This window comes from Hoylesella marshii DSM 16973 = JCM 13450, from assembly GCF_000146675.1.
Lineage (GTDB): Bacteria > Bacteroidota > Bacteroidia > Bacteroidales > Bacteroidaceae > Prevotella > Prevotella marshii.
On record NZ_GL397214.1, the window covers coordinates 1,368,427 to 1,450,494 of the forward strand.

Below are 82,068 nucleotides of genomic sequence, written 5' to 3' on the forward strand. Positions count from 1 at the left end.
CTTGTTCTTATGTCCTGTCTGTTGATCAATAGAGAAATCCCAGCAACCACAACGGTATCTTATTTTCTTTCCCCACCTCTGTGTTGTAGCGGACATATGTAATATCCGGATTATACCTTATCCTCGTCGTACTCTCCGCGTCGCATATTCTGAAGCGTCGTTCCCCGTCTACCGTATAGCAATTATTTTTAGTACCTTGGTTTACATGGTGGTCTTTCCATAGCGCATTCACGAAAAACGTCTCCATCACATCCTGTTCATCTACCTTAATAGGATAAATGGCATACATCAGATTCGAGTTGTGCATCATCACCTTCGACGGCTTTTTGGGAAATTCCTGCCCCACCGGATAGATAATGTTGATAAGTCTTGCATCCGCCAGATACTTGATATAGTTCATTACGGTAGCACGACTCGTCTGTATCTCATCCGCCAAATTGCTGATGTTCGGTGCTTTCGGACCGTCTACGGCCAAAAGGTAGAACAGTTTTTTTATCTTCGTCAGGTATTTCAATTCTATCTGTTTGATAAGCAGGATGTCTACTTCCGTCATCATGTTCATCGTCTTCAACAGATTCTCCGAGAAGTTGCGATGCTCCAGAAAGATAGGATAAAACCCGTGGTGTATATAGTCTCTGAAGTGCATGACGGGACTTACTCGCGACAATATCTCTTTACTGATGTGCTCGTGATGGGTCAATATCTCGTCCAACGTATAGGAGTGGAAGCTGTGTCCTGTTCGTAGGTTCAGGTATTCTCTAAACGACAGTCCTCTCAAGTTATAACTCTTCACGATACCATTCAGTTCGGGATTCTCGTCTTTAAGTCTCATTACGCTCGACCCTGTAAATACTATCTTCAGTTCGGGGTAAAGGTCATAACACTGTCTTAGCTCTTTGCTCCAGTTCGGTTGTTTGAAAACTTGGTCTATCAGCAACACTTTTCCGCCGTGTTTGCAAAACTCGCCTGCAAAGTCAGCTATACCGCGCCCTTGGAAATAGAAGTTATTCATATTCACATAGAGGCACTGCCGGTCTTCAATGCCAAAGTATGCTTTGGCGTATTGCAACAAGAACGTGGTCTTTCCTACGCCTCTCGTTCCTTTGATACCTATCATACGGTCACTCCAATCTATCTCATCCATGAGCGTGCGATGCACCGGTGCTGTCGTATGCTCTACCAAATATTTATGAGTACGAAAGAAAGCCTCCATTACGTTCTATCTTGTTTGCCTTGCAAAGATAGTGTTTATTTCTATTATTTGCAAACTCTACATAGCAAAATATGAAATATTCTCGATTTTTCTCTATTGTCTTACATTCATGCCGCCTACAAAAGAAGGAGCTACGGGTATAGGATTACACTACTTCCACCACCGTCAGTCTGCCATTCGATATACGGAAACGAATGTCTCGACCATCGAAAGGCATGCCATAGATGCGCTCCGGCTCTTCTTGATAGGGTGGCCGAGGGTCGAGGCGTAGCGTTTCCATGAGTGTTTCCACCTGCTCCGCAGTCAGTCCCTGTCGTAATCTCACAGGGAAATCTACTTCCAACGGTTGCCAATCCACGGTATCGGCAAAGCCACTTCGCGCTTCCGGATAGGCATCGGCGTCACGCAGATAAGGTTTGATGTCGTAGATAGGTGTACCGTCCATCAGGTCGGCACCCAAGACATGAATCACCGGCCCGTGAGCGGTCTGCAAGTCGATGCGATCTATTTTTACTGCGGAAAGTCCGAGATTGTTAGGACGAAAGGGTGACCTTGTGGCAAAAACGCCCATCTGTACATTGCCGCCAAGGCGCGGAGGGCGCACAGTCAACGACTTTTTAGCCCTTCGATTGCCGGAAAACTCCCACAGCAACCACAAATAATCGAAACCTTCCAGCCCGTGAAGAGCCGACGGGTCGCGGTATTTTTTCTCAAAAATGATATGCCCTGTCAGGTTTGTAGACAAGCCGCTTTGGCGCGGCAGGCCGAATTTCGAGGGAAAGGGCGAGTGAAAATACGCCACGGGAGTTATCTCCATATCGCTCGGTTTAAGTGTCTGTTTATTTCGTTATAAGGGTTTGTCGCTTTGCCGACAAGGTTCGTACTGTTACGCACCATTCTTCTTTCTCTCTTGCCACAACTCGATACTGTTAATCAGGTTCTGCCAAAGAATATAACACCCGGGTCCAACAGACGATAGGGGTGTAAGATACGTGTAGGCAATCCAGATGGCAAAGGCCGTATTTTTCTGTCCCAATGCCTGACCACTCTCTATCGTACGGTCAAAGAAATGGCCGATATATCGTCCCACGGCAAATTGCACGATACAGAGCAACAGCCCTAACAGTGCGATGAGCAAGAGAAACCCCGCCGTGGTATCGGCATGTACGATGTTCTTTACCGTCGTTCCTGTGACGATGGTCAACGAACAACCCCACAAATAATAAGACAGGTCTTTCACACCGACAATCCATCGGTTCAACGAACGCAAATAATGCTTCACGAAATAGCTCAACACCATGGGCAGAACGAGTACCAAACACACCTTATATAATATAAGGAGAAAGGCAGAAAGGAAATCCATATCCACAGCCTTGTCGATGAGCGGGAAGCAGATGGGTATGAGAAGAGCGGTTACAAAATTGGAGAAAAAGGTGTAAGTGGTCATCTCTTCGAGGTTACCTCCTAACTTCTGCGTCACGACTGCTGCTGCCGTAGCACACGGACAGATGATACACGTAAGGAGGGCTTCGAGCAATACGAGGTTGCTCCCTGTAATGTGGAACACGAGTATCACGCCTACGATGATCAGCACGAAGAGTATTTGAAAAATACCCGTCCACAGATGCCATCCCACAGGCAACAGTTTCCGGAAGTCAACCTTGCAGAATGTGACGAACAGAATCAAGAACATAAACAGCGGAAGAATGGCATCAAACACGGGAGCGCAGGCTTCCGCCACGCCGGAAAGTTGCGGGGTAAGTCCGAAAACGAGGTAGACCACGGCACCAAAACTGATAGAAACCGGTAGCGTCCAATCTCGCAGAAAGGTTAGAAACTTCATTTTTCTTTCTCTTTTTGCTTTAGCCGAAACGGGAAACGACTGATGCAAAGGTATATAAAAATCAGTAAACCATGAAGCATTTGCCATGCGATTCAATAAAATCCATGGGTCTGTTCAATGACGTCTGCACTACACACAAACCCTATCTGCGCCATGTACAAACGGCATCTGTACAGGGTACAAATAGGGAGTTATCATTCGTGACTTTACGACCTTAAGAACTTACGATTTCAAACTTTTGAGCATCAAATACCGAGAGACTCTCACAAAAACGGAATAAAAAGTTACGATTTATAACCCACCCATTCGTGACAGATTGAGAGAATAGCGGAAAGGCCGGTAGAAAATAATTTCTCTTTTATTCGTCTGTTCATATTTATTTCGTTACCTTTGCGCAATTATATAATATGATGTAAGTGAAACAATAAGTCTTTTTAATTATTTTAGATGAACGTAATAACGAAAACAGTCTCGCTGCCTGATGGGAGATCCATCAGTGTCGAGACAGGCAGATTAGCTAAACAAACCGATGGTTCGGTAGTAGTTCGTATGGGTAACACCGTTTTGCTGGCTACTGTTTGCGCTGCTAAAGATGCTGTTCCCGGAACAGATTTCATGCCTTTACAGGTAGATTACAGAGAGCAATATGCCGCGGCGGGTCGTTTCCCCGGTGGCTTTACCAAACGAGAAGGAAAGCCGAGCGACAATGAGATATTGACTTCGCGTCTTGTAGACCGTGTTCTTCGTCCGCTATTCCCCTCAAACTATCATGCAGAAGTATTTGTAAACGTGATGCTTCTCTCCGCCGATGGCATAGACCAGCCCGATGCATTAGCAGGATTTGCGGCTTCAGCTGCCATGGCTTGCTCGGACATTCCCTTTGATTTTCATATCAGTGAAGTGCGCGTTGCCCGTGTAAATGGAAAATATGTGGTGAACCCTACCTCCGAACAGATGAAAGAGGCCGACATGGATATCATGGTGGGTGCCACCAAAGATAATATCATGATGGTGGAAGGTGAGATGAAAGAGGTGAGCGAACAAGACCTCATTGAGGCACTCAAGGTTGCTCATCAGGCTATCATCCCCATGTGCGACGTGCAGGAAGAGCTTTCCAAAGAGCTCGGAACCGACGTAAAGCGCGAATATGACCATGAAACGAACGATGAGGAACTGCGTGCCCAGCTACACAAAGATACCTACGACAAGTGTTATGCCATCGCTTTGGCGGGCGATCATGATAAAAAGACCCGCGGAGAAGCCTTTGATAAGATAAAGGCAGACTTCCTCGAAACCTACGACGCAGCCCATACAGAGCTGTCCGAAGACGAATTGGAAGAGAAACATGCTATGGTAGATCGCTATTACGACGACGTGATGCGCGATTCTATGCGCCGTTGCATACTCGATGAAGGTAAGCGCTTGGACGGTCGCCGTACGGATGAGATACGCCCGATATGGTGCGAGGTATCTCCGCTTCCTATGCCCCATGGCAGTGCCATCTTTACTCGTGGCGAGACACAGTCGCTCACCACATGTACGTTGGGTACGAAACTCGATGAGAAGATGATAGACGACGTGCTCGACAAGAGCTACCAACGCTTCATTCTCCACTACAACTTCCCACCGTTCTGTACAGGTGAAGCACGTCCGCAGCGTAGCGTCGGCCGTCGTGAAATCGGTCACGGACATCTTGCATGGCGCGGTCTGAAAGGTCAAATCCCCGCAGATTATCCCTATACAGTGCGCCTCGTCAGCCAGATTCTTGAGAGTAACGGCTCGTCATCAATGGCCACCGTATGTGCCGGGACATTGGCACTGATGGATGCCGGCGTGCCGATGAAAAAGCCGGTGAGTGGTATTGCGATGGGACTCATTAAGAATCCGGGCGAAGATAAATATGCCGTCTTGAGCGACATTCTTGGCGATGAAGACCACCTCGGCGACATGGACTTCAAAACGACAGGTACGAAAGACGGATTAACAGCCACACAGATGGACATTAAATGCGACGGACTGTCGTTTGAAATCCTTGAGGAAGCACTCATGCAGGCTAAGGCCGGACGCGAGCATATTCTCGGAAAGATAACCGAAACCATCGCAGAGCCACGTGCCGAATTGAAGCCTCAGGTACCCCGCATTGTAGCTTTCGACATACCGAAAGAGTTTATCGGAGCCGTGATAGGTCCGGGTGGAAAGATTATCCAACAGATGCAGGAAGACACCGGCACCACCATTACCATTGACGAGATAGACGGCAAAGGCAAGGTGCAAGTAAGTGCGCCCGACAAAGAGAGTATCGATGCTGCCTTAGAGAAGATAAAAGCTATTGTTGCCATTCCCGAAATAGGCGAAATATACGAGGGGACAGTACGCTCCATCATGCCCTACGGATGCTTCGTGGAAATCATGCCGGGCAAAGACGGATTGCTCCATATCTCCGAAATAGATTGGCGCCGGCTCGAAACCGTTGAGGATGCAGGCATCAAAGAGGGTGACAAAATTCGCGTGAAACTCATGGATATCGACCCAAAGACCGGCAAATACAAGCTCTCTCGACGCGTATTGATGGACAAACCGGAGGGATATGTAGAGCGGGAGCGTCGTCCTCGTCAAGACAGAGGAGAGCGCAGGCCGCGCCCCGACCGTGGCGAACGACGCGACTTCGGTGGTCATGAATCTCACGAACCGCGTCGCTTTGAGCATAAAGACTTGTCGTCTCGCGAATACCACGACCCGTTGGCAGAGCATGAGCCGCGCGACTTCAACGACAGTTTAGACCACGAATAAAATTTGCTCCACCACTAATGGCGAGCATACGATGCAAGTGCCGATTGCCTGTTTATCAGCAATCGGCACTTTTTTATCGGGAAGAATCAGTGACTCTCCTTCATCTTCCGGAATGGCAAGTGGGGAAAGTCTATTATTCATATTCCCGATTCGCACAGAAAGGCAGTTATCATTCGCAACTTTTCGCCCTCTTCTGTAATCGTTTCTCGGTATTTGATGCTCAAGAGTTTGAGATTGCAAGGTCTTAAGGTTGTAAAGTTACGAATGATAAGTCCCTATTTGTACCCTGTACAAATGGCGTTTGTACGTGGTACAGATACGGTTTGTACAGGGAAAGATTGCCGACCTTTCTCGCGTCAAACGGTATCTTTGGAAAAGTTCTTTCGCACTTGCAACACTCCATTGGGGGAGAACGCCCTATACGCAGCGCATAGCGTCGAGGCATTGAGCCGCCTCACGAACGATTTGGGTTAAATAAATAAAAAAACAAAGGGGGTATCCTACGTATTAAAAAGAAATGGTTATCTTTGCCCACAACTAAACAAAAGACGAAAGAAGATGAAGAAGATGTTAGTAATGATGCTGTTGCTTATGGGCACCTTTGGGGTCGTAAGGGCACAGCAAGCAGAGATAAAGTTCGATAAGTTGTTGCATAACTTCGGCACATTCTCGGAAAAGAACCCCATACAAGAGTGCGTGTTCACATTTACGAACGTGGGAAATGCCCCCTTGGTCATCAATCAGGCTGTAGCTAGCTGCGGTTGCGCTGTACCTTCATACACGAAGTCGCCTATCGCTCCCGGGCAACAAGGTCAGCTGAAAGTGACGTATAACGGGCAGGGAAAATTCCCCGGACACTTCAAGAAAACGATTACCGTGCGTGCCAATGCTGCAACGGAAATGACGCGTCTTTATATTGAAGGCGTGATGGAAGAGGCGAAATAATGGACACGACGGCCTACTGCCGTACATCCTTTCTCGTTTTTCGGGCGACGACCTTGGTAAGGAGAGTTGGTCGCATGAGATAGAAGAAAATAAGAATAAGACCTCCGACGGTATCTAAATATACCATCGGAGGTCTCTTCTTATGGACTTTCCTGCCATCCTTTCGGGAGAGGGCTATACCTCTAAATTCCGTGTGGGCTTCCCTCATTTATTGATTCTTCCACAATACCTGCCTCAATCCACTGCGTGATGAGTTGCTCCGCATCAGCCATTGCGGTAGAACGGTCGATGCTGTAATGCTCGGTCAGCAGGTCTGCCAACACATCGGCAGTGAAGTCGCGTCCTGCTATCGCCTCCCACAGAAAGGCAGACGTGTCGTTCATACTGATGATATTACTGAAGTCTATATTCTCCTTACCCTCGGCAACTATGATTTGCTCGCCGCAAATTGTGCGGAGGTTGAATCCTTTCTTTGCTCTCATTTCTTATATCGGTTTAAATGTTTTTAGCCAAATACGGCGATAAAAGGCCAGCAAGAACCGGCGGAGCGGGAAGAGGCGTGTCCACAAAAACGAGTAAACAAGCCATTTCATACCGTTGGTCTTGTCGATTTTCGTACGCCCTTTCCTATAAAAGCCCATGGCAAAAGCCTTGACATCGGTCAGTCGGCATTCCTCGGAAGAAAGGTTGCCATCGCCACGCAGCGTCACGCGGTCGCCTTCTATCCTGATGATACGGTGCAACACGTAGACCCCGGGGCGTACTTCGGCTAACACGGCATCGCCCTTGCGGGGACTGATAGCACGTGTGAGCAAGGCCTTATCTCGCCCATCTTCGAGAAAGGGACGCATACTGAAACCTTTGAGTTTCAGTGTCACGGTGTGCCCCTCATTGAGTAACTTCACCACTTCGGGCAGGAACTGTGCGTTGGCAAACAGTCTTTCTTCTACTTTGAGATGGTGTTGTGACATAGAGTGGCAGAGGCTTTATCGGGTAAACAGTGTAGTACGTAGGTAGGGATAATCTCAATGATATGTCCGATGGTTGTGCAAATAGAGTTGAAGATATCGGCATCCCATTTCATCGAAGAACATGAGGGGAGCAATGAGGCAAAGGCTTCGGTGGGAGATAGGTGGTCGATGCTGTTCTGTGGTGCACGGTCTATTCGTGTGATGGCTCCCAAAGGGGCTTTCACGTTTCGGTAACATGGAGTCTTTCCACTCCACGGACTGCCATAGATATAGGCCTGTCCGTTAATGATGCGTACCACGGGGTTATCGTCGTTCATCAGGTCGCAGTTGGGAATATATCGCAACCAGTTGCTCACTTGCGTGCTCTTTCCCGTGCCGCTCTTGGCAATGAAAGCATAGCCACGTCCTGCACATCTGACCAACGATGCATGGAGAAGCAACGTTTCATGGTGGCTGGCAGCGAAAGCAAAAACGAGCATGAGGGCATTGTTGAGGCCGAAACTACGCATGTCGTAGCTGCCGAAAAGGGCGCAGCGACAGTCTTTGAAATGTTTGTCGGTGCGGAGCAGGCAGCAGTCAGAGCCGTTGGTATCTTTCACCAAATACTGATAACCGCCGTTGCACAGACGGTCTACTACGGTATCGCCGTTGCCTGTGTCGAAGACACGTATCCGTTCGCAGTCGTCTGCAGTTACGGGAGTCGTATTTGCGTCTACCGAAAGATGAAACATCACATCGGGAGCGGCATCTGTGCGAAAGGGTTCCAATGATGGAATGAGTCCCATATTCTCCGTGTGGGGCTGGTGGAAGGTGATGGCGAGATTTAACTCGGCAATGCGGAAATAATGGGTTTCTGTGGTCATTCCACGGGGTGTTCGGGTTGTACGACGGTGAAGCGGAATGCCTCTGCCGGCAGTTCTTTTACGATGTATTTCAACTTCTCGGCGTAACGTTTCCGCAGCTTGGCATATTTTTTTTCTACTTGCTCGCGTTTTCGGGCATATGAAATGATGCAAGTGCTATGCTCCACACCTTGTCCGGTCAGATAGTCACGTAGCTGATATGCATAGCTGTCGCGCCCGAAGAGGAATCCCCAACCGGAGCTGATCCATGCCCCGTCAAGTTCCTGTATGGGTGTGATGTACACCGTGGAATCGTTAAAAGACGATGCAAAGCCGAAAGCATAGAGCCGCGGCACCTGTTTTTCGCGTGCCTGTATGCCGCCCGCAGCGAGCACCGTCAGCAACAGAACGGCTATAGAAACGTTGATGATTCTCATAAAATGTTGTATAAGTTGTATATATAATATATAATACTTGTTTGTATGTGTTATTGCCCGAGGTAAGCCTTCAGCAGACGGCTCTTCGTGTTCTGGCGAAGCCGACGGATGGCCTTTTCCTTTATCTGTCTCACGCGTTCACGGGTAAGACCAAATTTGTTGCCAATCTCCTCAAGAGTCTTCTCTCCTTGGTTGATACCGAAGAACGCTTCTACGATGTTGCGTTCTCGCTCGTTGAGTACTTGTAGTGTGCGGTTGATTTCTTCCCGTAGCGACTCCCTCACCAATTCGCGGTCGGCCATGGGCGAATCATTGTTGCACAGCACGTCAAGCAGGCTGGTTTCGTCACCTTCGGTAAAGGGTGCGTCCACAGAGACCTGCCGGCTATTCACTTTCAACACGTCTGCCACCTTCTCTTGTGACAAGTTCACCTTATCGGCAATTTCCTCCATACTCGGACGTCGCTCGTTTTCCTGCTCAAATCGATTCAACATCTTATTGATTCGATTGACTGACCCTATCTGATTGAGTGGAAGCCTAACGATACGGCTTTGTTCAGCAATAGCCTGCAAAATACTCTGGCGAATCCACCACACAGCGTATGAAATGAACTTAAATCCGCGTGTCTCGTCAAATTTCTCTGCCGCTTTTATCAAACCTAAGTTCCCCTCGTTGATAAGGTCGGGCAGACTCAGTCCTTGGTTCTGATACTGCTTAGCCACTGAAACCACGAATCTTAGGTTGGCCTTTGTCAGTTTTTCCAGCGCCTGCCGGTCGCCGCGTCTGATACGCTGTGCTAATTCCACTTCCTCTTCTACGGTCAGCAACTCCTCATGTCCTATCTCTTGCAGGTATTTCTCTAATGAAGCAGTCTCGCGATTTGTAATGGATTTCGTGATTTTCAGTTGTCTCATATGGCATTATTTTTTAGGTAGATGCAAATTTAGTGTTTTTTCCTCTTTACCCCAAATTATTCGTTCCTTTTTGTGGTATCTTTTTACCCAAGGTGCGCTGTAGATGCGAAAGTTGCAAGCGTTTCATGTACCGAGCATCCGCAACGCGAAAGACCTTTTATCTTCCGTCATTCCTCCGAAGTTATGATGGGTGATACATTCATATAGGGGTTGCGTTCTTACGGACTTCATCGCCTGCCTGTGAATCTGTCACCCCTTTGGGGCTATTGGGTAAGATTCCCCTATCCCGAACTCGCGTAGTATTTGCATAGAATCAGAAAGCGAAAGAAAATGACCTCAGCCATGCGTTTTATCGTAAGGGTTCTACACCAATTTACCAATCCATTCAGAGCGGTCGCCCGGCAGAAGGTCGATAACGGGAATTTCGACCATCGTATAGCAAGCAGGAGAGAGCCGCGTAGAAGCACGTGCCACGTTTACAAGCGTCTGGGCAGTAAGGGCAGGATTGTTGATGCTCATACTGAATTCCAAACGCTGGTTCTGTGTCTTGCCACTGACACCTTTCCGCACGAGATGCACGCCATGTCCCATATCGCGCACATCGTCTATAGAGTCTACGGCAAACACGTGTGTCTCGTCGTGGGCGAAATAGGGGTCTTCTTTGATCGCTTGGGTAACGGCGGCAAGGTCGGCACCCGCTTCCAACTCCACATAGACCATGCGGCGGTGCAATCCTTCACCCTTGGGAATGGTAACGGAGAGAGCATTGCGAACACCGGCTTTAGAGCGCACACACACTGAATGCCCCATGCTCATGCCCGGACCAAAGTTCGTATAGGTCAACCCCTTTGGCGTAAGTCCCTGCATGAGAGTACGTACCACGGAATCAGAGCCTGGGTCCCAGCCTGCAGCAATTACGGAAACAGCATCATGTTGCTGACATAGCGGCATCAGTGTGGCACGATACTCAGCGATGCCCGTGTGGATATCGTAACTATCTACTGTGTTGATACCTAATGCAATGTAGGTCTTAGCATAATCGGGACACAACCTTGTGGGAGCGCAAAGTATGGCCACATCCACAGCACCGAGGTCTCGAATGTCTTTCACCACATGGTAAGGTGCGAGAGCAGCTGGCTTGTCAGCCGCTCCGTTACGGCGTACTACCCCTGCAATCTCGAAGTCTTCGGCCGCTTCCAATGCTTCTATGGTATATTGTCCGATGTTTCCGTAACCTACGACGGCAGCTTTAATTTTCTTCATATTTGATATTCCTTTCATTTTTTTTGTTGTGATGAATGATTTCCATCGCTACAAAGTTATGTTATTCCCACCAAATAGCACAAGTCGCACTTTATTTTTTAGTATAATTAAACTACAATCGTTCATGAGCAGTCTCATGGTCGCTTGGAGTTAAAGCAAAGTACGTAGGTTTCCCTTGATAGTGAAGAGCTGCCACATCGTGAAAATAATTAAGAATCAAAAGTATGAAAGCCATTTTTTTTTGCTACCTTTGCACGGTCTGGACGAGGGGTTTCATCTGCCTCGCCGTGATACGGATACAAGATGGATAAGCAAACGAAATGGAGCAATAACGTCATCATTGCCGATGCCGATTATATAGATAAGGTGGCATTTGACCTCATCGTGAACTTTGAACGCATGATTGGACGGCGCATCCCTAAGGCCGATATGGCACGGTGGATAGAGTGTGTGGCACTCGACGGCGGACTGAAAGAGGGCGAGAACGATACACAAGTGGTACTCATCCACGACAAGCGACGACACAAAATGGAGAACTTTGTGCCCGCAAACTACGACAAGGAACTCAATGCACAGGCTTTCAAAAGCACACTGGGCGAGTTTACCATCAGTTCGTATCCCGTAGAAGACATGGTGGCTGCCGATGATTTCTTCGTCCATGTGCTGCAAACCGTGGTGTCGCAACCCGACGTACACCGTGTGGTTGTTATACCGAATGCTGAAAATGCAACCTTATATGACAACATACGGCAGACACTCCACTTCCTCGATGATGATAAAAAACGTATCACTGTGCTTGCAATGCAGCCTATGCAAGGGGGAAATTTCCGTCAGGAAATACTGGGCTATTCGCTCATGAGTGCCTTGGGTATCAGAGCTGACGAGATAAAATAAAAAATAAAGACAGAATAGATAAAATGGGAAAAGTACTGATGATTGGTGCCGGTGGTGTGGCCACCGTAGCTGCATTCAAAATCAATAAGAATGCCGACGTATTTACCGACTTTATGATTGCATCGCGGCGCAAGGAAAAATGCGATGAGATTGTCAAAGCGATAGGCAATCCGAACATCAAGACGGCACAAGTAGATGCCGATGATGTGGAACAACTCAAAGCCCTCATGCGTGACTACAAACCCGAAATGGTGATAAACTTAGCCCTACCCTACCAAGACCTCACTATCATGGAGGCATGCTTGGCATGCGGCTGTCACTATTTAGACACGGCCAACTATGAGCCGAGAGACGAAGCACACTTTGAGTACTCGTGGCAGTGGGCGTACAAGCAACGCTTCGAAGAGGCTGGACTGACTGCCATTTTGGGATGTGGTTTCGACCCGGGAGTGAGTGGCATCTTTACCGCATACGCTGCTAAACATCATTTCGATGAGATTCATGAATTGGATATCGTAGATTGCAATGCCGGAGACCATCACAAGGCTTTTGCTACAAACTTCAATCCTGAAATCAATATACGGGAGATTACGCAGAAAGGTCTCTACTACAAAGACGGACAGTGGATAGAAACAGAGCCTCTGGAAATACATCGAACGCTTACTTATCCCAACATCGGGCCGCGCGAGAGTTACCTCCTGCACCATGAAGAACTCGAGAGTTTAGTAAAGAACTATCCTACTATCAGGCAGGCACGCTTTTGGATGACCTTTGGCGAAGAGTATCTCACCCATCTCCGCGTGATACAAAATATCGGTATGGCACGTATCGCCCCCATCGACTACAATGGTCAGAAGATTGTTCCGTTGCAGTTTCTCAAGGCTGTGTTACCCAATCCACAAGAACTCGGAGAGAACTACGAAGGCGAAACAAGCATTGGCTGTCGCATTCGCGGTGTGAAAAACGGCAAGGAACAAACCTATTACGTGTACAACAACTGCAAACATCAGGAAGCATATAAAGAAACGGGTATGCAGGGAGTAAGCTATACAACGGGTGTTCCGGCCATGATTGGTGCTATGATGTTCTTTAAAGGACTATGGCGTAAGCCCGGTGTGTGGAATGTGGAAGATTTCGACCCAGATCCCTTTATGAAAGAATTGAATAAACAAGGTCTGCCTTGGCACGAGGTCTTCGGCGGAGACTTGGAATTATAATAATGATTATCTAACCCCTCTAACGATACAGCCATGACAAAAGAGAAAGAAGAAACAAACAATGTACAAGAAGGCAAGTTGAAAGCCCTTCAGGCAGCGATGTCGAAGATAGAGAAAGATTTCGGCAAAGGTGCTATCATGAAACTCGGCGACAAGCAGATAGAAAATGTTGAGACCATTCCTACAGGTAGCATTGCGCTTGATTATGCTTTGGGCGTAGGCGGTTATCCCCGCGGTCGCATCATTGAAATATATGGTCCCGAATCTTCAGGAAAGACAACACTTGCTCTCCATGCCATTGCCGAAACGCAAAAGGCAGGAGGCATTGCTGCTTTTATAGACGCGGAGCATGCTTTCGACAGATTCTATGCCCAGAAATTAGGCGTAGACGTGGATAACCTATGGATTTCACAGCCCGACAACGGAGAACAAGCTCTCGACATTGCCGAACAGCTGATACGTTCGGCTGCTATTGATATCATCGTTATCGACTCCGTGGCTGCCCTCACTCCCAAGAAAGAAATAGAAGGAGATATGGGTGAAAGCAATGTGGGATTACACGCACGCCTCATGAGCCAAGCGTTGCGCAAGCTCACCAGCAACATCAGCAAGACGAAAACCACCTGTATCTTCATCAACCAAATGCGAGAGAAAATAGGTATTTCGTTTGGCAATCCCGAAACAACTACAGGCGGATTAGCATTGAAATTCTATGCCAGCGTGCGAATGGATATACGCAAAGTGACGAGTATCAAAGACGGAGACACCGTCACCGGCAATTTAGTACGCGTAAAAGTGGTAAAAAACAAGGTTGCCCCACCTTTCCGAAAAGCAGAATTTGAAATAACCTTTGGCGAAGGAATCAGCAAGATAGGTGAACTGATAGACCTTGGCGTAGCACAAGATATCATACAGAAAAGTGGCTCATGGTACTCCTATGGTAGTTCCAAACTTGGGCAGGGACGTGATGCCACCAAAACCTTACTCAGCGATAATCCCGAACTATGCGAAGAAATAGAGGCACGCATCAAGGAAGACATTGCCGTCAACGGTCTCAAAGTAGCAGTAAAGAAAACGAAATAACTTTGTTGTACATCCCCTTTGCATATCCAATATATATATTAATAACGTAAGAAAATAACGAAATGATTAACTCTCAAGAAATCAAAATCGGGACATGTATCCGTCTCGACAACCAGATTTACACCTGCATCGATTTCCAACACGTGAAGCCCGGAAAAGGCAACACGGTGATGCGTACCAAACTAAAGAACGTAACCACGGGAAGAGTGCTCGACCGTACTTTTCAGATAGGCTTCAAACTCGAAGACGTTCGCATTGAGCGCAGACCTTACCAGTATCTGTATCAAGACGGCGAAGACTATATCTTCATGAATCAAGAGACCTTTGAACAAGCACCTATCGCAAAGGAAGCCATCACCGGCGTGGCATTCATGAAGGAAAGCGACATCGTGGAAGTTGTAACAGACACGACTGATGGTACTGTTCTCTTTGCCGAGATGCCTGTAAAGACAGTGCTTCGCATTACCCATTCCGAACCGGGCATCAAAGGCGATACGGCCACCAATGCCACTAAACCTGCTACATTGGAAACAGGTGTTGAAGTGCGCGTACCTCTCTTCATCAATGAGGGCGAGCTCATACAGGTCGATACCCGCGACGGTTCTTATCTACAACGCATCAAAGAATAAAACCATACGCACCTTCGGTAGAGAACAAATGGCGACTGCATCATGGCCATTGTTCCTTTTTTTAGCCGAAGGTGCGTTCCGTTTTTATCATTCTCTCACCTACAGATTCTCTCATGACTTACAGCATCATCGTTCCCGTCTATAATCGCCCCAATGAAGTGGACGAACTTCTCGAAAGTCTCTGCACACAAACCCTACAAGACTTCGAAGTTATCATCGTTGAGGATGGTTCAACGATCACCTCTCAAGACATCTGCACACGATATGAAGACCGGATGAAGATACGTTATTTCGTGAAGTCTAATACCGGTCCGGGCGATACGCGCAACTACGGCGCTCAACGTGCCGACGGCATTTATCTCATCATACTCGATTCCGACGTCGTATTGCCGCCTCACTATTTAAAAGCCGTAAACGATGCTCTTGCCGCTGACCCAGTCGACGCTTTCGGCGGTCCCGACTGCGCCCATACGTCGTTTACTCCCACACAGAAAGCCATCTCCTATAGCATGACGAGTTTTTTCACCACCGGAGGCATCCGAGGCGGCAAGAAAAAACTCGACAAATTCTATCCAAGGTCATTCAACATGGGTATCCGCCGTGATGTCTACACCCACCTCGGAGGTTTCTCCCGTATGCGTTTCGGTGAAGATATTGACTTCAGCATCCGCATTTTCCGTGCCGGTTACCACTGTCGGCTCTTTCTCGAAGCATGGGTATGGCACAAGCGACGCACAGATTTCCGCAAGTTCTATCGTCAGGTTTATAACAGCGGCATCGCACGCATCAACCTCTATCGCAAATATCCCGATTCGTTGAAACCCGTACACATGTTGCCTGCTTTCTTTACCGTGGGATTGATGCTCCTTATCTTTACTTCCGCCGTAGGCAGAGCGATGATGCACTACGGCAGTTCGCCTCTCTGGTTATGGGTATTTCTCGTGCCGTGGATGCTCATCTCGGCCTATGCCCTGCTGATAGCCCTCTCTGCCACTATTGTGAATCGGAGCTTGCGGATAGGTCTGCTCGCCATTGCCGCCGCCTTTACCCAGCTCACCGGCTACGGGCTTGGATTCCTCGAAGCATGGTGGAAACGCATCATTTTGGGCAAAGACGAGTTCCAAGCGTTTCAAAACACCTTCTACCAATAACCTCACTTACTTTCTCATACAATGAAAACCACACCCACCAAACTCTCCATCACACAATGGGCGGAAGAAGATAGGCCGCGCGAAAAGCTCAGAGACCAAGGGGCAGAGAGCCTTTCCAATGCTGAACTCCTTGCCATCATCATCGGCTCGGGTACACCACACGAAAGTGCCGTTGAACTCATGAAGCGCATCCTTTCCGACAACAATAACAGCCTTTCCCATCTTGGCAAGCTACGCATCAGCGACCTCTGCCGCTACAACGGCATCGGCGAAGCTAAGGCCATCAGCCTGCTCGCCGCCTATGAACTCGGTAAACGACGCCAGCGAGAGAAAGTGGGCGAGCGACCAGACCTCGGTAGTGCCACTGCCATCTACAACTATATGCACCCCATCATGCAAGACCTCGACGTAGAGGAAGCGTGGGTCTTGCTGATGAATCAAAACTACCGCCTCATCCGTCCGTTCCGTATTTCCCACGGTGGGTTGAGCGATACGTTCATCGACGTGCGCATCGTTATACGCGAAGCACTGCTTTGCAACGCCACCACCCTTGCACTCGTCCACAACCACCCCAGCAACCACCCTCAGCCCAGTCATCAAGACGACAGCATCACCCGCCAAATCAAAGCCGCCTGCGACACCATGCACCTCCACTTCCTTGACCACATCATCATTGTCGACGGCCGATACTACAGCTACTGCGAGGAAGGCCGCTTGTAGTCCTCTCCCCTCTTCTCCTCCCTTCCACTTATCTCGAACAACCGCGTTTTACCGTTCGCCAGCAACCCCAATCCTTCTCCGCATCCGTTTTTTATCAAAAAAAATACTTCCACCATTTGTTTTTCAGAGAATTATAATTACCTTTGCCGGCGATAACCAAACAAAACGAACAAATGAAAAAGGTATTATTGATTTGTATGCTGGCGTTTTCTACTGCCATTTCGTTCGGTCAGAACAAAGCTTTCGACGTTGAAAATCTGAAAACCCAGAAAAAGGTATTAGCTTTGAATACTAAGCTCAACAACTTGAAATTAGAGTATCAGAAAGAGAAAGAGAATTTTGGAGAGCTGAATGAAAAAGCTGCAACTGTCAATGCAACAGCCAATGTGGCAACAACCGACTTTACGTCGTCAGATGCGTCCACTACGGTAAAAGATGCAAAAGAAACCGTTAAAACGCTGAAGGAAGCACAGAAAATCAACAAGAAATTGCTCAAAAGCCAGAAGAAACTGAACCATTTGGAAAAGAAAATGAATAAAATACAAGCTCGTCTCAACGAGTTTAACAAAAAGGTGAAATTCGTAGACAAGTAAGACACCGTTCGGTATCATTCGCATACCCACTTATAAAAGGATAGCTTTCACAGCGTAATCACTTAGGTTTTAACGCGTGAAAGCTATCCTTTTATACTCACGGAGCTCACATTTTTCAACCTTTAAACTTATATTTCCTTATGGTGGAACTTATGCAGGACATTTTTACGCAAAAAGAATCGCATAAATTTGCGTATATCAGTAGAAGTGTGTATCTTTGCACTCACTTTCAAACACTATATAAGTGAATGAAAGTTATATAAGGTAAAGGGCATTAGTTTCTTTCCTTAAAGGGAAAAAGAACAGCGTGCAGTTTACCAAACAATGTAAAAGATCGGGATTTGGCGCAGTTGGTAGCGCACACGTCTGGGGGGCGCGAGGTCGCTGGTTCGAGTCCAGTAATCCCGACTAAGACGATGTAAAGGGGTTGATTATCAATCCCTTACGCTTTGTCGGAGGTAAGAAGGTCGGCGAAAAGTCGGCGAAGAAATAACAAGATTATCAATCGGGCATTTCACTCAAAAATTTAGAAATGCCTAAAAAAAATTTTTATTCTCAGAACAAGCAGACGGCAATTGACAAGATTGTCGGCTGGAAGCCGCCGAGATTTCACCAGGCTTCAGAATGCTATGTATCACTTTCCGCTTTCGATCCGACAATAGGGAAGTTTCATACCAAGAAATTTATGCTCGGACATATAAAGGGAAAACGTAACCAGCGCCAATACGGCGAGGCTCTCATCAAGAGGCTCACGGAAAAACTGATGCAAGGCTGGAACCCATGGGTGGAGGTGACGCAACCCTTGGAATACACCTCTTTCGATGAAGCTTGCGATCGCTATCGGGAGTATCTGCTAAAGCTATTGAAAGAGCACAACATGCGCGAGGAAACGGCGGTGTCTTATATAAGCCGTCTCAGAGTGCTACGCAGATGGAGGGAGAAGGAGTCTGTCAACCTTTTCTACACGTATCAATTCGACCGTATCCTTACCGGTCAGTTCTTAGACTATGTCTTTGTGGACCGCAACAACACGCTTCAGACTCGCAACAATTACTTGAGCTGGCTGAAGACTTTCTGCAAATATCTGCTGGAGCGTGGTTACATCCCTTCTGACCCGACGGCGGGTTATTCACTTGTACAGAAGCGAGGGGTGCTGAAGAATCGCGATGTGATTCCGGATCCTGTGCTACAGGAACTCAAGAATTGGCTGGAGGCGAACAACAAACACTATCTGCTTGCCTGCTACATTCTCCATTATCTTTTCATACGGCCGCGAGAGATGAGCTATCTGAAGGTGGGAGATTTCAATATCAAACGAAAGACGATGTTGCTACATGGTGACCACACGAAGAATCATCGCGATGCTCTGCTGACGGTTCCTGACCATGTGATGAAGTTGATGATAGCATTGGATGTTTTTAAATGCCCGAGCGATTATTATCTTTTCAGCGAGGATTTTGCTCCCGGTGCGGAACGTCGGAGCGAAAAGTCTTTCCGTGATTACTGGCACCATCATGTACGTAAGCACCTGAAACTGACTACACGGTATAAATTTTACTCTCTGAAGGATACGGGTATCACAAATATGCTGCGTGCGAACACGGATATTCTAACGGTTCGTGACCAGGCACGGCATTCTTCGATTTTGATTACCGATATCTATACTCCGAAGGATATTCAAAGTGCGAATGCGTTGTTGCTGAATTATAAGGGTGTGTTATAAAAAAGGAGATAGGAAGTTTTTTGCTTCCTATCGTCCTATCTTCCTACAAAAAGATGGTGAAAATACCTATTTCTTTCTGTTTTTACCATTTTCATTCTTATATTTCATTTTTTGGGGGGGATGTTGCTTCCGTCTCGGGCTCTTTTTCCTCGGGTTCTTTTTCGGGCAGAGAGGTGTTTGATGTGTTGTCTTCTTCGATAATGGCCGTTTTTGCCTTTGTTATGAGGTTTACGAGTTCCAGCAGTACTGACATAGCGTCTTTTTGTGCTCCGCTGAAGCTGATGGAGACATCGTTTTGGTCTGTTTCTTTGTAGTAGACCGATGCGAGGTGTCCTCCCTGTTTCGGGTTTACGCTTCCACGAAATTCGGGATGATCGTCAGCATCGAGGATGAGTTCTCCGTTGAATGCGTAGTGTCCCTGTTCCTCTGTGAGGACAAAGGTTCTGTTTTTTGATGTAATGTTCATTTTATTTTGTTTAGTTGTTGTCATTATATATTTTCGGATGTTTGGAACATGTTGTTGAATGCCATGTTGTAGATGATGAATTGGAACGCTCCGTCGTGGACGCGGTCGTCGTCTGAGAGCCAGATGTCGATGGCGATTCTCTGTCCTATCATTCCTATGCTTTTGATGGTGGCTTTGATAGGCATGGATTGTGTACTATCGTCGTAGCTGTGTCCGAATCCTGTGAGTGATACGCCGATGGTTTTGCGCAGTTGGGGTCCGTATTTGAGGAGAGCTTGTGCCCATGGGACGGGCAAAAGGATTCTACAATGTCCTTGACCGATGCGTTCTATGGCGAGTGCATATCCGTTGTAGGTTTGTGCATTGATGGTTGTTTCTGTGGGGTTGCAGGTAGCGAATCCCCATGCCAGCACTCGGAAGGGGACGCCCGCCATGTAATTTCCTATGAGGTTTCTTTGTTCGACGAGCCACCCGTAGAAGGTGTCTTCGCTTCCTATTCCGTGAAGTACGACCGACGTACCGGTGTAGATGGCGATTTTAGAGAACCTGCGTCCTTCGTCGAAGAAGTATTTTCCCTGTGGTGCGATAATGACTCCATAGCCCGTATATGCTCCTCTCAGTGGGTAATTGGTGATATGGAGCGTTCTTCCCCGTTGTGATACGTCCCATTGGAGGTTGAAGTGGTTCCATTGGGTGTTTTCTCCATCGAGCCATGCGTTGTCGTGAAGCGAGATATTGTAGTGTTCTTCTACGGTGGCATAGGGAGATGAGAAGGAGCCTTTGATGATGACGTTGGAGAACGTGCCTCCAACGGCTTCCATGTTTATTGCCGTGATGTTTCCCTGTTCGTCGACTTGGAAAGTGCCGTTGGGTGTGGAGAATGTCCTGGCGGAGATGTCTCCGTAGAAGTATGCTTTTCCGTTTTTGAACTGTGCGATAGGGTTTCCTTGATTGTCGATCCATTCAAAGTGGTCTGCGATCTGTCTTATTTGTCCGTTGGTGATGTCGATACCCGTATCGAGGAGTGCTTTTTCGATGGGGAAAACATTCCATTCCGGGCATTCATCACCTTGTACAACTCCGACAGCATAGACCTCAAGTGAGCCATGCAGTCCGTTGATGCCGAAGATTTCTCCTGTGCCTTTGAGCTGTTCCTTGCCATAGAATGTCGTGTAGTATTTTTTCCATCCGTTTCCGAGTTCTATATACTGGCTTTTCTCAGTTAGGTAGCTGAAGGAGCCTTTATCTCCGGGCATCCACGTACCGAGTCTCCATAGTGAGTTTCCGGTGAGGTCTTTTGCTACGATGAAGAGGGTGAACTGTTGGTTTGTATTGTCTGTGGGTTCTTCGAGGTTCCATTGTAGTTGGTACCAGTAGCTATTGTTTGTAATTTTTCTGATTTTTCCGTATTTTTCGTTTTCTGTGGTTGTATCTTCTTCAAGATTGACTTTCTGCGCGGAGATGGCGAGTGGTTTTTGGACGAGATTTTTTTGCGGGTCATGGTGATAAGGCAGCCAATCGGTTGGTGCAGCGGACTCGACGAGGCAGATGCCGTAGATGCTTGCTGTGGCAACGCTATTCAACCGCAGGGGTATCACTTCTGTTGTGCTGGGGCAATTGTCTTTAGTTTTGAATGTTGCCCAGCAGCGCGTCCATCGGTCGGTGAGCGTGAATCTGTTGTGTCCATCGGATGCACTGTTTCGGAAGTCCTGTGCGTTGATGACTTCTGCGCAGGTGTCAGGCGAGAGCGCGCAAGCACACGTTCCGCTCCCCTTCGCGTAGAAAGAGAGGGAGTAATAAGTATTGGGCTTGATTGGGATGTTGTTCCACTTGAGGATGTCTCGTTGTTGTTCCTCTGAATTGAGTGCCGTTGCTACGGAGAAGTCGTTGATGGCTCGTTCCTGTAGTGTTATGCCCTGCCGGATGATGTTGTCTCCTCGAAGTGTTTTTGTGTTTCGGAGCAGGTTGTATTGTTTTTCTTTTGTTTCGGACAGTTTGGCAGAGATTCTGTCGGCCTGTGTTTCGAGCTTTGCCATTTTTCTGCTGGTCTCGGCGTTGTCGGCCTGATAGACGGTTTGTTCTACTTTTTGTGCGATGGCCTGTGCATTTTGCTGGATCTGCGTATTCCATGTCTTCCTGTTGGCGTTGTAGTCGTTTTTGAGTGTGGAGAATTCGCTTCGGAACTGTCGGCTGTTCTGCACCCATTTTGCGACTTGCCGGTGTAGATTAGTACCGACGAAGACTCTTAGCGGGAACGTTCTTCCTTCTACTTTTACGGGGATGTCTACCCATCCTGAAGCGTAGGCATATCCTGTTTCGGGGTCATTATCTACGGCCACGATTTTGACTCTTTCTCCTTGTGCGGTGGCGCTGATTCCTTGTGATGTGGTGAGCGATTCTGCAGGGATGGTTATCGGCAGTGGCGTTGTTCCTCTGAAAGCTCTGACGTCGGTATAGGCCTGTGCGAGTTGTGCCGGCGTGACGGTTCCATTGTCTGCGGTATCGATGATGATGTATTCGGTGGACAGTTGTATATTGACGGCATCTGTTCCATCGTGTCCGTCTGTTCCGTAGACGCTGATGATGGCATGTGTTGTTTCGGTGGTTGTTCCATCGGTATATGTGATGATGTCGTATGCCCAGAGGTATTTATTGTTATTGGTGAGTTTCGGCGTTGTTTCGGTGTACTCGGTGGGCGGTGTGTTGGGTGTTGCTGAGACTCCGAACATTCGTTTGACGGAGTTGATGCCTCGTGGTTCGACCTCTGTCCACGTGTAATCTTCAAGGAAGGGTGAGGGGTATGGTTTGTTCCATACGAGGGTGCCGAGGAATTTTCCTGTAGTCGTTCCTCTTTCTTGGTCTTCGGGTGCCGGTGTCCATGTCGTAGTACTGTTTCCGAGTTCTATTTTGATATTGGTGATATAGGCTTCGTTGATTCTTTGCTGTGCTTTGTCGAAGAGTTGGTTGAAGACGCCTGCGGCGTTGTTTTTCCCGTAGAGTATTTGCAGTGTTTTGGATGTTCGTCCGTCTCCTTTTTTGTTTACCCAGTGTCCGTAGTAGTAGTCTTTTCCGTGTAGTTGGAAATAGAATTCGATACCGATTCTTCCTTGCTCGAAGTTGCCCGGGATGTGGTAGTCGAAGCTGACTGTGAGGTCGATTTTCTGTCCTTGTTTGCAGGTTTGCAGGTAGGGGATTGTGAAGATTTCCTCGGGTCGGTTAAATTTTTTATAGCTTTCGGGCATGAGGTTTCTTCCGTCGGCATAGTTCCCTGTTTCCTTCCATTCCTTGGGTTGTGTGAACGTTTTTTTATCGTTGGAGTACCGTATATAGGTATAGGATGCCTCGCCCTTCATGCCATATGTTTGTTTGATCCATTCCGTGTTGTTGTCTTTTGGTTCTGTGGTGGTGGTTGTTCCTTTTGGTACGTTACAGAGCCATATAGCGTTGTTGTGTGATACTCGGTCGTATCTGCCGTATTTTTCTCCGTTTCTCCATTCTCCGCGTTCGCAGACGAGCGGTGTGTTTTGCGCTGTTCCTGCTGCGGAAGCGATTTCCACTCGGTCGCTTCTGAGGATTGTTTTTTCTCTGGAATGCTCTTCGACGATGTGTGTATCGAGGTTGAAGTCATTGATACCGGCATAGTCGACGCGTCTTCCTTCTGAGACGTATATGATGTATGCATATTGTCTGTCGGGGTTGATTTGATTTCCGAGTTGTACGATGTTGTCGAGCGGTTCTGGTTCGTCGTTATCGACGGTGGTGTCGCATCCGATACAGGTATGTTCCATGAGTGTGACCGTTCCTTTGACGGATGAGAGGTCGACGAAGTGGTAGGAGCGTCCGTCTTCGAGCGTTTCCTGTCCGATGTTGACAACGAGTCTCCAGTAGTATCTTCTGTCTGACCGTTGTTTTTGATGGTTGAGGAAGGTATCCGTTCTGGCCATGGCCTGATCGCCGAGTTGGAAGTCGTTGATAGATTCGATGTCTCCGTCTTGTGCGGGGAAATAGCATCTGAAGTCACCGCTGGACAATTTTTTGACTTTGGTGATTTTTGCTCCAGCAAATGTATATCCTGTGTCTCCTGATGCGAAAGAGAATTTTTTGATTTCTACTTCGGCCGATATGGATTTGACGCGTGCCTCGATGATGTCGGTCACGGCGTGTGTTCTTCCATTGTTGTCTTGGTATATTGCGAATCCTTTTCCGTCGAGGGTGTCTGCTCCTTGTGTAAAATCTTTGCTTTTGATGGCATCGACGGTGAGTGCTTTGAGCAGTGCTTCTCCTTGCTCATTGATATGGAATCCCGCCCCGATGGTTATGCCTTTGAGGAAGGATATGATTTCTTTCGCCGTTGAAGCCTTGTCGGATTGCAGTATTTTGTCCCAGTCTTTGGATTTTTGGTCGAGCGTATCGGCGACTGTAGCCGTATCGGCGTGTCCGGCGTAGATTTTCTCGGCATCGATGGTGAGATACTTTCCGAGGCGTTCGAGTGCATTGAGGACAGAGATGTTATCGTGTGTATGTCCGAGGGAGCCATCCCCTTGGTAGGAATTGGTGATGGTTTTCTTGAGGAAGTCTATGATGGCCTCGAGTGTTGTGACGTTCCATTGCGAGGCATACGGATTTTGAACTGGGAAGAGTGCCCCTTTTGTGAGTGTGAGTCTTGGCAGTTCAACCAAGCGCGGGGCGAGCGTAAAAGACGTGGCATCGGGTATTTTGATGTGCAGCATCTCCGTCGGCAGTTCCGTTCTTGGCAGGTTCAGGAATGGTTTTGCATCGGCGAACCTATAGGTAAAGTTGTATGTTGACGGCAGTTCTTTTGTTTTCCACGAGACATCGCTGTCGGTGACGACGATTTTGCGTATTGCGTCGCCGGTATAGATATATTTTCCGAGTGACGGGAAGAAGTCGAGTACCCATTTTCGTTCGTTTTTTGTGAGGAATCCCGTATTTTTTTTGAATTCTCGGAGCGTGTCGACTCTATATTCCTGTGTATTGTTTTCTATTTCGACGATGTTGTGTGTATGTTTTGCGTTGTTTTCGGTCTCCCCGTAGGCTCTGAAGGTGTCGATTCCTCCGAGTGAGTTTTCAAAGAGGATCCACTGTTCTTCTTCGCTTTTGATGTCGGTGGCATAATATCGTTGTATGTATGTGAGTCTGTTTCCCTGCTGGTCTTCGATAAAGATGTCGTAGTATGCCGGCATTTTCTTGATTTTTCCGGCGATGATGGCGTATGATACAGGAATTGTCCAGACGTTTCCGGCAGATAGTAGGGCGAGCTGGAAGGGCAGTTGTGTATAGTTGTCTGTTTCTTCTTGGGGGATGTATGCGACTCCCTGTACTGCGACGTCATGAGCGGCGTAGTATGTGAGGAACTCCGGCGTGTGGTATGTCACGGGTTTGATGTTTGGCTGCCACGTGAGGAAGTTCGTTTTGAGGAAGTTTTCCGCCGAATCTGCGAATTGGTCGATTCCTGCTCTTATTACTTCGAAGCTGAATGTTTTGTTTTCGTTGGTGTTATGTTCGGTGATCGAGGCATTGAACTGTTTTAGGATGTTGGGTTGTTTATAGGGTTGTGTTTTGTCGAGTAGTTGGAAGCTGAGCAGGGGTGTGATGATGTTTTCGAGTTCGATTTCTATGTGTCCGTTTTTATTGGGCGTGTAGGTGTGTTGTACGATGACTTTGCTGTCTCTTTCGTCCTTGAGGGAGAACGTTGTTTCCTCGTTGGTGTGGATAACGAATCGTTTTAATGCTCCAGAGAGTGAGAGCTGGTCGGGGGTTAAGAGAATATCCATGTTTGTATTGATTTAGGGCAAATGTAGTTATAATCTGTATGTTTTTAAAGGACAATGCAGGGTGGTGGACGCTTTATTTGGGCACGCATTCGAGCCAGACCTCTGTCTTTGTGTATTTCCATTTGGAGTGTCTGAAGAGTGTGGCGTGTCGGGTTTTCTGTGATGTGATGGATGTTTGTTTGGCGTAGGGAATTCCGACGTATTCGGGAGCGGGCGTTGGCGGATATATGACGTTGAAGGTGCGTTCTTTGTCGGGTCCGGCGTTTTCATATTCTTCACGTGAGACTTCTGTTTGTTTTTCGTGGCCGACCCATTTGTACTGCGTGTTCATAAATGACAGTAATTGGTTGATGGTCGGTGCATTGATGACTGGCTCCATCAGTGCGATAGAGCGGAGTGATGATTCGACAGGTTCGTTTTTTCCGCCGAGTGTGAATTTGAGTTTATCGAAGAGGAAAGCTACGCCTCTGATGATGACTTTGGCCGTCGCCGGCAGGTTTTGTTTTTGTGTTTGCGAGAGCAGGAGTTTGACTTTTGTTTCGTGTAGAGCGTTTCTCAGCAGTTGGTCGTATTGTCTGTAGAATTTCTCGAAGATCCCTTCTTCTCCGTGGTAGTATAGTGCGTAGTCGAAGATTCGTCCTCTGATCGGGAATCTGAGGTCGTAGGGCGAGATGGTTCCCTCTGGTTGGTTATTGAATGAGATGTATGAGAAAGCGAGCATTGTTTTTTGTTTGGCGGCGTTGTCGGTGGTATTTTCTTTGTCTTCTCCTGCGATCATCATTTTGGAGTTGTGTGTGATATAGTTTCCGATGTAGAGATACTGTCCGAAGTCGTGTGAGACTTCTGCTCCATCGACATTAGCTTTGTGTTTGAGTATTCGGAATTCGGGAATGAGTTCGGGAATTTTGATTTCTTTAGGTTCGAGTTCTTCTCCAGTGTTGTAGTCTTGTGACGCCTCTCCGATTTTTGTATAAACAGTATAATTTCCGGAGAATCCGTCTTTGTAGAAAGCTCCGTCGACGGGATTGAAATATGCTGCGGGTGCCGCTTTTTTCATGTTAGCAAGGTCGTCGAATGCGTCGTTGATTTCAGTATCGAGTTTGTCTTCGGGTGCAAGTGTGATTCGTTTGTAGTCTTTCTCGGCTTTGTATGCGACGGTTGGTTCTTCGACGATATTTTTTGTGAGGTCTTCTTCGGGCTGTGTTTTGAGTGTGTCTTTGAGGAAGATGACATTGGCGGTTCTGAGTGCTTCGTCGGCCGTGAACTCACAGCAGAATTTTTTCCGGAAGACAGCGATGAAGTCGGCGCATGTGATATCCGGCACAAGGTCGGCTATTTTGATTTTCCCGTTAGCAAGCGTATCGATGACGTTGTTGAGTACGACCATTTTGTCGAACGGTTCGGTTTGTGTGAAGAAGTTTTCTTGGAGTTGGTATCCAAAGAACGTGAAGACGCGCTGCAGGAGGTAGTTGGCTCTGATGAAGGGCGAGATGTAATATCCTGGTGCGAGCGTGATGGGTGTTTGGTTGACGTATTCCGTTCGTTGGGTAGCGTTGTAGAAGTCGGACTCAGGGTCTTCATAGTCAGGATAGAAGGCTGTGAGCGCAGGTACTTCGATTTGTTCGTATCCGTCTTTCCCCCATTTCCAGACTTTTTTTGTTTCGAGTGTGAGTTGTTTTCCGTAGGCATTGAGCACTTTGAAGTTGAGTCCGGTTTCAGTACCGGAGTCATCTGTGAGCAAGACAGGGAAGATGGCGTAGTGCGGATTGTTGTTGGTACGCAATGTGCGACAGAAGTCGATGCAGTCTTGTACGGGTGTGTTTCCGCTTTTGTGGGAGACGTGGATGCATTCATCTGCGAAGACATCTTTGAGTTTGACGTTCCGGATGCGTGAATAGAACGAGCCATCGTTGATATAGAACGATGTAGCGATCGCCCCTTTGTATTGTGCTGAATGTACGATTTGCCGACATTGTGCAAAATACTCCCCGTCTGAGATAGCGACGTCTATGGGTGTCATTTTTGTTCGTCGTGCGAGTGCGTCGGGAAAGTTGAGCAGTCTGCGATTGTGTTCTGATGCCGGCAGTTCGAGGGGTGTTGTTTGTTCTCCGTAGTCGTTGAAGAAGGGGTTTGTTCTTTCGACCTCGATTTTGGTATCTGTTTTGAGTTCGTATGCCTCGTTGCTGTTGAGATTTATGATGCGCATGATTTGATGTTATTTTGCTGCGAATCGGCGTGCTTTGTCTCGCAGTTGTTGTTTTTGTTCGATTTCGTTGAGTGCGACGGATGCCGGTATACCTTCGCTTGAGATTTTGTCGAGCACTTGGAGGAGTCTTTGCATGAATGGATTTCCGGTTTCGTTATTTTGTATGGGTATGGAGTTAGGCGTATTGGAAATGCTTCCTCCAGTGGCTCTTCCTGCGGTCTGCTGTAGCAGCAGTTTGTTCATATCGAGTGTGCGGATGTTTCCCGCCCGTTGTGCTCTGTCAATGATGTCAATGATGGGTGCGACGGTAGGGTTTTCGATGGCGGCATTGGAAGCGACCCATTCTCTGCTCTGTCCGTAGGGTCCTTCTCCGACGATGACGGTGGGTCTGTTGATGAATCCCCGTTTGCCGGGTTCGTATGCCGCATGGAATCGCCGTCCGTCCTGCTCTCGTTCGACATCTATGCTTCCCCCCGTTTCCAGTCCTGTGGCCACTCGTGTGCCTCCTGTGCCTGTGTTGGCAGCGCCGTTGAGTGTGAGTTTTTTGATTTTCTGTCGTTCGGCGTTTGCCGTTGCGAGTTGTGCTGCCCCTGTGACGGTCATGAGTGCCGCCGCGATGGGTCCTGCGAGCGGTCCGAGGGAGCTGAGTGCCTTCATGACCGCCACGGCGGTGTCTGCAATGATTTGTGATGCCTTGATGGCGAAGTCGACATCAGCGTATTTTTTTTGTATTTTGAGTTTTTCGTTTGCCTTTTTCTTTTCGAGTTCAGTGGTATCTTTCCCCGCGTTTTTGGCCGCTTCGATTTCGGCATCGTATTTGGCGTCGAGGTTGGCCATTTCTGCGTCTTGGAGTGCACTGGATGCTTTGGCTGTGAGGTTGGTGTAGTAGTCGAACGTCTCTTTGTAATGAGCAATTTTGAGTTGTCGGACGGCATCTTCGTATTCTGTTTCGGATATTTTTTTTGCGTCGAGGTGTTGTTTGAGTTGTTCGAGTTCAGCATTATAGATCTCCTGCTGCGCTACGATGCCGTATTGCTGTCGGATTTGGAGTCGTTGTTGTTCGGCCTCTTGTTGGAGGTTGCTGAGTGCCTGTTGGTATTCTTGTTCGGAGAGGCGCCCGTCGGCGTAATCTTTTTCTATTTCTTTTTTTCTGTTATCGATTTGCTGCTGGAAGTTGATCAGGTTGTATTTTTGGAGTATGGAGGCTTTTTGTTGTTGTGTTTTTTGCTCGGTGTCCGTTTCTATTTGTTCTTTTGCTTGGGCGTACGCTCTGGTGATAGCCGTTTCGTCTTCTCCTCTTTTTCTGGCATAGTCGATGGCGGCCTCGTAGTTGGCTTTGAGTGTTGCGAGTTGGATGTCGTGTTCGAGTTGTTGTCTCTGTTCGTTGTTCAGTCCTTTTTCTTTGAGCGTGTCGAGTATTTGATAGAATTTTTGCTGTGCTTCGAGTTCTTTTTCGCGGAGAGCCTGTCGTGCTTGCAGTTCGTTGTTTTGCTGTGCGATGACGAAAGCTGTTTTTTCGTTTTTGTCTTTGATCCGTATGTTTTTTGCCAGCTGCGTATATTTCTCCTCTATAGCGAGTATCTTTGCTGCGTGTGCGATTTGCAGTGTGAGGGCTTTGTTATCGTATTGTTCCTGTGTGATTTGGCGTGTGATGAATTGTTGTTTGAGCAGGTTGAGTTCTTGGTTGTAGGTTTGTTGCAGGTTGTCGATTTTTTGTTTTCGACTGTTGCCAAATGCCGTTTTGTTTTGTTTTCCGGCCTTTTCGGTTGTTTTTTTGTCTTCGAAGGTGTTTTCGAGGAATTGTTTTCTTTTTTCGAGTGCTGCGATTTGTCGGTCTATTTTTTTGAGTGCGGAGATGTCTCCGACTTTGATGGTGAGTCTTTTGGCCTTGAGTGCCTCTATTTTTTGTGTGATGTTTTCGATTGCCTCTGCGATGGTACCTTTTTTATTGTCGTCGGTTCCCGCGTTGCCGCGGAGTTTTTTTGCGAGATCTTCGTCAATGTTGTTGATGGTCGTTTCGACGTTTTTAATTTTTTTGTTGACGTCGTCGAGTTGACCGGCGAGCACTTTGAGGTTTGCCGCATTTCCCATGGCCGCATACATGTTTGTGGGTGCGACGGGTCCGGAGGAAGTTTGCCTTCGTCCGTTGTTTTTTTTGTAGAACTCGGCCTGTTCTTCTTTCATTTTTTTGAGTTGGTCTTCGAGTTTCGTCTGTTCGAGGATGAGGTCTATTCTTTGTTTTTGGAGGTCTTTGACGGCCTCTTGTGTGGCTTCTGCGAGTGCTTTTTCTTTGAGTTTGTCGAGGTATCTGGTGAGTGCGAGTGTATTTTCGTCGTAGACTTTTCCCTCTTTTGACAGTTTCGCGGTGTAGTCGGGTACGATTTTTTGGAGTTCGGCGATGGCCGCTTTCCGTTCATCGAGTGAGCGTGTGTTGTCGTGTATTTTTTTTGTGAGCGCTTCTATTTTGATTCGTTCTTCTTCTACTTTTCTTTGTGCTTGGTATCGAATGTTGTTGAGTTTTTGTTGTGTCATAGCCGCAGCATTGAGTTTTTTGTTGTAGAGTAGAAGTGCTCCGACAACGAGTGTGATGGCTCCGAGTATGAGTCCCCATGGACTGAGTTTGAGCACGATATTGAACGCTTTTTGCAGTGCGATGGAGGTGGTGATGGTTTTATTGAGTACGGCGTGCCGTAGTACGGAGAGTTCGAGCATCATGTTTTTGACGGCGATGGCTGCTGCCTGTAGTTTTTCGACGGCGAGTTGCCTCATGCTCCATGCCCATGCGATTTTTTGTCCGGCGACGTATGCTGCATAGGTTGTGACGAGCAGGAGTATGGCTTTTCCGAGTTCGAGGATTGTGTCTCGGTGTTGTATAAGGTATTTTGTTGTGTTGACGATAGTGAGTTGTATTTGTCCGTAGGCATCGGCGAACTCTTCTTTGATGGGTAGGAGTTCGTCTCCGAGTTGTTTTTGTGCGTTTTGGAGTCTGACGGTTCTTTGTGCTGCTCGGTCGGCCGCTGAGATGTAGGTCTCGCCGGCTGCGGCCAACTGCCCTTCGACAATGTTGGCCACACCTTTCATAAAGTCGCCCGTCTCTTTGGTCTTCTCTCCTATCTCGGCGGCAGAGAGACCGAGGTTGTCGAGTATCTGTGGGGATTTACGGCCAAGACCGGTGACTATGGAGTCTACCATATAGTCGAGCGACTGCCCGGTCTGCTGTGCTTTGAGCTGGGCGAAGGAAAGGTACTTTCCGAGGTCTTCCAGTGGTATGCGGAAGTCTTTGGCCTTTACGGCAGCCTTCATGAGCTCGATGTCGGACACCGTGCCCTTGGTGGCTTTTCGAAGCTCGTCAAGAAGTTCCGGGCGGTCAAGTCGCTTGAAAGCATGTGTGATGCCGTCGGCTGACTCGGCCAACTCTACGCTCTTGGAGATGGTATCGGACAACGTTCCGGTAAGCGACTTAAACCATCCGACAGCTGTCTCTATACCCTTTACGGCAAGCTGTCCGAAGAAGAAGTTGTTGTATTCGTCCGAGCTGGCAAGTTCCTTGAAGTTCTTGGCATTCTGCTTCAATTCTGCCATCCGTGCATTGACTGTCTGAAGGCGACTTTCAAGGTCGGCATATTGCTTGGGATTGAGTGCTTGTGACACATTGTCAAGTTCCTTTTGTAAGGACTTTGACTGTTTCCTAAGTTGCGACATGGTCATCGCATTGGTGTCAAGGGACTTTGTCTGCTCCTGGATTTGGGAAGTAAGTTCCTTTATCTGCTTGCCCGTAACCTTGTAACTGGCTGCAAGTTTTTTATATTGCTCTGTTTCTTTTTTGCCTGAAGCCTCCAGTTTTATCATCTGCTGAAGACGCTGCTTGTTCTCATTTCGGAGAGAAGCCGACTGTGTCTCCAGCTTGTGGATTGCCTGTTGTGCTTTTGCCGTCTTGACATCGACAACATACTCTATTTCGTCTTGTGAGAGATGTTTGCTTGACATAACTATTATGGATTAACTGCTTTTTCAAGTTGGTTATGGATGGCTTGTCTGACTTCATCGGTAAACCCGTAACGGAGTTGGGGGAATGTCTCATGATAGAGGACACCCCAGACAACACGGTTGTAGAGTGCGAGGTTACGGCGTTTGAATTTGGCGACCCTGTCATTCCGCTGTCGGTAAGCCATATCCAAAAAGCGGAGATACGGGAGTATCTTGACAAAGATGGTTTGCGATTCGCCGGTAATCTGGCTGTTGAAAGAATGCTTGGATAGGGAGGTCTGCAACCGTCCAGTCCGTAGTTGGTAATTGCTACGGACTACGGATTCCTGCATGGCATAGATTTTTGAGATGCCTTTTTGAAGGGCATCATGGACGAACTTCTTACGAATGAGACTGTCTGTTACCATACTTGCTTTTTATGCTGCAAATATAGTAACAGACAGTTATAGGAGAAAGGACAGAGAATATCCTATTTAACGAGATGCCTGTATAATGGAATGCCTATTATAGGTGTGAGAAAGCCACATAACCCAATATAGAACAACTTTACAGACCACGGCTCGCCATGTGTGAAAAACGGCATCAAGGCAAGCGTTGTCAAAAGAAAAATTGCTTCTAAAAGTACCATAATCCTAATATTAATTCCAATGCAAATATAATGCTTATAGTTGAAAATTGCAAGTCATTCCTCGAGTATTTCAGTTTCTATGGCCCGGAACAGTTCAAATACGACTTGTGGAACCATAGAATTGCCGAGAGCTTTTATGGATTCCTGTCGCCATCGGGTGAAAGGAATGGCAAGACGAGATACATCAAAGGGTAGCCCATCATTTCCTCCACAAATAGGGGTGACAGTTGGGAAGTTCCGCCACCAACCTTGTGGGCAATCTGCTCCGCCAAGTTGCTCTGTTCCGCTTTCGGCTTCTTGTGTGCTTTCAGATTGCTCATCGTCATCATAGACCTCTTGCCGTCGCTCGCCACCGGAGTAAGCAGCCAGTCCGCTTTGCTGAACATTTCCGGCAAGTCTTTCTGCTTGGACTTCTCGCCTCGCTCCTTGAGGTTCTGAGCACTGGGAGTCGTCAACATCCCATTGAGTGCCATTGCCGTCAGCCCTGACCCCATCTGGCTGCTCGGGTTGTAACTTGTCGACCAGTGCGTTGCCTCGGCTGCATTCGGGGTCGGCAGGATTCCGTGGAAACAGAGGTAGTCCAGCAGGCCGTTCGGGCGTTGTTCTCCGTTCTTCCGGCTTCCCATCGTCCGTCCCCCCTTCGCGCGGAGCTCCTGCACTCTCTTGCTGTGCTGTATCTCCACAGCCAGTGGAGTCGGTAGCAGTTCCTGCGGGCAGAACTTCTGCTTGCCGTTCTCGCATACTTTCAGCCCCTGCGTTACAGGAGTGGGCAGCATGTCCGAGTAGACTATCTGACTCAGAAGGCTGTTGTATCTCGTCCCGTTCCTGTAGCCGTTGCGCTTCGCTCTCGCCCTCATTGATGCAGGATCCTCGCAGAACTCCATCGTGCATGGTGTCATCAAGAGGTGTGGGAACATTCCTTCGGGCGATGAACCACACTCTGTCCCGTTGGTGTGGCGCACCGACGGAACAAGCCGGAATAACAAACGGTTGGATGGTGTATCCTTCACGCTCAAGGTCTGTACAGACGGTTTCAACAACGAACTGTTGCTCTTTTCGGTATATGTCGTCGCCCTCACCGAATAGAGAGGTTGTGCATCCCACCTTAACCGCCTCGCCGGGCTGTACCATCGAGAGGATGCCAGCAACATTTTCACCAATGACGAAAGAGGGCTGTATCTGCCTGATTGCTCGTAGCATCTCCGGCCAGAGGTAACGGTCATCATTCGCTCCAAGTCGCTGTCCTGCCGAGCTGAACGGCTGGCATGGAAAACCGCCTGTGAGTACATCGATTTTTCCTTGCCATTTGGAGAAGTCTGCCTGCTTGATGTTTTCATAACCGATTGAATTAGGATACCAATAATTGAGAATGGTGTTGCAGAACTCGCTGATCTCGCAGTGAAAGACATTTTGCCACCCCAACCAAAAGGCTGCGAGCTCGGGTGCGCCAATACCGCTGAAAAGCGAGGCGTGCATGATAAATCTTTTCATTCATTTCCTTGTTTGTTTGTCAATGGCAAAATTATATACTTCGATTCTGTTTGTAAAGGACACCTCGTCTCCCGACGAAGTGCCCTGACAAACAAACATCCAAACGAATGGATGCTTTGACAAAAAAGAAAATTATCGTTCACGGAACATCCATTTGAACGACAGTCCGTGGGAAGCGGGACGATTGCAGAAATCGAAGCCGGCCTGCCGGAGTGCCTCGAACACTTGGATAGGGCTGACTTTGGCGGAAGAGTCTATCTCCTTGATGGCCTGCACCACTTCCTCTGTGGAGAAGAAGTGGGTGGCCTCTGCCGGAGTTGACGCCGGGCGATAGGTCATTTGCAGGGCAGCCACATAGACGCTGATGTCGGTGATGGGCTGCTCTTGTGGTTCTTTCTTTTTACTCATTGTCTAACATATTTAAGGTTTGACGATCGTCGGCTTCGCCTGACGGGTCGACCGAGGTGAGAAATGTGCCGAAGTCCTTACGCAGGGAGCGCAGGGTGTCGAGGAAGGTTAGGGCTGCCTCGGGCTTGATGGCATGGGTATCGCGCCACTGGTCGAGCAGGAAGTCCTCAATGGCCTGAAGACGCTCGGTGCGCTCGTAGATATAACCTGGGTCGAGCATTGCTTCGAGGGTTTCGGTGGCTTGCTCGTTGAGATGAATGAGAGTGGTTTTCATTTTTTGCCTCCTTTCTTTTCAGCAACTTCATTAATACTCTTACAGATGTCTTCACAACTTTCACGATTGAAACCTTCCAAAGAAAGCACCTTCTTATAGTGCAGACGCAGGACTGCTTCGGTGAATCCGTGAGTGGTACAGACATAGATATGGCCGCTGCCTGCTTCGAGCGCATACCGATCTTTTGCCTTCGGTATGGAATTCAGTTCATGGCGAAGTTCCTCAACAAACTTCTTCAGTGTAGGTTCGTCAGCCATAAGAACCTGATGACGACGCTCCATACACTTTGTAACAGGTTCAAGGTACTTCGGGGTGGAATATGCCTTGAAAAAATAATCAAAGAAAATCATTTTTTGCCTCCTTTTCTTTCTTGTTGTTTCTTATCAGTTTGATTAATACGGTAAACGATCCCGGCTGCGGTGACGGCAGCGACGGCGGTGATGGCTGGCTGCTGTTCTACTGCTGCCGCAGCAAGGATCATGCACAAAGCTACGAGATTGATACGGATTACCAAACGACGGGTTGCAGGGAACTCGGCGATACGGCTGTAGAACTCACTCTTGGTGTCGAGCCAAAGGTTAAGAGACTTGAACTTGCGCTGTATCGTAGCACGTACGTCGATAGGCTGCTGCACTTGGGCAGAAGGCTCGAAATGAATTGTTTGTTGCATATTTGCACGATGTTTAGCATTGCCCGGATCCGCCGGGTGCGGAGACAGGAAAAGCGGATGCTCTTCCTGTCGCTAAACATCGTGTCTTACACCAACAAGGGCTAATTCACATGGAAGGCATCCGCCATATCTTCATTGCAGAGAAGCTGCAACATGGGCATAAAAATAAGCCCATCGAAATCTAATAAGTTCGGGGCTTGATGTTACTCTCGCCCTTGATTGTGTATTACTACACGACATTTAGCGGTTACAAAGATAGAAACTATTTTTGTAACCGCCAAGGATTTCGGGGATTATTTTTATTCATCTATTAAGTCAGGAGCTTCGAGTTCACCTCCCAATTCTCGATAATATTTATAGGTTTTCACTATATTGTTAATTTCCTTACTTGTGACATTCCTTGTTGTGTAAGTTTCCCAATTTGATATCTTCATTTTAACCTTGCTCCCTATTTTAATAGATTTAAGGAAATCAACTGCGTATCCCGAAGGTATTTCGTAATAGTTTCCATTATATGATTCGTGAGCCATATAAGACTGAATAAAAATATCTGAGATCTTGTCGTCTATATTGAAAGTAAATCTTGCTACTCCATCAATCTTTTTCTCTTGAGAAGTCTGAATAACCAATCTAAAATATTCTGCCTTCCCCTGGTTTATGACCATATAGGCCCAAATGTAGTCTATATTGAACGAAGAAGGTTTATTTTTAGGGACAACTATCTCGGGAATTCCTTTTGAAAAAGAATCTCGTTCAATAGTATACTCTTTTTCAATCAGGGCGTGGATAGAATCGAACTGATGCTTTTGGGCTTCTATTGCAAGTTGTTGCATTGTCTTACCTTTATTACAGGAACACAAAGAAAAACATACGATGAAAAGGTATAAGTATAATTTCATAAAAATGGTTTTAGTTAATAATACTACAAAGATACAAAGATATTGTAAAAAAAATGATATAACAGAAAGAAAAAAGCCTCTCGCTACTGCGAGAGGCTAACTTGCACCCATAGGCGATGAGTGACTTTTGTCTTGAAGGTCAATGAGAACCTCGCCTAAATATTTTCTGCTGCACGACGAATGCGGTCGGACAGGTCTATAAGTGCACCACGCATCTGCTCAGCTTCCTGTTGGTTGAAACCACCTGCACCTCCGTTGCCGTCAATACCGTCCATTTTGTGGTAAAACCAAGATGAGGATTTCTGAAAGTAGGTATTGGCAAAATCACGCCATGAAACTGACATCAGAATGTCTTGTACTTTTCTTTTCATATCGGTAACTACTACTGGGGTTGTCATAACTGTTTCCATTGTTGCTGTGTTTATAGTTTTACTTTTATTGTGCCTCTCCCTCATAAGGGAGAGGTTTTTAGCTTTATTCGTATGGCTGTCGGACCATTTTGTCGAAGAGTTCCTGTAAATCCCATAGGAGTTGTGGATAGCCATTTGGATAAGAGCGATTGTAATTTCTCATTCTTTCGAGGAGTTCCCGTTCTTCGGGTGTAACCTCCATTAATTTTTCTTTTTGTTCCATATCTCATTGTTTTCTTTTGACACTACAAAGATACTACAAAAAATCGTATTATCCAAACTTTTACTATAAAAATTTGTAGTAAGGTTTATTTTTTAACATTTTAAAAGCCGTAACAGTTCGGAGACTGCCACGGCTACAAAGAACGAGCATCGTATTTTTATACTTCTACGGACACGAAACCGTGGGCGATTAGGTCGGCAAGGAAGGCGCCGGGACTGTCGGTGGAAACAAGGTAGCCCTCAAATTCCTGCAAGCGGTGAGCGAAGCGTTGCATATATTCCATATCTGTGCCTTCGCTGTCGAAATGACTGCCTGCATGGAGCTGGCGGAGGAATTCCTCGGGGCTGTAGGCTACAATTTTGTGGTTGTCTCCTTTTATGTGGTAGATTTTGAATTTTGGTGCATCTACTCGACGATGTTCGGGGACTAAATTATGAGGAAGTCGGCTTTGTAGCTTTGCTTCGGTGATAATAGCACCAACGAGTTCTTTTGGAGAGATGGTCGGCTTTTGCTGACCATCTCTTGTTTCTATTTTTATTCTTCTCATACTGCTAACTTTTTTGTTCTTATCTTCAAGTAAAGTTTTTCGCTTTCGGTGAGGAAAGGTATATTTTGGAGAGTTGTTCCTGCATTCACCTGGCCTTGTTTTGCAAAGGTAATCATTTTTGCGAGAAAATGAATCCAAGCAGACATCTTTGTGAAGTTCGTTGAACCTCCGTGCTGGCGAAACTCTACCGTGCGGTGGCGTGCGTAAGCTTCGAGGTTTACCTTGTGGTAGCGGTTGTGGGCGAAAGCTGCTCTAAGGTCGCTGATATTAGAAGCTCGGTTGATGGTTGCCTCTGTAATGGTGGTAAGCCCCTTGCAGAAGCGGTTGTTGCGACGGCTTAGAGGCATAAAGTGGTCGATAACCTTCTCAAGGCGTTTGTAAGTAATAATAAGGTTCTTCCAAGTCTGAAGGTCGAACTCTGCAGCGTCCATGTGAACGTGAAGTCCGCAAGAGTCGTTAATCTTAGCGTTGCAGAGGTCGAGCACCCAGCAAACCTTTTCCAGTTCCTCAAGTCCTTGCTCTCCGTGGAGGATTGGGCTAACGAGTTCGAAGGTGTTATTGCCTGAAAGGCTGCTGTCGGTAACTAACTTCCAATGGTCGGTGTGGTCGGTGTGATTGTAACCTTCAACCTCTACTCTGATGCCTGCTGCTGTAAGTTCTCTTGCAAGGCGTTCACGTGTGCAGTTGTAAGCTTCTATCTCAATACCGAAGTTGCGGTTGAAAGTGTAGTCGAGTTGTGGAAGAACTGTTGTCGCTGCCTGCGCTGCACCCTGTGTCATTCCCTGCATCATTCGCTTGTAGACGTTCTGCACGAATCCGTAATTACCACCTGCTACAAGGTCAGCTACCTGTCTGCGTGTAAGTCCAAGGGTGAGGAGCTTCTGAATCTTAGAAGTCTTTGTTCCGTTCTCGTTGAGAATGTTCTGAATTTGCTCGTTCATAATCTTCGTTTTTTGAATGTTCTTTGCATAAGATAAGCTGCACTCGGCAATCAGAAAGTAAACTTTCATTGCACTCGCTGGCATTATCTTTGTTTTCTAATTGTAGTGCTAAGATAACACTACCTTTGCGAACACACAAACATTATTGCACTTATAACCAGTCATTTAGAACTATATATCTTTTGGCAAAAGATATGATAAAAAGAGCCGGTGCAATCGCTGCAGCGGCTCTTTAAAACGAAACGATTTTTGTAAAAAACAAAATAATAAACCTATCTAACAATTATAAATGAAACACTATCTGACAAGCTGGTAGAATTTTGCGTAGGTGAGCCGGGTGTGTGGGTTGCGACTGCTGATATCGATGCGCACTTCGCGGCAGCCGAAGCGGAAGAAAAGGAAGCGACGGGGTATGCGATGGATGATGATGTCGAGGGTATCGGTGGTGGAGATACTGCCACGAAACGACGAGTCGGCGATGGTGCCTGTGAGGCTTGTCCATGGGTCGGTATATGAGAGGTGACGAGGTGTTTGGCTGTAGGTCGGTGCTACTGTGGATGTATCGGACGGAACGGTTGTCAGCTGCGTTTCGATGTAGACACTGGTAGCGGTGGCTGCCGTGGCTGCCGTGGAGATACGGGAGGGTTTGATTCCGGCCTGACGTGCGACTTTCACCAGAGGGTCGGCGCTCTGACGGAACTCATCGGCGCGGAGGTTGATGGCCGGCGCGGAAGCGTGGCTGCGGCCGTCGGAAGTCCGGGTAATCTCTACCCTACCGTTGTGTAGGAGTATGGATTGGTTCTGACGGAGCCGGTCGCGGTCGTTTTTCATCTCTACATACCGACGGAAAGTGTAGGAGAGCGCGGCGAGGAGTGTGATGAAAACGGCGGTGAGGATTATTTTTGTACGCATATTTTTCGTACTGTTTGTATGAGTATGAGTAGTTGTGTGAGGTATGTAGGTGATGTGGCGTAGCGTACTCCTTGTGCGTCGCAGATGCGGTGTGCGAACTCTTCGGCATTTTGACGGTGTAGCCATGCGTCGGCAAAGCCGGGTTTCTGAAGGAGGCGGGTATGTTCCTGAAGGCACTCCTCAAGGGAGTCGAAGTCCTTGAATAGTCGGTAAACGGTGTAATACCATCTGTTGCCGGTCTTGCACTTGGCGATGGACACGACCTTCTCGGGTGCGGTGAATGTGCGGTTAGGTGTGTTGAAGTACTCATGGGTGAGGATAAGGACGGTATGCCCTTTCCAGTTGCTGCCACGAGTGATACCGAAGAGGTTGAACTTTCCTATGCGCGACTTGCCCCATCCGCTTTCGAGGATGGCCTGCGCCGTGACAAACTCGGGGGCGATGTCAGTAGCCTTCTGGGCTGCTGCATAGATGCTGCGTGCAAAATCACGCTGTGCTGCTGTTGCCATGATCAGTCTTTTTTGATGTATTCGCCTTTGTCATTGAAGTCTTTGAGACGGCGTACGAAGGAGTTGGGCAGTATGGGGTATATGGCTTGTATGTTTTCGACGATGGAGAATGTTTCTCTAACCATCATGAACACGCAGAGGTATGTTCCGATCCACTGTGTGGCTCCGACGACGCTGCCGTGTACGGTGAAGTTGGAGAGGACGTTGGAAAGGATAAGCAGGAGGATGTAGATGACGATCTTTTTGCAGAATTTGGAGAAGAAGAGTTCGCTGGATGCATCTTTATATAAGAGATGTTTCCATACGCTGAGAATGGTGTCGATGACGATGGCGACGGCTATCCACTTGGCAAATTCCCAATCTTGGTAGAGGTATTGTGTGAGGTTGGCAATGATGGATAGTGGCAGTGAGACGAGGGATATCATGGGTATTTTTTTCATTATATTATTGTGGTTGGTTTCTATTTGCGAAGTTAGTTTATGGGATTTGCTTTGCAAAGGACCGGCTCAGTGTGTGTGTATCGAGGGGGTCTGGTGCGATACATGAGAGCATGAGTGTCCATCCGATGGATGTGAGTTCGGTGGCGACGAATGGTATGATTTCGGCTTTATCGAGTTCGGTTCTTGATAGCCAGTCGATATTTCCTGCGTTGGCATCTGCGATGAGCCATGCGTGTAGTTTTGCGATGAGTTGTAGTGTATTGTCGGATGCGAGCATGTATTCGGCGGTGTCGGCTCTGTTTGGCATTTTGTATGCGACGGTGATAGCGATTCGCTGTGAGATACGGAAGGAGCCGGGTTGTGTGCCGAGCATGTCCATCTCGCCATAGTCTACGAAGAGGAATGAGCCGAGGAGTTTGTCGATGCGCTGTTTGAGTTCGTCGAATGACTGTCCGTAGACATAGTTTGCGATTTCGGGGATTCGCGGTTGTTGTGGCAGTTGTTTGAGTTCTTGGACGAGCTGGTTGTATCCGGGGAAGTCGCTTGTTCCGTTGGTGAACATGGCGAGGACACCATTTCGGTCGGGGTATTGTGCGAAGTAGAGGAATTGTTGTTTAATCATACACTATTTATTTTTTTCCAAGTACGAAATAAAGTTATCGACTTCATCTCGCAATAATTTTAATTTATCTATGAAATCTTCGGTGCTATCATCTTCTATCTTATGTAGCCTGATTGACCAGCTGCAATCAGAAACCTGCAAAAATGTGTTTCTGATTTCTTCACCGCGCCAGGTGGTCATACCATCAAAACAAACAAGGTTTCCTGTTGAAGGTGAATCTTCTTTATTTAGCCATATCCTTCTATTATACATCATTATAGAATTTTGTCAATTATGTTAATAGGAAGTCCGGACTCTTGACTTATCTTGGCCTTGTCCCAGCCGAAGCCCTTCATGTTGCGAACGGCAGAGATGGTTTGTTTGCGCAGTATTTTGAGGTATGTGATGATATTGAGCTGTTCGATTTGAGCGGCGTCGCCCAGCCCATCTTTGGAGAGATCGTAGAGTGCATCGGCGGCATCGGTGGTGATGGGGTGTCGTGGTTGTGGGGTGATTTTTGTGAGTAGCGAGAAGGGTGTTTTATGGAAGAGATAGTTGTTGAATGCTTGGAAGTTGAACGATATGGCGGTGAGGGTTTCGGTAGGGAGTGTGGCGAATGTCCTGGCAAGTATGTGTGCGCGTCGTGAGTCGTAGGGTTCTTCGGGATAGTAGAGTATGGCTGCGAGCAGTGGTAGTGTTTTGTTGTTTTGCTCGATGAGTGCTTGTGCTTCGATGTATTGGAGAGCAGAGAGTGAGGAGGTAAGTATTCCGAAGTCGTTGGAGATGGTATATGCGCTGTATTGTTGGCCGTTGACGTGTATGATAGGGAGGAGTTGAGCACAGAAGCAGAGGTCTACGACATATTGGTAGTCCAACCGGCGCAGCACACGGGCTATGGGAAGATGCAGACGGAAGGGGTCGATGCGCCGGCAGAGCTCGTAGGTCTCGTTGTCCATACCGTCGAGAACCGCATTGTTGTCGGGATAGTTGATTTGAAAAAGGAAGGTGAGCTGCTCGGAGATGGCCACGAGGTTGGCAATCTGCTCCTCGGTGCGGAAGCGGCGACGGTCCCAATTCATGATGTCACAGAGCCAGTTGATACGCACCTCGCCGGCCGACAGCCCACCGGCTGCCATGCGGAGCAAGTCGGCCACGAGGCGGATGTACTGGCGGGCGGTCATCCCGTCCCATCGGTTGGGTATGCGGTAGATTTCTCCCTTATATACAAGCTCTATATCTTTCACGGCAGCATGATGATTTTGTCGGCCGGGTGGTTGTAGGCGGAATAGCTGCTGATGTCGGCAGCAGTGTCGGTGGAGAGGAGCGTGTCGGCATTGGCAAGAAGTTCTTCCGCCTCACGGTCAAGGCGGTCGGCAAGGGAGAGGGCTGAGTCGTGGTCGTCCTTGCCCGAACGGCTGGCGTGGCTCTCGTCGAAGAGGTTACGGATGGTGGGCGGAAACTCAAGGATGTCGAAACGGCGCAACGACTTGGCAATGGTTTTCTTGGCGAGGGCAAGCAGGAGCATCGGGCGGACGCGCTGCGTGCTGTCCTCGGTGAGCTTGGCGAAGTAGGCGGACATGACTTCGTCGAGCGTTTCTTTCTGAAGGGGAACGGTACGGAAGAAGAACAGATAAGAGCTGTCGATGGGATAAATCATGTCGAAGTCGGGCATGGACTTTATCTCGCACCTATTCAGAATGGAAAAATACCGGGTCTTGCGCCACAGCGCAGCCGGCGAGGTGGTGTCGTTTTCCTGCACTTTCGCATCCATGAGTAACTGCACGATGGTATCCAGAGCATTGCAGTAGTTCTCCATATAGGAGCGGCGCATGGCTTCGAGTTCGTATTTGTAGACATTCACATCGTTCTTGCGGCGGTTTATGCTGTCGAAGATAAGTTGCACGGCCATTGTCATGTTGGCTATGGCGGCACGCAAACCTTCCATGAGAGACGAGTCTCCATCTTCCTTGGAGATGGCTCGAAATACAGCCGGACTGATGGCTGTCTCTACTCTCTTCCGGGCTGTGAGTCCCGAAGACTGGAGGTCGTTTAAGTCCATATTCGTCTCCACGCCCGGTGCATACCGGCTGAAAGTGGAGAAGTCGGTGAAAAGTTCTGTCAGTATATTCATGACTGTTGCTGGTTTAGTCTGTCCTTGGGGGATATGTCTTCCTGTCGCTGTGGTACCTCGCGATAGAAGCCGATGCGGTATCCTTGCCTGTAGAGGGCGGGGAAGTTGAGCTTCAGGGCGAGGTTGAACGGTTCAGCACAAATCTCGTCCTCGGGCGTGAGCGACATGATATAGATAAGGTAGTTGTAGTAGGCGTCAGATCCTGACTTGCTGATCACGCCGTCCTTGCTCACTGCCGTGATGGAGGCATCCAATCCGACGCTTGAGAGCAGCGCTTCTTCGCTGCGCTTGTCGTAGGAGATGAGTGCCTCGATATATTCCTTGTACTTGAGATCGATGGTCTCTATTTTCCACTGCTGCTCGTTGCCGGACGAGTCCATGAACGAGATGGATGAATAGGCCTTGCCCTGATTGTCCGCTCCGCTGAGATAGTCGCCTATCTTGCGCAGTTCCAATCGCATATACTCCACGAGCAACGATTCGCGGTATTCCGTGCCAATTTCGATGCCGTTGTATTTAACCAAGACTTTATCCTTGGATTTGAGCAGTTTATTCTCCTCGCATAGCTTGATGAGCTGGGTGCGCTTACTGCTCACCCATGCGTTGGGAATGATGATGTGAATCTTGGCCGCGAGCGAATTGCGCAGGAAAGAGTTGATATAAGTCGCGGTCTTGTTGCTGCCCTGAATATAGGGGCGCGCCCCCTGATGGGTCTCGTTCACGCCGTAGAACTCATCGACCGATTTCTCCCTGTGGTGCGATACTGCAGCATAGAGGTAGTTATCCACCTCAGACAGGGCGAACTTCGGATAAACCTTATAATTGCCCAGCCCGTAGGTCCACCTGCCCACAGCGATGTGGTGAAAGTCTCCATAGCCAATCTGCTCGTAGGCTACATCCTGACGTGTGGTGGCAAGCCGGCAGTGCTTATTCTCCAGCGGCTCCAGTCCGGCAACGGGCATCATACCCAGCCGCTTGCCACGGGCAAACCGCCATTTACAAAAGAAGTCGCCGAAATAATAGAAATTCTTGATGCAGGTCTTAGCAAACTCCTGGGCAGTGGCTTCCATGCCCCGCTCCTCCCACGTGTTCAACCATTCGTCCCATTCGGGTAACGCGGTGTATTTTCGCTTTATCTTGCCACCCTCCACTGTCTGCACATACGCACAGGGGCCATGGCCATAGAGCATCTTTATCTCCTTGCTGTACAAGCGTGGCAGCAGGCGGTTCTGCTTGATCTCCATCGTTACCTCGTCGCAGAGCGCGTTGCTCACTCCACGCATACACACCTGATAACCATTGACACTGAGCCACTGGTGTTCATGCAGATAGAGTTGTCTGCCCGTCGGTACGAGCAGCCCCGGCGTACCAAATACCTGCTGCCCTTCCCCGATCTGAAAGGAGAACACGTTACCGTCCAGGATATAGTTGCCGGCATTGCCGTAAAGTTCTATACTGTCGTTCATAACCAATTTATCTTGTGTAGTTTATATCCGTCTTGCGGAAAGCCCATATACCTGATGAGTATGCGGTAGCACATCCTTGGCTCACCATCGCCGTCTTCAAAGAGAAAGTAGTTCTCCGAATCAACGGAGAACCTGTCCTGTGGCAGCTGCGTGCGATACCTGCAGTGCTCCTTGACCACCATGCTCTCACCAGCCATGCCTTGCGACCTCGAATAGGGGAAGAAGCACAGCGTGAAGTCACCTTTCGGCAGTTTGCTAATCTCCCTTGCCCATTGCATCGCATGAATGCCGTCCATTTCGATTGCCTTCTTCATCACTTGCGAAATTACGGTATTCCGCTTAGGGTGCAAAGGACGGAACGTGGAGCCGGCCGTCATATTTCCGCCCTTTTGAAGGGGTGCACCTCATTATCAAAAATCAGCGGTGCGTGGTAATGGGCGGTATTTATCCATTTTATTTTTTCCTTTTCAAAACACAAACTATTGATTTTCAACAAGGTAAGGTTTTAACCTATGTAAATAGCGCCCGTTATTACTATACTTTACGCACTTTTTATATCATTCTTTGGTAATTATTTAAGTATTATATGGTAATGTTTTCAGGCAAATCATCAGGCAAAGAGCTTAATTCTTTCTTGATAATATCCGAATAAAGACCATACAAAAGGTAAATCATTGCACTCGGAAGCTGCGTTGTCAGTCCCGGACGGCGTTTCAACTCTTCTTTTTTCTCGCTCGACTTATCCAACTCTATTTTGCCATTTGTTTTCTTCAACGGACTAACGAGGATGGCACTACAAAGGTTGGGGCACTCATTCTCGTCGACGCGCACCTTTGGCAACTGTGGAAGTTTCTCGGCAAAAAGCAACTGACAAAGTCTGAACTGCTGCCAGTGGTAGATGGTGGGTGCACCGTCGTTGTAGAGGAACACCGAAAAACCATAACCCTCTAAGGCTGCCTTCATTGTCAGCGAATCGGTGGTGATTTGTTCGAGTTCTTCTTTGGTTTTATTACCTGCACGGTCTGGATAGAGATGAATAACCTTATTTACAGCATCAGTACCAAAGAAAGAGTACACCTGCTGTGCGAGGTTCTGCTGGTCAGCGGGGATGTATGCCCAAAACTCCTTGATGATATCGAAACGGCGACCGTATTCCTTCTTTTGTCCGACGATGAGTGACTGGAAGTTGCCCGGGTCGTAGCCTATATAGAGTGGTTCCCGTTTATCGTAGTGGCGCAGATAGCGTGCCGTGAGCGTGAAATGGTCCTTGAGGTTCAGCTTCAGAATCTGGTCGTAGATGTAACTGTCCTTGAACTGGTGCCGCTCGTGGTCGTAGGAAGTGAAAAACTTGTTCGTTACCTCCTTATGCCGGATGGCACAGATGGCGGTCAGAAACTCGTCCATATCAAGGGTGTCGAGCTGGGTTTTGAAGAACTTCGGTCTGAGGATATCTTTATTGCAGAACGAAGACGCACGAATGTAGTAGATGGCATTGCGTCGCATATCAGCAAGACGTGGTTTCCAACGTGCGATAAAAGCATTCTGCTTCTGCGTTTCGAGCCGTATTTTCTCCATGATGATGGGATTTTTGGTTTCTTTCAGTTCCTTCTTCATGGCAAACATGCGGTAGATCGATGCGTTGATAGCGAGCGACACAGAAGCTATTTCGTCGATAAGCCGGCGGTCCATTTTGTTCTCGTACTCCTCAAACCAATCGTCTTCGCCCAAATCCACCCGGGCGGTGTCGCTCACGCCCGTCACGCCCTCATAGTAAGCCGACCGCCGGATGTCTGCAGAGCCACCACGCAGCGAAGGAAACAGGCGCGATTTGAGTTTCTCGCCGCTGTTGTGTTTCATCTCCTCCACGAAAGCATGCACGGCATTGCGGCCTGCCACACTCTCGGGCTGGTCGGACGACACGAGCTGCAGGTGCGCCCCATTGCGGAAGATAACCGAGTGCTTGGCATAGGCAATCGGATAACGCGGGTGACGAAAGTGGGAGGGAAGTTTTGCCTCGCCCACTACATAGTCTATGCCATATTCCAACATTGCCCGCTGCTTACCGTTCACGATGACGGGACGTGAGAACGAAGCCTGAATGTTCGGCCACACGTTTGTCATCAGGGCAACGTATGTCTTGTGAACCAGAAACGACAGTTCGCCCGGCATGTCGTTCGCCACGCGGATGAGTCGTGGCACGATTACTCCTTCCGTCTTACCCGTTGCACGTGCCCACTCGGCATAAAGCATGTTGGGGTCGATAATGTTGGCCAGCAGCTGCACATGGTTCATGTAGTAGTGCTCGAAGTTGAGTACACTTTCATTCTGTTGATGATCAGTCATTCTGTATTTCCTCCACTATTTCCGCCTCCTGTATGTCCGCATCGCGCAGCAGCCGTTTTTTCTCTTTCGTCTCAATAGGCAGCGAGTTAATCAGCGTAACATAGAAGCCTTGGTTGTGCTTGGCAGCAATCTCCTTGAGGTTCTTTTTCGAGAAGCCGAGTTCCTCGGCAGTGATAGTGGGAGTAATGATGAAAGTCACACCGAGATCGCGGTCGGCTTCAGCTATCTCCGATGCACGTCGACGACACTCCAAAGCAGCATCATAACAGGCCTTCATCCCCTTATAATCACGTCGTTTGGCACACAACTTGGCCAAATCTTCGTATTTGTTCGCAAAATTGCTTTCCCAAACTTTAATAGGCACATTGCAATCGACTTGGAAGTAGCTGATGGCTTGATATATTCTCGCCATGCAAGTACGCTCCTCTATTTTGATGTGCTGTTCGGCATTAATTCGCAAACGGAGTTTCTTTGCCGCCCGAGTTATGTTTCGTTCAAATTCGAAAATTTCGGCAGACCATTGTAACTGCTGTAAGAAAATCTTTATATCAGTAGGAATACCTTCACAGTCTCCACTCGTTAGGAATGTAGATATAAGGTCAGGGTGAATAGAGTCTAATTTCTCAATATCACTTTTTATCATATACCAAACAACTTAAATCGCAGATCTTTTTCAGAACGCTCGTTCTTACGTTCTTCCAACAGTGTGATAGATTCAACATCTCCCTTCTCCGCTTTCTTAGCGAGTTCTGCATCAATATTATACTCACCAAGTGCACACCCTTGGTGATATGCCTCGCAATAGACATCGCCGGGAATGCCTATGCGGTATAACAGGGCTATGCGTTTGGCTTTTCTCAGCCCGAGCAGTTGGCAAATACGCTCGGGGGTATAGCTTAACGCCCCGAATGTTCGCACATGGTTTACATACTCGTCTGACAATCCCTCTTTGACTAACTCTGACATAGAATAATCTTTTCGGTTTCAGAAGCTGAGAGGATGGCACCATCTCTTTCCAGTAACACAGGCTGCTGCGGGAACATTGCCATGAATCTACGTACCGTAGCCGCTACATACTTTGGATCGATTTCCATACCATAGCCGATACGATCGGTCTGCTGGCATGCCATGATAGTAGAGCCAGACCCAGAGAACATATCTACAACAATGTTACCGTTTTTAGTACTGTTAGTGATCGGATATGCCATCAGGGCAACAGGCTTCATTGTTGGATGTATTTTGTTGGCTTTGGGTTTATCGAAATTCCATATAGTTGTCTGCTTTCGGTCGGCGTTCCAAAAATGAGCAGCCCCAGGCTTCCATCCATATAAACAAGGTTCATGCTGCCACTGATAGTCTTGCCGTCCCATGACAAGTGTATCCTTAGCCCAAATACAACACTGAGCTATCTTAAAGCCTGCCTCTCGAATTGCGCGACGGAAATTCTCGCCCTCCGAGTCCGCATGAAAAACATAGAAGGAACCACCTGGTTTTATAATAGTAAACATCATGTTGAATACAGACTGCAAAAACCGAAGGAACAGGTCATTCTCCATCGAGTCGTTCTGGATGGTGAGTTTGTTATCTCCTCCACCTTCGTAATTTACATTGTATGGAGGATCCGTGAGAATCATATCGGCTACTCTTCCATTCATCAAGGCTACGACATCTTTCTTTGCACGACAATCTCCACACATCAGCCTGTTATTTCCAAGCCTGAAGACGTCACCAGGACGAGCAAAAACATCATTATCCTCTTGTGGAAGGGGTTCTACGGCATCCTCTTTAATTTCGGTTGTATCACTTTCTGAAGCAAACAACTTATCAGTGCCGACAGAGAAGTCATTTTGTTTCACTTCATAACCAAGATTGAACTTGGCGAGATCATCTCCATTGATGTTGTACTTCGTGAAAAGAAGCGTATCTGGATTTTTTTGAGCAAACTCTGAGTTGTAGGCGGCGATTTCCTCCACAGCCTCTCGTTTATCAGATGCCTGAATTTCCTCGTATGGTATTTCGGGAATAGTGAAACCATAAGATCGGAGCCCCAGTAGAGCCTTCCGACGCTGATGCGCATCAATAATCCATAGTTTTCCGTCAGGGTCTTTCCAAACTTTAAATGAATACTTAAAACCACGTGTGATGATGAGCATCTGCAGCTTCGATAATTTGTCTGCATCAGGCTTCTTAAAGTCTTCTTGAAGTTCGATAAAAGAGTCCAGCGGGGCTGTAGGAAGATTGCCCAAATTAAAAACTTTTATACTATTTTCCATTGCTATTTACTTTGTTGTTCTAAAACCATTTTAAATAATCTCTCACGTTCCCAGTATCGTTCGAGGTTCTGCTTATCCAGCTGTCGCCGGTCCTTACGGTCGCCTCGTTTGAGATATGAACGGTAACGCTTGATGTTGTCGAGCACATTCTTATGGCGGCGCAGAAACTCGGCAGGGTCGGCCTTGAGCAGTTTCATGAGCTGGGCTATCTCTGAGCGGCCAAAGAGTATGGGGTGGTGGCAGAGGAACTTGCCCGTGTTGTTGAACGACTGCAGCTCGGCGAATGCCTGAAGATTGCGGATGCGCAGTTCTGCCATTTCGGCTACGGCCTGTGCGGTGGGTGCAGTCTCCAGCAGTTCGTCGAGCTGCTTCATCTTTCGCCATGTGTTGATGCGGTCGTTGTAGAGAACGGTGGCCATCTGCACATCTGCATCGTCAAGATTGGTCCAGTCTATTTGCGGGTACTCTTCTTCTTTTTTTTTGGAGTGACTGGCTTTTTCGGCGACTTATCCTCTCCTCCTCCTTCTTCTGTAGAGTTATCCACGGGGCTTTCAACAGGGGTACCTTTGGGACCTGTCGGGTTCTCGCTGCCCTCACCGTCAACAACGGGATTGCCGTCGGGATTCGTTGGGTTCTCGTTGCCCTCACTGTCAACAACGGGATTGCCGTCGGGATTCGTTGGGTTCTCGCCGCCCTCACCGTCAACAACGGGATTGCCGTCGGGATTCGTTGGGTTCTCGTTGCCCTCACCGTCAACAACGGGATTGCCGTCGGGATTCGTTGGGTTCTCGTTGCCCTCACCGTCAACAACGGGATTGCCGTCGGGATTCGTTGGAGGTTCATTGTCTGCCGGCTGCTGCGAGAAGAATTCACGCCGGTTGCGCACAATGTCGTCGTGGTCGGCTACATCGAGCAGAGCGAACAGAATATCCTCGGCATTCTTCCTTGGTGCGAGGTCGAAGCGCGTGAAGTCCGTACTCTGCGGATTCTTACCGTGCAGCAAGCTAAGGTCGGCCTCGGCTGCCAGCGGATTGGCGAGCTGGCGGAAGTAATATAGTTTTTCTTTTGCGCTATACATAATATAAAGGTGTTAGGTGATGGGTGTTGGGTGATGGTGGCCTATGCTGTTTTATCAGCACCTGTCATCTTACACCCAACACCCGATGGTTATGCTTCGGTTCTCGACACTTCGACGAGGGTCGTGGTGTCGAATACACGGAACGTGATAGACGCGCCTGTCTTGGCTGTCCATGTGGCACCGTCTTCGAGAATGAAGGTGGAGCCATCGGCAATGGTGGCGGGCTTGTCGGTTCCTGCTCCGATGAGCGTGATGTAGCGTCCCTTGTCGCTCTTACTGAGTCCGGACACGGTGGCGATGGCTGCGGCAGCGGATGTGCCGTTGGCTACGGTGTAGGTGTTGGACGCCGGGGTGATGGCGATGGTGGTCGCTCCGGCTGCCACGCTTCCTGCCGCCGTTACGGCCGGGTTGCCGGTATAGACGAGTGGCAGGTCGACAGACGAGCGCTTGAAGGTGAAGGTGGTGTAACGACCGTCCTTGTCGTCCTTCGTCTCGGTGTTGGAGAGGATGATCGGGCGTTCCAGCTCGCCGAGGATGTACCACTCCTTCTTCTTGATATGCTTGAAGAAGAGGATGAACTTACCGCCGCTGTACTCCTCAATGAAGTTGTAGAGCGGCACACGGGCACCGCCCATGATGATTACAAAACTATTCTCGCCCGTAGTGGTGATGTCGCCCTTCTCGGTGGTTCCCGTGAATGTCGGGATGTCGTGCGCCTCGAAATAGTGCGGTATCTCTCCCGGCTTCAACGGTACGGGAGCCACCTCACGGTTAGCATTTGGCTGCGGAAACGGTTTGGTACGGTCAATCTGGTCGAGAGCGATGAGATAGACGATGTAGGAAATGTCGGAGCCGTGGGTGTCACGGTCGGACACATCATCGATGTGCCCGAGTATGGCCATTGACGCAAGGGACAGGCCGGAACTACCGGCAAGCAGAAACGAATGGTCGCAGAATGCGCCGAGCATAAGCACTACGCCGAATACGGCAAACATGACCATGAACATATTGCGTGCCTGCCGGTTGGCGTAGTTAAAGCCCTTCAGAGGATTGTACGCACGGCAGCGTTTTTGAATGTTTGGCTTTTTCATTTTTCTTTTATTTTTGCAGGGAGCCGCCGGAACGGCTCCCTACGGTTACACAATAAATTTAATAAACAAATCAACTCTTTGTCTTAGCGGCCACCCGGAACATTGGGCTGAAGTTCCTTGTTGATAGTGCGCTTACCACCTACACAACGCTCCAGCTCGCGGAAGTTGCCGTCGCCTCCGAGAATCACCATGATGTAGTCGCCCACAGCCGTAGCGGTGAACGCGGCGGAGAGATTGGCGAACTTGCCCGACTTGGCAATCTTCGGCAGATGGTCGGACACGCCAGCCTCGATGCAGTAAGCCACACCGGCCTTGGCATTGGCAATATCGGTGTAGGTGTCCTGCGTGGTGGTTGTTCCCGTTACCTGCCAGAAGCCGTTGGCTGCGTCCACTTTATCAGTGATGGTGCCGGCAAAGAGGTTGATAAAGATCTGCTGCCACTCCCATGCATTGTCGTCCATCGCTTTCTTGGTGTCGAAGCGACGGCCCGTGAACGAGGCAGAGCAACCTTCCTTCCAAGTGCTCCACGCACGGACTTGCTCCATCTGTTCCTGCATCTTCATGGAGAGCATCTCGCCCGGCACAAATTCCAGAAACTGGATGTTGCCCGGCTGATGCAGCATCATGAACGGCAGCTGGCCGAGGTAAGGCAGCCAGATGATGCGAACCGTGCTATCGGGAACGACATTGAGCGCACCCATCGGGCCGCTGAAGTCCGTGTCCTTACCGTATGTGGTGCGGACATTCTTAATCCACCACGACTGGTGGTTCTTGTTGAGATAGACACAGTGCTGGTCGATGTCCATATCCTCAGTAACGGAGCTGCGTACATCGGCAATAAACTCCTGCACGGCTGCGAGCATGGTGGCCTGCGTGTAGGAACGGTAATCCTCGTCGGTGTGCGGCTTGATGTCGTACTGATGGACATAGCGCAACAGCGTGTAGAGAAAGCCCGTGGCTGCATTGAGGTAAGAACCGGCAACCCCTTTCTCGGGCTTCACATAGATGCCGCGCATACGGCGTTTGTTCTGCTCTACCTGAGCCGTGGTGAGCGTGTTGAGCAGCTGGTATTCAATCATCGTCCACTTGATGGGATCGGAACCTTCCTTATTAAGGTAGCCGATGTACTTGCGCTCGAGCTCTTTCATCGGGCCCCATTCCATCTTGATCATCGCATCGTCCACATAACCCATGTGGTTTTCTATCTTCATTCCGCCCTTGAAGACCTCACCGGCCTGATAAGCCTGTGAAACCTCGTCGAAGAATGCGTTGAAGACGAGACCACGATCCTGATAGCCATAAGCGACAGGGAAGAACTGGGTCATGTCGCGCACCTGAAGCACACGGGCGATGAGTGCGTCCTGACGCAATACGACGAACTGGTCGCCGACTCCGGCATTGTCCACACCCTCATAGTTGGTGGCGTATTTACCTGCAGCGAGGGCAGGCGCATCAAGCATCTTGTTCTGTTGGAGATACTGATAGCGATTCTTGAGCGATTTGGCAAAGTTGCAGGCTGCCTTGTAAAAGGCAACGCCGTCCACTTGTTCGTCAACTTCCGGCATGGCAGCTGCCGCACGAGGATTCGCTGCAATCCGATTCCAGCGGTTCTTCATGGAAAACAAAGGATGCTCGACACCAAACAAATATTCGGGTGTATTGCCGAATCCGTTGATGTTGAGCGGAGAAGCACTGACGGTCTGTGCCGGGACATCAGGTGCAGGTTTCTCGGCCATTGCCTTGAAGTCGGCGCGCATCCCCTTGATGCTTTCAAGAATGCCCTCAAGCGTGGCATTGCTTTGTGGCTGGTTTTGCCGTGCGCCCTCGTCACCCTCTGTGGCAGCCGTTGTCTCTATGCCGTTGAGAACCGACTGGATGGTGTTGAGCGTGGTCTGGAACTCTGCAGCCTGCTGTGCGGTCTGCTGCGCAGTCTGCTCCGCGGCGAGGTCATCGTTGAGCGTAACCTGGTACTTCTTCTGGTATTCGGCCACGACAGCATTGAACTCTTCCTTGGAAAGACTTTTTTCATCGAACTTCTGCTTGAGGTGCAGGAATTCGAGAACGGAGGTAAGTTTCTCTTTGAAATTCATAAACAATTAAAAATTAAAGCATTAAACAATATTATATATGGCAGTCTTCAGTTTGTTGGCATCAATGTACTCACGCCCCATGGTCACGGCTTCGGCAATGGCCTCCTGCATCGTATGACTTCCGTCGGTAAGTCCGAGTTCCACTGCCTGTGGGGTATAAAAAGTTTCGCCACGCAGTACCGGCGCATCATCGGGGAGTTCTGCGAGTTGGCTGCGCTGAGAACGCACCTCGGCAAGGAACTGAACATTGAGCGGATCGAGAATATCATGCACAAACTTTTCGTCCTTACCGTGACGCAAGTCGTCGAAGGTCTTATTTTTCAAATCGGAATTGGTGGCCTTAGCTTCTACGCGTTTGATGCCGAGCTTCTCAAAGTAAGGTTCAAAGTCGTAGAAACTACACATTGTGCCGATGCAGCCGACGTAGTCGTTGTCGGTAAGCGCATAGATACGGTTGCCATGACAACCGATATAATAGCCGGCGGAGCAGCACATCTGCTCATAGAAAGTGAGAATTGGTTTCTGACAGGCACGCAGCGTTTCGCTCAGACGGTCGAGATACCACGCCTCGCCCCCGGGGGAGTTGATATGCAGAAAATGGCAGGAAATCTGCGGATTGGCTTCGGCTGCATGGAGGTCGGCTGCGAGCTGCTTGGAGGAGAACCAGTAGTAACTGTCTGCCATAACCGTACCCCATACGCGATGGTAGGCTATGGAATTATCCGGAAGTTGTTCGTCATCAAACTCGTCGGTAAGCGTCACGGTAGACGTGTCGTTATCCTGTGCCAGTACCTTCAAAATATCCTGAAGAGCAACGTGTGTCTCAAACTGATACACAGTATGGTCTTTCAGATAGACAGCAATTTCTTCCGGAGAAAAGCAGCAGGCAGCCTTTACTCCAGATTGTCCTTCTGCCTTACCATTGATGGGAAAAGCAGCAAGCATGGCCTGGCGAAAACCGTCGATGGTAATAAACAACGGTTTTCCCGAAGCAAGAAGATTCTGTAATTCGTTCATCAAAAATATTTTGATGCGAATGTACCATATAATAAGGTGTAGACAAAAGACCTACAGAAGTGGGTCAATGAGCATTTTGCACTTAATAACAAGATTAGCCGATGTCAGATTAGAAGAAATCTGCACCCGAGCAGGAATATCCGGTGTTCCTATCTGATATTTACGTCGGTCAGAAGTTTTAATTGTCACGATAGCGTTACGCTCGATGGAGAAGAAATGGCGGGCTTCACTGTCAGGCAAGTCTATCACAATTGTTTTGTCACAATTCCAAAAACTTCCTGATTCATTGTCAGTGAGTTGTGGGATGTAGGAAAAAGAATCTGCTACGAATTCATACATTTTAGAGTGAGCAGATTTGTCCGAAGTAGTCGGTGTAACTTGAATAAGATTTGAGAACTCTATCATAGTCTGTAAATTTGAATGACAAAAAGGGGCATTCGGTCTGCATTAAATGATGTTAATTAAGCACTGTTTTTTTATATTGACGTACTTTCTTTGGGCGCAGACGGTTGCGAAAGCGATAAAAGTTCTTCAGCAACGCATCAGGCGAGATGGATTTCAGATGGTAGGTGCGAATGAAATCGTATATAACATCCAAGTTCTTACGCTGACGTCCAAACTCCTCATTCTCCAATAGCACACGATGCAGCTCGAAGTTAAACATTCGGCGAATCTGAGCTTCAATTATCTTGGAGGCTGACGGAGAAAGGTAGTTGTAATAGGCAGGATCTTTCCATGGTATTCCATTGCCTGCTTTACGAAACGGCAACTGAATGAGTAGATTACCATCTTCAGGTTCGGTTTGGTTTGAACGCTTACGAGACATATTTTCCCAAATGCAATGGTACAGGTCGGAAGTGTAAGGTATTTTTACCGCCCCGTTTTTTTGTTCCACGCCGTATTTTCCTGCAACATACTCAGCAAGATAAGGTTCTATTCTGATTGCTGTATTTTTTTTGAGGGCTCTTTTTTCTTTGTGCATAGCAGTTTTACTTTTTTTTGCGTCCTACCGTCCTACAATCCTACAAAACGTAGAGGGCGCTTATGCAAAAATACTAAATATCAAAGACTTACGCAAAATTAATCAAATAAAAATTGCATTATTTCACTCAAAAACGTGAACCAATACCGTCCTACAACGACCTGAAAAGCGCAAATTTGTAGGATGGGATTCCGAAAAAACCATTTCCTACAAAAAAATCTATTTCCTACATCGTCCTACAAACCTACAAGCAATCCTACAAACTTACCTTCATTAATAAAACAATATAATTATATGATATATAGATAGTTATATAAAATATAGTTTGAAAAGAAAATTCAATTTGTAGGATTGTAGGATTGTAGGATAGTGTTTTTCTGAAAATTATTTTTCAAAAGTCGTGTTTTCCTTGCTTTCTTGAAAATTTAGGGGGTACGGGGGATTTTACGCCTGCCTCCGTCCAATTTGAAATGAAATGAGCCGTACCTATTCATCCGAACTGGCACGGCTCTACTTGAGGAAAATATATACCTTTTTAAAGGTAAAATAATATGATTTTTATTTGGTAATATCGGATTTTTTTAGTACCTTTACATAGTTAAATTGGGGGGGTATATACTCTTGGTAACATAGATTTTATATTCGAAATTACATCAGCCCTTCATGAAACATACCCAATGGATTGCTCCTCCCGCAGCAAGCATCTAATATTTTTTTCATATCAGTATCTAAATTTCGTAAAGTGAATAATCGCAAGAGGCTTTGAGAGGTCGTAACCTCGTAACCATTCCTCCCAATCTTCAAGCGATAGACCGTTATTATTAGCAAGAGTTTTCCTGTCGAAGCACCTCCCATCTATATCAAAGAACTTAAACGATGACACCCCGTCTTTGTCCTTGTCAAATGACAGTTTCTGTATTCCCACTCCGTCTTTAGCCGTCAGACGTGCTATTTCTACTTGTTTGCTGCGATACGGCCTGCCCGTCCACTGCCGGACAGATAACACAGCATTACCAGCCTGCACCTCCTTGATGTGCTTCTCCCATAATGGATAGTTAGCGCGGATAGTATGCAGTTTTGGGCGCACATAGATACATTCTGAACTTCTGTTAAAAATCAGACCTGCATAAAAAGCTTCACGAAACAGCGTCGGTTCTCCCGCCTTGCTATGCTTGACGGGGAAACACCTTGATAATGTGATTACGTATGTTTTCCTTTCCATATTCTTGTCATTTAAAATCCATAACTATTCTTTCTCCGACCTTATGTCGTGTGTATGTAAGGCTATCAACATCAAACCGCCTTACTTCGTCCTTGTTGGCGACATAGAATATCCAACTTGATGGTACATATTGGGGGACATGCCTATGTGGGACAATAACGGGGCGAACGGGAACGAACGTTGCCTCTTGTACAACTATTGGCTCTGTGTCGTCCATGTGTCCAGGCGTATATTCCTTGTATACTAAAAAACCTTTGAAAAGTTTGTTTTCGCAGCCAAGCAGCACAAGTGCCAAGCTTATAAAAATCAATATTTTTCTTATTCTCATATTCTTAATCGTTTTTCTGTTTAACAAATTCCCTGCTGCCTACTCTGATATATTTCACGTCTTTGCAGTAGTCTCTAATGAGAACTTTTAAGCTAATCTCATTCAGTTTAGGACAATCTTCATTTTTGAAGATAATCGCATCACTTTGCCTATCTCCGAAATTGCGGAGCGGTTTCCATGTTCTGTAAGTGCTTGGCGGTTCACAGACGAAAGCACTCACGACATACCCATCCGAGGTGTTTTCGACTTGGAATTCAAATGCTACATACATAATTTGTCAGTTTTTTAGATTTCTCTTTTGTCTAAAACGGTTCGTCACTACCCTCACTCATCGGATTAAAAGGAAGATCTTGGTTTGCGATTGTGTTGGCGCTCATCGGTTGCACATCCTGTTCTTTCTCCGGGTTCGGTTCTTCAATATAAGTTCTACGGAAATCGATATTGTACAATTCTTTGAACTTATCGTAGTCGATGATGATTGCGCTGGTCGATGTACTCTTCGGCTTGCGTATCTTGACCATTGTCTCCTGGTCATCGTTTCTCGGAACCTCGATGGTCTCCTCCCACGTGAAGCGACGGGAAGGTACGGTTCCGATATAGGATGGGTGGCTTCGCAGGTTCTGCTCCAAGGTCGAGAGCGTGCTACCCTCACTGTTGTAGCCACTGCGGTCGAAAATGCTGAATACGGCACTCATGCGCAGGAACATGACATTCGTACCTGGCTCAAAAGTAAAGGTGTGCGAGTCGCCTCGGGAATCCTTGCCTGTAACCTTTTTGGGCTGCTCGATAAGGAACTCGCGGCCTTCGGTGACCTGCTTGGTGTCAATCATGTTGTTGACAGCCGTGAAGAACATGGCCAGTTTGTCCGTACTGCGAATCAGAGAAAGTTGAAATCTTATCTTCTCCTGAGCTATCTTAAAAAAGTCGTCGTATGTAAATGGCAGACGCAGATTGGAATATCGCTCTATTAACTTCACCGTGCCGAGGAAGAGAGAAGCTGTTTTCATTAATCTGTCCATCTCACCAGAGTTGATAACGTCCTGTTTGAGTTCATTATACGCCTCTTGCTTGAGTTGTCGAAAATGATCCATAAACAAAGGGCGAAGTTCCAATATCTGCAGGAGCACATTTGATAGACCTATTTTATTGGGGTCTTCTATATTTTTCAACTCCTCGAAGATACGAACTTCATCCTGTGTGCGATTTCGGGGTTTGGGTACTTCGCAGACAATGACACGGCTCATCAAGGCGTTGTCATCACGCTGTGGTGTTTCCTGTCCGCAGATAATCACCGGTGCGAAAACCTTGTCGTTTTCGATTTCTTTGCCAGATGTACCTTTGCGCTTCTGTTTGCCATCGCCATCATAGACAATACCTTTTAAAGCCTGGAACTTATTGTCACTGATATCCTTATTGTTGTACTCATCGAGCACCACCGGTACATCCTTAAACATACCCATCATGGTGGCCATGGCAGCATCAGTACCTGTATTAAGGTTGAAAATGGGAATGTTTGGCGAGACGAAGAGGGAGCGAATAGAAATGGCTATTTGTGTTTTACCCGAGGACATCGGGCCCATGAAGAATGGAGCAGTGAAGAGACGGTCGATGCAGTGGATGTTGCTTCTGAAGGCGCACATGATAGCGAATATAATTGCCCATTTGCCGTTGTCATTGATTTTGTAAACTTGGTCCATTAGCCCAACCCATTTCTCAAAGGTTACCTTTTTTTCGGCCGGGACTTCCTTGTAGACGAGCTGACTGATGAGTTCGTATTTGTCGGATTGCTTGCCGCTGCCGGCGTAAATTGTCGAAAAGGCAGGCAGATAGTAGTTGTTCTTATTGTGTGTAACAACACCCAGTTCGTTAACCGGCTCAAACCTCCATTGCCCGTCCACTCTGTGGAAGATTCCGTTTGCAAATGCAAAAAACTGTTCATCGCCCTTGCGGCTCATTCCTTCACTCTGCTGGTTGCCGTATGTCTTAATCTCCGAACACATCACAAAGTGACGGCTCATATAGGTCTTGATGGCTTTCCACTGCCATTCTTCGCCGTTGAAATTCACCGCCTCGTAATTGATGAGCACTTCTTCTATCGATGACATCTTCAGCAGAGCCTTTGAAGGGATTTCTATGTAGATGGGCGTGTCGTAGTAGCGGCGGTTAATGCGCAGCACACGCTTGTTCTGTTCGAAGTCATCAGAGAAGATGTGTAGCAGGGGCGTCATGAAGAAATCGGCGACCTGCGTCATGCCGTTGCCGTTCTTGTTGCGGAACATATAACAGACGGGTTCGCTCTTCTTGTTGAGCCGGGGGTAATAGCCACATTCCTTCCACATGCGGTGGTACTCCTCATTCTCCTGCACATAGTCAGGCGGCTCGTTTACATCGAAATCCTCGTCATCGAGATTGTCGGTCTGCATACTTACCTTCATAGCAGACTTCCGTTTCTGCACGAACGGCTTGCGGATCTCGTCGAACTGTCCCTTGGTCAGTTTCAATACTGAGCAGTAATGGTTACGGTTGACCGTTACGACAGTATCCTCTGCGTAAGAGGTCAGTTCAATACATCTTGAGATGAGAGGAACACGGTCGCCCGAATAGTTCTCCAAGAATCTGCCGTGCAGACCGATGTAATAATCCACGAAAGAGCCTGTGGAGTCGTTGTAGGTCATCTGTATGTTGATGCCCGAACGGAACATCTCCGCCAATGTGTGCAGATAGTCGTTTTCCTCACCGTCGTTGTTGATGGCACAGCCACTCTCCGAAGACACAAAATAACAATAGACCCTGCGAAGTTCCTGGATGTCGTTGCTTGACGGGCGACCTGCTATATATACGATAGGCTCCTCACCGTATCCATCGAGGAAATCCTGCATGACGGAGGTCAGTATGCCCGGGCGGTCACTCTCTATATTTTCTTTCAGCGCATCGACACCGAATAGCCCGGCCTGTGTCTTTGTTTTCGGCAGGGCTTCCTGTATTTTCAAACGGATGTTGCGCACCTTGTCATCGACGATTCCTATTTTGCTCTTGAAATCAGCAGCTACCGACTTGACATACTCCAGTCGGAGACCGGCATCACCTACGCATGCAACGAGCGAACAGATGGTGTTCAGACCGTCGCTGATGGTGGTCTCGTCTTTACAGCCATGCGGAATCAACATTCTTTTCAGCGCTTTTGGGAAAGTTTCTGTCAGCTCCTTCAATTTGTCCTGTGTCCGGCTGACATTGGCTTTTGCAAATTCGTCGGGGTCGGTTCCTTTCGGCAGGCGGATGCACTTTACCTTTGCCCCGGCTTTCAACAGCAGCTCGCAGTTTTTCAGTGAGGCCTTAACACCGGCAGCATCTGCATCATATACCATGACTACATAGTCCGTGAAGCGCAGCAGCAGCTTCACCTGGTCATCCGTGAATGCCGTTCCACTGCCACCGATGACATTTTCCACCCCCATCTTGTACAGCGACATCACATCAAACTGCCCCTCTACCAGATAGGCAAATCCCTGCTTGCCGATAGCCTTCCGTGCCTGATAGAGTCCGAAAATGTGCTTGCCCTTGGTGAACAGCGGGGTCTCGCCTGTGTTCACATACTTGCCGACGCCCTCTCTCGGGGTGATGATGCGCCCGGAAAAACCGATAATGTGTCCCTGTATGTCATAAAATGGAAACATCAGTCTGTCTCGGAACCTGTCATAGGTCCGTCCCTCATTGCTGCCAACGACATCTACCTCTTGGAGCCGTTGTAATGAATAGCCAGCCTTGGTGAGTTCGTTCATAGCCAAGTTCCCCACAGGGGCATAGCCTACGCCGAAGTCTGCGAGAGCCTTATCAGTTAAGGCATATCCTCGGGAGACAAGGAAAGACTCAGCCTGTGACAGGTTCTTCTGGAAGAACTTGGCTGCGGCATCGATAGCGATATGCTGCGCCTCCCTCTCTTTATAGCGTGCTTCCTCCTCCGGACTCATTTCTTTTTCCGGGAAATCAAGACCTGCCTGACCAGCGCACCAACGTAGAGCCTCTATAAAGGTTAAATTCAGGTAATTTTGCACAAACGAGATAACATCACCACTTGCGCCACAGACAAAACAATGATAGGTCTGTCTTGACGGACTTACCACCATCGAGGGGGTATGATCATCATGAAATGGACAGACACCCTTGTAGTTCACGCCCGCCTTGTGCAAGTGCGTGAAGGACTCCACCACATTCACGATGTTAAGAGCCGACTTAACCTTCTCGATGAATAATTTATCAATCATGTTATTTTTCCTCTTCCTCAAATAATTCCAATTGGCGTGATTCGACTGCCTCCTGTATTGTTACTCCCAGGTATTCTGCCACGACTGCATACTCCTTGTCTGTGATTGCTTTTCGACCGAAGTAAAGATCCCAATATCTGCGCTGTCCGATTCCTGTTTCTTTATAAAATGTCCTTGTTGGGCTGAAGTCCTCGGGATGCCTAAATTTTATTTTGAGCATTGCAAACAGAAGATTACGTTTCACCGTACGACCAACAGTTAGACGATTCCGTAGTATGTAGAGTCTGACAGACATTGAACTACGATCCAAATGCGCGGCCATATCCGCAAGTGAGACCTTACCAAGATGTTGCCTAACATATTCTGCGTCCTCGACGGTCCATCTCTTGTTGTTGCCTTTATTACTCATGTTGTATTAGACCATTAAACTCATTGTCAAAAACGAACATCCTTACACTGTCTTCAGGGTGTATATGTCCCATATTGCATTGAGCATATACTTTCAGGGCCTCGTATATAAACCGAAGATCTCTTTCACTTAAATCGTTAATAGAGAATTTGCCCCAGCTATCCTTGTCAATGAACATTCCGCGCAGCAAAATTTGTTTTGAAAGATTCCGCCACATTCTGCCTGAGTAGCTTTTTCATTGTCGGTGTAAAGTGTATTTTCCCTCCTTTTTTATCTTTGAAACAGATGTTAAAACTTTTGATACCATTCTTGCGCTTAAAGGCCTTTCTTACTTTTCTGATGCTGGTCATGATTACTCGAATTTAAGGTCAAAACTTTTATCTCTCTCCACGGCACGGCCGGACATTCCAATGATGTTGCCCTCTTCTCCCTCTGTAAGGAACATTTCACGCTCACTATCCTTACTGGCAGAGAATGCCCGACCGTATTCATCCCATACAATCAACTGAGTGTTCGTATGGGCATTGACCTGCCTGACATCAGAATATCGCAATTTCATCTCGTCAATGGTGATATCAGCACAGAGTGCATCTATCGCCCTTTCAAAATCTTTAACTTTCATAGTCTTTTTGTTTGGGTTTCACATTTTTTTTCTTGACAGTACTGAACATACTCTTTTAGTTTCAAACAGTACAGTCCGTTGATACAATTTCGATGGAACTTACAGTTCCTGCACTCTTCATACATTGGGCCACAACTCCTTTTCCGACTTCTGCAGATAATCGGCAATGACCTTACGCTTGAGCGGATCAGGAATAAAATCCCCACGCAACCATCTGTAGACGGTCGTACTTGACACCCTGCAAAGAATAGCCAACTGTGAAATGACCTCGTTTCTTTGATTGGGCAAAGAATTCACAAACTCTTTAAATTCCATAATCTAATCTTTTTTAATGTTTTCATTGCTACTTCAAATGTTTTCATTATTTTCGTAGCGAAAAATATGTTACGCGATGCAAAGATGCAACTTTTATTTGATATAAACAAATATTTGAGTGATTATTTCGACTATTTATTTTAACCTATTCAAGAAATGCATATGGAAGATAAAGAAAATGTAACAGAAAGAATCCTTCAAATTATAGAGAAAGAGGGACACAGCGTCGCGACCTTTGCGCGAAAGTTAGATATACCCTGGACAACCGCCAACAATCTGCTTTCAGGGAGGAACAATCCAAGTTACGATCTTATCGTAAAAATCATAGAAAATTTTGATTGGGTTGATGCGAACTGGCTTGTAATGGGCCAATCAAGCGTGGCAAAATCGGAAGAAAAAAACGTTTATCATATAATAGAATCACAACAGAGAACCATAGAGAACCAGCAGAAAACGATTGATCGACTAACGAAAAGGCTTGTGCAGGACTTGTCTGATAAGCCTTCTAAAAAAGTGGCAAATGCAGGATAATAAAGATGTATCCGAAAAAGTAGAAAGAGCGAAAATACAGCTTTATTAATGATGTTTTTAAATAAAATAATCACCCAAATATTTGACTGTCTGATAATTTCATAAGGTCTTCAGTCGGCGAAAAGTCGGCGAAGACTACAACGATTCACAAACATGCCCTATTGATTATCAACACGATACCGATATACTTTTGGATTTCGTATTTCCAGTAATCCCGACTAAGACGATGTAAAGGGGTTGATAATCAACCCCTTTTTCGTTGTTTTGGGGTAAGAAGTCTACGAAAATCTTGGCTCCGAAAGGAGGAAGCGATATAAAACACGGCTTTATCAACCGCTGTTACCTAAATCCCACATCTCTATTACTTCTAATGTATTGATAGGTAAAAATAGAGAGGCTGTAGAATGGTTTTGCAGAGCTCTCTATTTACTATGATAATGAACTACATAAAAACACAAAGGATGGAAGATAAAAAAGGATATGTCAACGTGAAGAATGCGCTTTATTTTTAGATGCATCTATAGAGAACAAGGTATGGTTTAGTTGGCCATTTCGGAGAGGAACTTAATACGAACAAGCCTTATTTCTGTCTCGGAATAGTCGTCGCCCAGCTCTTGCATGGCGGTCTCGAGGTCGTCGGTATCACTCTCGCTGAAGTAGCTATAGATATCCTCCACGTGTTCTTCGTCCAGCACGTCGTCAAGGAAGTAGTCGATGTTGAGCTTCGTTCCGCTGTAGACGATGGCTTCGACCTCGTTCAGCAGGTCGTCGAAGTCTATTCCCTCGGCAGTAGCGATATCGTCGAGGGCTATTTGACGGTCGATGGCTTGAATAATCTTCACCTTTTGTATCGACTTCTTTGCGACTGTGCGTACGCGCAGTTCCTCGGGACGCTCGATATCGTTCTCCTTGCAATGGTCGGCAATCAGGCGACAGAATGGCTCGCCATAGCGTTTTGCTTTGCCGGCACCCACGCCTTGGATGTTTTGCAGTTCGGCGAGATTGACGGGATACATGGTGGCCATCTGCTCGAGCGATACGTCTTGGAATACCACATAGGGAGGGACGCCTAACTTCTCGGCCGTAGTCTTGCGCAGGTCTTTGAGCATGGCGTACAGAGCAGGGTCGAGGGCTACGGTACGTGCCTCGCCTCTGTCACTTTCATCTTCCTCACTGAAGTCTTTGTCTTCTACTATCATGAACGATTGCGGAGACTTGATAAACTTTTTGCCGGATGCCGTGAGTTTGAGCAATCCATAATTTTCTACGTCTTTCTTAAGGTAACCGGCAATGAGGGCTTGTCGGATAACGGGATTCCAAATATGCGGGTCTTCATCTTCTCCGGCACCGAATTCTTCTAATTCGTTATGCTTATGGGAAACGATGTCGTCGGTAGGACGACCTGTCACAAAGTCTATCACATAGTCGGTACGAAAGTTTTCTTTGATGGCTGCAATGGCACAAAGCACGATGAGGAGTGCATTCATGCCTTCTATTTTGGTCTTAGGGTGCAGACAATTGTCGCAGTTGCCGCAGTTGGCCTTCTCATATGTTTCGCCGAAATAATGCAACAACATCTTCCTTCGACAGACGGAAGATTCAGCATAGGCGGCCGTTTCTTGCAGGAGTTGTCGGCCAATGTCTTGCTCGGCCACCGGCTTTCCTTCCATAAATTTCTCTAATTTGCGCAGATCGTTATTGGAATAGAACGTGATACAAAGTCCCTCTCCGCCATCGCGTCCAGCACGTCCTGTCTCTTGATAATAACCTTCGAGGCTCTTGGGGATGTCGTAATGGATAACGAAACGTACATCGGGTTTGTCGATGCCCATACCAAAGGCGATGGTAGCCACGATAACATCAATCCGTTCCATGAGGAAAGCATCTTGGGTCTGCGACCGTTTGGCCGAATCGAGTCCTGCATGGTAGGGGGCTGCTTTGATATCGTTGGCACAAAGCACTGCTGCAAGTTCTTCAACCGTCTTCCGTGAAAGGCAATACACGATGCCGCTTTTGCCTTGGTGCTGTCTGATGAACTTGATGATTTGCTTGTCGATATCTTGGGTTTTCGCCCGCACTTCGTAGTAGAGATTAGGCCTATTGAAAGAGCTTTTAAATTCCTTTGCATCGGCAATACCTAAGTTTTTCTTGATGTCTGTACGCACCTTATCGGTAGCTGTAGCCGTCAAAGCAATAACGGGCGCAATACCAATCTCATTGATAAGAGGGCGGATACGCCGATATTCGGGTCGGAAGTCGTGCCCCCATTCCGATATACAGTGCGCCTCATCAATGGCATAGAAAGAAATCTTCACCCCCTTGAGGAAGCTCACATACTCCTCTTTGGTCAGGGATTCGGGGGCAACATATAGCAGTTTGGTCTTGCCGCAAAGGATATCGGCTTTCACATGGTCGATGGATGCCTTGTTGAGCGAAGAGTTCAGATAATGGGCTACGCCTTCTTCTTCGCTTATACCGTTGATAACATCGACTTGGTTTTTCATCAACGCGATAAGGGGAGAGATGACAATGGCCATCCCGTCCATAATCAGTGAAGGTAGCTGATAGCAGAGTGATTTCCCGCCACCGGTGGGCATGAGAACGAAAGTATCATTCCCATCCAACAGGTTCCGGATAATGGCTTCTTGGTCGCCTTTGAACTTATCAAAGCCGAAATACTGTTTTAGTTTTCCCGTAAGATTCATTTCCTTTCTTGCCATAAAAGGGGCATGAGTTTAGATTTTCAAGGTGAGCATTCGGGGGCAAAACCCTTTGGTAGCATCTTACTGCCATTCTCTTTTGTGAGATGAACAGCAAGACATGAGCGATAAAAGCATGAAGACCTACCCTGTGGCCTCCATCTTTTGCAGATGTGATTTATCAAGTTGTGCACGGGCATAGTCCGGCGTTACCTTAAACTGCTTCAACCGTTTGGAGGGTACTTCATACATGGCATTCATCATAATAGCCTCCACAATAGACCTGAGCCCACGGGCACCAAGCTTGTATTCCATAGCTTTGTCTACAATGAAATCAAGCACTTCGTTGTCGAAAGTAAGTTCTATTCCATCCATTTGGAACAGCTTCACATACTGTTTGATGATAGAATTCTTCGGCGTTACGAGGATATTGCGCAAAGCTTCCCTATCCAACGGATTAAGATAGGTGAGCACAGGCAGACGGCCGATGATTTCGGGTATCAGTCCAAATGACTTCAAGTCCTGCGGAAGAATGTACTTCATGAGGTCGGTCTTATCAATATGACGCACATTCTGTACCGAGTTATACCCTACAACATGTGTATTCATGCGTTGTGCAATCTTTCGTTCGATACCATCGAACGCCCCTCCGCAGATGAAAAGGATATTGCGTGTATCAACATGTATATAATCTTGGTCAGGGTGTTTGCGTCCTCCCTTGGGCGGAACATTTACCATTGTACCTTCAAGTAGTTTCAACAGTCCCTGCTGAACGCCTTCTCCGCTCACATCGCGGGTAATGCTTGGGTTATCGCTCTTACGAGCTATCTTGTCGATTTCATCGATAAAGACAATTCCGCATTCGGCCGCTGCCACATCATAGTCGGCTACTTGTAACAGACGCGACAAGATACTCTCCACATCTTCGCCCACATATCCGGCTTCGGTAAACACTGTAGCGTCGACGATTGTGAAAGGAACCTTGAGTAAGCGGGCAATGGTACGGGCAAGAAGAGTCTTTCCCGTGCCCGTGCTTCCTACCATGATGATATTGCTTTTCTCTATCTCTACGCCTTTGTCGTCGGCAGGCTGCTGCAAACGTTTATAGTGGTTGTACACGGATACGGAGAGATAACGCTTGGCCTCATCCTGCCCAATCACATAGTCATCGAGGTATTTCTTGATTTCCTTAGGCTTCGGTACGTCCTTGAGCTTAAATGCTATCTTACTTGAATGGGCATTCCCTGTATCATCGAGACCTGCCGATTGCACGATATGATAGGCCTGTGTGGCACATTCATCGCAGATAAAACCATGAAGGCCGGTTATCAGCAGCCTCACCTCTTTCTCTTCACGCCCGCAGAAGTTGCAAACTTTCTTCATTTCTCTCCTTTTCTATTACTGCTTTCGTTTGAGCACAGCGTCTATCATGCCGTACTCTTTTGCTTCTTCAGCATTCATCCAATAGTTACGGTCAGAGTCTTGCCATACCTTCTCGAAAGGCGTATGTGAGTGTTCGGATATGATTGTATACAGCTCTTTCTTGAACTTTTGTATCTCTTTGGCCTCAATCTCTATATCAGAAGCCTGTCCTTGTACACCGCCCAACGGCTGGTGAATCATTACACGGCTATGAGTAAGAGCGCTACGCTTGCCTTCCTGGCCTGCAACGAGCAAGACAGCGGCCATAGAGGCGGCCATCCCCGTACAGATAGTTGCCACATCGCTGGTAATGAATTGCATGGTATCATAGATACCAAGTCCTGCCGTGACACTCCCTCCCGGGGAGTTGATGTATATGGAAATATCTTTTCCTGAGTCTACCGAGTCGAGATAAAGTAGCTGGGCTTGAAGGGTATTGGCCGTATAGTCGTCTATCTCCGTACCTAAAAAGATGATGCGATCCATCATCAGGCGGGAGAAGACATCCAACTGGGTTACGTTCAATTGACGCTCTTCCAGAATATAAGGATTCAGATAACTCGCCTGAGCCTTCATGACATCATCCAACGCTTGCCCATTCATACCAAGATGACCTGTAGCATATTTCCTAAAATCATTCATTCTTTTCATTCCTTTTATTGCATAAAAAGAGAGGTTATCGACCCTCTTATTACATGTTTGAACAACAAAGTTAATAAAAAAAGTCGATAACCTCTTGATTATAGATGTTTTTTCTTAAAAAACAATCATTACCGTGCGAGCTTATTAAATTCCTCCATAGATACGGTCTGTGTATTCAGTTTAACTACTGCCTTCAGGGCTGTCGTGAGTTTCACATCTATAGCTCGGTCTATCAAGCCGTCGACATTCTCCTGCTTCTTCAGCATTTCTGAAGCATAGTTGGCCAGATATTCCTCGGGGACGTTCGACATGCCGTACTGTGCGAACTGCATGCGTGCTGCTTCCTTGGCTGCTTCTTTTACGTCGCTGTCTTCTATCTTTATCTTCTGCGCTTCTACCAATCGTCCTTTGATAAGCCTCCATGTCAGCTCTTTAATACTACCCTCGTAGTTCTCTTCCACGAATTTTTCGTCCTTATCTTTATTATTTGATAGCATGATACGCTTCATCAAAGCATCGGGATAGACAAGTTTGCCGACTTTCTTCTCCATATGTTTGCGTACATCTTGCAGGAATCGGAAGTCGGAGTCTATCTGCAACTGCCCTTTCAGACCGCCGGCAATCATTTCGCGGAACTGCTTTTCGTCTTTTACTGTTCCGTTTCCATACACTTGATCAAACAATTCCTGATTCACCTCGTGCTTCTTGAAGCGTGTAATCTCTGCTATTTTATAGCTGAAATCTGAGACAACGTCCTTGGCAATCTCACGGTCTATTTTCAATAAGCCAGCGAGTTCAGTATCGTTCTCCGGATAAGCCTTGCGCGGATTGAATGTGATCACGTCACCCACCTTGGCCTTTGCAAAAAGTTTACGTTGTTTGTCTACTTTTATATAATGAGGCATCATGATGGCACCTTCCACCTTAATACCGCCTTCCATCGGGGTTCCGTTTTTATCGAGTTGTTGAAGTTCGCCTTTCAACATATCGTTTTCCTCATACGCGTCCACCTTTTCGTAGTTGCCGGCACGCGAGGCAAACATATTTACCTGCGAGTCTATCATTTCATCGTCTACGTTAATCTCGTAATAAGGCACCTTATCGCGACCGGTCAGTTCTGCTTTGAATTCAGGAGCCACAGCAATATCAAAGACAAAAGTATAGGGTGCATCCTTTTCAAGTTCTACCGGCTTTTGGTTCTCGTTGGGCAACGGATTACCCAGCATATTGATATTGTTTTCTTTGATGTAGTCATTGAGAGCTTTACCCAATAGGTTATTGATAACATCGGCTTTAATAGAAGCGCCGTATTGTCGCTGAATCATTCCTACCGGCACCTGCCCTGGACGGAAACCCGCTATATTTGCTTTCTTCGCATAGTCTTTCAGTTGCTTAGCAACGCTATCTTTGAAATCAGCTTCTTCAATGGTAATGGTCATCAAACCGTTGATTTTGTCGGGATTCTCAAATGTAATTTTCATCTTTGATGTCTTTGGTTTTATTTATTTATCTTAATTATTTTCATGCTTCGCCTCTCGGCAATGTAAATGCAAAAGTACGGATATTTAACGTAACTACCTAATATAATTAGGTGAAAAAGCCACAAATATTTATTTTTTAACCACGCGTATCAAGTCTCTTTTTCTTACTACTCCCTATATCCCTATTACATACTTTTCTTCAATTCCCGGGAATAAAGAAGATTCCGTATTCTAAAGAGAGCAATAAGAGTGTGAGGGCAAAGATGAGCCAGCCTAACCGACGATAACCGGAGAAAAAGGCCAACAAGGCCGTGACAAACTCCAATAAAGCCATGCAGATAGTACCATACATCCATATGACAGCCATCAAGAAAGCACCTAACATACTGCTCACCCATGCAGACATCCAAAGAAGAAGATTCACTGCAAACAGAATTTTCCATCCGCTTATCCATCTCTTTATCATCGGTTTTCGCTCGTCAAGTAATGCTTTTGTCCACGGTTCCATGCTTTTATCTGTTGCCGTAACCTATGCGTCCCGCTCTTTATAAATCACATTGTTAGCTCCGCTCGTCAATTCTAAAGATTCTCGGTGTGCCCGAATAAAGCTGTCGATATGGCGTACTCTCTTTTCCTCCAGAATCTCGTCTACCGCTATCAGTATGCCGGTTTCCTCCACATCGCCGAAGCCATTGTTAATAGCAGTTCCGAAAAGCTTCATCGTAGGGCTGAGTCCCATGTAGGCATTCACCAGCGGAGGGATATTATACCCCAACTTTCTTATCTCTGTATTCAATATTTTATAGTCTTCTCTGAAGTCGTCTTTACAGAACAGTGCTTGCAGCTCGCGCACATCGGTCTCCAATTCGAGGGGTTTAATGGGTATAATCAAGTGTTCCTTATCATCAAAATGCTTCTTTAAGAAATAGAGTATCATGTCGCGTCCCCTGCGTATATACGAAGGATACATGGTCATCTTTCCAAAGAAATACTTTACATTGGGATTGATAACGGTGAGTGCACCGAGCCCGTCCCATAAGTTATCGAGCGCGAAAATGCTCTTGCTGCCCTTACGGATACTTTGATATTCGAGTGAGACAAACGACCGGCCAAGCTCTGCCGTCTGCATCATATATTCGTCGAGAAACTTCTTTGAGAAATGAAACATATGGCTGGTTGCCAACATGGGCTGGCCTGTGGCATCCAATTTCCAATCTGCTCCCAACATATACCTATATCCACCGATAATTTCCTCTGCCTCGGGGTTCCATACGATGAGCTGCTTATAGCCACCCTCCATGGTATCGAACTCATCGACATCCATGCTCTTGCCCGTTCCTCCTCCGGCATTTCTGAACGCTATCTCGCGCAATCTGCCGATTTCTTCCATCACGTGTGGAGCTGTTTGGGCAGTGATGATATAAATCTCGTTATGACTTTTATTGGTCATGCGGAGCTGATGTGCCGGTGTCAGCTCGTTTTTGAGCAATTCTCTGCTGACAGGCCGGATAATTTCTTCTTCCATCTTGTAGATTTGCAAATCAATATTCACAGGTCGAGTGCCGTGGTTTTCGGGCTTGGCAGTTCTCGTTCTCTATGGTTCTTATGGGGCATTTCTTATAGTTCATACACTCTTTTCTGCACGTAAGCCGCCCATTCTACGGGGGTTTTAGACTTATCGAATGTCTGCCAGGGAATGGGGTTCCCTATGGATACGCTAAACGTTTGGTTGCGGTTCTTGTACATTTCATCAACTAAAAACAGCATAGCGATATTGAATTTGATGCCTAAAGCCTTGCAGATGTTGGCCAAACGATAGAAGAACGCTGAGTTCCGTCCGCTGAAGCGTATGGGCACGACGTCACGATGGGTCTCTATACTCTTGGTGATAAACGTCTTCTTCCATGGCAAATCCCGTATCTCTCTCCCTATTTTGCGAGAACACAGTCCCGCGGGAAACATCAGTATATGATGATTGTCTGCAAAACCTGCCTCTACCACGGAGGGAAAGTTACGGCTCTTGCTGCCTGTCGTATTGATGGGAATGCAAAGCGGAGCAAGTCCGGGTAGATTCATCAATAGGTCGTTGACCAGATAGCGGAAGTGTCCATCATAGTGGCGACCGATGAGAAAGCCCAACGCCACACCATCTACACCGCCCAACGGATGATTCGACACAAAGGTATAAAGACATCCGTCTTCCTTTGGAGGCAGATTCTCCCTACCTCTTACATCAAGTGTCATACCCAAATAGTGCACACAAGCTTCCAACCAATCTACTCCGGTTAGGTTCCGGCTCTCGTTAAGAAAAGCATTCACCTCGTCTTCATGCACGATTCGTTTCAACCAAGCAATCAACGGAGAGGGCACCCAACGAACTTTCCCGCCCATCTTACGGTGCAATATCTCCTCAATATTGATGGTTTTCTCTATTCCCTCACCCATTCCACAACGATACTAACGAAATGCAAAAATACGATAAGTTTTTGAATTATACCGTATTCGCATGGAAAAATATTCCCACCATAAGTTCCACTAAAAAGTGCAAACAGTCTCTGCTGTTAAAAGACGACTATGAAAAAACACTCAGGGAACATCGTCGATAAGGGGCTGAAAGCCCCGACCACAAAGCAAACCCACGGTGTTTTTCATATTTTCCCTTGAAAAACAAACGCAGTTTTTACACTTCGATTTGGAAAGTACACACAAAGAATCTCCCAAAGTGCGATACAAGTCATATTAAGCCCCAAATCGGCTCACTCGTCGTCTTCTTCTGAGTATTCCCCATTCTGTTTTTCCCATTCCAAATAATAGTCGTAATATAATTCGGGCGGCACATCGTCGGGAAATCTATCACCTAACACCTCTTTCGCCTCTGCGGGATTCATCCTACAGGCAAGTCGTAACGCCTTTTTAAACTCGTCTTCGGACTTCATCAACTTGCTGCAGATCGCATAATAGGAAAAGCCCAAATACCATTTAGGGATTTTGTCGGTAAGCATCGACATGCGCTGAAAGAGCCCATAGCACAAAGCATAGTTATGACATTCGTATGCCGTCTTGCCAAAGAGATAGAATAGGAAGCATCCCTGCCAGCTTTTCCCGAAGAGATAAGTGCCCAATGCCTGCTCCATGTAGGCCGCAACTTCTTCTACAGGCCAATGGGTTTCGAGCATCACGCGGAAGCGCTCGGTGCAGACTTCGGTATCTTCCACCTCATCTAACTCGGCGAGCTTATCGATATAGGACATGGCTTCATCGGCACGCTGCAATTTCGACAAAGCCTGCGCCATGCCGATGTATATTTGGTCAAGTCCCTCCGCCGTATCCTCTGCCAGTCGTTGCGCTTTCTGATAGTGCATGACAGCCTCGTCATAGCGTTCGAGGTTGGTGAGTATGATGCCCAGTGAAAGTTCGCCCTTCATATCGTCGGGGTTCTTTTGTTGATAACGTTGGTAGAAGTCGAGCGCCTCGTCATAACGTTTCAGCTCTACCAAAGCCTTGCCTTTCATAGTCAGTGTCGCATCGTTGGCGGGATTGATGGCAAGGGAATATTCGCTGCTCTCCAAGGCTCGCTCATAGGCTTCGGCTTGCATCTGTATCGTTCCGAGCCGGTTCCAGTAATCGTCGTTGTAGGGTTGCTCATCGATGAGTTGCTGCATGATTTTCTCTGCTCGTGCATAGTCTTTTTCGTTCTCGGCGATGCGACATTCTTCAAGCCGATAACTGTGTTCTTTCTTCTCGCTCGAACGCGCCAGCCACGCTTTTGCCTCGGGCGTATGGTCATAGTTCAGATACATAGAGGCAATCATCTCTGCACAAGGATCGCGCTGGTCGTCGGGCAATCGGTCGTAGACTTCCTTGAGGAACGTCTCCGCCTCGGTGGTTTTATTTTCGTACAACAAAATGTCCAACTTCAGCAGCAGATAGTTGATACTGCTCTTGTCGACGATTTGGTTAGAATAGGTTTCGGCCTGTTTGGGGGCGTCGTTGTGATGGAGTGTCACGCGTCCTTTGAAGTATAATGGAGCACCTGCGCCCGGGTAGAGGTCGAGAGCGAGATCAGCAATGGCAATGGCCTCGTCTGTCCGGCCGAGACCGTCATAATAGTCGGCGATACAGCCTAACATGTCGGCATTGGGATAGTTACCGTCGTCCTGTTCTTTTGCCCTTTCATAGGCAGCCAGTCCTTCTTGGAACTCGGGACTTTTCCATAAATCATCTTCTTGCATCATAGTTTTATCTGTTTTTATAGGATCAATATTTAAACGACGAACCGCCGAGAAACTCTCGCAGTAGCGAGGTAGGTGGCAACGTTTTGTTGGGAATGGGTGCGAAATATCGCAAGAACTTGTGCAGGCGGTAGGCCTCTGAATACTCTTCACTCTTCTCCGGCACGAGTTCGAGCAGGGGTTCGGCCTGCGTTTTGATAACGGCTAATTCAAAGAGCATGGCGGTGTTGAACATCACATCTGCGTTTTCCTGATAGGGGAATATCCACTTGTTTTCACCTGCTCTCACGCTCGGCCAACGGCGAATCGTCTCTTGCGCCGAACATGCGCGATACTTGTGGTCGCGAACGATGCGGCGCAGCAATCGGTTATCGGTGGTGGGGATGTAGTTGTGGTCGTCAAGCAGAATGGTGGTCAATGCCGAGGTATAGATTTTAAACTTATGGTCATCGGCAATGCGGTCTGTGAGCATGGGGTTCAGGGCGTGGATGCCTTCCACCACGAGTAGGTTATGCGCCTCCAACCGCAGCCGATTACCGCTCTTTTCGCTCCGGCCTGTTTGAAAATTGTATTTGGGAAGCTCCACCTCCTCGCCACGGAAGAGGGCGTTGAACTGTTCGTTGATGAGTGGGATGTTCAGGGCATGAATGCTCTCGTAGTCCAGCTCTCCATTCGCATCTTTCGGAGTTTCGGAGCGATTGAGGAAGTAGTTGTCGAGCGACACCTGTACAGGGCGTATGCCGTTGGTGAGCAACTGCACGGAGAGACGTTTGCAAAACGTGGTCTTTCCACTTGAGGAAGGGCCGGCAATGAGCACCATTCTTACGTCCTTGTGTTCGGCAATGTCATCGGCAATGCGTGCTATTTTCTTCTCCTGCAATGCCTCCGAGACGTTGATGAGGTCGGTTGTCCACCCCTTTTGCACCGCCTCGTTGAAATCGCCTACCGTGCGCATGTTGAGGATGTTCTGCCATCGGTGGTGTTCTTGAAATATTTCGAACATCTTGTCTTGCCGTATGATGTCGCCCAGTCGCGAGGGATCGTCGGCCGACGGAATACGTAGCAGCAGACCGTCATAATAGCGTTCGAGGCCAAATAGTCGCAGTTGCGAGGTATTGGTGAGCATAGAGCCATAGTAGTAATCCTTGTATCCATCGAGGTCGTAGTAGGCGGTATAGAGTGCCCCGATGCTGCGCAGGAGCTTCACCTTTGGCATATCGCCCACCGTCTCGAACATGCGGATAGCCTCTTCGGTCGTGGTTTCGTGGCGGCGCAAAGGCAGATGAGCATCCACGATTTCCTGCATTCGTCGGCGGATTTTGTCGGCATCGACATCGGTCACAGGATGTCCGAGGTTCAGATTGCAGTAATAACCGTTAGACACGGGTATGTCTATCACCACCTCACTACCTGAATAGAGGTCGTGCACGGCCTTGCAGAGCACGAGGAACAACGTGCGTGTATAGGTACGCAGTCCCGATGGTGAGGTGAGGTCGAGAAACTCTATATCCTTATTACGATACACCCGATAGTGCATGCCTTCCACTTTGTTGTTTACCTTGGCACTCACCGGTCCGTGTTTCATTTCAAGTCTTGTGAATTGAAAAACGTCAGAAAGTGTGCTTCCGATGGCTACGTTCAGAGTTTTTTTATTATTTTTGCAACGTATTTGTACTGTTTGTTTCATCATCGTTTTACGATTTAAGCGGTTTTGCGACGGTAAAGGTAAAGATTTTCTTTGAGAAGCCCAAACTATAAGGTATTACAATAGACAGAATTATGACTACGAGTGACTATTTACTCATCTTCTTCAAGATTGTCGGCTCATTGGCTCTTCTTATCTACGGAATGAAAGCCATGAGCGAAGCATTGCAGAAGATGGCGGGTTCGCAACTGCGCCACATCCTCGGCGCTATGACCACCAACCGCTTTACAGGCATGCTGACGGGCACGTTCATTACCTGTGCCGTACAGTCGTCGTCGGCCACCACAGTGATGACGGTTTCGTTTGTGAATGCCGGTCTTCTGACCCTTGCACAGGCCATCTCCGTCATCATGGGTGCCAACATCGGCACCACGCTCACGGCTTGGATTATGTCGTTGGGCTATTCGGTAGACTTATCTACCTTTGTCTTCCCCGCCTTTCTCGTAGGTATCGTGCTTATTTACTCGCGCAAGTTCCGCTACGTGGGCGACTTCCTCTTCGGTCTTTCCTTCATGTTTTTCTCTCTGGTGCTGTTGAGCACGGCGGGTAAAGAACTGCGTCTCCAAGATAATCCCGATGTCTTACACTTTTTCGGTTCCTTCGATACCAACAGCTATCTCACCATCATTATCTTCCTGCTGATAGGCACCGTTATTACGTGTATGGTGCAGTCGTCGGCCGCCGTCATGGCTATCACCATCCTGCTCTGTTCCACCGGCGTATTGCCCATCTATTTAGGCATTGCTTTAGTAATGGGAGAGAATATCGGTACCACGGCCACAGCCAATCTTGCGGCACTCGGAGCCAACACCCAAGCCCGACGGACTGCCCTCGCCCACTTGGTCTTCAATGTTTTCGGCGTGGTATGGGTGCTGTGTCTTTTCTATCCGTTCGTGCATACCGTATGCTGCCTTGTGGGATATAATCCCGAAGACCATAGCCTCACACAGGCACAACTCGCCGTAAAACTGCCCATTATCTTGGCAGCTTTCCATACGCTGTTCAACGTTACGAACACAGCGATACTCATTTGGTTTATCCCGCAGATGGAGAGGCTGGTATGCGCGCTCATCAAACCGCGCCGCAGCGAAGACGAAGAAGACTTCCGCCTACGCTTCATCCAAGCCGGTATCATGAAGACTCCGGAGCTTTCCGTACTCGAAGCACAGAAGGGGATCGGCTCATTCGGCGAACGCATCCACCGCATGTTCGGCATGGTTAGAGACCTCCTCGTGACCAAGGATGAGGCAGCCTTTGCCAAACTCTTCGCACGCATAGAGAAGTACGAAAGCATTTCCGACAACATGGAAATAGAGATTGCCAAGTATCTCGACAACGTGAGCGACGCTCACTTAAGCGATGAGACAAAGGCTAAAATACGCGCCATGCTCCGCGAAATATCCGAGATAGAGAGTATCGGCGACAGTTGCTACAACATCGCACGCATTATCAATCGCAAGATGAGCGGCAAAGAAGACTTCACCGATGAGCAATACCGCCACATCGGACAGATGTTTGAATTGGCCGACGATGCCCTCACACAAATGAAAGCTATGTTTGTTGCCCCCAGAGAGGAGCTGAACGCCAACCGTTCGTTCAACATCGAGAACGAAATCAACAACTACCGCAACCAGCTGCGAAGCCAGAATATCAACGATGTAAACGACCATAAATACACCTACGGCATGGGAACGCTCTACATGGATCTCATCAACGAATGCGAAAAATTAGGCGACTATGTTATCAACGTCGTAGAAGCGCGGCTTGGTGTGCGCCAGAAAACAGCTTAGTTCTCTGTATCAAAACACATTGTAGATAGGCATACGTTGCACTACAGCGTACCAAGGATATGCCCACCCGTTCAGCAAAGGGGATGCGTCGAAGTTCGGACGCATCCCCTTTTATACTAAACAGGTCATGAGATTTGGGCATACAAAAGCCGACCCACTCGGTATCAGCCGGTGGGTCGGACAGGTGGGACAAGTCCCGCAACATTATTTAATAACAAGCTTTTTCGTTATAACGTGCCCGTTGGAAAGGCGGTCTCTCTTGATATAAACGCCACCGTGAACCGGTTGCGTGACCATTCCGTCGAGCGTATAGTAGGTAGTGCTTACCACTTCGCCCGCCATTGAAGGAGCAGCGATGCCCGTGGTATAGGCTTCATAACCCTTACCTGCGAGCGATGACCCTGCCACAAGTGCCCATGAAGCTGTGCGTATAGCTGCCTTCTGAGTATCGTTTGAAGCAACGCCATAGAAACTTGTCGGGTTGTGGAAGTTGGTGTCTCCTACAGCACCTGCGATGGTGTTCACCACATTGTCGGCCTCGCTCGACCCATCAAAATAGTCAAGGTCAGCATCCACATTCGTATTGCGTCCGGCATTGTGCTGCACGGTGCAACTCGTAATCCGTCCGCCTCTGACGAAGATTCCGCCACCCTTGAAAGCGAGATTGTTGTAAACCACGACACCGAATACCTCACCACCCTGATTGTAGATGCCACCGCCCTTGCCGCCTTCTGTAGCGCCATAGTCTTCGGTGTCGGCATGACAGCCAGCCACTACCACACGTTCGGCTTTCACGGTGTTGAAGAGGCCGCCACCATGAATGCCTCGACAGTCGAAGATATGGCTGTCGGTCATCGTACCTTGGTTATATACGGCTCCACCGGTAAAGGCATAACAGTCGGAGAAGCGGCATTGGCTCACTGTTCCGCCCACATTCACAAGGGCACCGCCGGCATCGAGTGCTACGCAATGTTCGAACTCACAGCGAGCTATCGTCACGTTGATGGCATAGACGGCACCGCCCAGGCCATTGCCGAAACTCGAATGGCTGAAGTTACGAGCGAAATAGCAGTCCTCTATAGATGCCGTTCCGCTACCTTCGAGACGCACAGCACCCCCTTGCGTATCGCTACTGCCGGTACTTTGTACGGTGAAGTAAGCACTGTTTTCCAACACTTTACAGGCTGCCAAATGCACATTGCCTTTGGCATAAAGTGCCCCGCCGGCAGCCTTCACTTTCCACACCATGGCGTTACCGCCCTTGAGCGTGAAACCGTTGATGACCGTCGCTTTCTCAAACTTCACGTTGGAGTAGAGAATATGGTTGCTGTTATTGGCCGTACCGGGTATGAGGTCTTTCTCTACACGCCACCCATAGCGATAGTTGGAGGCATACATCAGAGCGCGTTCCCACACGTCGGGCACATCGTCATCTCCGCTAAGGATGGTCTCATGCTCAAAATCGTAAGCCTTACCCGATGCAGCAAATGTTCGGTCGGCCTTGGATGTTTCCGTACCGGCAAAGCCACCGTAGAGCGATACACCCTCTTTCAGCGTAAAGGCACGTGAGTTTTTCTTGCTGCTATTGATGAGCTTCACGGGTTTGTAAGTGCCGGTGGCAATCCATATCTCATCGCCGGAAACGGCTTTCTCAAGCATGTCGTCGATGCTTCCCGATGCCGTTGCCCACGAGGTGCCATCCCCTGTCGCACCGGCTTTCACATAGTGTACGGTAGCATGCGTCAACTGTACAGACATGGTCAATAGCATGGCCGAAGTAAGTAAAAGATGTTTCATAGTGTTTTGCTTTTATATGAGTATTAAGATTTTATCATAGGGTTGCGGAACACCTTTCCGCACTGTTTCCGGCTGCAAACGGCTGCCGGTCGGTAACGAAGCGTCATGTGTCGTTTCCACAAACCACATGGCGAAGATAAACATATTTTTCCGTACTGCAAAAGAAATACGACAATTTTCTTCTTTCTGCCGATGATGTAGATTGTCCTGTGCCGATATCTCCTTAAAAGGTGTTTTCCATTGGTAACTTTTCACCCCGTTTTTGTGATGATTCTTTACGCGAGTTCGGGATAAGAGAATCTTATCTAATCGCCCCAAAGAGGCGACAGTCCGGCAACCTTATTCCGAACTCACGTATTTTTACGTTTATGCTTCAGAGTGCGGAACTCCTATACTTCCTTTAACTTTTAATCTTCAGAGTGCCGAACTCTGTTATTTTTTTCATTCTACCTCCAAGCGTGCGGCCACTTTGCTCTTCGGTGTCCTCTCTCCTCGGGGATGCGGGTAAGCTCCGTCGGGGCTTACAGTCCGATAGCCTTATCCCGAACTCACGTATTTGCAGAGAAAAAGTTCGGGATTGTAACTTTTATGGGTTGTAAAGTCACGATTCATAAGTCCCTATTTGTCCCCCTGTACAGATGCCGTTTGTCCGTGGCACAGATACGGTTTGTACAGGGAAAGGTCGGCAATCGTTCTCAGTGCAAATCGCATCGGTTGTGGGATTCTGTCGCACCTACAGCGCTCCATTTAGGGGAACGTCTTATACCCAGCGCGATGCGCTGGGCTGATAATATTGCGCGCTTACAGCACTTACATTACATCTTGTACCAAGATAATATGGTATCTATACACCCTAATTACTTGTTCAGTTTCCATGTAACACCGTCTTTCGTGTCTTTCACTTCAAAACCGTCTTTGGCCAACTCGTCGCGTATGCGGTCGCTTGTTGACCAATCTTTGTCGGCTTTAGCCTTGGCGCGTAGATCGAGCACCATATCTACCACCTTGCCATAAGCGGCTTCGCGGGCATCATTATTGGCGTTTTTCTCGCTTTTCAGTCCGAGCAGGTCGAAGGCGAAAAGGTGCATCGTGTCTTTCAGCTCCTGCAAGTCGGCGGCGTTGATGCTGCCCTTGTGGTCAAGCACTGTGTTGATGATACGGCAAGCCTCGAAGAGGTGACTGATGACGGTGGGTGTCTGCAAATCGTCGTTGAGTGCATCGTAGCACCGTTTGCGCAGGGTAGCAACCGTTTGTGCGGTAGTTTCATCGGTGGATGGGGCAGGTTGGATGCGGTCGAGGTCGTCGAGTCCGTTCATCAGCCTTTCGAGTCCTTTCTCGCTCGCTGCCAATGCGTCGTTAGAGAAGTCTACCGTACCACGATAATGGGCCGAGAGAATGAAGAAGCGAATTGTCATAGGCGAGAAGGCTTGCTTCAGGAGCGGATGGGTGCCGATGAAGAACTGTTCGAGGGTAATAAAATTACCGAGGCTCTTTCCCATCTTCTTTCCATCTACGGTAATCATATTGTTGTGCATCCAATAATGCACCATCTGATCGCCTTGACTGGCTACAGCCTGTGCGATTTCGCACTCATGATGGGGGAAGATTAAGTCCATGCCGCCGCCATGAATGTCGAAGTGGTTGCCTAAGTATTTGCGCCCCATGGCCGTACATTCGCAGTGCCACCCGGGAAAGCCGTCGCCCCATGGGCTTGGCCAGCGCATGATGTGTTCGGGGTGTGCCCGTTTCCAAAGAGCGAAGTCCACCTGATTGTGTTTCTCGCCCACGCCGTCGAGTTCGCGCGAGTTGTTAATCACATCGTCTAAGTTGCGCCCCGAAAGAATGCCGTAGCGATGGTCTTTGTTGTATTTTTCTATATCGAAATAGATGCTGCCATGGCTTTCATAAGCATAGCCGTTGCTCATAATCTGCTTTACCAGCTCTTCCTGTTCGATGATATGCCCTGTGGCATGAGGTTCGATGCTGGGCGGTAAGACGTTGAGTGCACGCATGGCATCGTGGTAGCGGTTGGTGTAAAGTTGGGCAATCTCCATGGGTTCGAGTTGCTCAAGGCGTGCCTTTTTGGTTATCTTGTCGTCGCCATCGTCGGCATCGTGCTCCAAATGTCCCACGTCTGTGATATTGCGCACGTAGCGTACCTTATATCCGATATGACGGAGATAACGAAAGAGCACATCGAAAGTGATAGCTGGGCGGGCATGCCCTAAATGCGGGTCACCGTAAACAGTGGGACCGCAGACGTACATACCCACATTGGGGGCATGCAGGGGTACAAACTCTTCTTTCTTCCTCGTAAGCGTATTGTAAACAAAAAGTCGTTGTTGCATCATTCTCATTGTATTTTAATTTGCTGCAAAGGTAGTGTTTTTTATCTGAAATAGGTGGGAGGTATAGGGTTTCTTATATTTTTTATTTCGTATCTTTGCACGGGTGGAGGTACCTATATGGTTCCCCCTGCATTATTATTTATCTCAATCTGTCTCTGCTGATTTATATTATCGTATCCTGTTATAATGAAGAAGAGGTGCTACCGCAGAGTACCGAGAAGTTACGCAACCTGCTGAAACGACTGCACCAAGAGACAGAAGCGGAGGGCAGATTGCTGTTTGTCGATGACGGGAGCGGCGATCGTACATGGGCGATCATAGAGGAACTATCAAGAAAATACGACGAAATTTCGGGTATCAAATTGTCGCACAACCGAGGCCATCAGGTAGCCTTATGGGCCGGGATTCAGGAAACAGCCGGTCGCTGCGATGCCATTATTTCGATTGATGCCGACTTGCAAGACGACGAAAACGCCATTATGGAGATGGCGAAATTGTTTGTCGGTGGCGCAGATCTTGTGTATGGTGTAAGGAAAATGCGGGATATCGATACGTTCTTCAAGCGTTTTTCAGCAGAAACATTCTACAAACTGATGCATACGGTCGATAAGCGGATGCTTTACAATCACGCCGACTTTCGGTTGATGTCGGCACGCGCAGTAGACGCCCTCATGGAATACGGCGAGCGCAACCTGTTTTTACGTGGGCTTCGGAGAAAGCCATGCTCAAAGAAGTTGTCAAGCCTAACGTAGATACTTTTTTTCGCTTAGTCGGACGCCACGACAACTGGCGGGAGGCTTGCACCGGCGTTGCAAACGTCAAACCAAAAGGAAAGTTAAATGCTCAACATGAGCAAACGCCAAACCGAAAGGAAAGTTAAATGCTCAACATGAGCAAACGCCAAACCGAAAGGAAAGTTAAATGCTCAACATGAGCAAACGCTAAACCAAAAGGAAAGTTAAATGCTCAACATGAGCAAACGCTAAACCAAAAGAAAAGTTAAATGCTCAACATGAGCAAACGCTGAACCGAAAGAAAAGTTAAATGCTCAACATGAGCAAACGCTAAACCGAAAGGAAAGTTCAATGCAACGGCGTTGCAAGCGTCACACGATAACGGATGAAAACGGAATGGTGCTTGCCGAGGAAACGACAGCT

At 47.7% G+C, this 82,068-nt stretch carries 75 protein-coding genes, 1 tRNA gene and 1 pseudogene; 15 read left to right on the forward strand and 62 right to left on the reverse strand.

Annotation, left to right across the window (positions count from 1 at the left end; all coding sequences use genetic code 11):
• Positions 1-25: 25 nt before the first annotated feature.
• From HMPREF0658_RS05695 to HMPREF0658_RS05705, 3 genes are all read right to left on the reverse strand, one after another.
• Positions 26-1,213, reverse strand: coding sequence for an ATP-binding protein (locus HMPREF0658_RS05695; RefSeq protein WP_006949272.1), 1,188 nt, complete (start codon positions 1,211-1,213; stop codon positions 26-28).
• A gap of 145 nt (positions 1,214-1,358) precedes the next feature.
• Positions 1,359-2,030, reverse strand: a complete 672-nt coding sequence (gene tsaA / locus HMPREF0658_RS05700; protein ID WP_006949273.1) for a tRNA (N6-threonylcarbamoyladenosine(37)-N6)-methyltransferase TrmO — start codon at positions 2,028-2,030, stop codon at positions 1,359-1,361.
• 69 nt (positions 2,031-2,099) lie between these two features.
• A complete protein-coding gene (locus HMPREF0658_RS05705) occupies positions 2,100-3,056 on the reverse strand; it encodes a bile acid:sodium symporter family protein (RefSeq protein WP_040557848.1) in 957 nt (318 codons plus the stop codon).
• Between the two features lie 447 nt (positions 3,057-3,503).
• Between HMPREF0658_RS05705 and pnp the strand changes: the two genes are divergently transcribed.
• Positions 3,504-5,846, forward strand: coding sequence for a polyribonucleotide nucleotidyltransferase (pnp, locus tag HMPREF0658_RS05710; RefSeq protein ID WP_006949275.1), 2,343 nt, complete (start codon positions 3,504-3,506; stop codon positions 5,844-5,846).
• On the opposite strand, the gene HMPREF0658_RS11510 is transcribed toward pnp, so the two are convergent.
• Positions 5,832-5,987 carry a hypothetical protein gene (locus HMPREF0658_RS11510; protein WP_154645749.1) on the reverse strand — a complete coding sequence of 52 codons (156 nt, stop codon included), beginning with the start codon at positions 5,985-5,987 and terminating at the stop codon, positions 5,832-5,834. The two genes, pnp and HMPREF0658_RS11510, sit on opposite strands and share 15 nt — an antisense overlap.
• Before the next feature lie 417 nt (positions 5,988-6,404).
• On the opposite strand from HMPREF0658_RS11510, the gene HMPREF0658_RS05720 reads away from it, so the two are divergent.
• Positions 6,405-6,791: a DUF1573 domain-containing protein gene (locus tag HMPREF0658_RS05720; RefSeq protein WP_006949277.1), complete on the forward strand. Its 387-nt coding sequence runs from the start codon at positions 6,405-6,407 to the stop codon at positions 6,789-6,791.
• A 182-nt stretch (positions 6,792-6,973) separates the two neighbouring features.
• On the opposite strand, the gene HMPREF0658_RS05725 is transcribed toward HMPREF0658_RS05720, so the two are convergent.
• The 6 genes from HMPREF0658_RS05725 to HMPREF0658_RS05750 all read right to left on the reverse strand — a co-directional run bounded on the left by HMPREF0658_RS05725 (position 6,974) and on the right by HMPREF0658_RS05750 (position 11,218).
• Positions 6,974-7,273: a PqqD family protein gene (locus tag HMPREF0658_RS05725; protein WP_006949278.1), complete on the reverse strand. Its 300-nt coding sequence runs from the start codon at positions 7,271-7,273 to the stop codon at positions 6,974-6,976.
• 3 nt (positions 7,274-7,276) lie between these two features.
• Positions 7,277-7,762: a S24/S26 family peptidase gene (locus HMPREF0658_RS05730; RefSeq protein ID WP_006949279.1), complete on the reverse strand. Its 486-nt coding sequence runs from the start codon at positions 7,760-7,762 to the stop codon at positions 7,277-7,279.
• Positions 7,738-8,625, reverse strand: a complete 888-nt coding sequence (locus HMPREF0658_RS05735; protein ID WP_006949280.1) for a hypothetical protein — start codon at positions 8,623-8,625, stop codon at positions 7,738-7,740. The genes HMPREF0658_RS05730 and HMPREF0658_RS05735 overlap by 25 nt, the downstream gene beginning before the upstream one ends.
• Positions 8,622-9,041, reverse strand: a complete 420-nt coding sequence (locus tag HMPREF0658_RS05740; RefSeq protein ID WP_006949281.1) for a hypothetical protein — start codon at positions 9,039-9,041, stop codon at positions 8,622-8,624. The genes HMPREF0658_RS05735 and HMPREF0658_RS05740 overlap by 4 nt, the downstream gene beginning before the upstream one ends.
• A 50-nt stretch (positions 9,042-9,091) precedes the next feature.
• Positions 9,092-9,955 (reverse strand): sigma-70 family RNA polymerase sigma factor, encoded by an 864-nt coding sequence (locus tag HMPREF0658_RS05745; RefSeq protein ID WP_006949282.1) that lies wholly within the window; start codon positions 9,953-9,955, stop codon positions 9,092-9,094.
• 363 nt (positions 9,956-10,318) lie between these two features.
• Positions 10,319-11,218 carry a diaminopimelate dehydrogenase gene (locus HMPREF0658_RS05750; protein ID WP_024990841.1) on the reverse strand — a complete coding sequence of 300 codons (900 nt, stop codon included), beginning with the start codon at positions 11,216-11,218 and terminating at the stop codon, positions 10,319-10,321.
• A gap of 303 nt (positions 11,219-11,521) precedes the next feature.
• Between HMPREF0658_RS05750 and HMPREF0658_RS05755 the strand changes: the two genes are divergently transcribed.
• The 9 genes from HMPREF0658_RS05755 (at position 11,522) to HMPREF0658_RS05795 (ending at position 19,228) form a co-directional block, all read left to right on the forward strand.
• Positions 11,522-12,112, forward strand: coding sequence for a DUF6621 family protein (locus HMPREF0658_RS05755; RefSeq protein ID WP_006949284.1), 591 nt, complete (start codon positions 11,522-11,524; stop codon positions 12,110-12,112).
• A gap of 23 nt (positions 12,113-12,135) precedes the next feature.
• Complete coding sequence (locus HMPREF0658_RS05760; protein WP_006949285.1) at positions 12,136-13,329, forward strand: saccharopine dehydrogenase family protein; 1,194 nt, start codon at positions 12,136-12,138, stop codon at positions 13,327-13,329.
• A 33-nt stretch (positions 13,330-13,362) separates the two neighbouring features.
• Complete coding sequence (recA, locus tag HMPREF0658_RS05765; protein WP_006949286.1) at positions 13,363-14,412, forward strand: recombinase RecA; 1,050 nt, start codon at positions 13,363-13,365, stop codon at positions 14,410-14,412.
• A gap of 62 nt (positions 14,413-14,474) precedes the next feature.
• Complete coding sequence (efp, locus tag HMPREF0658_RS05770; RefSeq protein WP_006949287.1) at positions 14,475-15,041, forward strand: elongation factor P; 567 nt, start codon at positions 14,475-14,477, stop codon at positions 15,039-15,041.
• 113 nt (positions 15,042-15,154) lie between these two features.
• On the forward strand, positions 15,155-16,192 hold the full coding sequence (locus HMPREF0658_RS05775) for a glycosyltransferase family 2 protein (protein WP_006949288.1): 1,038 nt from the start codon (positions 15,155-15,157) through the stop codon (positions 16,190-16,192).
• Between the two features lie 21 nt (positions 16,193-16,213).
• Complete coding sequence (gene radC, locus HMPREF0658_RS05780) at positions 16,214-16,912, forward strand: RadC family protein (RefSeq protein ID WP_006949289.1); 699 nt, start codon at positions 16,214-16,216, stop codon at positions 16,910-16,912.
• 173 nt (positions 16,913-17,085) lie between these two features.
• A complete protein-coding gene (locus HMPREF0658_RS05785; RefSeq protein ID WP_006949291.1) occupies positions 17,086-17,505 on the forward strand; it encodes a hypothetical protein in 420 nt (139 codons plus the stop codon).
• A 335-nt stretch (positions 17,506-17,840) separates the two neighbouring features.
• Positions 17,841-17,913 (forward strand) — tRNA-Pro (locus tag HMPREF0658_RS05790).
• A gap of 124 nt (positions 17,914-18,037) precedes the next feature.
• Positions 18,038-19,228 (forward strand): tyrosine-type recombinase/integrase, encoded by a 1,191-nt coding sequence (locus HMPREF0658_RS05795; RefSeq protein ID WP_006949292.1) that lies wholly within the window; start codon positions 18,038-18,040, stop codon positions 19,226-19,228.
• A 97-nt stretch (positions 19,229-19,325) separates the two neighbouring features.
• On the opposite strand, the gene HMPREF0658_RS05800 is transcribed toward HMPREF0658_RS05795, so the two are convergent.
• From HMPREF0658_RS05800 to HMPREF0658_RS06015, 41 genes are all read right to left on the reverse strand, one after another.
• Complete coding sequence (locus HMPREF0658_RS05800) at positions 19,326-19,694, reverse strand: hypothetical protein (RefSeq protein WP_139047729.1); 369 nt, start codon at positions 19,692-19,694, stop codon at positions 19,326-19,328.
• Positions 19,695-19,717: 23 nt separating this feature from the next.
• Positions 19,718-25,489, reverse strand: coding sequence for a hypothetical protein (locus tag HMPREF0658_RS11745; RefSeq protein WP_006949294.1), 5,772 nt, complete (start codon positions 25,487-25,489; stop codon positions 19,718-19,720).
• 73 nt (positions 25,490-25,562) lie between these two features.
• On the reverse strand, positions 25,563-27,695 hold the full coding sequence (locus tag HMPREF0658_RS05810) for a hypothetical protein (protein WP_006949295.1): 2,133 nt from the start codon (positions 27,693-27,695) through the stop codon (positions 25,563-25,565).
• Between the two features lie 9 nt (positions 27,696-27,704).
• Positions 27,705-31,682: a hypothetical protein gene (locus HMPREF0658_RS11750; RefSeq protein ID WP_006949296.1), complete on the reverse strand. Its 3,978-nt coding sequence runs from the start codon at positions 31,680-31,682 to the stop codon at positions 27,705-27,707.
• 5 nt (positions 31,683-31,687) lie between these two features.
• Complete coding sequence (locus HMPREF0658_RS05820) at positions 31,688-32,089, reverse strand: hypothetical protein (RefSeq protein ID WP_024990837.1); 402 nt, start codon at positions 32,087-32,089, stop codon at positions 31,688-31,690.
• A 275-nt stretch (positions 32,090-32,364) separates the two neighbouring features.
• The gene (locus HMPREF0658_RS05825; RefSeq protein WP_006949298.1) at positions 32,365-33,801 is read right to left on the reverse strand and encodes a DNA cytosine methyltransferase; all 1,437 of its coding nucleotides are present in this window, start codon (positions 33,799-33,801) and stop codon (positions 32,365-32,367) included.
• 132 nt (positions 33,802-33,933) lie between these two features.
• Positions 33,934-34,209: a hypothetical protein gene (locus tag HMPREF0658_RS05830; RefSeq protein ID WP_006949299.1), complete on the reverse strand. Its 276-nt coding sequence runs from the start codon at positions 34,207-34,209 to the stop codon at positions 33,934-33,936.
• Positions 34,202-34,483, reverse strand: coding sequence for a hypothetical protein (locus HMPREF0658_RS05835; RefSeq protein WP_006949300.1), 282 nt, complete (start codon positions 34,481-34,483; stop codon positions 34,202-34,204). Before HMPREF0658_RS05835 ends, HMPREF0658_RS05830 begins: the two co-directional genes overlap by 8 nt.
• Positions 34,480-34,833 carry a hypothetical protein gene (locus HMPREF0658_RS05840; protein WP_006949301.1) on the reverse strand — a complete coding sequence of 118 codons (354 nt, stop codon included), beginning with the start codon at positions 34,831-34,833 and terminating at the stop codon, positions 34,480-34,482. Before HMPREF0658_RS05840 ends, HMPREF0658_RS05835 begins: the two co-directional genes overlap by 4 nt.
• On the reverse strand, positions 34,830-35,153 hold the full coding sequence (locus tag HMPREF0658_RS05845) for a hypothetical protein (protein ID WP_006949302.1): 324 nt from the start codon (positions 35,151-35,153) through the stop codon (positions 34,830-34,832). The genes HMPREF0658_RS05840 and HMPREF0658_RS05845 overlap by 4 nt, the downstream gene beginning before the upstream one ends.
• 299 nt (positions 35,154-35,452) lie before the next feature.
• On the reverse strand, positions 35,453-35,986 hold the full coding sequence (locus HMPREF0658_RS05850) for a hypothetical protein (protein ID WP_006949303.1): 534 nt from the start codon (positions 35,984-35,986) through the stop codon (positions 35,453-35,455).
• Positions 35,987-36,207: 221 nt separating this feature from the next.
• Positions 36,208-36,462, reverse strand: coding sequence for a DUF5053 domain-containing protein (locus HMPREF0658_RS05855; protein WP_024990836.1), 255 nt, complete (start codon positions 36,460-36,462; stop codon positions 36,208-36,210).
• A 64-nt stretch (positions 36,463-36,526) separates the two neighbouring features.
• On the reverse strand, positions 36,527-36,685 hold the full coding sequence (locus tag HMPREF0658_RS11645) for a hypothetical protein (RefSeq protein WP_006949305.1): 159 nt from the start codon (positions 36,683-36,685) through the stop codon (positions 36,527-36,529).
• Positions 36,686-36,842: 157 nt separating this feature from the next.
• Positions 36,843-37,232: a hypothetical protein gene (locus HMPREF0658_RS11755; protein ID WP_006949306.1), complete on the reverse strand. Its 390-nt coding sequence runs from the start codon at positions 37,230-37,232 to the stop codon at positions 36,843-36,845.
• On the reverse strand, positions 37,229-38,173 hold the full coding sequence (locus HMPREF0658_RS05870) for an amidoligase family protein (RefSeq protein WP_024990835.1): 945 nt from the start codon (positions 38,171-38,173) through the stop codon (positions 37,229-37,231). The genes HMPREF0658_RS11755 and HMPREF0658_RS05870 overlap by 4 nt, the downstream gene beginning before the upstream one ends.
• A 297-nt stretch (positions 38,174-38,470) precedes the next feature.
• Positions 38,471-39,085, reverse strand: coding sequence for a DUF6549 family protein (locus HMPREF0658_RS05875; RefSeq protein ID WP_006949308.1), 615 nt, complete (start codon positions 39,083-39,085; stop codon positions 38,471-38,473).
• Entirely contained in the window at positions 39,070-39,594 is a 525-nt protein-coding gene (locus HMPREF0658_RS05880; protein WP_006949309.1) for a glycoside hydrolase family 73 protein, read from the reverse strand. The genes HMPREF0658_RS05875 and HMPREF0658_RS05880 overlap by 16 nt, the downstream gene beginning before the upstream one ends.
• A gap of 2 nt (positions 39,595-39,596) precedes the next feature.
• Positions 39,597-40,034 carry a bacteriophage holin gene (locus tag HMPREF0658_RS05885; protein ID WP_006949310.1) on the reverse strand — a complete coding sequence of 146 codons (438 nt, stop codon included), beginning with the start codon at positions 40,032-40,034 and terminating at the stop codon, positions 39,597-39,599.
• A gap of 37 nt (positions 40,035-40,071) precedes the next feature.
• The gene (locus HMPREF0658_RS05890) at positions 40,072-40,656 is read right to left on the reverse strand and encodes a hypothetical protein (protein ID WP_006949311.1); all 585 of its coding nucleotides are present in this window, start codon (positions 40,654-40,656) and stop codon (positions 40,072-40,074) included.
• 3 nt (positions 40,657-40,659) lie between these two features.
• The gene (locus tag HMPREF0658_RS05895; RefSeq protein ID WP_006949312.1) at positions 40,660-40,911 is read right to left on the reverse strand and encodes a hypothetical protein; all 252 of its coding nucleotides are present in this window, start codon (positions 40,909-40,911) and stop codon (positions 40,660-40,662) included.
• Positions 40,911-41,879, reverse strand: coding sequence for a hypothetical protein (locus HMPREF0658_RS05900; protein WP_006949313.1), 969 nt, complete (start codon positions 41,877-41,879; stop codon positions 40,911-40,913). Before HMPREF0658_RS05900 ends, HMPREF0658_RS05895 begins: the two co-directional genes overlap by 1 nt.
• Positions 41,876-42,766: a hypothetical protein gene (locus HMPREF0658_RS05905; protein ID WP_006949314.1), complete on the reverse strand. Its 891-nt coding sequence runs from the start codon at positions 42,764-42,766 to the stop codon at positions 41,876-41,878. Before HMPREF0658_RS05905 ends, HMPREF0658_RS05900 begins: the two co-directional genes overlap by 4 nt.
• A complete protein-coding gene (locus HMPREF0658_RS05910) occupies positions 42,763-44,232 on the reverse strand; it encodes a hypothetical protein (RefSeq protein WP_006949315.1) in 1,470 nt (489 codons plus the stop codon). The genes HMPREF0658_RS05905 and HMPREF0658_RS05910 overlap by 4 nt, the downstream gene beginning before the upstream one ends.
• Complete coding sequence (locus HMPREF0658_RS05915; protein WP_024990834.1) at positions 44,229-44,546, reverse strand: hypothetical protein; 318 nt, start codon at positions 44,544-44,546, stop codon at positions 44,229-44,231. Before HMPREF0658_RS05915 ends, HMPREF0658_RS05910 begins: the two co-directional genes overlap by 4 nt.
• A gap of 268 nt (positions 44,547-44,814) precedes the next feature.
• Positions 44,815-46,575 (reverse strand): hypothetical protein, encoded by a 1,761-nt coding sequence (locus HMPREF0658_RS05920; RefSeq protein ID WP_006949318.1) that lies wholly within the window; start codon positions 46,573-46,575, stop codon positions 44,815-44,817.
• Positions 46,568-47,215 carry a hypothetical protein gene (locus tag HMPREF0658_RS05925; RefSeq protein ID WP_024990833.1) on the reverse strand — a complete coding sequence of 216 codons (648 nt, stop codon included), beginning with the start codon at positions 47,213-47,215 and terminating at the stop codon, positions 46,568-46,570. Before HMPREF0658_RS05925 ends, HMPREF0658_RS05920 begins: the two co-directional genes overlap by 8 nt.
• On the reverse strand, positions 47,215-47,541 hold the full coding sequence (locus HMPREF0658_RS05930) for a hypothetical protein (RefSeq protein WP_006949320.1): 327 nt from the start codon (positions 47,539-47,541) through the stop codon (positions 47,215-47,217). Before HMPREF0658_RS05930 ends, HMPREF0658_RS05925 begins: the two co-directional genes overlap by 1 nt.
• Positions 47,529-48,848, reverse strand: a complete 1,320-nt coding sequence (locus HMPREF0658_RS05935) for a DNA-methyltransferase (RefSeq protein WP_006949321.1) — start codon at positions 48,846-48,848, stop codon at positions 47,529-47,531. Before HMPREF0658_RS05935 ends, HMPREF0658_RS05930 begins: the two co-directional genes overlap by 13 nt.
• Positions 48,849-48,850: 2 nt before the next feature.
• Positions 48,851-49,267 carry a hypothetical protein gene (locus tag HMPREF0658_RS05940; protein ID WP_006949322.1) on the reverse strand — a complete coding sequence of 139 codons (417 nt, stop codon included), beginning with the start codon at positions 49,265-49,267 and terminating at the stop codon, positions 48,851-48,853.
• 32 nt (positions 49,268-49,299) lie between these two features.
• Positions 49,300-49,926 (reverse strand): hypothetical protein, encoded by a 627-nt coding sequence (locus HMPREF0658_RS05945; protein ID WP_006949323.1) that lies wholly within the window; start codon positions 49,924-49,926, stop codon positions 49,300-49,302.
• Positions 49,927-50,015: 89 nt separating this feature from the next.
• Entirely contained in the window at positions 50,016-51,017 is a 1,002-nt protein-coding gene (locus tag HMPREF0658_RS05950; protein WP_006949324.1) for a hypothetical protein, read from the reverse strand.
• An 83-nt stretch (positions 51,018-51,100) separates the two neighbouring features.
• Positions 51,101-53,107: a hypothetical protein gene (locus HMPREF0658_RS05955; protein WP_006949325.1), complete on the reverse strand. Its 2,007-nt coding sequence runs from the start codon at positions 53,105-53,107 to the stop codon at positions 51,101-51,103.
• 21 nt (positions 53,108-53,128) lie between these two features.
• On the reverse strand, positions 53,129-54,124 hold the full coding sequence (locus tag HMPREF0658_RS05960) for a S49 family peptidase (RefSeq protein ID WP_006949326.1): 996 nt from the start codon (positions 54,122-54,124) through the stop codon (positions 53,129-53,131).
• A gap of 51 nt (positions 54,125-54,175) precedes the next feature.
• Positions 54,176-54,529, reverse strand: a complete 354-nt coding sequence (locus tag HMPREF0658_RS05965) for a hypothetical protein (RefSeq protein WP_006949327.1) — start codon at positions 54,527-54,529, stop codon at positions 54,176-54,178.
• 52 nt (positions 54,530-54,581) lie between these two features.
• A complete protein-coding gene (locus HMPREF0658_RS05970) occupies positions 54,582-55,106 on the reverse strand; it encodes a hypothetical protein (RefSeq protein WP_006949328.1) in 525 nt (174 codons plus the stop codon).
• 721 nt (positions 55,107-55,827) lie between these two features.
• A complete protein-coding gene (locus HMPREF0658_RS05975) occupies positions 55,828-56,328 on the reverse strand; it encodes a hypothetical protein (protein WP_006949329.1) in 501 nt (166 codons plus the stop codon).
• 7 nt (positions 56,329-56,335) lie between these two features.
• Positions 56,336-56,656 (reverse strand): hypothetical protein, encoded by a 321-nt coding sequence (locus tag HMPREF0658_RS05980; RefSeq protein WP_006949330.1) that lies wholly within the window; start codon positions 56,654-56,656, stop codon positions 56,336-56,338.
• A 302-nt stretch (positions 56,657-56,958) separates the two neighbouring features.
• Positions 56,959-60,918: a DNA primase gene (gene dnaG / locus HMPREF0658_RS05990; RefSeq protein WP_006949333.1), complete on the reverse strand. Its 3,960-nt coding sequence runs from the start codon at positions 60,916-60,918 to the stop codon at positions 56,959-56,961.
• Position 60,919: 1 nt separating this feature from the next.
• Positions 60,920-61,327: a hypothetical protein gene (locus tag HMPREF0658_RS05995; RefSeq protein ID WP_006949335.1), complete on the reverse strand. Its 408-nt coding sequence runs from the start codon at positions 61,325-61,327 to the stop codon at positions 60,920-60,922.
• Between the two features lie 352 nt (positions 61,328-61,679).
• Positions 61,680-61,949 (reverse strand): hypothetical protein, encoded by a 270-nt coding sequence (locus HMPREF0658_RS06010; protein WP_006949339.1) that lies wholly within the window; start codon positions 61,947-61,949, stop codon positions 61,680-61,682.
• Between the two features lie 117 nt (positions 61,950-62,066).
• Entirely contained in the window at positions 62,067-62,264 is a 198-nt protein-coding gene (locus HMPREF0658_RS06015; protein ID WP_006949341.1) for a helix-turn-helix domain-containing protein, read from the reverse strand.
• A 162-nt stretch (positions 62,265-62,426) separates the two neighbouring features.
• Here HMPREF0658_RS06015 and HMPREF0658_RS06020 point away from each other — a divergent pair, with 162 nt between their 5' ends.
• Positions 62,427-62,795, forward strand: a complete 369-nt coding sequence (locus HMPREF0658_RS06020; protein WP_139047730.1) for a helix-turn-helix domain-containing protein — start codon at positions 62,427-62,429, stop codon at positions 62,793-62,795.
• Positions 62,796-63,334: 539 nt separating this feature from the next.
• Here the strand turns inward: HMPREF0658_RS06020 and recQ are convergent.
• The 9 genes from recQ to HMPREF0658_RS06065 all read right to left on the reverse strand — a co-directional run bounded on the left by recQ (position 63,335) and on the right by HMPREF0658_RS06065 (position 74,958).
• Positions 63,335-65,515 carry a DNA helicase RecQ gene (gene recQ / locus HMPREF0658_RS06025; RefSeq protein ID WP_006949346.1) on the reverse strand — a complete coding sequence of 727 codons (2,181 nt, stop codon included), beginning with the start codon at positions 65,513-65,515 and terminating at the stop codon, positions 63,335-63,337.
• 123 nt (positions 65,516-65,638) lie between these two features.
• Positions 65,639-66,877, reverse strand: coding sequence for an ATP-dependent Clp protease ATP-binding subunit ClpX (gene clpX, locus HMPREF0658_RS06030; protein ID WP_006949348.1), 1,239 nt, complete (start codon positions 66,875-66,877; stop codon positions 65,639-65,641).
• Positions 66,878-66,892: 15 nt separating this feature from the next.
• The gene (gene clpP, locus HMPREF0658_RS06035; protein ID WP_024990831.1) at positions 66,893-67,558 is read right to left on the reverse strand and encodes an ATP-dependent Clp endopeptidase proteolytic subunit ClpP; all 666 of its coding nucleotides are present in this window, start codon (positions 67,556-67,558) and stop codon (positions 66,893-66,895) included.
• Between the two features lie 128 nt (positions 67,559-67,686).
• On the reverse strand, positions 67,687-69,039 hold the full coding sequence (gene tig / locus HMPREF0658_RS06040; RefSeq protein WP_006949352.1) for a trigger factor: 1,353 nt from the start codon (positions 69,037-69,039) through the stop codon (positions 67,687-67,689).
• A gap of 199 nt (positions 69,040-69,238) precedes the next feature.
• Entirely contained in the window at positions 69,239-69,547 is a 309-nt protein-coding gene (locus HMPREF0658_RS06045) for a hypothetical protein (RefSeq protein WP_006949353.1), read from the reverse strand.
• Positions 69,548-69,568: 21 nt separating this feature from the next.
• Complete coding sequence (gene glsB / locus HMPREF0658_RS06050) at positions 69,569-70,564, reverse strand: glycine N(alpha)-acyltransferase GlsB (RefSeq protein WP_024990829.1); 996 nt, start codon at positions 70,562-70,564, stop codon at positions 69,569-69,571.
• A gap of 92 nt (positions 70,565-70,656) precedes the next feature.
• The gene (gene glsA / locus HMPREF0658_RS06055) at positions 70,657-71,484 is read right to left on the reverse strand and encodes a lyso-glycine lipid O-acyltransferase GlsA (RefSeq protein ID WP_006949356.1); all 828 of its coding nucleotides are present in this window, start codon (positions 71,482-71,484) and stop codon (positions 70,657-70,659) included.
• A gap of 311 nt (positions 71,485-71,795) precedes the next feature.
• Entirely contained in the window at positions 71,796-73,274 is a 1,479-nt protein-coding gene (locus HMPREF0658_RS06060) for a tetratricopeptide repeat protein (RefSeq protein WP_006949358.1), read from the reverse strand.
• A gap of 22 nt (positions 73,275-73,296) precedes the next feature.
• The gene (locus HMPREF0658_RS06065; RefSeq protein ID WP_024990828.1) at positions 73,297-74,958 is read right to left on the reverse strand and encodes a nucleoside kinase; all 1,662 of its coding nucleotides are present in this window, start codon (positions 74,956-74,958) and stop codon (positions 73,297-73,299) included.
• Between the two features lie 92 nt (positions 74,959-75,050).
• On the opposite strand from HMPREF0658_RS06065, the gene HMPREF0658_RS06070 reads away from it, so the two are divergent.
• Entirely contained in the window at positions 75,051-76,766 is a 1,716-nt protein-coding gene (locus HMPREF0658_RS06070; protein ID WP_006949360.1) for a Na/Pi cotransporter family protein, read from the forward strand.
• 204 nt (positions 76,767-76,970) lie between these two features.
• Here the strand turns inward: HMPREF0658_RS06070 and HMPREF0658_RS06075 are convergent, their stop codons facing one another.
• Positions 76,971-78,563, reverse strand: coding sequence for a hypothetical protein (locus HMPREF0658_RS06075; protein ID WP_006949363.1), 1,593 nt, complete (start codon positions 78,561-78,563; stop codon positions 76,971-76,973).
• Positions 78,564-79,420: 857 nt separating this feature from the next.
• Positions 79,421-80,911 (reverse strand): cysteine--tRNA ligase, encoded by a 1,491-nt coding sequence (cysS, locus tag HMPREF0658_RS06080; RefSeq protein WP_040557849.1) that lies wholly within the window; start codon positions 80,909-80,911, stop codon positions 79,421-79,423.
• A gap of 95 nt (positions 80,912-81,006) precedes the next feature.
• On the opposite strand from cysS, the gene HMPREF0658_RS06085 reads away from it, so the two are divergent.
• Together HMPREF0658_RS06085 and HMPREF0658_RS12035 are read left to right on the forward strand one after the other, a co-directional pair.
• Positions 81,007-81,663: a glycosyltransferase family 2 protein gene (locus tag HMPREF0658_RS06085; RefSeq protein WP_006949377.1), complete on the forward strand. Its 657-nt coding sequence runs from the start codon at positions 81,007-81,009 to the stop codon at positions 81,661-81,663.
• Between the two features lie 285 nt (positions 81,664-81,948).
• A pseudogene (locus HMPREF0658_RS12035) lies at positions 81,949-82,068 on the forward strand (IS5 family transposase); the annotation flags it as partial.

Coding starts and splice junctions, on each gene's coding strand:
- HMPREF0658_RS05695 (WP_006949272.1), bottom strand. CDS start 1,213: ATGGAGGCTTTCTTTCGTACTCATAAATATTTGGTAGAGCATACGACA.
- tsaA (WP_006949273.1), bottom strand. CDS start 2,030: ATGGAGATAACTCCCGTGGCGTATTTTCACTCGCCCTTTCCCTCGAAA.
- HMPREF0658_RS05705 (WP_040557848.1), bottom strand. CDS start 3,056: ATGAAGTTTCTAACCTTTCTGCGAGATTGGACGCTACCGGTTTCTATC.
- pnp (WP_006949275.1), top strand. CDS start 3,504: ATGAACGTAATAACGAAAACAGTCTCGCTGCCTGATGGGAGATCCATC.
- HMPREF0658_RS11510 (WP_154645749.1), bottom strand. CDS start 5,987: ATGAATAATAGACTTTCCCCACTTGCCATTCCGGAAGATGAAGGAGAG.
- HMPREF0658_RS05720 (WP_006949277.1), top strand. CDS start 6,405: ATGAAGAAGATGTTAGTAATGATGCTGTTGCTTATGGGCACCTTTGGG.
- HMPREF0658_RS05725 (WP_006949278.1), bottom strand. CDS start 7,273: ATGAGAGCAAAGAAAGGATTCAACCTCCGCACAATTTGCGGCGAGCAA.
- HMPREF0658_RS05730 (WP_006949279.1), bottom strand. CDS start 7,762: ATGTCACAACACCATCTCAAAGTAGAAGAAAGACTGTTTGCCAACGCA.
- HMPREF0658_RS05735 (WP_006949280.1), bottom strand. CDS start 8,625: ATGACCACAGAAACCCATTATTTCCGCATTGCCGAGTTAAATCTCGCC.
- HMPREF0658_RS05740 (WP_006949281.1), bottom strand. CDS start 9,041: ATGAGAATCATCAACGTTTCTATAGCCGTTCTGTTGCTGACGGTGCTC.
- HMPREF0658_RS05745 (WP_006949282.1), bottom strand. CDS start 9,955: ATGAGACAACTGAAAATCACGAAATCCATTACAAATCGCGAGACTGCT.
- HMPREF0658_RS05750 (WP_024990841.1), bottom strand. CDS start 11,218: ATGAAGAAAATTAAAGCTGCCGTCGTAGGTTACGGAAACATCGGACAA.
- HMPREF0658_RS05755 (WP_006949284.1), top strand. CDS start 11,522: ATGGATAAGCAAACGAAATGGAGCAATAACGTCATCATTGCCGATGCC.
- HMPREF0658_RS05760 (WP_006949285.1), top strand. CDS start 12,136: ATGGGAAAAGTACTGATGATTGGTGCCGGTGGTGTGGCCACCGTAGCT.
- recA (WP_006949286.1), top strand. CDS start 13,363: ATGACAAAAGAGAAAGAAGAAACAAACAATGTACAAGAAGGCAAGTTG.
- efp (WP_006949287.1), top strand. CDS start 14,475: ATGATTAACTCTCAAGAAATCAAAATCGGGACATGTATCCGTCTCGAC.
- HMPREF0658_RS05775 (WP_006949288.1), top strand. CDS start 15,155: ATGACTTACAGCATCATCGTTCCCGTCTATAATCGCCCCAATGAAGTG.
- radC (WP_006949289.1), top strand. CDS start 16,214: ATGAAAACCACACCCACCAAACTCTCCATCACACAATGGGCGGAAGAA.
- HMPREF0658_RS05785 (WP_006949291.1), top strand. CDS start 17,086: ATGAAAAAGGTATTATTGATTTGTATGCTGGCGTTTTCTACTGCCATT.
- HMPREF0658_RS05795 (WP_006949292.1), top strand. CDS start 18,038: ATGCCTAAAAAAAATTTTTATTCTCAGAACAAGCAGACGGCAATTGAC.
- HMPREF0658_RS05800 (WP_139047729.1), bottom strand. CDS start 19,694: ATGAACATTACATCAAAAAACAGAACCTTTGTCCTCACAGAGGAACAG.
- HMPREF0658_RS11745 (WP_006949294.1), bottom strand. CDS start 25,489: ATGGATATTCTCTTAACCCCCGACCAGCTCTCACTCTCTGGAGCATTA.
- HMPREF0658_RS05810 (WP_006949295.1), bottom strand. CDS start 27,695: ATGCGCATCATAAATCTCAACAGCAACGAGGCATACGAACTCAAAACA.
- HMPREF0658_RS11750 (WP_006949296.1), bottom strand. CDS start 31,682: ATGTCAAGCAAACATCTCTCACAAGACGAAATAGAGTATGTTGTCGAT.
- HMPREF0658_RS05820 (WP_024990837.1), bottom strand. CDS start 32,089: ATGGTAACAGACAGTCTCATTCGTAAGAAGTTCGTCCATGATGCCCTT.
- HMPREF0658_RS05825 (WP_006949298.1), bottom strand. CDS start 33,801: ATGAAAAGATTTATCATGCACGCCTCGCTTTTCAGCGGTATTGGCGCA.
- HMPREF0658_RS05830 (WP_006949299.1), bottom strand. CDS start 34,209: ATGAGTAAAAAGAAAGAACCACAAGAGCAGCCCATCACCGACATCAGC.
- HMPREF0658_RS05835 (WP_006949300.1), bottom strand. CDS start 34,483: ATGAAAACCACTCTCATTCATCTCAACGAGCAAGCCACCGAAACCCTC.
- HMPREF0658_RS05840 (WP_006949301.1), bottom strand. CDS start 34,833: ATGATTTTCTTTGATTATTTTTTCAAGGCATATTCCACCCCGAAGTAC.
- HMPREF0658_RS05845 (WP_006949302.1), bottom strand. CDS start 35,153: ATGCAACAAACAATTCATTTCGAGCCTTCTGCCCAAGTGCAGCAGCCT.
- HMPREF0658_RS05850 (WP_006949303.1), bottom strand. CDS start 35,986: ATGCAACAACTTGCAATAGAAGCCCAAAAGCATCAGTTCGATTCTATC.
- HMPREF0658_RS05855 (WP_024990836.1), bottom strand. CDS start 36,462: ATGGAAACAGTTATGACAACCCCAGTAGTAGTTACCGATATGAAAAGA.
- HMPREF0658_RS11645 (WP_006949305.1), bottom strand. CDS start 36,685: ATGGAACAAAAAGAAAAATTAATGGAGGTTACACCCGAAGAACGGGAA.
- HMPREF0658_RS11755 (WP_006949306.1), bottom strand. CDS start 37,232: ATGAGAAGAATAAAAATAGAAACAAGAGATGGTCAGCAAAAGCCGACC.
- HMPREF0658_RS05870 (WP_024990835.1), bottom strand. CDS start 38,173: ATGAACGAGCAAATTCAGAACATTCTCAACGAGAACGGAACAAAGACT.
- HMPREF0658_RS05875 (WP_006949308.1), bottom strand. CDS start 39,085: ATGCGTACAAAAATAATCCTCACCGCCGTTTTCATCACACTCCTCGCC.
- HMPREF0658_RS05880 (WP_006949309.1), bottom strand. CDS start 39,594: ATGGCAACAGCAGCACAGCGTGATTTTGCACGCAGCATCTATGCAGCA.
- HMPREF0658_RS05885 (WP_006949310.1), bottom strand. CDS start 40,034: ATGAAAAAAATACCCATGATATCCCTCGTCTCACTGCCACTATCCATC.
- HMPREF0658_RS05890 (WP_006949311.1), bottom strand. CDS start 40,656: ATGATTAAACAACAATTCCTCTACTTCGCACAATACCCCGACCGAAAT.
- HMPREF0658_RS05895 (WP_006949312.1), bottom strand. CDS start 40,911: ATGATGTATAATAGAAGGATATGGCTAAATAAAGAAGATTCACCTTCA.
- HMPREF0658_RS05905 (WP_006949314.1), bottom strand. CDS start 42,766: ATGAATATACTGACAGAACTTTTCACCGACTTCTCCACTTTCAGCCGG.
- HMPREF0658_RS05910 (WP_006949315.1), bottom strand. CDS start 44,232: ATGAACGACAGTATAGAACTTTACGGCAATGCCGGCAACTATATCCTG.
- HMPREF0658_RS05915 (WP_024990834.1), bottom strand. CDS start 44,546: ATGAAGAAGGCAATCGAAATGGACGGCATTCATGCGATGCAATGGGCA.
- HMPREF0658_RS05920 (WP_006949318.1), bottom strand. CDS start 46,575: ATGACTGATCATCAACAGAATGAAAGTGTACTCAACTTCGAGCACTAC.
- HMPREF0658_RS05930 (WP_006949320.1), bottom strand. CDS start 47,541: ATGTCAGAGTTAGTCAAAGAGGGATTGTCAGACGAGTATGTAAACCAT.
- HMPREF0658_RS05935 (WP_006949321.1), bottom strand. CDS start 48,848: ATGGAAAATAGTATAAAAGTTTTTAATTTGGGCAATCTTCCTACAGCC.
- HMPREF0658_RS05940 (WP_006949322.1), bottom strand. CDS start 49,267: ATGGCCACCGTTCTCTACAACGACCGCATCAACACATGGCGAAAGATG.
- HMPREF0658_RS05945 (WP_006949323.1), bottom strand. CDS start 49,926: ATGTATAGCGCAAAAGAAAAACTATATTACTTCCGCCAGCTCGCCAAT.
- HMPREF0658_RS05950 (WP_006949324.1), bottom strand. CDS start 51,017: ATGAAAAAGCCAAACATTCAAAAACGCTGCCGTGCGTACAATCCTCTG.
- HMPREF0658_RS05955 (WP_006949325.1), bottom strand. CDS start 53,107: ATGAATTTCAAAGAGAAACTTACCTCCGTTCTCGAATTCCTGCACCTC.
- HMPREF0658_RS05960 (WP_006949326.1), bottom strand. CDS start 54,124: ATGAACGAATTACAGAATCTTCTTGCTTCGGGAAAACCGTTGTTTATT.
- HMPREF0658_RS05965 (WP_006949327.1), bottom strand. CDS start 54,529: ATGATAGAGTTCTCAAATCTTATTCAAGTTACACCGACTACTTCGGAC.
- HMPREF0658_RS05970 (WP_006949328.1), bottom strand. CDS start 55,106: ATGCACAAAGAAAAAAGAGCCCTCAAAAAAAATACAGCAATCAGAATA.
- HMPREF0658_RS05975 (WP_006949329.1), bottom strand. CDS start 56,328: ATGGAAAGGAAAACATACGTAATCACATTATCAAGGTGTTTCCCCGTC.
- HMPREF0658_RS05980 (WP_006949330.1), bottom strand. CDS start 56,656: ATGAGAATAAGAAAAATATTGATTTTTATAAGCTTGGCACTTGTGCTG.
- dnaG (WP_006949333.1), bottom strand. CDS start 60,918: ATGATTGATAAATTATTCATCGAGAAGGTTAAGTCGGCTCTTAACATC.
- HMPREF0658_RS05995 (WP_006949335.1), bottom strand. CDS start 61,327: ATGAGTAATAAAGGCAACAACAAGAGATGGACCGTCGAGGACGCAGAA.
- HMPREF0658_RS06010 (WP_006949339.1), bottom strand. CDS start 61,949: ATGAAAGTTAAAGATTTTGAAAGGGCGATAGATGCACTCTGTGCTGAT.
- HMPREF0658_RS06015 (WP_006949341.1), bottom strand. CDS start 62,264: ATGGAATTTAAAGAGTTTGTGAATTCTTTGCCCAATCAAAGAAACGAG.
- HMPREF0658_RS06020 (WP_139047730.1), top strand. CDS start 62,427: ATGGAAGATAAAGAAAATGTAACAGAAAGAATCCTTCAAATTATAGAG.
- recQ (WP_006949346.1), bottom strand. CDS start 65,515: ATGGCAAGAAAGGAAATGAATCTTACGGGAAAACTAAAACAGTATTTC.
- clpX (WP_006949348.1), bottom strand. CDS start 66,877: ATGAAGAAAGTTTGCAACTTCTGCGGGCGTGAAGAGAAAGAGGTGAGG.
- clpP (WP_024990831.1), bottom strand. CDS start 67,558: ATGAATGATTTTAGGAAATATGCTACAGGTCATCTTGGTATGAATGGG.
- tig (WP_006949352.1), bottom strand. CDS start 69,039: ATGAAAATTACATTTGAGAATCCCGACAAAATCAACGGTTTGATGACC.
- HMPREF0658_RS06045 (WP_006949353.1), bottom strand. CDS start 69,547: ATGGAACCGTGGACAAAAGCATTACTTGACGAGCGAAAACCGATGATA.
- glsB (WP_024990829.1), bottom strand. CDS start 70,564: ATGGAAGAAGAAATTATCCGGCCTGTCAGCAGAGAATTGCTCAAAAAC.
- glsA (WP_006949356.1), bottom strand. CDS start 71,484: ATGGGTGAGGGAATAGAGAAAACCATCAATATTGAGGAGATATTGCAC.
- HMPREF0658_RS06060 (WP_006949358.1), bottom strand. CDS start 73,274: ATGATGCAAGAAGATGATTTATGGAAAAGTCCCGAGTTCCAAGAAGGA.
- HMPREF0658_RS06065 (WP_024990828.1), bottom strand. CDS start 74,958: ATGAAACAAACAGTACAAATACGTTGCAAAAATAATAAAAAAACTCTG.
- HMPREF0658_RS06070 (WP_006949360.1), top strand. CDS start 75,051: ATGACTACGAGTGACTATTTACTCATCTTCTTCAAGATTGTCGGCTCA.
- HMPREF0658_RS06075 (WP_006949363.1), bottom strand. CDS start 78,563: ATGAAACATCTTTTACTTACTTCGGCCATGCTATTGACCATGTCTGTA.
- cysS (WP_040557849.1), bottom strand. CDS start 80,911: ATGCAACAACGACTTTTTGTTTACAATACGCTTACGAGGAAGAAAGAA.